Source organism: Brachybacterium sillae (genome assembly GCF_025028335.1).
Lineage (GTDB): Bacteria > Actinomycetota > Actinomycetes > Actinomycetales > Dermabacteraceae > Brachybacterium > Brachybacterium sillae.
Genome location: NZ_JAFEUW010000001.1, coordinates 690,183 through 805,525, shown reverse-complemented (window position 1 = coordinate 805,525; position 115,343 = coordinate 690,183). Strand labels below are relative to the sequence as shown.

At 70.8% G+C, this 115,343-nt stretch carries 93 protein-coding genes, 3 tRNA genes, 3 rRNA genes and 2 pseudogenes (2 of these 101 cut by a window edge); 75 read left to right on the top strand and 26 right to left on the bottom strand.

What is annotated here, in order from left to right; translation table 11 throughout:
- Positions 1 to 147 carry the end of a GNAT family N-acetyltransferase gene (locus tag JSY14_RS03615; protein WP_259557393.1) on the top strand. The gene continues 174 nt to the left of window position 1, outside the view, so 147 of the gene's 321 nt are visible here — the last part of the coding sequence; its start codon lies off the left edge, out of view; it ends in the stop codon at positions 145 to 147.
- 13 nt (positions 148 to 160) lie between these two features.
- Here JSY14_RS03615 and JSY14_RS03610 read toward each other — a convergent pair whose 3' ends face one another.
- Entirely contained in the window at positions 161 to 424 is a 264-nt protein-coding gene (locus JSY14_RS03610) for a histidine phosphatase family protein (RefSeq protein WP_259557392.1), read from the bottom strand.
- Here JSY14_RS03610 and JSY14_RS03605 point away from each other — a divergent pair.
- From JSY14_RS03605 to JSY14_RS03585, 5 genes are all read left to right on the top strand, one after another.
- Positions 408 to 893, top strand: a complete 486-nt coding sequence (locus JSY14_RS03605; RefSeq protein ID WP_259557390.1) for a hypothetical protein — start codon at positions 408 to 410, stop codon at positions 891 to 893. The genes JSY14_RS03610 and JSY14_RS03605 overlap by 17 nt on opposite strands.
- Positions 894 to 1,226: 333 nt before the next feature.
- Complete coding sequence (locus JSY14_RS03600) at positions 1,227 to 2,369, top strand: hypothetical protein (RefSeq protein ID WP_259557389.1); 1,143 nt, start codon at positions 1,227 to 1,229, stop codon at positions 2,367 to 2,369.
- A gap of 45 nt (positions 2,370 to 2,414) precedes the next feature.
- Positions 2,415 to 3,317, top strand: coding sequence for a polyphosphate kinase 2 family protein (locus JSY14_RS03595; protein WP_259557388.1), 903 nt, complete (start codon positions 2,415 to 2,417; stop codon positions 3,315 to 3,317).
- Between the two features lie 61 nt (positions 3,318 to 3,378).
- Positions 3,379 to 3,879 carry a thiol peroxidase gene (tpx, locus tag JSY14_RS03590; protein WP_259557387.1) on the top strand — a complete coding sequence of 167 codons (501 nt, stop codon included), beginning with the start codon at positions 3,379 to 3,381 and terminating at the stop codon, positions 3,877 to 3,879.
- Positions 3,880 to 3,913: 34 nt separating this feature from the next.
- Positions 3,914 to 4,723, top strand: coding sequence for a sulfite exporter TauE/SafE family protein (locus JSY14_RS03585; protein ID WP_259557386.1), 810 nt, complete (start codon positions 3,914 to 3,916; stop codon positions 4,721 to 4,723).
- A 335-nt stretch (positions 4,724 to 5,058) separates the two neighbouring features.
- On the opposite strand, the gene JSY14_RS03580 is transcribed toward JSY14_RS03585, so the two are convergent.
- From JSY14_RS03580 to JSY14_RS03560, 5 genes are all read right to left on the bottom strand, one after another.
- A complete protein-coding gene (locus JSY14_RS03580) occupies positions 5,059 to 5,913 on the bottom strand; it encodes a PRC and DUF2382 domain-containing protein (protein ID WP_259557385.1) in 855 nt (284 codons plus the stop codon).
- A gap of 401 nt (positions 5,914 to 6,314) precedes the next feature.
- Positions 6,315 to 6,683, bottom strand: coding sequence for an acylphosphatase (locus tag JSY14_RS03575; protein WP_349773581.1), 369 nt, complete (start codon positions 6,681 to 6,683; stop codon positions 6,315 to 6,317).
- On the bottom strand, positions 6,680 to 7,492 hold the full coding sequence (locus tag JSY14_RS03570) for an alpha/beta fold hydrolase (RefSeq protein WP_259557384.1): 813 nt from the start codon (positions 7,490 to 7,492) through the stop codon (positions 6,680 to 6,682). The genes JSY14_RS03575 and JSY14_RS03570 overlap by 4 nt, the downstream gene beginning before the upstream one ends.
- A gap of 88 nt (positions 7,493 to 7,580) precedes the next feature.
- On the bottom strand, positions 7,581 to 9,809 hold the full coding sequence (locus tag JSY14_RS03565) for an NADP-dependent isocitrate dehydrogenase (protein ID WP_259557383.1): 2,229 nt from the start codon (positions 9,807 to 9,809) through the stop codon (positions 7,581 to 7,583).
- Between the two features lie 140 nt (positions 9,810 to 9,949).
- Positions 9,950 to 11,266, bottom strand: a complete 1,317-nt coding sequence (locus tag JSY14_RS03560) for an Nramp family divalent metal transporter (protein WP_259557382.1) — start codon at positions 11,264 to 11,266, stop codon at positions 9,950 to 9,952.
- Positions 11,267 to 11,600: 334 nt separating this feature from the next.
- Between JSY14_RS03560 and JSY14_RS03555 the strand changes: the two genes are divergently transcribed.
- Positions 11,601 to 11,978, top strand: a complete 378-nt coding sequence (locus tag JSY14_RS03555) for an ectoine synthase (RefSeq protein ID WP_259557381.1) — start codon at positions 11,601 to 11,603, stop codon at positions 11,976 to 11,978.
- A gap of 109 nt (positions 11,979 to 12,087) precedes the next feature.
- On the opposite strand, the gene zupT is transcribed toward JSY14_RS03555, so the two are convergent.
- Positions 12,088 to 12,903, bottom strand: a complete 816-nt coding sequence (gene zupT / locus JSY14_RS03550; protein ID WP_259557380.1) for a zinc transporter ZupT — start codon at positions 12,901 to 12,903, stop codon at positions 12,088 to 12,090.
- Positions 12,904 to 12,968: 65 nt separating this feature from the next.
- Here zupT and hisD point away from each other — a divergent pair, with 65 nt between their 5' ends.
- Entirely contained in the window at positions 12,969 to 14,300 is a 1,332-nt protein-coding gene (hisD, locus tag JSY14_RS03545; protein WP_259557379.1) for a histidinol dehydrogenase, read from the top strand.
- 71 nt (positions 14,301 to 14,371) lie between these two features.
- On the opposite strand, the gene JSY14_RS03540 is transcribed toward hisD, so the two are convergent.
- Positions 14,372 to 14,749, bottom strand: coding sequence for a DUF3054 domain-containing protein (locus JSY14_RS03540; protein WP_259557378.1), 378 nt, complete (start codon positions 14,747 to 14,749; stop codon positions 14,372 to 14,374).
- A gap of 82 nt (positions 14,750 to 14,831) precedes the next feature.
- Between JSY14_RS03540 and JSY14_RS03535 the strand changes: the two genes are divergently transcribed.
- The 8 genes from JSY14_RS03535 to JSY14_RS03500 are packed head-to-tail and all read left to right on the top strand — an operon-like array spanning position 14,832 to position 21,064.
- Entirely contained in the window at positions 14,832 to 16,016 is a 1,185-nt protein-coding gene (locus tag JSY14_RS03535) for a histidinol-phosphate transaminase (protein WP_259557377.1), read from the top strand.
- A complete protein-coding gene (hisB, locus tag JSY14_RS03530) occupies positions 16,013 to 16,621 on the top strand; it encodes an imidazoleglycerol-phosphate dehydratase HisB (RefSeq protein ID WP_259557375.1) in 609 nt (202 codons plus the stop codon). Before JSY14_RS03535 ends, hisB begins: the two co-directional genes overlap by 4 nt.
- Positions 16,618 to 17,268, top strand: coding sequence for a hypothetical protein (locus JSY14_RS03525; protein WP_259557373.1), 651 nt, complete (start codon positions 16,618 to 16,620; stop codon positions 17,266 to 17,268). Before hisB ends, JSY14_RS03525 begins: the two co-directional genes overlap by 4 nt.
- Positions 17,265 to 17,960, top strand: coding sequence for an imidazole glycerol phosphate synthase subunit HisH (hisH, locus tag JSY14_RS03520; protein WP_259557372.1), 696 nt, complete (start codon positions 17,265 to 17,267; stop codon positions 17,958 to 17,960). The genes JSY14_RS03525 and hisH overlap by 4 nt, the downstream gene beginning before the upstream one ends.
- Positions 17,961 to 18,116: a hypothetical protein gene (locus JSY14_RS03515; RefSeq protein WP_259557371.1), complete on the top strand. Its 156-nt coding sequence runs from the start codon at positions 17,961 to 17,963 to the stop codon at positions 18,114 to 18,116. It abuts the gene before it with no gap.
- 20 nt (positions 18,117 to 18,136) lie between these two features.
- Positions 18,137 to 18,868: a bifunctional 1-(5-phosphoribosyl)-5-((5-phosphoribosylamino)methylideneamino)imidazole-4-carboxamide isomerase/phosphoribosylanthranilate isomerase PriA gene (priA, locus tag JSY14_RS03510; protein WP_259557370.1), complete on the top strand. Its 732-nt coding sequence runs from the start codon at positions 18,137 to 18,139 to the stop codon at positions 18,866 to 18,868.
- 5 nt (positions 18,869 to 18,873) lie between these two features.
- Positions 18,874 to 19,689 (top strand): SseB family protein, encoded by an 816-nt coding sequence (locus tag JSY14_RS03505; protein ID WP_259557369.1) that lies wholly within the window; start codon positions 18,874 to 18,876, stop codon positions 19,687 to 19,689.
- Between the two features lie 4 nt (positions 19,690 to 19,693).
- Positions 19,694 to 21,064, top strand: a complete 1,371-nt coding sequence (locus JSY14_RS03500; protein WP_259557368.1) for an MFS transporter — start codon at positions 19,694 to 19,696, stop codon at positions 21,062 to 21,064.
- On the opposite strand, the gene JSY14_RS03495 is transcribed toward JSY14_RS03500, so the two are convergent.
- The gene (locus JSY14_RS03495; RefSeq protein ID WP_259557367.1) at positions 21,054 to 21,479 is read right to left on the bottom strand and encodes a DUF1844 domain-containing protein; all 426 of its coding nucleotides are present in this window, start codon (positions 21,477 to 21,479) and stop codon (positions 21,054 to 21,056) included. The genes JSY14_RS03500 and JSY14_RS03495 overlap by 11 nt on opposite strands.
- A gap of 315 nt (positions 21,480 to 21,794) precedes the next feature.
- Here JSY14_RS03495 and infC point away from each other — a divergent pair, with 315 nt between their 5' ends.
- The 5 genes from infC (at position 21,795) to JSY14_RS03465 (ending at position 26,147) form a co-directional block, all read left to right on the top strand.
- Positions 21,795 to 22,460: a translation initiation factor IF-3 gene (gene infC, locus JSY14_RS03490; protein WP_259559534.1), complete on the top strand. Its 666-nt coding sequence runs from the start codon at positions 21,795 to 21,797 to the stop codon at positions 22,458 to 22,460.
- 79 nt (positions 22,461 to 22,539) lie between these two features.
- Positions 22,540 to 22,734, top strand: a complete 195-nt coding sequence (gene rpmI, locus JSY14_RS03485; RefSeq protein ID WP_259557366.1) for a 50S ribosomal protein L35 — start codon at positions 22,540 to 22,542, stop codon at positions 22,732 to 22,734.
- 62 nt (positions 22,735 to 22,796) lie between these two features.
- Positions 22,797 to 23,177 (top strand): 50S ribosomal protein L20, encoded by a 381-nt coding sequence (rplT, locus tag JSY14_RS03480; protein ID WP_259557365.1) that lies wholly within the window; start codon positions 22,797 to 22,799, stop codon positions 23,175 to 23,177.
- A 7-nt stretch (positions 23,178 to 23,184) separates the two neighbouring features.
- Complete coding sequence (locus JSY14_RS12385; protein WP_285892243.1) at positions 23,185 to 24,063, top strand: TrmH family RNA methyltransferase; 879 nt, start codon at positions 23,185 to 23,187, stop codon at positions 24,061 to 24,063.
- Complete coding sequence (locus JSY14_RS03465) at positions 24,060 to 26,147, top strand: bifunctional copper resistance protein CopD/cytochrome c oxidase assembly protein (protein ID WP_259557364.1); 2,088 nt, start codon at positions 24,060 to 24,062, stop codon at positions 26,145 to 26,147. The genes JSY14_RS12385 and JSY14_RS03465 overlap by 4 nt, the downstream gene beginning before the upstream one ends.
- A 157-nt stretch (positions 26,148 to 26,304) precedes the next feature.
- Here the strand turns inward: JSY14_RS03465 and JSY14_RS03460 are convergent, their stop codons facing one another.
- Both JSY14_RS03460 and JSY14_RS03455 read right to left on the bottom strand, forming a co-directional pair.
- The gene (locus JSY14_RS03460) at positions 26,305 to 26,925 is read right to left on the bottom strand and encodes an MBL fold metallo-hydrolase (protein ID WP_259557363.1); all 621 of its coding nucleotides are present in this window, start codon (positions 26,923 to 26,925) and stop codon (positions 26,305 to 26,307) included.
- The gene (locus JSY14_RS03455; protein ID WP_259557362.1) at positions 26,922 to 28,040 is read right to left on the bottom strand and encodes an S-(hydroxymethyl)mycothiol dehydrogenase; all 1,119 of its coding nucleotides are present in this window, start codon (positions 28,038 to 28,040) and stop codon (positions 26,922 to 26,924) included. Before JSY14_RS03455 ends, JSY14_RS03460 begins: the two co-directional genes overlap by 4 nt.
- A 384-nt stretch (positions 28,041 to 28,424) precedes the next feature.
- On the opposite strand from JSY14_RS03455, the gene pheS reads away from it, so the two are divergent.
- The 28 genes and pseudogenes from pheS to JSY14_RS03305 all read left to right on the top strand — a co-directional run bounded on the left by pheS (position 28,425) and on the right by JSY14_RS03305 (position 74,321).
- The gene (gene pheS / locus JSY14_RS03450) at positions 28,425 to 29,561 is read left to right on the top strand and encodes a phenylalanine--tRNA ligase subunit alpha (protein ID WP_490715677.1); all 1,137 of its coding nucleotides are present in this window, start codon (positions 28,425 to 28,427) and stop codon (positions 29,559 to 29,561) included.
- Between the two features lies 1 nt (position 29,562).
- Complete coding sequence (pheT, locus tag JSY14_RS03445) at positions 29,563 to 32,172, top strand: phenylalanine--tRNA ligase subunit beta (RefSeq protein WP_259557361.1); 2,610 nt, start codon at positions 29,563 to 29,565, stop codon at positions 32,170 to 32,172.
- A 147-nt stretch (positions 32,173 to 32,319) separates the two neighbouring features.
- Positions 32,320 to 33,453 (top strand): N-acetyl-gamma-glutamyl-phosphate reductase, encoded by a 1,134-nt coding sequence (gene argC / locus JSY14_RS03440; RefSeq protein ID WP_259557360.1) that lies wholly within the window; start codon positions 32,320 to 32,322, stop codon positions 33,451 to 33,453.
- Between the two features lie 94 nt (positions 33,454 to 33,547).
- Positions 33,548 to 34,716 (top strand): annotated as a pseudogene (gene argJ, locus JSY14_RS03435) (bifunctional glutamate N-acetyltransferase/amino-acid acetyltransferase ArgJ).
- A 37-nt stretch (positions 34,717 to 34,753) separates the two neighbouring features.
- Positions 34,754 to 35,719: an acetylglutamate kinase gene (argB, locus tag JSY14_RS03430; protein WP_259557359.1), complete on the top strand. Its 966-nt coding sequence runs from the start codon at positions 34,754 to 34,756 to the stop codon at positions 35,717 to 35,719.
- Complete coding sequence (locus JSY14_RS03425) at positions 35,712 to 37,019, top strand: acetylornithine transaminase (RefSeq protein ID WP_432803597.1); 1,308 nt, start codon at positions 35,712 to 35,714, stop codon at positions 37,017 to 37,019. The genes argB and JSY14_RS03425 overlap by 8 nt, the downstream gene beginning before the upstream one ends.
- Positions 37,019 to 38,041 carry an ornithine carbamoyltransferase gene (gene argF / locus JSY14_RS03420; RefSeq protein WP_259557358.1) on the top strand — a complete coding sequence of 341 codons (1,023 nt, stop codon included), beginning with the start codon at positions 37,019 to 37,021 and terminating at the stop codon, positions 38,039 to 38,041. Before JSY14_RS03425 ends, argF begins: the two co-directional genes overlap by 1 nt.
- Complete coding sequence (locus JSY14_RS03415) at positions 38,038 to 38,583, top strand: arginine repressor (protein WP_259557357.1); 546 nt, start codon at positions 38,038 to 38,040, stop codon at positions 38,581 to 38,583. The genes argF and JSY14_RS03415 overlap by 4 nt, the downstream gene beginning before the upstream one ends.
- 151 nt (positions 38,584 to 38,734) lie before the next feature.
- Positions 38,735 to 39,961 carry an argininosuccinate synthase gene (locus JSY14_RS03410; RefSeq protein ID WP_259557356.1) on the top strand — a complete coding sequence of 409 codons (1,227 nt, stop codon included), beginning with the start codon at positions 38,735 to 38,737 and terminating at the stop codon, positions 39,959 to 39,961.
- Complete coding sequence (gene argH / locus JSY14_RS03405; RefSeq protein ID WP_259557355.1) at positions 39,961 to 41,382, top strand: argininosuccinate lyase; 1,422 nt, start codon at positions 39,961 to 39,963, stop codon at positions 41,380 to 41,382. Before JSY14_RS03410 ends, argH begins: the two co-directional genes overlap by 1 nt.
- 59 nt (positions 41,383 to 41,441) lie before the next feature.
- Positions 41,442 to 42,713: a tyrosine--tRNA ligase gene (gene tyrS / locus JSY14_RS03400; protein ID WP_259557354.1), complete on the top strand. Its 1,272-nt coding sequence runs from the start codon at positions 41,442 to 41,444 to the stop codon at positions 42,711 to 42,713.
- Between the two features lie 705 nt (positions 42,714 to 43,418).
- A 16S ribosomal RNA gene (locus JSY14_RS03395) occupies positions 43,419 to 44,937 on the top strand.
- Between the two features lie 370 nt (positions 44,938 to 45,307).
- Positions 45,308 to 48,365, top strand: a 23S ribosomal RNA gene (locus tag JSY14_RS03390).
- A gap of 127 nt (positions 48,366 to 48,492) precedes the next feature.
- Positions 48,493 to 48,609: ribosomal RNA gene (gene rrf / locus JSY14_RS03385) — 5S ribosomal RNA — on the top strand.
- Together the 16S, 23S and 5S rRNA genes form the textbook arrangement of a ribosomal RNA operon.
- A 288-nt stretch (positions 48,610 to 48,897) precedes the next feature.
- Positions 48,898 to 49,902: a polyprenyl synthetase family protein gene (locus tag JSY14_RS03380; RefSeq protein ID WP_259557353.1), complete on the top strand. Its 1,005-nt coding sequence runs from the start codon at positions 48,898 to 48,900 to the stop codon at positions 49,900 to 49,902.
- Between the two features lie 191 nt (positions 49,903 to 50,093).
- Complete coding sequence (locus tag JSY14_RS03375; protein WP_259557352.1) at positions 50,094 to 56,336, top strand: Ig-like domain-containing protein; 6,243 nt, start codon at positions 50,094 to 50,096, stop codon at positions 56,334 to 56,336.
- A gap of 82 nt (positions 56,337 to 56,418) precedes the next feature.
- Entirely contained in the window at positions 56,419 to 57,393 is a 975-nt protein-coding gene (locus tag JSY14_RS03370; RefSeq protein ID WP_259557350.1) for an AAA family ATPase, read from the top strand.
- Positions 57,390 to 58,673: a DUF58 domain-containing protein gene (locus JSY14_RS03365; protein WP_259557349.1), complete on the top strand. Its 1,284-nt coding sequence runs from the start codon at positions 57,390 to 57,392 to the stop codon at positions 58,671 to 58,673. The genes JSY14_RS03370 and JSY14_RS03365 overlap by 4 nt, the downstream gene beginning before the upstream one ends.
- A complete protein-coding gene (locus JSY14_RS03360; RefSeq protein ID WP_259557348.1) occupies positions 58,670 to 61,099 on the top strand; it encodes a transglutaminase-like domain-containing protein in 2,430 nt (809 codons plus the stop codon). The genes JSY14_RS03365 and JSY14_RS03360 overlap by 4 nt, the downstream gene beginning before the upstream one ends.
- Positions 61,100 to 61,102: 3 nt before the next feature.
- A complete protein-coding gene (locus JSY14_RS12380; protein ID WP_285892242.1) occupies positions 61,103 to 62,788 on the top strand; it encodes an RDD family protein in 1,686 nt (561 codons plus the stop codon).
- Positions 62,785 to 63,675 (top strand): PP2C family protein-serine/threonine phosphatase, encoded by an 891-nt coding sequence (locus JSY14_RS03340; RefSeq protein ID WP_349773580.1) that lies wholly within the window; start codon positions 62,785 to 62,787, stop codon positions 63,673 to 63,675. The genes JSY14_RS12380 and JSY14_RS03340 overlap by 4 nt, the downstream gene beginning before the upstream one ends.
- The gene (locus tag JSY14_RS03335; RefSeq protein WP_259557347.1) at positions 63,672 to 66,023 is read left to right on the top strand and encodes an FHA domain-containing protein; all 2,352 of its coding nucleotides are present in this window, start codon (positions 63,672 to 63,674) and stop codon (positions 66,021 to 66,023) included. Before JSY14_RS03340 ends, JSY14_RS03335 begins: the two co-directional genes overlap by 4 nt.
- Positions 66,020 to 67,702, top strand: a complete 1,683-nt coding sequence (locus tag JSY14_RS03330; protein WP_259557346.1) for a serine/threonine-protein kinase — start codon at positions 66,020 to 66,022, stop codon at positions 67,700 to 67,702. The genes JSY14_RS03335 and JSY14_RS03330 overlap by 4 nt, the downstream gene beginning before the upstream one ends.
- Positions 67,703 to 67,747: 45 nt before the next feature.
- On the top strand, positions 67,748 to 68,461 hold the full coding sequence (locus JSY14_RS03325; RefSeq protein ID WP_259557345.1) for an FHA domain-containing protein: 714 nt from the start codon (positions 67,748 to 67,750) through the stop codon (positions 68,459 to 68,461).
- A gap of 87 nt (positions 68,462 to 68,548) precedes the next feature.
- A complete protein-coding gene (locus JSY14_RS03320) occupies positions 68,549 to 73,012 on the top strand; it encodes a type VII secretion EssC family protein (RefSeq protein WP_259557344.1) in 4,464 nt (1,487 codons plus the stop codon).
- Between the two features lie 126 nt (positions 73,013 to 73,138).
- Positions 73,139 to 73,414 carry a WXG100 family type VII secretion target gene (locus JSY14_RS03315; protein WP_259557343.1) on the top strand — a complete coding sequence of 92 codons (276 nt, stop codon included), beginning with the start codon at positions 73,139 to 73,141 and terminating at the stop codon, positions 73,412 to 73,414.
- 320 nt (positions 73,415 to 73,734) lie between these two features.
- The gene (locus JSY14_RS03310; RefSeq protein ID WP_259557342.1) at positions 73,735 to 74,007 is read left to right on the top strand and encodes a WXG100 family type VII secretion target; all 273 of its coding nucleotides are present in this window, start codon (positions 73,735 to 73,737) and stop codon (positions 74,005 to 74,007) included.
- Between the two features lie 41 nt (positions 74,008 to 74,048).
- Complete coding sequence (locus JSY14_RS03305; protein WP_259557341.1) at positions 74,049 to 74,321, top strand: hypothetical protein; 273 nt, start codon at positions 74,049 to 74,051, stop codon at positions 74,319 to 74,321.
- Between the two features lie 114 nt (positions 74,322 to 74,435).
- On the opposite strand, the gene JSY14_RS03300 is transcribed toward JSY14_RS03305, so the two are convergent.
- A complete protein-coding gene (locus JSY14_RS03300; RefSeq protein ID WP_259557340.1) occupies positions 74,436 to 74,924 on the bottom strand; it encodes a YajQ family cyclic di-GMP-binding protein in 489 nt (162 codons plus the stop codon).
- 270 nt (positions 74,925 to 75,194) lie between these two features.
- Between JSY14_RS03300 and JSY14_RS03295 the strand changes: the two genes are divergently transcribed.
- The 10 genes from JSY14_RS03295 (at position 75,195) to JSY14_RS03250 (ending at position 81,304) form a co-directional block, all read left to right on the top strand.
- Positions 75,195 to 75,276, top strand: a tRNA-Tyr gene (locus JSY14_RS03295).
- Positions 75,277 to 75,360: 84 nt separating this feature from the next.
- Positions 75,361 to 75,433: transfer RNA gene (locus JSY14_RS03290), tRNA-Thr, on the top strand.
- A 53-nt stretch (positions 75,434 to 75,486) separates the two neighbouring features.
- Positions 75,487 to 75,563, top strand: a tRNA-Met gene (locus JSY14_RS03285).
- 104 nt (positions 75,564 to 75,667) lie between these two features.
- Positions 75,668 to 75,838 (top strand): 50S ribosomal protein L33, encoded by a 171-nt coding sequence (rpmG, locus tag JSY14_RS03280; protein ID WP_259557339.1) that lies wholly within the window; start codon positions 75,668 to 75,670, stop codon positions 75,836 to 75,838.
- An 82-nt stretch (positions 75,839 to 75,920) separates the two neighbouring features.
- On the top strand, positions 75,921 to 76,370 hold the full coding sequence (locus JSY14_RS03275; RefSeq protein WP_259557338.1) for a MaoC family dehydratase N-terminal domain-containing protein: 450 nt from the start codon (positions 75,921 to 75,923) through the stop codon (positions 76,368 to 76,370).
- A gap of 11 nt (positions 76,371 to 76,381) precedes the next feature.
- Positions 76,382 to 76,837, top strand: a complete 456-nt coding sequence (locus JSY14_RS03270; protein WP_259557337.1) for a MaoC family dehydratase — start codon at positions 76,382 to 76,384, stop codon at positions 76,835 to 76,837.
- The gene (locus JSY14_RS03265) at positions 76,834 to 78,018 is read left to right on the top strand and encodes a UDP-N-acetylmuramate dehydrogenase (RefSeq protein ID WP_259557336.1); all 1,185 of its coding nucleotides are present in this window, start codon (positions 76,834 to 76,836) and stop codon (positions 78,016 to 78,018) included. Before JSY14_RS03270 ends, JSY14_RS03265 begins: the two co-directional genes overlap by 4 nt.
- 103 nt (positions 78,019 to 78,121) lie before the next feature.
- Positions 78,122 to 79,390, top strand: a complete 1,269-nt coding sequence (glyA, locus tag JSY14_RS03260) for a serine hydroxymethyltransferase (RefSeq protein WP_259557335.1) — start codon at positions 78,122 to 78,124, stop codon at positions 79,388 to 79,390.
- Positions 79,391 to 79,462: 72 nt separating this feature from the next.
- Entirely contained in the window at positions 79,463 to 80,365 is a 903-nt protein-coding gene (locus tag JSY14_RS03255; RefSeq protein ID WP_259557334.1) for a bifunctional methylenetetrahydrofolate dehydrogenase/methenyltetrahydrofolate cyclohydrolase, read from the top strand.
- A gap of 90 nt (positions 80,366 to 80,455) precedes the next feature.
- Positions 80,456 to 81,304, top strand: coding sequence for an exodeoxyribonuclease III (locus JSY14_RS03250; RefSeq protein ID WP_259557333.1), 849 nt, complete (start codon positions 80,456 to 80,458; stop codon positions 81,302 to 81,304).
- A 217-nt stretch (positions 81,305 to 81,521) separates the two neighbouring features.
- On the opposite strand, the gene JSY14_RS03245 is transcribed toward JSY14_RS03250, so the two are convergent.
- Genes JSY14_RS03245 through sdhC form a run of 4 tightly spaced genes read right to left on the bottom strand, consistent with a single transcriptional unit; the run spans position 81,522 to position 85,021 of the window.
- Positions 81,522 to 82,370 (bottom strand): succinate dehydrogenase iron-sulfur subunit, encoded by an 849-nt coding sequence (locus JSY14_RS03245; protein WP_259557332.1) that lies wholly within the window; start codon positions 82,368 to 82,370, stop codon positions 81,522 to 81,524.
- Complete coding sequence (gene sdhA / locus JSY14_RS03240; RefSeq protein ID WP_259557331.1) at positions 82,370 to 84,142, bottom strand: succinate dehydrogenase flavoprotein subunit; 1,773 nt, start codon at positions 84,140 to 84,142, stop codon at positions 82,370 to 82,372. The genes JSY14_RS03245 and sdhA overlap by 1 nt, the downstream gene beginning before the upstream one ends.
- 49 nt (positions 84,143 to 84,191) lie before the next feature.
- On the bottom strand, positions 84,192 to 84,632 hold the full coding sequence (gene sdhD, locus JSY14_RS03235) for a succinate dehydrogenase, hydrophobic membrane anchor protein (RefSeq protein ID WP_259557330.1): 441 nt from the start codon (positions 84,630 to 84,632) through the stop codon (positions 84,192 to 84,194).
- Positions 84,633 to 84,634: 2 nt separating this feature from the next.
- Positions 84,635 to 85,021, bottom strand: coding sequence for a succinate dehydrogenase, cytochrome b556 subunit (gene sdhC / locus JSY14_RS03230; protein WP_259557329.1), 387 nt, complete (start codon positions 85,019 to 85,021; stop codon positions 84,635 to 84,637).
- A 164-nt stretch (positions 85,022 to 85,185) separates the two neighbouring features.
- On the opposite strand from sdhC, the gene JSY14_RS03225 reads away from it, so the two are divergent.
- From JSY14_RS03225 to JSY14_RS03190, 8 genes are all read left to right on the top strand, one after another.
- A complete protein-coding gene (locus JSY14_RS03225) occupies positions 85,186 to 86,394 on the top strand; it encodes a mannose-1-phosphate guanylyltransferase (protein ID WP_259557328.1) in 1,209 nt (402 codons plus the stop codon).
- Positions 86,395 to 86,482: 88 nt separating this feature from the next.
- Positions 86,483 to 87,706: an amidohydrolase gene (locus tag JSY14_RS03220; protein WP_259557327.1), complete on the top strand. Its 1,224-nt coding sequence runs from the start codon at positions 86,483 to 86,485 to the stop codon at positions 87,704 to 87,706.
- A gap of 159 nt (positions 87,707 to 87,865) precedes the next feature.
- Positions 87,866 to 88,978, top strand: a complete 1,113-nt coding sequence (locus JSY14_RS03215; RefSeq protein WP_259557326.1) for a BMP family lipoprotein — start codon at positions 87,866 to 87,868, stop codon at positions 88,976 to 88,978.
- A 92-nt stretch (positions 88,979 to 89,070) separates the two neighbouring features.
- Positions 89,071 to 90,642: an ABC transporter ATP-binding protein gene (locus tag JSY14_RS03210; protein WP_259557325.1), complete on the top strand. Its 1,572-nt coding sequence runs from the start codon at positions 89,071 to 89,073 to the stop codon at positions 90,640 to 90,642.
- On the top strand, positions 90,639 to 91,943 hold the full coding sequence (locus JSY14_RS03205) for an ABC transporter permease (RefSeq protein ID WP_259557324.1): 1,305 nt from the start codon (positions 90,639 to 90,641) through the stop codon (positions 91,941 to 91,943). Before JSY14_RS03210 ends, JSY14_RS03205 begins: the two co-directional genes overlap by 4 nt.
- Positions 91,940 to 93,277, top strand: a complete 1,338-nt coding sequence (locus tag JSY14_RS03200; protein WP_259557323.1) for an ABC transporter permease — start codon at positions 91,940 to 91,942, stop codon at positions 93,275 to 93,277. The genes JSY14_RS03205 and JSY14_RS03200 overlap by 4 nt, the downstream gene beginning before the upstream one ends.
- 7 nt (positions 93,278 to 93,284) lie before the next feature.
- Entirely contained in the window at positions 93,285 to 93,722 is a 438-nt protein-coding gene (locus tag JSY14_RS03195) for a cytidine deaminase (protein WP_259557322.1), read from the top strand.
- Entirely contained in the window at positions 93,719 to 95,038 is a 1,320-nt protein-coding gene (locus tag JSY14_RS03190; protein WP_259557321.1) for a thymidine phosphorylase, read from the top strand. Before JSY14_RS03195 ends, JSY14_RS03190 begins: the two co-directional genes overlap by 4 nt.
- 18 nt (positions 95,039 to 95,056) lie before the next feature.
- On the opposite strand, the gene JSY14_RS03185 is transcribed toward JSY14_RS03190, so the two are convergent.
- Positions 95,057 to 96,130 (bottom strand): NUDIX domain-containing protein, encoded by a 1,074-nt coding sequence (locus JSY14_RS03185; protein ID WP_259557320.1) that lies wholly within the window; start codon positions 96,128 to 96,130, stop codon positions 95,057 to 95,059.
- Between the two features lie 68 nt (positions 96,131 to 96,198).
- On the opposite strand from JSY14_RS03185, the gene deoC reads away from it, so the two are divergent.
- Complete coding sequence (deoC, locus tag JSY14_RS03180) at positions 96,199 to 96,888, top strand: deoxyribose-phosphate aldolase (RefSeq protein ID WP_259557319.1); 690 nt, start codon at positions 96,199 to 96,201, stop codon at positions 96,886 to 96,888.
- Between the two features lie 61 nt (positions 96,889 to 96,949).
- Here deoC and JSY14_RS03175 read toward each other — a convergent pair whose 3' ends face one another.
- Both JSY14_RS03175 and JSY14_RS03170 read right to left on the bottom strand, forming a co-directional pair.
- The gene (locus JSY14_RS03175) at positions 96,950 to 98,698 is read right to left on the bottom strand and encodes a phospho-sugar mutase (RefSeq protein WP_259557318.1); all 1,749 of its coding nucleotides are present in this window, start codon (positions 98,696 to 98,698) and stop codon (positions 96,950 to 96,952) included.
- On the bottom strand, positions 98,695 to 99,543 hold the full coding sequence (locus JSY14_RS03170) for a purine-nucleoside phosphorylase (RefSeq protein ID WP_259557317.1): 849 nt from the start codon (positions 99,541 to 99,543) through the stop codon (positions 98,695 to 98,697). The genes JSY14_RS03175 and JSY14_RS03170 overlap by 4 nt, the downstream gene beginning before the upstream one ends.
- A 53-nt stretch (positions 99,544 to 99,596) precedes the next feature.
- Here JSY14_RS03170 and JSY14_RS03165 point away from each other — a divergent pair, with 53 nt between their 5' ends.
- Positions 99,597 to 101,057, top strand: coding sequence for an NAD(P)H-quinone dehydrogenase (locus JSY14_RS03165; protein WP_259557316.1), 1,461 nt, complete (start codon positions 99,597 to 99,599; stop codon positions 101,055 to 101,057).
- Between the two features lie 90 nt (positions 101,058 to 101,147).
- Here JSY14_RS03165 and JSY14_RS03160 read toward each other — a convergent pair whose 3' ends face one another.
- From JSY14_RS03160 to JSY14_RS03140, 5 genes are read right to left on the bottom strand one after another with little or no spacing between them, the layout of a single operon-like run.
- Positions 101,148 to 102,926 carry an acetyl/propionyl/methylcrotonyl-CoA carboxylase subunit alpha gene (locus JSY14_RS03160; protein ID WP_259557315.1) on the bottom strand — a complete coding sequence of 593 codons (1,779 nt, stop codon included), beginning with the start codon at positions 102,924 to 102,926 and terminating at the stop codon, positions 101,148 to 101,150.
- A 38-nt stretch (positions 102,927 to 102,964) separates the two neighbouring features.
- The gene (locus JSY14_RS03155) at positions 102,965 to 103,633 is read right to left on the bottom strand and encodes a Maf family nucleotide pyrophosphatase (RefSeq protein ID WP_259557314.1); all 669 of its coding nucleotides are present in this window, start codon (positions 103,631 to 103,633) and stop codon (positions 102,965 to 102,967) included.
- A complete protein-coding gene (locus tag JSY14_RS03150) occupies positions 103,630 to 105,315 on the bottom strand; it encodes a DUF885 domain-containing protein (protein ID WP_259557313.1) in 1,686 nt (561 codons plus the stop codon). The genes JSY14_RS03155 and JSY14_RS03150 overlap by 4 nt, the downstream gene beginning before the upstream one ends.
- A 45-nt stretch (positions 105,316 to 105,360) precedes the next feature.
- Positions 105,361 to 105,657, bottom strand: coding sequence for an acyl-CoA carboxylase subunit epsilon (locus tag JSY14_RS03145; protein WP_259557311.1), 297 nt, complete (start codon positions 105,655 to 105,657; stop codon positions 105,361 to 105,363).
- Positions 105,654 to 107,243, bottom strand: a complete 1,590-nt coding sequence (locus tag JSY14_RS03140; protein ID WP_259557310.1) for an acyl-CoA carboxylase subunit beta — start codon at positions 107,241 to 107,243, stop codon at positions 105,654 to 105,656. The genes JSY14_RS03145 and JSY14_RS03140 overlap by 4 nt, the downstream gene beginning before the upstream one ends.
- 96 nt (positions 107,244 to 107,339) lie before the next feature.
- Here JSY14_RS03140 and JSY14_RS03135 point away from each other — a divergent pair, with 96 nt between their 5' ends.
- From JSY14_RS03135 to purE, 6 genes are all read left to right on the top strand, one after another.
- Positions 107,340 to 109,562, top strand: a complete 2,223-nt coding sequence (locus JSY14_RS03135; protein WP_259557309.1) for an adenylate/guanylate cyclase domain-containing protein — start codon at positions 107,340 to 107,342, stop codon at positions 109,560 to 109,562.
- Positions 109,563 to 109,608: 46 nt separating this feature from the next.
- Complete coding sequence (locus JSY14_RS03130; protein WP_259557308.1) at positions 109,609 to 110,304, top strand: response regulator transcription factor; 696 nt, start codon at positions 109,609 to 109,611, stop codon at positions 110,302 to 110,304.
- A gap of 3 nt (positions 110,305 to 110,307) precedes the next feature.
- Positions 110,308 to 111,285: an ATP-binding protein gene (locus JSY14_RS03125; RefSeq protein ID WP_259557307.1), complete on the top strand. Its 978-nt coding sequence runs from the start codon at positions 110,308 to 110,310 to the stop codon at positions 111,283 to 111,285.
- Positions 111,240 to 111,695: a sensor histidine kinase gene (locus JSY14_RS03120; RefSeq protein WP_259557306.1), complete on the top strand. Its 456-nt coding sequence runs from the start codon at positions 111,240 to 111,242 to the stop codon at positions 111,693 to 111,695. The genes JSY14_RS03125 and JSY14_RS03120 overlap by 46 nt, the downstream gene beginning before the upstream one ends.
- A 113-nt stretch (positions 111,696 to 111,808) precedes the next feature.
- Entirely contained in the window at positions 111,809 to 112,909 is a 1,101-nt protein-coding gene (locus JSY14_RS03115) for a 5-(carboxyamino)imidazole ribonucleotide synthase (protein ID WP_259557305.1), read from the top strand.
- Positions 112,906 to 113,490, top strand: coding sequence for a 5-(carboxyamino)imidazole ribonucleotide mutase (purE, locus tag JSY14_RS03110; RefSeq protein WP_432803596.1), 585 nt, complete (start codon positions 112,906 to 112,908; stop codon positions 113,488 to 113,490). Before JSY14_RS03115 ends, purE begins: the two co-directional genes overlap by 4 nt.
- 266 nt (positions 113,491 to 113,756) lie before the next feature.
- Here the strand turns inward: purE and JSY14_RS12445 are convergent.
- Positions 113,757 to 114,140: pseudogene (locus JSY14_RS12445) on the bottom strand (ABC transporter ATP-binding protein); the annotation flags it as partial.
- A gap of 214 nt (positions 114,141 to 114,354) precedes the next feature.
- On the bottom strand, positions 114,355 to 115,343 hold the 3' portion of the coding sequence (locus JSY14_RS03100; protein WP_259557304.1) for an ABC transporter permease. The gene runs 64 nt beyond the window's last position; 989 of the gene's 1,053 nt are visible here — the last part of the coding sequence; the start codon falls outside the window, past its right edge — the gene reads right to left on this strand; its stop codon occupies positions 114,355 to 114,357.

The following is a 115,343-nucleotide window of genomic DNA, read 5'->3' as shown; positions in this document are numbered from 1 at the left end:
ATGCTCGCCGACATCCGTGAGCGCGTCCTCGGTCTGCTGCCGTACTGCCCGCTGGTGCGTCGCACCGTCGCCAAGCACCCCGATCAGTACCTGGACCTGGTGCCGGCCGACGCCCGCGACGAGTTCGACCTCCCCGCCGACGCCTGACCCGTCGGCGCCGTCAGCCCTCCAGCGCCGTCCACTCCGCGATCGGCAGGTTCGCCAGCACCAGCGGTTCTCCGGAGCCGTCGGGGGCGAAGATGATCGTCTGCCCGGCCGGCGGGAACCAGCCCCAGGCCTTGTCGAACTTCCCCTGGTGGGTGAACAGCACCGTGTTGGTGCCGTCCTGCGGGGCGGTGACGGTGCGGTTGCGCAGCGTCTGCAGGCTCGACGCCAGCTCGGCCGGGTCGTCGAAGTTCAGGGAACCGGTGAGGTCGCGGTTCATCCGCACCACCGTGCCCATCGCCGCCGGAACCGGTGTACCGGTGGACGATCACCAGGCCGCCCGCGCGCAGACGCTCCACGAGATCGGAGGGGGTCTGCGGCTCGGGGGCCGCCAGAGTGGTGGCCGTGGCGGTGGTGAACTCCGCGTTGCCGTCGGCGGTGTCGGTCATGCCCTCCTGCGGGTCGGTGACGGGCTGGGGCCAGACCTCCGGCAGGTCACCGGTGGCAGCGCTGCCGTCGGCCCCGGAGGCACCGGGCACGACCTCCAGGGTGCCGCCTGCATCGGAGGCCGCGGCGTCGGAGGATCCGTCGTCGGAGGCGCCCTGCGCGGAGCCCGTGGAGGTGCCGTCGGCGGTGGCGGGTTCACTGGGCGCAGCGGCGTCGTCGGTGCCCGCGCTGCAGGCGGCCAGGGTGAGAGCACCCAGACCCGTGAGGGCGAGGGCGGAGACGGAGCGACGGGTGAGCGGTGAGCTGGTCATGCCGGGTCCTTTCGGGATCTGTTCCCGCGGTGACGGGCCGGGCCTGACGCCCTCCCAGGGAACGGTGATGAGGGGCGAGGACGATCGGGTCATCGGGAGGCTCTGCCCTCTTATTAGTTGAATCTTCAGTCATCAGGGTGAAAGAACCCGGGAAGGAGCCATCGTCATGGCACCCCCGTCACCTCCGCGCAGGAACTGCGTGAGGCCCTCGAGGCGGGGGAGAAGGAGATCGTCATCGACGGTGTCGTCGCGGGCGGTCCCAGCGTCACCCTGCCGGAGGGTGTCACCCTCACCGGCGGCACCCTCCGCTTCGGTGCCAAGGGGGTGCGCCTGACCAAGGACAACACCCTGCGTGGCGTCACCATCGAGACCCAGCGGCATGAGGCCGCCATCCTCAACGACACCCGCGTGGTCGACGTCGGCACGCTGCGTCTGGAGGACGTCACCACCGTCGGGTCCGTCTATCTCGTGGCCGATGAGAACCTCACGTCGCTGCGCGTCGAGGTGGACGGCCTGCGCATCAAGGACGCCGACACCCGCGGCCGCGTGCAGCGCCCCCACGGCTACGGCGTCGACGTGCTGCAGGGCGGCTTCACCCTGTGGAACCGCCAGGACGACCCGGCCGTGGTCGTCACCGCCACCATCGACGACCTCGCCGTCGGCACCCCCTTCACCCCGGTGCGCGGCTCCGGGGTGTTCGTCGCCGGTCACGGCGACGAGGAGGGCCGTGGAGACGGTGGCGTGTTGCGCATCGACCGCCTGTACACCGGTGACATCGTCACCGATGGCGGCATCGCCCCCGGCACCGCCGACCTCATCTCCGCCGGGGTGTTCGTCGTCTCCGGCGCCGAGGTCGAGAAGGTCGTCAACGGCGGGGTCGTCGCCACCCACGGGCAGAACGACATGGTGCTCGACAACTGGGGCACCGTGCAGGAGTGGGCGGCCGAGCGCGCCGTCATCTCCACCGGCCCCTCGGGCATCGGCTTCGTGAACTTCGGCGACATCGGTGAACTGCGGGTCGAGGGCCCGATCGTGACCGTCGGCGCAGGCGCCCGCGGCTACAACCTCTACGACGGCAGCCTGAAGAAGGCCACCTTCCAGGAGATGCGCACCCATGGCGACGGCTCCGTCGGCGTGCAGATCTCCCGCCCCTCCGGCCCGATCGAGATCCGCGGAGACCTCGCCACCACCGGCGGCAAGGGCACCTCGCTGGTCAAGGGTGTGCAGATGGAGCTCGAGGCCATCGCCTTCTCCGTACAGGAGGGCGGCGAGCTCGAGGGCCTCACCGTCGGCGGGGAGATCGTCACGCAGGGCGAGGACCTCGTCACCTACGAGGTACAGAAGGGCGGGAGTGTGATGACCGTCTCCGTCGGCCGCGGCATCCGCGCCCACGGCGCCCGCTCGAAGGCCACCTCCATCGAGGGCGAGAACCCGTCCTTCGACGGGATCGACGTCTCCGAGGCCTGATCCCGACGCGGAGCGGTGCGCCGCGGGAGGGCTAGACTCCCGCCCATGGCACATCGCTCCGCGTCCTCACATCCGTCCGCGTCCTCCGCTGAGGCCCTTGCGTCCTCCGAGGCGCCCCGCGGGGTCCGCATCCCCGCCGGGTGGACGGGGTCGGTCACCGAGATCGACCCCGGTTCCACCCCCGGCGCCGACGGCGGGAAGGCCGAGGGGGAGAAGGCCCTCGCGGGCGGTGTCGAGAACCTGTCCGAGCTGCAGGAGCGTCTGTACGCCGCCTCCCGTGGAGGAGATCGCCGCGCCGTGCTGCTGGTGGTGCAGGGCATGGACACCTCCGGCAAGGGCGGCATCATGCGCCATGTCGTCGGGGCTGTGGACCCGCAGGGCGTCGACCTCACCGCCTTCAAGGCCCCCACTGACGAGGAGAAGCGCCACGACTTCCTGTGGCGCATCCGCCCGCATGCCCCCGCCCCCGGCATGATCGGGGTGTTCGACCGCTCCCACTACGAGGATGTGCTGATCCACCGTGTCCACGGCTGGGCCGACGCCGCCGAGATCGACCGCCGCTACGCCGCCATCCGCGACTTCGAGCAGGAGCTCGTGGACGCCGGAACCACCGTGGTGAAGGTGATGCTGCACATCTCCCACGCCGAGCAGGGCGAGCGGCTGATGGAGCGACTGGAACGGCCCGACAAGCACTGGAAGTACAACCCCGGTGATGTCGACGAGCGCGGCCACTGGGACGCCTACATGGACGCCTACGACGCCGCGCTGCGCGCCACCAGCACCGAGTCGGCACCGTGGACCGTCGTGCCCGCCGACCGCAAGTGGTACGCGCGCCTGGTCGTGCAGCAACTCCTGCTCGATGCGTTGCGGGCGATCGACCCGCAGTGGCCCACGGCGGACTTCGACGTCGAGCAGGAGAAGCAGCGCCTGCGGGCCACCCTCGGCTGAGCGGGCTTCGGCGTCCCGCGGCGGGTTGCCCGGCCCCGGCCGACGGGACGAGGATGGACCCATGGCTGACATCACTCTGAAGGGCGAGAACGTCCACACCGCCGGTGAGCTGCCGCCGGTCGGCTCCACCGCCCCCGCGGCCGAGCTGGTCGGCGCCGATCTGGGCGTCGTCCGCACCGGTGACTTCGCGGGCCGCCGCCTCGTGCTGAACATCTTCCCCTCCGTCGACACCGGCGTGTGCGCCATGAGCGTGCGCACCTTCAACCAGCGGGCCGCCGACCTCGACGACACCACCGTGCTGTGTGTCTCGAAGGACCTGCCGTTCGCTCTGGACCGCTTCTGCGCGGCCGAGGGCATCGAGAACGTCGTCGTGGCCTCCGCCTTCCGCTCCACCTTCGGCGAGGACTACGGCGTGACCTTCACCGACGGTCCGCTGCAGGGCCTGCTCTCCCGCGCCGTCGTCGTCATCGACCGCGACGGCACCGTGCGGTACACCGAGCAGGTGCCGGAGACCGGCCAGGAGCCTGACTACGACGCCGCCCTCGCGGCACTGACGGCCTGATCGCCGCGCGAACCCCCACAGTCCCCACGCCCCCGTGGACATCCTTCCCCTGCTGATCCTGCTGGTCCTGGGCACCGCCGCCGGCGCCATCAATGCGGCCGTCGGCTCCGGATCGCTGTTCACCCTGCCGGTGCTGATCGCGCTCGGGGTCCCGCCGGGAACCGCGGTGCGCACCAACACGCTCGGCATCCTGTTCTCCACGATCGGGTCCGTGGCCGGGTTCCGTCGGGAGATCGCCGCCGACCGCGCGGGTATCGGCCCCGTGAGCATCCTCGCGGTGATCGGTGCGATGACCGGTGCCTGTCTGCTACTGGTCTCTCCTCCCGGCGCGCTGGAGATCGTGGTGCCGATCCTCATCGTCGCCGCTCTGGTCCTGGTCGTGTTCCAGAAGCGGATCGCCGCCGCGATCCGCTCCCGGCAGGATCGATCTCGGGAGCACCGGGTCCCCCCAGGGCGTGAGGTCGTCGAGCGCCACCCGTACCGGCGCCCAGCGCTCGTCGCCTCCATGGGGGCCGCCTCGCTGTACGGCGGCTACTTCACGGCCGCCCAGGGCGTCCTGTACATGGCGATCCTCAGCGCTCTGTCAGGCCGCTCGCTGAGCGAGGTCAACCCGGTGAAGAACTGGCTGAGCCTGCTGGTCAACGCCGCCGCGGTGCTCGTCTACCTGGTCGCGCACCTGGTGTGGGGTGCGGAGATCCTCTGGATCGCCTCGGCGGCGATCGCGGTCGGGGCACTTCTCGGCGGCTACTTCGGGGCGCGGCTCGCCAAGAAGCTGCCCGATCCGGTGCTGCGCGGCGCGATCGTCGTCGTCGCGCTGGTCGCGCTGGTCCGTCACGTGCTGTGATCGACCTGGTGTATCACGGACCTGGCGTATCACGAAACGGAGTAGCAGTGGTCAGTGCGCGCCTGCAGCACCGCCGTGTCGAGTCCTGGACGCCGTCAAAGGATTAGCGCTGCCCAGCGTGCGTGGATGGACATGGGGGCGACAGGTCCGTACGGCTCGGCCCGGTCGTCACCACCTCTCAGCTCACACGTATGCGCAGACGACGGCGCGGTCCCGGGAGGATTCCCGGAACCGCGCCGTCGTCTGCTGGTGATCTCTCAGCGGGAGAGTGGGGGCCTCACCCGGAGGTCATGCCCCGCTCTGCCGCACTGAGGGGATCGCGCGGTGAGCTGAGGTCAGCGGCGGCCGTCGTGGTCGCCGTCGCCCAGGCCGTCGCGCAGGCCATCGCGGCCGTTGTCGTGCACGCGGCCGTCCTGCTCGATCTCGACCTCCTCGCGGGACACCTCGGCCTCGACGGTCTCGGTACCGTGCACGGTGCGCTTGCCGAGGCTGACCTCCTCGGTGGCCACGGTCTCCTTGTCGACGACCGCGCGATCCTCGTGGAGGGTCACCTCGGCCTCGCCCTCGGAGAGGGTGCCACCGGTGCGGCCGTCGGCCGGGGTGCGCTCGATGACGACCTCCTCGCGCTCGACGGGGACCTCGACGCGCTCGGTGTCGGAGACGACGTACTTGCGCAGGCGGACCTTGCCGGTCTCCACGCGCTCGGTGCCGACGTTCAGGCGCTCCTCGTGAAGGGTGGTGCTGGCGTCGCCGTCGCGCAGGTCGCGGTCGCGGTCGTAGTCGCGGTCGGCCACGCCCGCGGTGCCCGCCAGGGCGGCGTCGCGGTCGAGGTCACGGTCACGATCCAGGTCGCGGCCAGCCACGCCACGGCCGGCACCGGTGGTGCCCACGCCGTAGTAGCGGTAGAGCTCCTCCTCCTGCTCGGAGGTGATCTCACCGTCGTCGTCGATGTTCGGCGCGTCCTTGATGAAGGCCTTCTCGTAGGGGACGGTGATGGAGTCACCCTCGACGCGGGCCTCGGCCAGCGGGATGAAGGTCTGCTTGGCGCCGAAGAAGCCGGTGTTCACGGTGACCCACGACGGCTGCTGGGAGTCCTGGGTGATGTACAGCTGGCCGACGTTGCCGACCTTGTCGCCGGTGGAGTCGTACACCACAGCGTTCTGCAGGGTCTGGAAATCGTTCTGGGTCATGTTCTCGTCCTTTCACGTGTCGGGTCGTCCCACCGGAGGTGATCGGCAGTCCGTTGTCCCTCGACCGGAGTCGGGGGAGCGGCGCCGGGGTCAACCCCCGGCAAAGACCGTTCTCAGCGACCGTAACGCCGGTCCCTGAACGCCAGCCATGCCGCTCCTGGGCGCAGGAGGCCCTTGACGAATAGGGATGCTTGCGATAACGATACAACATCGGCCGTCTGATCAGGGTGGATGCCGGATATTACCCACAGCCCACCTCGCCAGAATCCTCACGAATCGGGCATGCCAGTCATGACCACCTGGTCGGTTTCGGGGTTTCCGGGCCTGATCCGGAGTCCGCACTGAGCGAAGTCTGGGAACCGCGTCCGGGGTGGCGGAGGCGCAGGGGCCGCACGCCGGTCTCAGCGGGCGATGCGCAGGGGCGAGGGCACCTCGGCGGCCGGGCGGATCTCCGCCTCACGGATCGCGACGTCCTCCACGCGGGCGCTCGATGGACCCCGGTGCAGCCACTCCAGCAGCTGCTCCACGGCGGCAGTCTCCCCCTGGACGTCGACCTCGACGGTTCCGTCGAGCAGATTGCGCACCGTGCCACCGAGCGGGAGCGGCCGGGCCTGCGCCGCGGTGGCGGCGCGGAACCCGACTCCCTGCACCCGCCCGTGCACCACGACGATCCGCCGGATCGGGCAGTCGGATCCTTCAGCTCCCTGACCGGGGGTCTCGGTGGCAGTGCAGGCTGATCCGTCGGAGGCGCCAGGGGGCGTGGTGGTCATCGGGGCAGTCCTTCCAGGAACGGCAGGATCTCGTCGAGGACGGGACCGGGCGGGACGAGGGTGCCGCCGTGGTCACGGCCCGGCAACACGACGAAGCGGCCGAGGGGCATGCGCTCGGCCGCCTGGCGGGATTCCTCGACGCGCGGGACGTCACGGTCCCCGGCCATCCACAGGGCAGGCACCTGGCAGGAGGCGAGGTCCTCCTCCGGCACGGCCGCGGTGGCGTCGGTGGCGGTGAACATCGCTGCCATCGCCTGCGGATCGGAGGCCAGGAATGCGGCACGGGTGGCCGCCGCCCGCTCTCCGCTCACCTCCGGGCCGAGGCCCTGGGCGCGGCAGAACGCCTCCATGCCCTTCTCGCGGAGGGTGTGCACCGCACCGGGGAAGAAGATCCGGTCCAGTGCCCCCTGTTGCCGGGCCGCAGAACCTCCCAGACACACGATCCCGCGGACCTGCTGCGGGGCCGACAGTGCCGCGGTCAGCGCGACCCGGGCCCCGATCGAATACCCGATGACCGCGACCCGCTCCAGGTCCAGGGCCCGCAGCATCGCCAGCAGGTCCTCGACGAACGCATCCTGGGTGTACGCGGCGGGGTCGTGCGGAGCGTCGGAGCGGCCGTGCCCGCGCAGATCCATCCGGACCACCTGATACCCGGCCTGCAGCAGGGGCTGCACATATCCGGAGCCGCGCCACACCGCCCGTGACAGCAGGGACCCGTGCAGCAGCACGACGGGATCACCGTGGCCGGTGGCGTCCACCGCCAGGCGGACACCCCCGGCGCCCGTCACCTTCTGGGTGCCCCCAGCCACGGGTGGCCCTCCTTCCGACTGCCGACCGTCCTGCGGGTCAGAGCGTGTGCACGATCGGCGCCGATCGGACTCCGGGTCAGCTCGGGGATCAGACGGCGCTGCGGATCCGGTCGACGATGGCGTTGAACGTCGCCGACGGGCGCATCACCGCGGCGGTGCGCTCCTCATCGGGCCGGTAGTAACCGCCGATGTCCGCAGGGGAGCCCTGCACCGCCAGCAGCTCCTGGGCGATGGTCTCCTCACTGTCGGTGAGCTCCGCCGCGATCGGCGCGAAGGCCTGCGCCAGCTCGGCGTCCTCCGACTGTGCGGCGAGCTCCTGCGCCCAGTACAGGGCCAGGTAGAAGTGGCTGCCGCGGTTGTCGACGGTGCCGAGACGGCGCTGCGGTGAGCGGTCGTTGTTCAGCAGCGTCTCCGTGGCCCGATCCAGGGCGTCGGCGATCACCCGCGCACGCTCGTTGTCGGCGGTGCGGGCCAGGTGACGCAGCGACTCGGCGAGCGCCAGGAACTCCCCGAGGGAATCCCAGCGCAGGTAGTTCTCCTCCAGGAGCTGCTGCACGTGTTTGGGGGCCGAGCCGCCGGCGCCGGTCTCGAACAGGCCGCCGCCGTTCATCAGCGGCACCACCGACAGCATCTTCGCGCTGGTGCCGAGCTCCATGATCGGGAACAGATCGGTGAGGTAGTCACGCAGCACGTTGCCGGTCACGGAGATGGTGTCCTCCCCGCGGCGCACGCGTTCCAGGGTGTGGCGGGTGGCGTCGGCGGGGGAGAGGATCCGCAGGTCCAGCCCGTCGGTGTCCTCGTCGGCGAGGTACGCCTCGACCTTCGCGATCAGGTTGCGGTCGTGGGCGCGGGAATCGTCCAGCCAGAACACGGCGGGCATGCCGGAGATGCGGGAGCGGGACACCGCCAGCCGCACCCAGTCGCGGATCGGGGCGTCCTTCGTCTGGCAGGCGCGGAAGATGTCCCCGGCGGCGACGTCATGGGCCATGAGCACCTCGCCGGAGCCGGCGCGCACCTCGATACGGCCCTCCGCCTGGGCCACGAAGGTCTTGTCGTGGCTGCCGTACTCTTCGGCCTTCTGCGCCATCAGGCCGACGTTCGGGACGGTGCCCATGGTGGCCGGGTCGAAGGCGCCGTGCTCCTTGCAGTCGGCGATGGTCGCCTCGTACACCCCGGCGTAGGAGGAGTCGGGGATCACCGCGAGGGTGTCGGCCTCTTCGCCGTCGGGGCCCCACATGTGCCCGGAGGTGCGGATCATCGCCGGCATGGAGGCGTCGATGATGACATCGCTGGGCACGTGCAGGTTGGTGATGCCCTTGTCGGAGTTCACCATGGCCAGCGCCGGGCCCGCGGCGAGGTCCTCGTCGATGGCGGCGCGGACGCCGTCACGCACCTCGGCGTCGAGCTCCTCGAGGCCCGCGAGGATCCCGCCCAGGCCGTTGTCGGGGGAGAGGCCGGCGGCGGCGAGCTGATCCCCGTAGCGCGCGAACACGGTGGGGAAGAATACCCGCACGGCGTGACCGAAGATCACCGGGTCGGACACCTTCATCATGGTGGCCTTCAGGTGCAGGGAGAACAGCACGCCCTGCTCCTTGGCGGCGCGGACCTGCTCGGCGAGGAACGCATCGAGCGCGGCGGCGCGCATGACGGTGGAGTCAACCACCTCGCCCTCCAGCACCGCCAGGCCGTCCTTCAGCACGGTCTCGGTGCCGGAGCCGTCGACGTGCACGATCGAGAGGGTGTCGGGGCCGTCCATCACCACCGACTGCTCGTGAGAGCGGAAATCATCGGCGCCCATGGTCGCCACGGCGGTGCGGGAGTCGGCGCTCCAGGCACCCATGCGATGCGGGTGGGACTTCGCGTAGTTCTTCACCGCCAGCGGGGCGCGGCGGTCCGAGTTGCCCTCGCGCAGCACCGGGTTGACCGCCGACCCCTTCACGGAGTCGTACCGGGCACGGATGTCCTTCTCCTCAGCGGTCGACGGGGACTCCGGGTAGTCCGGCAGGGCGTACCCGAGGGCCTGCAGTTCGGCGATCGCTGCGGTCAGCTGCGGCACGGAGGCGGAGATGTTCGGCAGCTTGATGATGTTCGCCTCGGGGGTGCGGGCCAGCTCGCCCAGTTCCTTCAGGGCGTCGGGGACCCGCTGGTCCTCGGGCAGCAGATCGGCGAAGGCGGCGAGGATGCGCCCGGCCAGGGAGATGTCACGCGTCTCGACGTCGATCCCGGCGGTGGCGGCGAAGGCCTCGAGGACCGGCAGGAACGAGGCCGTCGCGAGCATCGGGGCCTCGTCAGTGTGGGTGTAGATGATGCGCGACATGGGCGGGTCCTCCCCCTCGGGTCGGTGCGGCGGTGTCTCGATCTCAAGACTATCGGGCGGGCCCCCGCGGCCGGGAGCCGTCCGGGAGGCGTGCGGGAGTCATGGGGTGCGAGTCGTCGGGCGGGACCCGCCCGACGGTGTCACTCCCAGAATCCAGCGAGGCTGCCGAGCTGATAGATCGCCAGGCCGATGATGACAGCGGTGATCAGCCCGCCGACGATGTTGCTCACCGGGCCGTTCGCCCAGCGGCCCAGCAGCTCACGGTTGTTCATGGTGATCAGCAGGAAGACCGCGATGATCGGCAGCAACAGGCCGTTCGCGGCCTGCGCCACCACGATGATCGTGATCGGCTCGATGCCGGTCAGGGCGATCACCGCTCCGATCAGCAGCACCAGCATCCACACGATGCGGAAGGGCCACGACCGCATGTCGGTGCTGAGTCCCAGCACCCCGCAGATCGCGTAGGCGGCGCCCAGCGGGCCGGCCAGGGCTGAGGTGAATCCGGCCGCGAACAGACCGAGCGCGAACACCCACGGGGCGGCGTCCCCGAGCAACGGTTCCAGGGATCGCACCAGGTCGGTACCGGTCTCGGCGGGGATGCCGCGCAGGAACATCGCGCCGAAGGCGGTGGCCATCACGGCCAGGGTGATCAGGCCGCCCAGGGAGATCGACCCGACGGTGTCGATGCGGGCTTCGCGGATGGCGTGGTCGGGGTCGTCCTCACCCCAGTTCTCCTGCACCAGACTGGCGTGGAGGAACACGTTGTAGGGCACGACGGTGGTCCCGATCAGGGCGATGGTGGTCAGCAGTGATCCCGCGGGGATCGACGGCACGAACAGTCCGCGCAGGAGGTCGCCGATCGGCGGACGCACCACGAACGCGGTGATGAGGAACAGGACGGCGAGGATCACCACCATCACCATCAGGACCTTCTCCACCACCTGGTAGCTGCCGGTGACCAGCAGTCCGAAGATCGCCAGGATGATGACCGCCACCACGATCGTCAGGTCGACCGGCAGGGCGGTGGTGACGGCCAGGGCGGTGCCGGTGGTGTCGCCGCCCGCGTAGGCGGCGCCGCCGATCCCGATCGCCGCGACGACCAGGGCGATCATCAGCGCCTTCGCCACGGGGTGGCGGAACACGCGCCGCATCGCCTCAGCGAGGCCGATGCGGGCGCCCAGGCCGAGGCGGACGGACATCTCCTGCAGCACGATCGTGGCGATGATCGAGAACACCACCGCCCAGGCCAGGGCGAAACCGACGCTCGCGCCGGTCACGATCGAGGTGGTCACCGTGCCCGGGCCGATGAAGGAGGCCGCGATGATCAGCCCGGGGCCGAAACGGGAACCGCGACGGCGTGGCTGCGCGGTGGAGCGCCCGTGATCTCTCGAGGTGTGGTCGGGCGCGTGCGCGGGGACATCCTCGGACGCACCGGAGGGAACGGGGGTGGGGGCCATGGACGCTCCTCACGCGAGACGTGGTGCGGGCCAGTCGGTCGGCCGTTGATCGGGTCGCCGTCGTCCGGACGGGACAGTGCGGCGTCGACGCGGCCTGCGGCGCTCGCGGAATCCGATCGGGAGCCCGGACGGCACCCGATGTGACGTGGACCGCAAAGCTACAGGAGACCTGCGCCACACGAAAGGGGTGCCTCGCATGTCGGACGGGGCCCGGTCGCGTGTCGGGGACGGCCGTTATGGTGACCGCCATCCGCACCGCGGCCCGGTCGTCCACCGGGCCGGGGTGCACCCCCGGTTGGTCCCGGCCGGAGAGTCGACCAAGAAGGAGGACGCGATGTACACCCGTTCCATCAACGACGTCGAGAAGGTCGAGTGGGGCGCCGGCACCAGCCAGCGCGTGCTGACCGCCGAGGACCCGATGGGCTTCGCCGTCGCCCACACCGTGGTCCGCAAGGGCACCTCCTCGCGCCTGCAGTACCGCAACCACCTCGAGGCCTGCTACTGCATCGGCGGCAGCGGCACCGTGTGGAACGAGGACCGCTCGCAGCGGTACGACATCGTGCCGGGCACCATCTATGTGCTCGACCAGCACGACAAGCACTACCTCGAGGCCTCCGACGACGAGGACCTCATCCTCGTCTCGATCTTCAACCCGCCGATCACCGGCAAGGAGAAGCACACCCTGTCCGAGGACGGCTTCTCCTCCTACTGAGCACGGCAGCTGGTTGCTGCCTCTGAGCACTCCGGGTACGGGCCTCCGGCCCGATCCGCGTGTCCGACCGGGGCCCGTCCCGTGCCCGGGGCGGGTCCCGGGCTGCGCATCAGCTGAGCACCAGCAGGCTCACCGCCATCACGGCCATCCCCGCCACCAGGGAGTACACCGCCACATGGTGGCGGCCGGTCTGCACCGCGGCGGGCAGCAGCTCGTCGAGACTCACGAACACCATCACGCCCGCGACCGCCGCCAGCAGGGAGCCGAGCACCGCATCGGTGAGGAACGGCGCCAGCAGTGCGTACCCGAGCAGCGCCCCCACCGGTTCCGCGAGTCCTGAGAACGTGGCGAGGATGAAAGCGCGCCGCCGCGACCCCGTCGCCCGATGCACCGGCACCGCCACGGCGATGCCCTCGGGGATGTTGTGCAGGGCGATCGCCGCGGCCACCGGGATCGCCACCTCCGGCGCCTGCAGGGCGGTCATGAAGGTCGCGAAGCCCTCGGGCACGTTGTGCAGCGCCAGCACCGCCGCCGTCACCAAGCCCGTGCGCAACAGACGCGACCGGCGCGCGGACTCGCGCGAGGAGGCCCCCGCTGCGTCGCCGGTCGCCATCCCCGAGTCGGGCCTCTCATGCGGGTTGACAGCCTGCGGCACCAATCGGTCGAGCACCATGATCACGGCGATGCCGAAGAAGAAGGCGAGGGCGGTGCGCACCGAGGTCGAGGCGCTCGCCGTCCCGCCGTCGAGCATGGCGGCCGCCTGCGGCAGCAGCTCGACGAACGACACATACAGCATCACGCCGGCGCTGAGCGCCAGACCGCCCGCCAGGGCACGGTCGTCGTCCTCACGTCCGAGCAGACCGAGCCCGGCCCCGACGCAGGCGGCGGCGCCGGCGAGGAAGGTGAGGAGAAATGCCCAGGTCACGCCCGTATCGTAGGACCTGGCGGACGCCTCGGCCCAACCGGCCACCCCGCTCCTAGACTGCCTCCATGCCGTACCTCACCCACACCGACCTGCGCGGACGCGTCCTGTCGTCCCGAGAGCTCGCCGCCGCGCTTCCGCGCGCCGAGATCGACGTGGAGGCCGCCACCGAGGCCGTGCGGGATGTCGTCGCCGATGTCGCCGCCCGCGGCACCCCCGCGGCCCTCGAGGCGGGGGAGCGGTTCGACCGCTGTCGGCCGCCGGCGCTGCGGGTGCCAGCCGAGGTCATCGCCACCGCGCTGGAGCAGCTGGATCCCGAGGTGCGCCGCGCCCTCGAGACCGCCATCGCGCATGTCCGCACGGTCGATGAGACGCAGCGGCGTGAGGATGAGGTCGTCGAGGTCATCCCCGGGGGCGTGGTGCGTCAACGCTGGGTGCCGGTACGGCGCGTCGGCCTCTACGTGCCCGGGGGTCGCGCGGTGCTGCCCTCCTCCGTGGTGATGAACGGGGTGCCGGCGCAGACCGCCGGTGTGGAGCAGATCGTGCTGGCCTCACCACCGCAGGCCGACCACGGGGGGTGGCCGCACCCAACGATCCTCGCGGCCTGCGCTCTGCTCGGCGTGGACGAGGTGCTGGCCGTCGGCGGTGCCCAGGCGATCGCCCTCATGACGTATGGCGCGGAGGCCGCCGGCGCCGATGCCGCCCTGGAACCGGTGGACCTGGTGACGGGGCCCGGGAATGTGTATGTCGCCGCGGCGAAGCGTCTGGTGCGCGGCCGCGTCGGGATCGACGCCGAGGCCGGGCCGACGGAGATCGCGATCCTCGCCGACGCCGAGGCCGATCCGCGCTACGTGGCCGCCGACCTGATCTCCCAGGCCGAACACGACCCGATGGCCGCCAGTGTGCTGGTCACCGACAGCGAGGAGCTCGTGGACCGTGTCGAGCAGGAGCTCGCGCTGCAGGTGCCGCAGGCCCTCCACGCCGAACGCATCACGAAGGCGCTGCGCGGATCGCAGAGCGGCGCGGTGCTGGTGGACGACATGGAGCAGGGTCTCGCGGTGGTCGACGCGTATGGGGCCGAGCACCTCGAGGTGCAGACCCGGGATGCCGCCGCTCTCGCCCGCCGCGTGCGCTCCGCCGGTGCGGTGTTCGTCGGCCCCCACAGTCCGGTGAGCCTCGGTGACTACGCGGCGGGGTCCAATCATGTGCTGCCGACCGGCGGTTCGGCCCGCTTCGGCGGCGGGCTCGGGGTGCAGACGTTCTTGCGCGGCATCCACGAGGTCACGTACGACCGGGACGCTCTCGCCGCAGCGCGGGGAGCTGCGACGGTGCTCTCGCAGTGCGAGGGTCTGCCCTCCCACGGACGCGCCGTCGACATCCGCTTCGACCCGCAGGGCTGACGTCGGCAGGACCCACAGCGGCCCCGCGGGCCCCCGGCGGTGGCGGCCCGTCCGGGTGGCGCCGCGGGCGGTCAGCGCGCCGCGGGCCCCGGCTGCGGCCGGCCCGTCACGAATCGTGCCACCAGTCGCCATCCCAGCATCAGCAGCGCCAGCACCAGGCTGGTGACCACGACGAACGACACCTGCGGAGGGGCGCCCAGGAAGGTGCGCACCGCCATCCCGCCGACCACCGTGATCGCGGTGACGAACACCCCGGTGGGCCACAGCGCGAAGGGGCGTTTCCATGCCTGCACCGCCAGGTGACCCAGCAGCATCCCCAGCAGGAACGGCCACGCCACGATCACCAGGTTCATGGTGGTGAGGCGTTCACCGTGCTGGATCAGACCGACGGCGGTGAACAGGACGACGGCGAGGGCATCGCCCACCAGGGAGCCGAGAGCGCGGAACATCCGTCCAGGGTAGGGCAGGGCCCCGGGACCCGACGGGCGGACCACCGCCCCGCTCGTCGGGGGCCGCCAGTACGATGAGCCCATGCCCACCCCCGCTCTCCCCGACGCCGCCCTGCCCGCCCCGCGGGAGGACCTCGCCGGCATGGAGCCGTACGGGGCGCCGCAGGTGGAGGCCGCGCACCTGCTGAACGTCAATGAGAACCCCGTCGGGCCGTCCCCCGCCCTGGTGGAGGACATCGCCCGGGAGGTCGCCCGCGCCACCGCGGGCCTGAACCGCTACCCCGATCGGGAGTTCCTGGACCTGCGCGCCGACCTCGCCGCCTTCCTCGCCGAGGAATCGGGCATCCCGGCTCCCGCGCCGCAGGAGGTGTGGGCCGCCAACGGCTCCAACGAGGTGATGCACCAGCTGTTGCTGGCCTACGGCGGTCCCGGACGCACCGCGCTGTCCTTCGCGCCGCACTACTCGATGTATCCCGAGTACGCCCGCGACACCCTCACCAGCTGGCGCACCGCCGAGCGTGGACCCGCCCCTGATTTCACCCTCTCCGCGCAGGACGTCGTCACCGCGATCCGCCGGGAGCGCCTGCAGATCGTGCTGTTGACCAGCCCGAACAACCCCACCGGCACCGCCCTGGACCTCGACGTGGTGCGGGCTGCCGCCGCCGAGCTCGCCGCCGATCGGGGCCTGCTGATCGTCGACGAGGCCTACGCGGAGTTCCGCCGCGACGGTGTGCCGAGCGCCCTCACCCTGCTCGGGCAGCACCCGAACCTCGTCGTGAGCCGCACCATGTCCAAGGCCTTCGCGCTCGCGGGGGCGCGCCTGGGGTACATGGTGGCCGACCGACGGATCGTCGACACCGTCCGCATCGTGCGCCTGCCGTATCACCTGTCCGCCATCACCCAGGCGGTGGCCCGTGCCGCTCTGCGGCACCGCCGGGAGCTGCTGTCCACCGTGGCGATGCTGCGCCGGGAACGCGACGCCCTCGCCGAGCATCTGCGCCAGCGCGGCCACGACGTCGCGCCGTCGGATGCGAACTTCGTGCTGTTCACCGTGCGGCGCGATCGCCACGAGGTGTGGCAGAGCCTGCTCGACCAGGGAGTGCTAGTGCGGGAGGTCGGCCCGCCCGGATGGCTGCGGGTGTCGATCGGCACCCCGGAGGACAACGCCGCGTTCCGCCGCGCCCTCGAGACCGCCGACCCGGAACCCACCGCTGCGACAGCGGACGACACCACCACCGCGACGACCCCCGGGAGGGAGGACGCATGAGCACCGCCCCGCGCCAGGCGCGCATCCACCGCGAGACCCGCGAGTCCCAGGTGGAGGTGTTCCTGGACCTCGACGGCACCGGTCACGTGGACGTGTCCACCTCCGTGCCGTTCTTCGACCACATGCTCACCGCCCTCGGCACCCACGCCCGGTTCGACCTCACCGTGCGCGCCACCGGGGACACCCACATCGACGTCCACCACACCGTGGAGGACACCGCGATCGTGCTCGGGCAGTGCCTGCGGGAGGCCCTCGGGGACAAGGTCGGCATCGCCCGCTTCGGGGACGCCCTGGTCCCGCTCGACGAGGCCCTCGCCCAGGCCGTCGTGGACGTCTCCGGCCGCCCCTACTGCGTGCACGAAGGAGAGCCCGCCGGGCAGGAACTGCACCTGATCGGTGGCCACTTCACCGGCTCCCTGACCCGCCACGTCATGGAGTCCCTGGCCTTCCACGCCGCGATCTGCCTGCACATGCGGGTACTGGCCGGCCGCGACCCCCACCACGTGGTGGAGGCCCAGTTCAAGGCCCTCGCCCGCGCCCTGCGCGTCGCCGTGGCGCTCGACCCGCGGGTGCACGACGTCCCGTCGACGAAGGGAGCACTGTGACCACGCCCGACGCCCCCCGCCCCGATGACCATTCCCCGGAGGACATCGACGCCGAGTTCGCCCGCATGATGGAGGGCCTCGACCTCGAGGACGTCCCCGAGGCCACCGCCCCCGGCAGCGCCGCCCCTCGCGGTGAGGTCGGCCGGAGGGACGACGCTCCGGACCCCTTCGATGAGCTGCAGGAGCAGACCGAGCCGACCCTCGCCGTCGTCGCCACCGCCGTCGCCTCCGCCCGCGCCCTCGCCGGCGCCGTCCGCCTCGGACAGGAGGCCCGCACCGACGGTCTCGTCGTGCCGCCCGGCACCCGCATCCACGAGACCGGGACCGGGGCGATCGCCGTCGGCGCCCTCGACGAGACCGGCGCCCACGAGCTCGCCGCCGTCGTCTCCACCGCCCTGCAGCGCAACGGCGTCGTGCTGTTCTGGCGGCGCGGTGACCGCATGACCGCCACCCGCTACCGCGACGGCTCCCGCGGGGACGACGTCTCCCCGGCGCTGGTGCTCGGCGCCGTCGACGGCCTCGTCGAGCAGCTGCTGCTCGGCGCGCAGGACCTCGACGACCTCGGCGAGGGCCACGACCCGAGTCGTCTCAGCCGTGCCGAGGCCCTGGAATGGCTGTCCGACGACGGCCGGGGCCGCCGCCGATGACGGCACAGGCCAGCTCGCCCGGCGGGCCGCGCCCCCGCGTGGTCGTCCTCGACCACGGCAGCGGGAACGTCCGCTCCGCCGTGCGGGCCCTCGAGGCCGCCGGGGCGCAGGTCGAGCTCACCGCCGACCGTGACGCCGGCATGGCTGCCGACGGTCTTGTCGTCCCCGGTGTCGGGGCCTTCGCCGCCACCGTCGAGCAGGTGCGCCGGGTCGGAGGGGACCGCCTGGTGGAGCGGCGGCTCGCCGGGGGTCTGCCGGTGCTCGGCATCTGCGTGGGCCACCAGATCCTCTTCTCCGCAGGGGAGGAGCACGGGGTGCGGGCCCGGGGCCTGGACCAATGGCCCGGCACCGTCACCCAGCTGGAATCCCCGATCGTGCCGCACATGGGCTGGAACACCGTCGAGGCCTCCAGCGGCTCGCGGCTGTTCGCCGGCATCGAGCAGGAGCGCTTCTACTTCGTCCACTCCTATGCCGCGCGGCAGTGGGAGCTGGAGCCCATCCCCCATCTGCCGGCACCGCTGGTGACCTGGGCCGAGCACGGCGGGGACCGCTTCGTCGCCGCCGTCGAGAACGGTGCCCTGAGCGCCACCCAGTTCCACCCGGAGAAGAGCGGCGAGGCCGGGCTGACCCTGCTGCGCAACTGGATCGGGACGCTGCCGCGGCGCGCCGCCGCCGGCGGGAAGGTGGACTGAATGGCCCTCGCGTTCGTCATGCTCGCCCTCGGCGGGATCCTGCTGGGCGGGGCGTGGTCCTTCCATACCCACCGCAAGCCGCTGTGGTCGGTGATCGTCCTGGCCGTCGCCGCCCTCGCCTGCATCGTCGTCGCCCTCTGGCGCATCAACCAGTGACCACCCTCCCGGAGGTTCCCATGTCCCGCCCCGTCCTCGAACTGCTGCCCGCCGTCGACGTCGCCGACGGCCAGGCCGTGCGCCTGGTCCAGGGGGAGGCCGGCACCGAGACCACCTACGGTGCCCCGATCGACGCCGCCCGCACCTTCGAACAGGCCGGTGCCTCCTGGCTGCATCTGGTGGATCTCGACGCCGCCTTCGGGCGCGGATCCAACGCGGAGCTGCTGGCTGAGGTCTGCGCCGCCGTTGACATGAACGTGGAGCTGTCCGGCGGGATCCGCGACGACGCCTCCCTGGAGCGCGCCCTGGCCACCGGCTGCCGCCGCGTGAACCTCGGCACCGCCGCCCTGGAGGACCCCGAGTGGACGGCCCGTGTGATCGGCGAGCACGGTGACCGCATCGCCGTCGGCCTGGACGTGCGCGGCACCACCCTGGCCGCCCGCGGTTGGACCCGCGAGGGCGGCGACCTGTGGGAGACCCTCGACCGGCTGGACGCCGCCGGCTGCACCCGCTACGTCGTCACCGACGTCACCAAGGACGGCACCCTGCAGGGCCCCAACCTCGACCTGCTGCGCGCCGTGTGCGCCCGCACTGACGCGAAGGTGGTCGCCTCGGGCGGTGTCAGCTCCCTGGACGACCTCGCCGCCCTGCGGGAGCTGGTGCCGCAGGGTGTCGAGGGCGCGATCGTCGGGAAGGCCCTGTACGCGGGCGCGTTCACGGTGCGCGAAGCCCTGGAGGTCGCCGAGCGGTGACCTCCATGACCCCCACGCCCCCGCCGGACCCCGACGGCGCCGGTGCGGGGCACCGCACCCTGCCCGCCCACTTCCGCGAGAAATCACCGCTCACCGACACCGCCGGGGTGCCGTGGAAGGGCCGTGACTACACCGTCAGCCCCTTCCCTGAGGACGACGGCTCCGCCCCCGCGGAGCTCGCCGACGCCCTCGCCGCCCACGCCGCGGGGGAGGACCCGGAGCGTGACCGCCTCGTCGCGGCCCTCGCCCGCAGCCGAGTGCTGGTGCCGATCATGGCGGTCGGCGCCGGGGAGACGATCTCCGCGCACGGCCTGACCAGCGACAACGGCGCCGACATGGCGATGGTGACGGTGCGTGGTGCGGACGGCTCCCAGGCCCTGCCGGTGTTCTCCTCGGTGCAGGCGCTCGCCGCGTGGCGCACTGACGCCCGCCCGGTGCCGGTGGTGGCCCCACAGGCCGCGCAGGCGGCCGTGCAGGAGGGCTGCACCGTGCTGCTGCTCGACCCCGGACTCGAGGTCGCACCGGTGGTGCTGCCACGGTCGGTGCTGTGGGCGCTCGCGCAGGGCCGCGACTGGGTGCCGCCGCACCGCGACCCGGAGCTGCGCGCCGAGCTCGACCGGATCGCCGCCGACGCCCCCGGCGTCGTCGCCCTCGAGCCGCGAGCCGGCGCCCAGCGGGAGGTGGAGCTGGTGACCCACCTGGTGTCCGGTCTTGACCGCGAGGGTATGCGGCAGGTGGTCGACGGTCTCACCGCCCGGCTCGGCCGCAGCCCGCTGGTGGCCGAGCGCATCAGCTCCCTCGCCCTGACGCTGAGGGGCTGAGGCCGTGGACGCGTACCGTCGCGTGCTCGCCGTGCCCGGGGCTCTGCCCCTGCTGATCCTCGGCTTCCTCGCGCGCATCCCCTTCAGCGCCCTCGGGCTGCTGCTCACCTTGCACGTGGTGCTGACCCTCCACCTGTCGTACCTGGCGGCGGGTCTGATCGTCACCGCCTCCACCGTCGGCAGTGCCATCTCCTCCCCGTGGCGTGGGCGGATCGTCGACCGCCGGGGTCTGCGGCGCGCCGTCGCCCCGTCGATCGTGGTGCAGACCGCCTCTCTGATCGCCGCCGCCTACGCCCCGTACTGGGGGCTGGTGCTGCTGGCGCTGCTCGGGGGGATCTACGCCCTGCCGGTGTTCGCGGTGGTGCGCACCTCGCTGGCGGTGCTGGTGCCCGCCACACACCGCCGCAGCGCCTTCGCTCTGGACTCGGTGCTCACCGAGATCGTCTTCATGATCGGCCCGGCGGGGGCGACGGTGCTCGCGCTGCAGCTGGGCACCCGGGAGACGATGCTCGTGGTCGCCGCGCTGGTGGCCGCCGCCGGTGTCGGCCTGGCGGTGGTGAACCCGCCCACCCGCAGTGACCAGATCACCCTGCCGGTGCGGATGCCGGCCGCGCTCGATGCCGCGGAGAACGCGGTGCTGGGGGCCTCCCCGTCGATGGAGTCCCTGCGGGACAAGCGCACCGCAGAGGACCTCTCCACCGGTGCAATCCCGGTGATCGACCCGGACCACGAACCGGGGCGCCGCCGCGACGAGCGGGAGGGGGGCCGCGGAGCGCAGGCCGTCTCGGCCCGGGATGCCCTGCTGACCCTCGGCGGTCTGGCGGTGCTGGTCGCCACGGCCGTCGGCTCCCTGGAGCTGACCGCTACCGACCTCGCCATCGTCGCGATCCTCGACGGTGCCGGACGCACCGGCCTCGTGGGCGTGATCATGGTGATGTGGTGCGCCGGGTCGGTGATCGGCGGCACCGTCTACGGTGCCATGACCCGGCAGATCCCGCCGCTGTGGGTGCTGCTCGCGCTGGGAGCGCTGACGGTGCCGATCGCCCTGGCGCACGGGCCGGTGATGCTCGGCGTCACGGTGTTCGTGGCGGGTGTGGCCTGTGCCCCGATCATCTCCGCCACCGGGGAGGCCATCAGCCACCTGGTGCCGGAGGAGGTGCGCGGCGAGGCGATGGGCTGGCACGGCACCGCGATGACCATCGGGGCGGCCGTCGGCGGCCCCGTGATCGGTCTGATCATCGATGCCGCCGGGCCGGGGGTCGCCATCGCCTCCGCCGGGCTGCTCGGTGTGGTGGTCGCGGTCGCCGGCCTCACCGCGCAGCGGATGCGACGCACCCGGCGTCGGGCACTGCTGCGGCAGCGGTTCAGCGGCTGACGCGCCCCGTCCACTTCTCGCCCGGTCCCTCCCCGGGCGCGTCGGGGAACGGCAGCGCCTCGGCGAAAGCCAGCTGCAGTGACCGCAGACCGTCGCGCAGGGAGCGAGCGTGCTCCCCGCCGATCTCCGGGGCGGCAGCCGTCACCAGGCCCGCGAGCGCGGTGATGAGCTTCCGCGCCTCCGCGAGGTCCTGGTACTGCCCGCCCTCCTCGTCCTCCGCGAGGCCGACCTTCACGGCGGCGGCGCTCATGAGGTGCACGGTGGCGGTGGTGATGATCTCGACGGCGGAGACGTCGGCGATGTCCCGCAGCTCCTCGGCCACGTCGGTGCCGCCCGTGGCCGCGTCCACCTCGGGGTGGCCGGCGATGCCGGGGGTGAGGGGATCCGGTCGATCGTCCTGGCTGTGGTCCTGCATGCTCTCTCGCCGGGTCCTTCCGTCGCGGCGCGCGGGGCGCCGTCTGCGGTGCGCTGGATGGGGGAGATCCGCCGCCCGCCCGGGGCGATGCACATCACCCCGGCCGCCACGGATCCGCTGGTAGGATAGTGGACCGGAACACGCCGTTCCCGTGTCGAAGTGGAGCCCCGCTCCCACCTCGCGGCCCCCGGGTCGCCGGGTCGTGATGACCGCCCTCGCGCGGTCCGCAGTGCCGTGCGCTGCGCATCACCAGGGGCCTCCATCCTCGATGGGGGCCCTCGTCGTGTTCGACGACATCCGAGGTGAGGAGACACCATCAGCGAGCAGCGCATCAACGGCCAGATCAGGGTTCCGAAGGTCCTTCTGGTCGGCCCCGCCGGCGAGCAGGTCGGCATCGTCCGTGTGGAGGACGCCCTTCGTCTGGCCGCCGAGGCCGATCTCGACCTGGTCGAGGTGGCCCCGGGCGCGAACCCGCCCGTCGCACGTCTCATGGATTACGGCAAGTACAAGTACGAAGCCAACATGAAGGCGCGCGAGGCCCGGAAGAACCAGGCCAACACGGTCCAGAAGGAGATCCGGATGGGCCTGAAGATCGACACCCACGACTACGAGACCAAGCGTCGCAACGTCGAGAAGTTCCTCTCCGGCGGGAACAAGGTGAAGGTCATCGTCCGGTTCCGCGGCCGTGAGCAGTCCCGCCCCGAGATGGGCGTGAAGCTGCTGGGCCGCATGGCGGAGGACGTCTCCGAGTACGGCTACGTGGAGACTCACCCGCGGGCCGACGGCCGCAGCATGGTCATGGTCCTCGGCCCCCACAAGAAGAAGGCCCAGGCCCGGGCCGAGGCGCGCAAGCGTAAGACCGACGCGGAGAAGGCGGCTGCGAAGTCCGAGGCGGAGGGCACGACGTCCGACACGTCCGCGGCCCCCGCCGCCGAGGCCACCGCCCCCGAGACCACGGCGTCGGGGACCACGCAGTCCTGACCCCGGCCACACAGTCCTGATCGCGGACGCGGCGCCTGGCGCCCCGCCCGCGATCCCACCACGAAGGAGAAGAAGGCTCATGCCGAAGAACAAGACCCACTCCGGCACCAAGAAGCGCGTGCGCGTGACCGGCTCCGGCAAGCTCATGCGGGAGAAGGCCAACGTGCGCCACCTGCTCGAGCACAAGTCCACCAACCGCAAGCGCCGCCTGGGCAAGGACGGCGACGTCTCTGCGGCGGACACCAAGCGCATCAAGCGGCTGCTCGGCCGCTGAGCCCCCTCGCGGGAGAAGAGTTCCCGCACCCCTGAACTCGAATACCAGCGAAGGAGAATCACGTGGCACGCGTGAAGCGGGCAGTCAACGCCCAGAAGAAGCGTCGGGAGATCCTCGAGCAGGCCAGCGGCTACCGCGGCCAGCGCTCGCGCCTGTACCGCAAGGCCAAGGAGCAGGTGCTCCACTCGGCCACCTACAACTTCCGCGACCGCAAGGTCCGCAAGGGCGACTTCCGTCGTCTGTGGATCCAGCGCATCAACGCGGCGGCTCGCGCCAACGGCATGACCTACAACCGCTTCATCCAGGGCCTCGGCCTGGCGGGCGTCGAGGTCGACCGTCGCATGCTGGCGGAGCTCGCGGTCAACGACCAGGCCGCGTTCGCCGCTCTCGTCGAGGTCGCGAAGAACGCCCTGCCGAAGGACGTCAACGCCCCCGCGGCCTGAGCGTCGCATGACCTCTCCCGAGCGCCCGGAGCAGCAGGCGATCACCTCCCCCCGATCGGATCGGGTGCGGCGGATCGCCTCGCTCTCCGGGCGCTCGGCGCGTCGGCGCCATGGTCTGCTGCGCGTCGAGGGCCCGCAGGCCGTCCGCTCGCTCCTCGCGGAACGGCCCGACGTCGCCACCGAGCTGTTCCTCACCGACCGCGCCGCCGCCGACCACCCCGAACTGACGCGGCTCGCCCGCAGCGCCGACATCCCCCACAGGGTCGTCGGTGACGACGTGCTGCGCGCCATGGTGCGGGACGACGACGGCAGCGGCGGCATGGTCTCCCCGCAGGGCGCCGTCGCCACCGCCCGGCCCGTCGACCGCCCCCTCGACGACGCCCTCGCCGCCCTTCCCACCGGTCCCGTGTCCGTCGCCGTGCTGCACGACCTGCGCGACCCCGGCAACGTCGGCACCCTGCTGCGCACCGCCGACGCCGCCGGCGCGGCCCTGGTGATCCTTACCGCCGGCAGCGCCGACCCCCACGCCCCGAAGGTCGTCCGCGCCAGCGCCGGTTCCCTGTTCCACGTGCCCGTCGTCGTCGGCGCCGACCCCGCCACCCTTCTGGAGACTCTGCGTGGGGCGGGACTCGCCCCCGTCGCGACCAGCGGCTACGCCCCGCAGGATCTGTTCGCCGCGGCCCTGCCGTCGCGCGTGGCCTGGCTGTTCGGCAATGAGGCCCACGGCCTGCCGACCGACGTGATCGACGCCAGCGACCTCGCCGTGCGGATCCCCCTGGCGGGCCGGGCAGAATCCCTCAACGTCACCACCGCCGCCACCGTCTGCCTCTTCGAGCAGCTGCGGCGTCACCATCCCACCCCCACAGGAACGACGACCCCGCGATGACCGTCACCACCCCGCCCCCCGCCACGCCGGACGCCCCTGCGGCCCCGCCGGGCCGCGGGGGACCGCGGCTGCTTCTCCTGCCGCTGCTCGCGGGAGCGCTGATCGTCGTCGTCGCCCTGGTCGCCCTGGCCGCCACCCTCTCCGCCGCCCCGGCCACGGCCCTGGTGCCGGCGCCGGCCCTGGTCACCTGGGGAACGCCGGTGATCCGTGCGGCCCACCACCTCGGGATGCTGCTGGCCGTGGGGGCCGCCGGCACCGTCGTCCTGCTGCTTCCTGGGCCCGGAGGCCGACTGCGGGAGCATCACGCCTCCGACCGCACCAGCACCCGCTTCGTCGGCGCCGCCCGGCCGCTGGCCCGGCTCGCGGGGAGCGGGGCGCTGCTGTGGGCGCTGGCCTCGCTCACCCTGATCCCGCTCGGGGGTCTCGAGGCCCTCGGCACCGCCCTCACCCTCGGCGGACCGACCGGTGGACCCGCCGCCCCCACCGTCCCCGGGGGCGGTCCCTGGGAGGTCGCCCTCGACACCGACCTCGGTCGTATCCGCCTCGGCGTGGTGGTGCTCGCGGCCCTGGCCGCCCTGTTCCTGCTGACCGCCCGCGGCACCGTGGCCGCCTGCTGGGGTCTGGTGTTCGGGGTGCTCGGCACCCTCAGCCTCGGTCTCGCCGGGCATGCCGGCTCCAGCCTCGAGCACATCAACGCCGTCAACGGCCTGGCCCTGCACCTGCTCGGTGTCGTCACCTGGTGCGGTGGTCTGCTGGCGATCCTCTCCGCCCGGCCCCTGCTCTCCTCCGACGATCTCGCCGTGGTGGTGCGGCGGTTCTCCCCGTGGGCGCTGTTCTCCGTGGTGGTGATCGCCCTGGGCGGTCTGATCAGTGCGGTGCTGCGGATCGACGCGCCCGCGCAACTGGTCACCACCCCGTACGGGCTGCTGGTGCTCGCCAAGACCCTGCTGCTGGTGGCGCTGGCCGTACTCGGTGCCCTGCAGCGTCGGCGCCTGGGGGATGCCCTGAGGTTCCGCCACCTGGCCCTCACCGAGGGCGCCCTGATGGCGGTGGTGATCGGGCTGTCGATCGTGCTGGCGCGCACGGCCCCGCCGGTGCCGCAGACCGTCCCTGCCGTCGGAGACCTGCGTGTCATGGCGCTGGTCGGCTTCGCCCCGCCGTCCGCGCCGTTCAGCCTCGCGGCGCTGTTCACCCAGTGGCATCTGGACGCGGTCGCGTTGCTGATCGCCCTCGGCATGGCCGCGGCGTATGTGGCAGGTGTGGTGCGGTTGCGGCGACGCGGCGACTCCTGGCCCGCGGTACGTGTGGTGGTGTGGCTGCTCGGGTGTCTGGCGCTGGTGTGGGTCACCAGCGGGGGACCGGCTGCGTACGGGCACACCCGCTTCGATGCCCACATGGTGCAGCACATGGCGTTGATGATGATCGTGCCGCCGCTGTGGGTGCGCGGTGCCCCCGTCACGCTTCTCACCCGCGCCGTCGCCCCGCGCCGCGACGGCTCCCGGGGGCTGCGCGAATGGGTGCTCGCCGGGATGCACTCCGGGTATGCGCGCGTGGTGTCGACCCCGCCGATGGCGGGACTGTTCTTCGCCGGATCCCTGGTGGCGTTCTACTTCACGCCGCTGTTCGAACTGTCTCTGGCGGCCCACCTGGGGCATGTGCTGATGGTGGTGCACTTCCTGCTGGTCGGCTACCTCTTCGCCTGGGTGCTCATCGGCCTCGACCCGTCCCCGCGGGAGATCAACCCCGTCATGAAGCTGGTGACGCTGCTGGTGACGCTGTCCTTCCACGCCTTCTTCGGGGTGGCGGTGGTCTCCGCCGTGTTCCTGCTCGCGGAGGACTGGTACCGGTCCCTGGGGATGTACACCTCGGAGCAGCTGGCGCTGATCCAGGAACGCGGCGGCTCCATCATGTGGGGCGTCTCCGAGGTGCCCACCCTGGTGTACGCGATCGTGCTGGCGTGGATGTGGACCTCCAGCGACGAGCGGCGCGCGAAGCAGTGGGATCGCAAGGCCGACCGCGACGGCGAGGCCGAACTGGAGGCCTACAACCGGTACCTCGCCGGTCTGCGCGATCAGGACAGGTAGTCGCGACAGATCAGGACAGGTAGTCGCGACAGGAGACCGATGGATGACCGGCTCCGAGCGCAGTGCTCGGAGCCGGTCATCGGATGCGGTCTCTCAGACCCAGGCCGTCACCTCCGGGCCGTCCGACGTGGGGCGCCGGAGGCGCGGCGGCAGGCCCTCAGAGCCAGTCGCCGATGGCGCGGTCCCTCTCCGCCCCCATCGTGGTGTCGGGCCCGTGTCCGGTGTGGACGACGGTCTCGGCCGGGAGCGTGAACAGGCGCTCCCGGATCGAGTCCTCGATCGTCTCACGGGAGGAGAACGAGCGGCCGGTGGCCCCAGGGCCGCCCTCGAACAGGGTGTCCCCGGAGATCAGCACCCCGAGGTCCCGCACCAGGTAGCAGACCGAGCCGGGGGTGTGGCCCGGTGTCGCGATGGCCTCGATCTCCACGCCCGCGACGGTGAACACGTCCCCGTCGGTGACGTCGTCATCCCAGGGGAGATCCCCGTGGGTCAGCTGCCACACCTCCCGATCCTCCGGGTTCAGCAGCAGCGGGGCGTCCAGCTGTTCAGCGAGCTCCGGGGCGAGACGCACATGGTCATCGTGGGCATGGGTGAGCAGGATGCCGACGCATTCGCGGTCCCCGACCAGATCGGTCACGGCCGCCACGTCGTGCGGGGCGTCGAACACCACGCACTGCTCGTCATCACCGAGCACCCACACGTTGTTCTCGACCTCATGGGTCTCCCCGTCGAGGGTGAAGGTGCCGGTGGTCGTCGTGTGGTCGAAGCGGGCGGTCATGCCTGCACCTCCTGAGGGGTGTCGATGGTGACGACGGTCCGCAGCACGGAGCCGTCGTGCATGCCGTTCAGGGCGGCCTCCACGCCGTCGAGGTCGGTGGTGCCGGTGACGAAACGCTCCAGCGGCAGCCGGCCCTGCAGGAACAGATCGGTCAGGTACGGGAAGTCCCTCTCGGGCAGGCAGTCGCCGTACCAGGAGGACTTCAGGGCGCCGCCGCGGGAGAAGACCTCCAGGAACGGCAGCGTCAGCTCCGCGTCGGGATGCGGAACGCCGACGAGCACCACGCGCCCGGCGAGGTCGCGGGCCGCGAAGGCGGTCTCATAGGTGGCGGGCAGGCCCACGGCGTCGATGACGACGTCCGCACCGAAACCGTCCGTGAGCTCCTGCACCTTCGCGACGATCTCGTCGCGCTCCAGGCCCTTTGTGGACAGGGTGTGGGTGGCACCGAGGTCCTCGGCGGCCTGCAGCTTCGCCTCCTCGAGGTCCAGACCGATGATGGTGGTGGCTCCGGCGAGCTTCGCCCCGGCGATGGCGGCGCAGCCCACGCCGCCGAGCCCGATCACCGCCACGGACTCCCCGCGCTGCACCTGGGCGGTGTTGATCGCGGCACCCAGCCCGGCCATCACGCCACAGCCGAGCAACCCGGCGACCTTCGGATCGGCCTGGTCGTTCACCCGTGTGCACTGACCCTCGTGGACGATGGTCCGCTCCACGAAGGCGCCGATGCCGAGGGCCGCCTCGAGTTCGGTCCCGTCGGCGAGGGTCATGCGGCGGGAGGCGTTGTGCGTGTCGAAGCAGTACTCGGGGCAGCCCTTGCGGCAGGCCCGGCACTGGCCGCACACGGCCCGCCAGTTCAGCACCACGAAGTCGCCGACCTCGACGTGGGTGACCTCGTCACCGACGACCGCCACCCGGCCCGCGGCCTCATGGCCCAGCAGGAAGGGGTAGTCCTGCGTGATGCCACCGTCACGGTAGGCGAGGTCGGTGTGGCAGACGCCGCAGGCCTGCACGTCGACGATCACATCGTGCGGGCCCGGGTCGGGCACGACCACGTCGACGACCTCGACGGGCTGCTTCTCGGCACGGGCGATGACACCCTTCACGGTCCAGGACACGGACGGCCTCCTCACTGCGCTGCGGGGGACAGGGCAGCGCTCGACGTCGGGACGGCGCCCACTCTAGGGGGCCGACCTGCGCGGGGTCCGAGCGGCGGCGCCAGCGCAGTCGCGCCGAAGCCGCGTCAGAGTGTGGAGGGCAGCAGCCGTCCGGGAGTCCGCTCCGTGGGGTGCTCCGGGGTGACATCCCTCCAGGTGTGACGAGAGATCCGGGACCACGGTCGATGGGGAGGAGTCCCCATGCGGTGACCTGCTCCCGAGCGGGGTTCCCGCTCCGGCCCACGGACCGCCCCGGCGGCGCGTCTGCCCCACTCCTAGAATGGTGGCGCCGTCCGCGCGCCCCGCGCCGGACGCGCCCCTGCCCGCCGGACGAAAGTGAACCCCGTGTCCGAGAATCCCCCTGCCCCGGAGATCACCGAGGCGACCATGACGGCCGCCGTCGACGAGGCCCTCGCGGCCATCGCCGGCGCCACCACTTCCGCTGAGCTGAAGCAGGTGCGCATCGCCCACACCGGTGATGCCTCCGTGATCGCCACCGCGAACGCCGCGATCAAGTCCCTGCCGAAGGACCAGCGGGCGGACGCCGGGAAACTCGTCGGGCAGGCGAAGGGCCGCGTGTTCCAGGCGATCTCCGCGCGGCAGGAGGAGCTCGCCGCCGCGGAGGAGGAGGCGAAGCTGGCCGAGGAGACCGTGGACGTCACCGCGGTCCGCCCGCGGCGCAAGCGCGGTGCGAAGCATCCGTTGAAGACCCTCGAGGACCGCATCGTCGATGTCTTCGTCGGCATGGGCTGGGAGATCGCGGAGGGGCCCGAGATCGAGGCCGAGTGGTTCAACTTCGATGCGCTGAACTTCGATGCCGATCATCCGGCCCGGCAGATGCAGGACACCTTCTACATCGCCGCTCCCGAGGGGGCTGACGGGGCCTCCGGCGGGGCGCGCGGGACGAGCTCCGGCCAGATCCTGCGCACCCACACCTCCCCGGTGCAGGTGCGGTCGCTGCTGGAGCGCGGAGTCCCGCTGTACATCGCCTGTCCTGGCCGTGTGTTCCGCACCGATGAGATCGACGCGACGCACTCGCCGGTGTTCACGCAGGTGGAAGGCCTGGCGATCGACAAGGGCCTGACGATGGCACACCTGGTGGGCACCCTGGAGTCCTTCGCGGCGGCCCTGTTCGGCGGCGCGCCGATCACGCGCCTGCGACCGAACTACTTCCCCTTCACCGAGCCCAGCGCCGAGATGGACTTCCGGTGCTTCCACTGCGACGCCCGACTGGGCCTTGACCACGATGCCGATCCGGGGTGCCGCGTGTGCGGTGGCACCGGATGGATCGAGATGGGTGGCTGCGGCATGGTGAACCCGGCAGTTCTGCGCTCCGCCGGGATCGACCCCACCGAGTACCAGGGCTTCGCCTTCGGCCTCGGCATCGAACGCATCCTCATGCTCCGCAACGGCGTGGAGGACATGCGGGACATGGTGGAGGGCGATGTGCGCTTCTCCCAGCACTACGGAACGGAGATCTGACATGCCCCGCATCCCCCTGACCTGGCTCGCCGAGCACGTCCAGCTGCGCGAGGGCGCCGACACGGCCGCCGGTGTCGCCGCGGATCTCGTCTCCGTCGGCCTCGAGGAGGAGGCCATCCACCCCGCGCAGGTCACCGGGCCGCTCGTGGTCGGCCGGGTGCTCAACCTCGTGAAGGAGCCGCAGAAGAACGGCAAGACCATCAACTGGTGCCGAGTCGATGTGGGGCCCGAGCACAACGAGGCCGCCGACGACCCGAAGGATCCCCAGCCCGGTGAGGAGGTGCCCTCCCGCGGCATCATCTGCGGAGCGCACAACTTCGTGGAGGGGGATCTGGTGATCGTCTCCCTCCCCGGGACGGTCCTGCCCGGGCCCTTCCCGATCGCCGGCCGCAAGACCTACGGCCACTTCTCCGACGGCATGATCTGCTCCGGTGACGAGCTGGGCCTGGGCCCGGACCCGGCCGGGGAGGACGGCATCATCGTGCTGGGCCGAGGCCATGGTGCCGGCCTCGAGGGCGCGAAGCCCGGTGATGACGCGATCGCGCTGCTCGGGCTGGGCGACGAGGTCGTGGAGATCAACGTGACCCCGGATCGCGGGTATTGCTTCGCGATGCGCGGGGTGGCGCGCGAGTATTCGCATGCGACCGGGCAGCCGTACACGGATCCGGTCTCGCAGATCCAGCCGATGGAGGCGACCGACGGCGGTTCCATCCCCGTGCAGATCGACGATCCCGCCCCGATCCACGGCGCCCCCGGCTGCTCGCGGTTCGTGGCGATGGAGATCCACGGGGTGGACCCGCAGGCCGCGAGCCCGCAGTGGATGCGCCAGCGCCTCACCCTCGCGGGGATGCGTCCGATCAGTCTGATCGTGGACGTGACGAACTACGTGATGCTCGACCTCGGTCAGCCCCTGCACGCCTACGACGCGGAGAAGCTCGTGGGCCCCATCCTGGTGCGCCGCGCCCAGCAGGGGGAGACCCTCGAGACCCTCGATGGCACCACCCGCACCCTCCACCCGGAGGACCTGCTGATCACCGACTTCGGCGGGGAGGACGGGGCCGGCCGCGTGATCGGCATGGCCGGTGTGATGGGCGGCGCCTCCACCGAGGTCTCCGACACCACGCGGAACATCGTCCTCGAAGCCGCCACCTTCGACCCGGTCACCGTGGCGCGCACCGCCCGCCGTCATCGCCTGCACTCGGAGGCCTCCAAGCGATTCGAGCGCGGGGTGGACCCGGCCCTCCCGGAGTACGCCGTGCAGCGTGCCGCGGAACTCATCGTGCAGTTCGGTGGCGGCACGATCGACGCCCGCCGCACCGTGGTGGGTGAGGTGCCCGCGCCTGACACGATCGACTTCCCCCTGGCGGATGCGGAGCGCGTGATCGGCCTGGCCTACACCGAGCAGCAGGTGCGGGAGCCCCTGGCGATGATCGGCTGCACAGTGGAGGACGCCGAGGAGGGACTCGTGCGCGTCACCCCGCCGACGTGGCGTCCCGACCTCACCATCCGCGAGGACCTCGTGGAGGAGATCGCACGTCTGAACGGGTACGCGGCCATCCCGTCGATCGTGCCGAGGGCACCCGCGGGCACGGGGCTCACCCGGGCCCAGCGTGGCCGGCGCGCCGTGTCCCTCGCACTCGTCGAGGCCGGCAGCACCGAGGTCGCGTCCATGCCGTTCATCGGCGAAGGGGTGTTCGACCAGCTCGGCTATGCGCCCGAGGACGACCGCCGCGCAGCGGTGCGCCTGGTGAATCCGCTGGCCGAGGATGAGCCGCTGATGCGCACCGCACTGCTGCAGACCCTGCTGCCCACCGCGCGGCGCAACTTCTCCCGGGGGGCGGAGACCGTGGCGATCCACGAGATCGCCACGGCGCACACGATGGCTGACGGCCAGGGCGGCCGGGTCTCCGGCGTCTCTCCGGTGCCGTCGGCGGCGCAGCGTCCCAGCGATGCGGAGCTCGACGCCGTCCGGGCGGGCCTGCCGCGCGAATCCCGGCGCCTGGCCGCCGTGCTCGCCGGCCCGATCGCCGGTCGCGGCGGGGACCTCGGCGAGTGGGGCTGGGAGGACGCTCTCGATCTCGTGCAGCGGGCGGCCGCAGCGGCGGGCACCCGCATCGAGGTGCGCCAGACGCAGATCGCGCCGCTGCATCCGGGGCGCGCCGCGGAGATCCGCAGCGAGGACGGCACCGTGCTGGGGCTCGCCGGTGAGCTCCACCCCGCCGTGGTGAAGGCCTTCGATCTCCCGCAGCGGGCCGCTGTGCTGGAGCTCGATGTGGACGCCCTCATCGCCTCCGCACCGCTGATCGTCCCTGCGGAGCCGGTATCGACGTTCCCGCCGGCCAAGGAGGACTTCGCCTTCGTGGTGGATCAGTCGGTCCCGGCCTCGGCCGTGGAGGCCGCGATCATCGTGGGCATCGGGGATCTGCTGGAGGACGTGCAGCTGTTCGACGTCTTCACCGGCGAGCAGGTGGGGGAGGGGCGGAAGTCCCTCGCCTATGCCGTGAGGCTGCGCTCCCAGGAGGGAACCCTCACCGCCGACCAGATCGGTGCGGCGCGCGAACGCTGTGTGACCAGTGTGAAGCAGGCCGTGGGCGGCGACCTGCGCGCCTGACGGACCCGACGGGAGCGGGCCGGTCGCTCCCCGGAGCGGCCGGCCCGCGGTCGTCAGTGACGGAGGACGAGGCCGTCGGCCCCGGGCGTACGCGCGCGACAGACACGGATGCCGACTCAATATGCGCTGCCGTGTATAGTTCTGCATATGACTGTCACGCCCGCGCAGACCACCGCGGTGGCCACCCCCGCCGCGGTCGTCTCTCCGGATGCCCAGCCCGCGTCCGCGCTGCGCGTCGCCCTCGTCGGCGCCTCCGGCTACGCCGGTGGGGAGACCCTGAGGCTGCTTCTGCAGCATCCGAGCCTGCACGTCACCACCCTCACCGGGAACTCCAGCGCAGGGCGGCGACTCTCGGAGATCGCCCCGCACCTGGTGCCCGACGAGGACCTCGAGGTGCAGCCCACCACCATCGGTGCGCTGCGCGGTCACGACGTGGTCGTGCTGGCCCTGCCCCATGGCCACTCCGGGGCGGTCGCCGCGCAGCTGGAGGAGTCGGGCGATGATGCGATCGTCGTCGACCTGGCCGCCGATCACCGCCTGGAGCGTGCGGAGGACTGGCGCGAGTACTACGGCAGTGAGCATGCCGGGACCTGGACCTACGCCATGCCGGAGCTGCCTCTCGCGGGCGGTGGCCACCAGCGTGACCTGCTGGCCGGTGCCCGGCGCCTGGCGGTACCCGGTTGCAACGCCACCGCCGTCACCCTTGCGCTGGTTCCCTTGGTCGCCGCGGGCCTCGCGGATCCGCGCACCCTGCAGGCCGTCCTCCCGGTCGGCTACTCCGGTGCCGGGCGCAGCCCGAAACAGAACCTGCTGCTCAGTGAGGGCGCGTCCGGCGCCGTGCCCTACGGCGTGGGCGGCACCCACCGGCACATCCCCGAGATCCTGCAGAACCTGCGTCGCGCCACCGGCATCGACGGCGCCCTGCTCACGTTCACCCCGGTGTTGGTGCCGATGGTCCGCGGGATCCTCGCCGTCTGCACGGCCGAGGTTCCCACCGGTGTCACCACGGCGCAGGTCCTCGAGGCGCTCACCGTGGCCTACGCGAGCGAGCCCTTCGTCCAGGTGCTGCCCGAGGGGCGGATGCCGTCCACCGCGGATGTGCTCGGCTCCAACACCGTGCGCCTGGGGGCCGCTGTGGACCGACGCAGCGGCCACCTCACCGTGCTGTGCGCCATCGACAACCTCGTCAAGGGGACAGCCGGTGCCGCCGTTCAGTCGCTGAACCTAGCCCTCGGTCTGCCCGAGACCCTCGGGCTGCCGCGATCGGGGCTGCGACCCTGACCCACGCGGCTCACCCGCCCCGCGCCCCGCGACTCCCGCGCGGCACCAGCCCGCGCCACCCTCACCCGTCATCATCCCCACCTCAGGAGCTCCCATGAGCGTCACCGCCCCGCAGGGATTCCGCGCCGCCGGCGTCGCCGCCGGTCTGAAGACCACCGGCGCCCGCGACGTCGCCCTCGTCGTCAACGACGGCCCCCTGGACGTCGCCGCCGCCGTGTTCACCGCCAATCGGGTGCAGGCCGCCCCGGTGCAGTGGTCACGGCAGGCCGTGGCCGACGGGCGCGCCCGCGCCGTCGTGCTGAACTCCGGTGGCGCCAACGCCTGCACCGGCCCCGAGGGATTCGCCGACACCCACCGCACCGCGGAGCACCTCGCCGACGCTCTGCAGCTGTCCGCCCAGGACGTGCTCGTCTGCTCCACCGGTCTCATCGGCGAGCGCCTGCCGATGGACCGGCTGCTCGCGGGGGTCGACGACGCGGTGCACGCCCTCGCCGCGGGGGAGGACGCCGCGCACGATGCCGCCCACGCCATCATGACCACCGACACCGTCCCGAAGACCGCCTCCGCCCAGCTGCCCGGCGGCGCTGCGATCGGCAGTATGGCCAAGGGCGCCGGGATGCTGGCCCCGCAGCTGGCGACCATGCTGGTGGTGCTCACCACCGACGCCGTCGTCGACCACGCGACCGCCCGGCGCGCGTTGCGGGAGGCCACCCGCACCACCTTCGACCGGGTCGACTCCGATGCTTGCATGTCCACCAACGACACCGTGATCCTGTTGGCCTCCGGGGCCTCCGGCGTCACCGTCGAGGAGGAGGCCCTGATCGCGGGTCTGCGCGAAGTGAGCGCTCGGCTCGCCCGGGCCCTGGTCGCCGACGCGGAGGGCGCCGCCCACGACGTGCACGTGGTCGTCACCTCCGCCACCGAGGAGCAGTCGGCCCTGGCCGTGGCCCGCGAGATCGCCCGCTCGAACCTGGTGAAGACCGCCGTCTTCGGCAATGACCCGAACTGGGGCCGGATCGTCGCGGCCGCCGGCTGCGTCCCCGAGACCGTCGCCCCCTTCGATCCGGCGCGCCTCAGCGTGCGGGTCAACGGCGTCCAGGTGTGCCGCGACGGCGGTGTCGGCGAGGACCGCTCCCTGGTCGACATGACCCCCGCGAGACCCTCATCGAGGTCGACCTCGCGGCGGGTTCCGCGACCGCCGACATCTGGACCAACGACCTCACCCACGACTACGTGGAGGAGAACAGTGCCTACTCGTCCTGACCCCACTGCGCCCGAGAACACCACGGCCACCCGCCCGATGAGCGATCCCGCGGCGTCCGGCGAGGACCTCGTCGGGAAGAACCCGCTGGCCGCCCTGGACGACGCGCGGGCCGACGCCCGCGCCAAGTCGGAGGTGCTCATCGAGGCCCTGCCGTGGATGCAGCGGTTCCGCGGCCGCATCGTCGTGGTGAAGTACGGCGGCAACGCCATGATCGACGACGAGCTCAAGCGCGCCTTCGCCGCTGATGTCGTCTTCATGCGCTCCGTCGGCATCCACGTGGTCGTCGTCCACGGCGGCGGCCCGCAGATCTCCGCCATGCTGGAACGCCTGGGGGTGGAGTCCAGCTTCCGCGGGGGCATGCGCGTCACCAGCGCCGAGACCATGGATGTGGTGCGGATGGTCCTGGTGGGGCAGGTGGGCCGGGAGCTCGTCGGCCTCATCAACCAGCACGGCCCGTACGCGATCGGCATGTCCGGGGAGGATGCCCGGATGTTCTCCGCCGTCCGCCGCGGCACCGTCGTCGACGGGGAGGACGTGGACCTCGGGCATGTCGGCGCGGTCACCCATGTCGACGTCGAGTCCGTGCGGGACCTGCTCGAGGCCGGTCGCATCCCGGTGGTCTCCTCCATCGCCCCGGAGGTCGACGCCGACGGCATCCCGACCGGGGAGGTGCTGAACATCAACGCCGACCTGGCGGCCGCCGCGGTCGCGCAGGGCCTCGGCGCGGAGAAGCTGGTGGTCCTCACCGATGTGGAGGGCCTGTACCGCGACTGGCCCGACCGCGGCTCCCTGATCCCGGAGATCTCCGCCGCCGAGCTGCGCGCCATGCTGCCGGGCCTGACCGCCGGGATGATCCCCAAGGCGGAGGCCCTGCTCGACGCCGTCGACGCCGGGGTGCGGACGGCCGCGATGGTCGACGGCCGGATCGAGCACGCACTGTTGCTGGAGGTGTTCACGACCAAGGGCGTGGGCACCATGGTGAGGAGGGACGACTATGTCTGAGAACACGACACCCATCCCCGACATGCCCGCCCCCGACACACTCACCCCTGACGCACCCGCCCAGGATCTCCCGGGCCGCTACGTCGAGGCGATGATCCCCGTGTTCGGCACTCCCCAGCGGGTGCTGGTGCGCGGAGAGGGCAGCCGAGTGTGGGACGACGCCGGCCGGGAGTACCTGGATCTTCTCGGCGGCATCGCGGTGAACACCCTCGGCCACGCCCACCCGGCGATCGTCGGCACCCTCACCACGCAGGCGACCACCCTCATGCATGCCTCGAACTTCTTCGCCACCCCGCCGCAGGTGGAGCTGGCGGAGACCCTGCTGCAGCTGGTGGCGGCGCCTGCCGGCTCCGGAGTGTTCTTCGCGAACTCCGGCGCCGAGGCGAACGAGGCCGCGTTCAAGCTCGCGCGCCGTACCGGCCGCCCGCGGATCCTCGCCCTCGAGGACGCCTTCCACGGTCGCACCGTCGGCGCCCTGGGTCTCACCCACAAGGCCGCGTACCGGGAGCCGTTCGCCCCGCTCGCCCCCGGCGTCAGCTGGGTGCGGCCCGGGGACCTCGCCCAGCTGGAGCAGGAGCTCGCGGGCGGGGACGTCGCTGCGCTGATCGTCGAACCCATCCAGGGTGAGGCCGGGGTGGTGCCCGTCGACCCTGATTACCTGCGTGCCGCCCGCCACCTCACGCGCGACCACGGCACGCTGCTGATCCTCGACGAGGTGCAGACCGGGATCGGCCGCACGGGGGAGTGGTTCGCCCACCAGGCTCTCGGCCGTGACGGCGGGGAGGCCGTCGTCCCGGACGCCGTCACCGTGGCGAAGGGCCTCGGCGGCGGGTTCCCGATCGGTGCCCTGATCGCTCTCGGCTCCGAGGTGAAGGGACTGCTGCAGCAGGGCCAGCACGGCACCACCTTCGGCGGGAACGCCCTGGCGGCGGCGGTGGCGCTCGCCGTGCTCCACACCGTCCGCGAGGAGGGCCTCCTGCAGGCCGCCACCGAGCGCGGCGCCCAGATCGTGCAGGAGCTGCGCGGCGCACACCCGGTGATCACCGCCATCACCGGTGCGGGTCTGCTGCGGGGCGTTCAGCTCAGCGCCCCCGTCGCCCCCCGGGTGGTGGAGCTCGCGCTGGAGGCGGGGCTCATCCTCAACGCCCCCCGCCCGACCACGCTGCGTCTGGCCCCCGCCCTGACCATCACGGAGGCGGAGATCCAGCGCGCCGTCTCCGCCCTTCCGGGCCTGATCGACCGGGCCCTCGCCGAGCAGCAGCCCGCGACGGCCGGCGCGACCGATGAGAGGAGCCACTGATGCCGCGTCACTTCCTGCGCGATGACGACCTCACTCCTGCCGAGCAGAAGCAGGTCCTGCAGCTCGCCGAGCAGCTGCGCACGGACCGCTTCGCCCGTCGGCCCTATGCGGGGCCGCGCACCGTCGCGATCCTCTTCGACAAGTCCTCCACCCGCACCCGCATCTCCTTCGCCACCGGGGTGGCGGAGCTCGGCGGCTCCCCGCTGGTGATCGACGCCGGCTCCAGCCAGCTGGGTCGCGGCGAGTCGGTCGCCGACACCGCAAGGGTCCTCACCCGGCAGGTCTCCACCATCGTGTGGCGCACCTTCGGGCAGGAGCGGCTGGAGGAGATGGCCGCCCATGCCACGGTGCCGGTGGTCAACGCCCTCACCGATGAGTTCCATCCCTGTCAGATCCTCGCCGACCTGCAGACCATCGCAGCCCACACCGGTGGTCTCGCCGACGGTGACGCCGCCCTCGCGGGGCGCTCCCTCGCGTACCTCGGTGATGGCGCCAACAACATGGCGCACTCCTATCTGCTGGGAGGCGCGACCGCCGGGATGGATGTGCGCATCGCCGCCCCGGACAGCCATCGCCCCGATCCGGCGGTGGTGGAGCGTGCGCGACAGATCGCGGTGAGCACCGGCGGGTCGGTGCTGGTCACCGGTGACGTCGCGGAGGCGGTGCACGGTGTCGATGCGGTGGTCACCGACACCTGGGTCTCCATGGGGCAGGAGGGGGAGAGCGGCCGCGATGCCGCTCTGTTCGGTCCGTTCTGCGTGACCGACGAGGTGATGGCGCAGGCCGCCCCCGGCGCGATCTTCCTGCACTGCCTGCCCGCCTACCGAGGCAAAGAGGTGACCGCCTCCGTGATCGACGGACCGCGCAGCGTCGTGTGGGAGGAGGCCGAGAACCGCCTGCACGCCCAGAAGGCGCTGCTGACCTTCCTCATGGAGCATCCCGACGCCCACACCGCAGACCACGCCCGTCCCCTCGCGGTGACGTCGTCCGATCCGGCGACACCCGGAGAGGAGCCGCGATGAGCAGCCCCGACACCGGCCGCACCATCGCCCCGCTGACGAAGACCGCCCGTCAGCAGCGCATCGCCCGTCTGCTGGAGCGTCACGAGGTCGGCTCCCAGGCCCAGCTGGCGGAGCTGTTGGCCGCCGACGGTGTGGAGGTCACCCAGGCCACCCTGTCACGGGACCTCGTGGACCTGCAGGCGGAGAAGATCCGCAGTGCCTCCGGGGCTCTGGTGTACCAGGTGCCACCAGAGGGCGGCGAGGCCCGGCTGCGGCGTGGCGGTGGCGCCACGGCCGAGGTGCTCGACGCCCGCCTGGCCCGCCTCGCCCACGACGTGCTCGTCTCCGCCGAGTCCAGCGGTAATCTCGTCGTGGTGCGCACGCCGCCGGGGGCCGCGCAGTTCCTCGCCTCCGCGATCGACCGATCCGGTGTGGGCGGGGTGCTGGGCACCATCGCCGGTGACGACACCATCCTGCTGATCTCCCGCGACGCCGACGGCGGCCGCGACCTCGCCGAGCGTCTGCTCGCCCTGGCGAGCCGCGGACGCGACGGCGCCGACTGACCTCCGCGGGGCGTCGCCCTGATCACGGTGCCCCGCCCGTTCCCGCGCCGCCCCCGCGGCGCCACCGGACCGCCCTCCCGGCGGCCGTCGACCCCCACCGGGGTCGCGCCCCGGGATCCACCGACCACCCCCATCGAAGGAGCCTCACCCCATGAGCGAACGCATCGTCCTCGCCTACTCCGGCGGCCTCGACACCTCTGTCGCCATCGGCTGGATCCACGACGCCACCGGCGCTGACGTCATCGCCTGTGCGGTGGATGTGGGCCAGGGCGGGGAGGACCTCGAGGTCGTCCGGCAGCGCGCCCTGGACTGCGGCGCGGTGGAGGCGTACGTCGCCGACGCCCGCGACGAGTTCGCCGAGGAGTACTGCATGCCGGCGCTGAAGGCGAACGCCCTGTACATGGATGCCTACCCGGTGGTGTCGGCCCTGTCCCGCCCCGTCATCACCAAGCACCTGGTGAAGGCCGCGAAGAAGTACGGTGCCGGCACTGTGGCCCACGGCTGCACCGGCAAGGGCAATGACCAGGTGCGCTTCGAGGTGTCGATCACCTCCCTGGCGCCGGAGCTGAAGTGCATCGCCCCGGTGCGCGACCTCGCCCTCACCCGTGACAAGGCCATCGACTACGCCGAGCGCAAGGGCCTGCCGATCGCCACCACCAAGCACAACCCGTTCTCCATCGACCAGAACGTCTGGGGTCGCGCCATCGAGACCGGCTACCTCGAGGACATCTGGAACGAGCCCACCAAGGACGTCTACAACTACACCGACGACCCGGCGTTCCCGCCGGTGGCCGACGAGGTCGTCATCAGCTTCGAGCAGGGCATACCGGTGGCGATCGACGGTCGGCCGGTGACCCCGCTGCAGGCCGTGCAGGAGCTGAACCGTCGCGCCGGCGCACAGGGCATCGGACGGATCGACATCGTCGAGGACCGCCTGGTGGGCATCAAGTCCCGCGAGGTGTACGAGGCGCCCGGTGCCATGACCCTCATCGCCGCCCACCAGGAGCTGGAGCGGGTCACCCTGGAGCGTGAACAGGGCCGCTTCAAGCGGCAGGTCTCCGACCGGTGGACCGAGCTGGTGTACGACGGCCAGTGGTTCTCCCCGTTGAAGCGCTCCCTGGATGCCTTCATCGAGGACACCCAGCGGTACGTCACGGGCGAGATCCGCATGAGCCTGCACGGCGGCCGGGCGACCGTGCTGGGCCGTCGCTCCCCGTCCAGCCTGTACGACTTCTCCCTCGCCACCTACGACGAGGGCGACACCTTCGACCAGTCGCAGGCCAAGGGCTTCATCGAGATCTACGGTCTGGCCGCGAAGCAGGCCGCTGCTCGGGACGTGGCCTTCGGCAACGGCGCGGATCTGGGGGTGGAGTCCTGATGGCGGGACGCACCGCCCTGTGGGGAGGTCGTTTCGGATCCGGCCCCGCCGCGGCGCTCGCGGACCTCTCCCGCTCCACCCACTTCGACTGGCGTCTCGCGCCCTACGACCTGCGCGGCTCCCACGCCCACGCCAACGTGCTGCATCGCGCCGGGTTGCTGGATGCCGACGAGCTGGAGCGGATGCACCGGGCGCTGGAGACACTCGAGGCCGATGTCGCCTCGGGCGCGTTCAACCCGGACCCCGGGGACGAGGACGTGCACACCGCCCTGGAGCGCGGACTCATCGACCGGGCCGGCCCGGAGCTCGGCGGGAAACTGCGCGCCGGCCGCTCCCGCAACGACCAGATCGCGACACTGCTGCGGATGCTGGTGCGCGACGAGTCCCGTCGGATCGGCGGCATGGTGCTGGACCTGGTGGATGTGCTGCGGGAGCGCGCCGAGGAGGCGGGGGAGGCGCCCATGCCGGGTCGCACCCACCTGCAGCACGCCCAGCCGGTGCTGCTGGCCCACCACCTCCTGGCGCACGCCTGGCCGCTGCTGCGCGATGTCGAACGGCTGCGGGACCTTGATGCGCGGGCCGCACTCAGCCCCTACGGCTCCGGTGCGCTCGCCGGGTCCTCGCTGGGTCTGGACCCGGAGGCCGTCGCCGCGGAGCTCGGCTTCGCCGGGTCGGTGTGGAACTCCATTGACGGCACGGCCTCCCGTGACATCGCCGCGGAGTTCTCCTTCGTGCTGGCGATGATCGGCATCGACCTGTCGCGCCTGGCCGAGGAGATCATCCTGTGGAACACCAAGGAGTTCGGGTTCATCACCCTCGACGACTCCTACTCCACGGGCTCGTCGATCATGCCGCAGAAGAAGAACCCCGACATCGCCGAGCTCGCCCGCGGCAAGGCCGGCCGGATCATCGGCGACCACGTGGGCCTGCTGGGGACGCTGAAGGCCCTGCCGCTGGCGTACAACCGGGATCTGCAGGAGGACAAGGAGCCTCTGTTCGACCAGGTCGACTCGCTGGCGCTGGTGCTGCCCGCCTTCACCGGGATGATCGCGACCCTGGTGTTCCACACCGATCGTATGGCCGACCTGGCACCCCAGGGGTTCTCCCTGGCCACGGACATCGCCGACCACCTCGTGCGGCGCGGGGTCCCGTTCCGTGTCGCCCACGAGGTCTCCGGGGCCTGCGTGCAGCGCGCCGAGGCCGCGGGCAAGGAACTGTGGGACCTCACCGACGAGGAGTTCGCCGAGATCTCCGAGCACCTCGATCCGAGCGTGCGGGAGGTGCTGTCGGTGGCCGGTTCCATCGGCTCCCGCACCGCGAAGGGCGGCACCGCCCCATCGGCTGTCGCCCAGCAGCGGGAGGAACTGGCGCGACAGACCGCCCGGCTGCGCGAGCACATCGGGGCACCCACGACCGCCTGACCTGAGACCATGGGGGCAGCGGCCCGGCCGGGCCGTCCCCGTCGAGGAGAGGACCCACCGTGACACAGACCGTTCTGGACGAGCTCGACTGGCGCGGACTCGTCGTGCAGACCACCGGGCGCGACGCGCTCGCGGAGGCTCTCGCCGCCGGACCGGTCTCCCTGTACTGCGGGTTCGATCCCACGGCCGGGTCGCTGCACGTCGGTCACCTCACCCAGGTTCTCACCATGCGGCGGTTCCAGCTGGCGGGGCACCGTCCTGTCGCGCTGGTCGGCGGCGCCACCGGTCTGATCGGGGACCCCCGCATGAGCGGAGAGCGGGTGCTCAACGACGAGGAGGTGGTGGCTGGCTGGGTCGAGTCGCTGCGCACCCAGATCAGCCGCTTCCTCGACCTCGAGGGACCCAGCGGCGTGCGCCTGGTCAACAACCTCGACTGGATCGGCCGCATGAGCGCGCTCGACTTCCTGCGCGGTGTCGGGAAGAACTACCGCATGGGCACGATGCTCGCGAAGGAGACGGTGGCCCGACGCCTCGCCAGCGACGAGGGCATCTCCTACACCGAGTTCAGCTACCAGATCCTGCAGGGCATCGACTTCCTGGAGCTGTACCGGCGCGAGGGTGTCACCCTCCAGTACGGCGGCAACGACCAGTGGGGCAACCTGCTCTCCGGCGTGGACCTGGTGCGCAAGACGGAAGGCGTGGACGTGCACGCCCTGACCACCCCGCTGGTGACGAAGTCCGACGGCACCAAGTTCGGCAAGAGCGAGCGCGGGGCCGTGTGGCTCGACCCGGACCTCACCAGCCCGTACGCCTTCCACCAGTTCTGGCTGAACTCCGCCGACGCCGACGTGGTGAAGTATCTGCGCTTCTTCTCCTTCCGCTCCCGGGAGGAGATCGAAGCCCTCGAGGAGCAGACACGCACGGAGCCGTTCCGTCGCGCTGCGCAGCGGGCCCTGGCCGATGAGATGACGGAGCTGGTGCACGGCGCCGACGCGGTGCGGCAGGCCACCGAGGCCGCAGCCGTGCTGTTCGGCAGGGGGGACGTGCGGGCCCTTGACGCGGACACTCTGCGGGCCGTGGCAGCGGAGCTGGGTGTGATCGAGGCACCCGGCTCCATGACCCTGGCGGATGCCGCGGTCGCTGCGGGGGTGGTGGAGTCCAAGAGCGCGGCGCGCCGGGCCGCTCAGGACGGTGGCCTGTCGGTGAACGGCGAGAAGGTCGCTGCGGCGGCCCTCGAGACCCCGCTGGAGCAGGTGGACGCCCTCGCCGAGGGGCACGTGCTGCTGCGCAGGGGCAAGAAGAACGCCGGCATGGTGCGACGGGTCGGCTGACAGTCGCGGTGGGTCGGCCGTTCCGCTCCACGGGTCAGCCGTTCCCAGCGAGGCCGCATTCCCACCGCGGCGCGGAGGATGCGGGCCGCAGATACCCCCACAGGACGGCGCCGTGTGAGCCGCCGCTCAGTTCCAGGTCACACGGTGCAGAACATTCGCCGATCAGCGACCAACACAGCCGGCTGACCTGCAGAAACGCCTCGTACGACGGCGTGAACGGAAGGATGCGAGCAGTTTGACGGGCACTCCCCGGGGGCCGTAATGTTTCTACCCGTCAGCTGCTGAGGGCGAGGATCGGAAGACCGCCCCACGGGGATCCCACCGGAAACCACCGGGGCGGAGCACGGCCTGAAACGCTCGGCAGCTGACGCGGCTCCTCGGAGTCGCCCGCGGATCAGCGGAACCGGTTCGCCCAGCGGACATGGTGACGCGGGTCACGGAAAACGGAGTGGACATCGGCTCCGGAGATCTGCTACAGTAGATCCCCGTGCCGGAGAGATTCCGGTCCGAGCGGGACCGGTTCGCCGGCCCGGAACGAGCCCCCAAGGGGCCCCACCATGTGGGACCCTGACGGTGTGCGCGTGTTGCTTGATATCTCAATAGCGTGTCTGTTTGTTGATGCCAAATATTTTGTTTGGCAGTGAGGACAACAGCAAGTTTTTGCTGGTTGTTCGTATCTGCCGGGATCTTCGGATTCCATAGGTTTTTATGGAGAGTTTGATCCTGGCTCAGGACGAACGCTGGCGGCGTGCTTAACACATGCAAGTCGAACGGTGACGGTGGAGCTTGCTCCATCTGATCAGTGGCGAACGGGTGAGTAACACGTGAGTAACCTGCCCCCCACTCTGGGATAACCTCGGGAAATCGGGGCTAATACCGGATATGAGTCTCCACCGCATGGTGGTTGCTGGAAAGTTTTTCGGTGGGGGATGGGCTCGCGGCCTATCAGTTTGTTGGTGAGGTAACGGCTCACCAAGACGATGACGGGTAGCCGGCCTGAGAGGGCGACCGGCCACACTGGGACTGAGACACGGCCCAGACTCCTACGGGAGGCAGCAGTGGGGAATATTGCACAATGGGCGAAAGCCTGATGCAGCGACGCCGCGTGAGGGATGACGGCCTTCGGGTTGTAAACCTCTTTCAGCAGGGAAGAAGCGAAAGTGACGGTACCTGCAGAAGAAGCGCCGGCTAACTACGTGCCAGCAGCCGCGGTAATACGTAGGGCGCAAGCGTTGTCCGGAATTATTGGGCGTAAAGAGCTTGTAGGTGGCTTGTCGCGTCTGCCGTGAAAATCCAGGGCTCAACCCTGGACGTGCGGTGGGTACGGGCTGGCTAGAGTGTGGTAGGGGAGACTGGAACTCCTGGTGTAGCGGTGAAATGCGCAGATATCAGGAAGAACACCGATGGCGAAGGCAGGTCTCTGGGCCATTACTGACACTGAGAAGCGAAAGCATGGGGAGCGAACAGGATTAGATACCCTGGTAGTCCATGCCGTAAACGTTGGGCACTAGGTGTGGGGAACATTCCACGTTTTCCGCGCCGTAGCTAACGCATTAAGTGCCCCGCCTGGGGAGTACGGTCGCAAGACTAAAACTCAAAGGAATTGACGGGGGCCCGCACAAGCGGCGGAGCATGCGGATTAATTCGATGCAACGCGAAGAACCTTACCAAGGCTTGACATGCACCGGACAGCTGCAGAGATGTGGCCTTCTTCGGACTGGTGCACAGGTGGTGCATGGTTGTCGTCAGCTCGTGTCGTGAGATGTTGGGTTAAGTCCCGCAACGAGCGCAACCCTCGTTCCATGTTGCCAGCGGGTAATGCCGGGGACTCATGGGAGACTGCCGGGGTCAACTCGGAGGAAGGTGGGGACGACGTCAAATCATCATGCCCCTTATGTCTTGGGCTTCACGCATGCTACAATGGCCGGTACAAAGGGTTGCGATACTGTGAGGTGGAGCGAATCCCAAAAAGCCGGTCTCAGTTCGGATTGGGGTCTGCAACTCGACCCCATGAAGTCGGAGTCGCTAGTAATCGCAGATCAGCAACGCTGCGGTGAATACGTTCCCGGGCCTTGTACACACCGCCCGTCAAGTCACGAAAGTCGGTAACACCCGAAGCCAGTGGCCCATCCTCGTGAGGGAGCTGTCGAAGGTGGGATCGGTGATTGGGACTAAGTCGTAACAAGGTAGCCGTACCGGAAGGTGCGGCTGGATCACCTCCTTTCTAAGGAGCATCACCAAGATTGGTGGCCTCGTTCCTTCCCGCGTGTGGAAGGCGGGGTTGCTCATGGGTGGAACATCAATGAATGGGCGCTTGGCCGGTGCCTCCGGTCTCGTCTAGTACGCCGCTTCGGTGGTGGGAACGATGGGTGGGGGTGCTGGTTGCAGGTGGAGACACGCTATTGGGTTGTGAGGCTGCACGCGGCCTTCGGTCGGCTGGTCGTCCTTCGGGGTGGCTGGTGGGTTCCGGGGGTGTGTGGCTGGTCCTCGCTTCATGGTGCTGCCGGATGGTGGTGTTGTGGGGTGTGGGGTTGTTCTTTGAGAACTGCATAGTGGACGCGAGCATCTTGTAAGCAATATGTGTCTTTGTGTGTTGCCTAAGTTTATAAGGGCGCACGGTGAATGCCTGGGCACGAGGAGCCGACGAAGGACGTAGGAGCCTGCGATAAGCCTCGGGGAGGTGGCAACCGACCTGTGATCCGAGGATGTCCGAATGGGGAAACCCACCAGGAGTCATGTCCTGGTACCCGCCACTGAATGTATAGGTGGTGTGGAGGGAACGCGGGGAAGTGAAACATCTCAGTACCCGCAGGAAGAGAAAACAACAGTGATTCCGTGAGTAGTGGCGAGCGAAAGCGGAAGAGGCTAAACCTGGTCTGTGTGATACCCGGCAGGGGTTGCAGGCTGGGGGTTGTGGGACGTGTCGACCATCTCTGCCGGGGTGGTGACGTGATCGCGCAGTGGTAGTCGAAGTCGTGGTGAGTGCGACGGCAGAGAGGGTGTGACCCCCGTAGACGAAACTTCTGTGCAGCGTGATGCTGTTCCCGAGTAGCACCGGGCCCGTGAAATCCGGTGTGAATCTGCCAGGACCACCTGGTAAGCCTAAATACTACCTCGTGACCGATAGCGGACAAGTACCGTGAGGGAAAGGTGAAAAGTACCCCGGGAGGGGAGTGAAATAGTACCTGAAACCGTGCGCTTACAATCCGTCGGAGCCTTACAGGGTGACGGCGTGCCTTTTGAAGAATGAGCCTGCGAGTTAGTGGTCGGTGGCGAGGTTAACCCGTGTGGGGTAGCCGTAGCGAAAGCGAGTCTGAACGGGGCGTTCAGTCGCCGGCTCTAGACCCGAAGCGAAGTGATCTATCCATGGGCAGTGTGAAGCGCGGGTAAGACCGCGTGGAGGCGCGAACCCACTTCAGTTGAAAATGGAGGGGATGACCTGTGGATAGGGGTGAAAGGCCAATCAAACTTCGTGATAGCTGGTTCTCCCCGAAATGCATTTAGGTGCAGCGTTGCGTGTTTCGTGCCGGAGGTAGAGCACTGGATAGGCGATGGGCCCCACCGGGTTACTGACCTTAGCCAAACTCCGAATGCCGGTACGTGAGAGCGCAGCAGTGAGACGGTGGGGGATAAGCTTCATCGTCGAGAGGGAAACAGCCCAGAGCATCAGCTAAGGCCCCTAAGCGTGTGCTAAGTGGGAAAGGATGTGGAGTTGCTGAGACAACCAGGAGGTTGGCTTAGAAGCAGCCATCCTTGAAAGAGTGCGTAATAGCTCACTGGTCAAGTGATTCTGCGCCGACAATGTAGCGGGGCTCAAGTACACCGCCGAAGCTGTGTCACTCGGTTCGTCCGGGTGGGTAGGGGAGCGTCGTGCAGGCAGTGAAGCTGCGGGGGAACCCAGTGGTGGAGACTGCACGAGTGAGAATGCAGGCATGAGTAGCGAAAGACGGGTGAGAAACCCGTCCGCCGATTGATCAAGGGTTCCAGGGCCAGGTTAATCCGCCCTGGGTTAGTCGGGACCTAAGGCGAGGCCGACAGGCGTAGTCGATGGACATCGGGTTAATATTCCCGAACCGATTGGATGAGGACCCATACCGAATCATGTGATGCTAACCATCCGAACCTGCTCCGTCGCCTTCGGGTGATGGTTGTGGGGGAGCGTGGGAACCGAATGTGTAGTAGGTCAGCGTGTGGGATGACGCAGTGAGGTAGCTTCCGCGGATTCATGGATTAATCCGTCCAAGCGAGCAGCCCGCGCACCGGTAATGCGGTGCCGTATGGGGTGAGACGTGATGGGGAGCCGTTCAGGGAAGGTGAGTGATCCTGTACTGCCGAGAAAAGTCCCTGCGTGACAATTCCAGTCGCCCGTACCCGAAACCGACTCAGGTGATCAGGTAGAGAATACCGAGGCGTTCGAGAGAATCGTGGTTAAGGAACTCGGCAAAATGCCCCCGTAACTTCGGGAGAAGGGGGGCCTGAGCAGTGAGAGCTGTGAGGGCCGCAGAGACCAGGGAGAAGCGACTGTTTACTAAAAACACAGGTCCGTGCGAAGTCGTAAGACGCTGTATACGGACTGACGCCTGCCCGGTGCTGGAAGGTTAAGAGGACGGGTCAACCCTTCGGGGTGAAGCTCAGAATTTAAGCCCCAGTAAACGGCGGTGGTAACTATAACCATCCTAAGGTAGCGAAATTCCTTGTCGGGTAAGTTCCGACCTGCACGAATGGCGTAACGACTTCTCCACTGTCTCAACCGCGAACTCGGCGAAATTGCATTACGAGTAAAGATGCTCGTTACGCGCAGCAGGACGGAAAGACCCCGGGACCTTTACTACAGTTTGGTATTGGTGTTCGGAACGGCTTGTGTAGGATAGGTGGGAGACTGGGAAGCATGGACGCTAGTTCGTGTGGAGTCGCTGTTGAAATACCACTCTGGTCGTTCTGGATTCCTAACCTCGGTCCGTGATCCGGATCAGGGACAGTGCCTGATGGGTAGTTTAACTGGGGCGGTTGCCTCCTAAAAAGTAACGGAGGCGCTCAAAGGTTCCCTCAGCCTGGTTGGCAATCAGGTGTTGAGTGTAAGTGCACAAGGGAGCTTGACTGCGAGACAGACATGTCGGGCAGGTGCGAAAGCAGGAACTAGTGATCCGGCACCTCATTGTGGAATGGGTGTCGCTCAACGGATAAAAGGTACCCCGGGGATAACAGGCTGATCTTGCCCAAGAGCTCATATCGACGGCATGGTTTGGCACCTCGATGTCGGCTCGTCGCATCCTGGGGCTGGAGTTGGTCCCAAGGGTTAGGCTGTTCGCCTATTAAAGCGGTACGCGAGCTGGGTTTAGAACGTCGTGAGACAGTTCGGTCGCTATCCGCTGCGCGCGTTGGATATTTGAGAAGGCCTGTCCCTAGTACGAGAGGACCGGGATGGACTGACCTCTGGTGTGCCAGTTGTTCTGCCAAGGGCATGGCTGGTTGGCTACGTCGGGAAGGGATAACCGCTGAAAGCATCTAAGCGGGAAGCCTGCTTCAAGATGAGATATCCTTGCCACCTTGAGTGGTGTGAGGCCCCCAGTAGACCACTGGGTTGATAGGCCAGATGTGGAAGCGCAGTAATGTGTGGAGCTGACTGGTACTAATGGCCGATGACTTATCAACACTTTTGCGTGTTGCTGTGTGCTCGCGTTCACTGTGCGGTTCTCGGGGAGCAATCCCGGGCCGCTTGCCGGGGTTCTTTTGGGAGCTTGGGTGGGTGGTGTGGGGGCTGGTTTAGGTCTCGTCGTGTTACGGTGGTCATAGCGTCGGGGAAACGCCCGGTTCCATTCCGAACCCGGTAGCTAAGCTCGACAGCGCCGATGGTACTGCACTCGGGAGGGTGTGGGAGAGTAGGACGCCGCCGGACATCTTCATGGTGGGTCGGGAGTTCCCGGTCCTGGTCACGGGCCCCTTTTTTGTGGGGGTGTGTGGTCGGGGTTGGTTGAGCTCCCGGCCCACTCTTTTTTTTGTGCCTGCTGCCGTCCGGGGTGGGGTGGGGATTCGGGGATGCTCTCTCGCGGTTTCCACGCCGCGCAGCCGGTGCGCGCGCCAGCGTTCCAGGTGTCCTGGCCAGGGCAGGTAGGCTGGGGTTGCCCTGCCGGCCCGCCGGCCCCCACGAGCGGGCGCCGCCCGTCTCAGCATCACGAGGAGTGCGATGGCATCCACCGTGCCGGCTCTGCCGCAGCTCGACGAAGCGCTCGCGCAGTCGGTCGCCACCGAACTGGCCTCGGTGGAGGATTCCCTCCGGGAGGCCGTTGCCAGCCATGACGCGCTGATGCGGTGGACTGCCCGTCACCTCCTGGATGCCGGTGGCAAGCGGGTGCGCCCACTTCTGACCCTTCTCGCCGCCTCCTTCGGCACGATGTCGTCCACGGAGGTCCGCGATGCCGCTGTGTTGGTGGAGCTCACTCACCTGGCGAGCCTCTACCACGACGACGTCATGGACTCCGCCCCCACCCGTCGCGGCGCCGCCAGCGCGCATGAGGTGTGGGGCAACAACGTCGCCATCCTCACCGGGGACTTCCTCTTCGCGCGGGCCAGTGCTCTCTCCGCCGGGCTCGGCGCAGAGGTCAGCCGCGAGCATGCCCATACCTTCGAGCGGCTCTGCCTCGGACAGCTGCACGAGACCGTCGGCCCGTCGGAGGGCGACGATCCCTTCGACCACTACATCGGGGTTCTGCGCGACAAGACCGCCTCCCTGCTGGCCCTCGCCGGTGGGCTCGGAGCCGACACCTCCGGTGCGCCGGCGGAGATCGGGCGGACCCTGCGTGAGTACGGCGAGATCGTCGGCGTCGCCTTCCAGCTGGCCGATGACGTCCTCGATCTGCGCAGCGACGCCGAGATCTCTGGGAAGACGCCCGGCACGGATCTGCGCGAGGGTGTGTCGACCATGCCTGTGCTGCTGGTGCGGCGTCGGGCCGACGAGGGCGATGTCGAGGCGCAGCGCCTCGTCGAACTGCTCGATGGAGACCTCTCCGATGACGCCGCTCTGGCACAGGCGCTCGATGCCCTGCGCAGTCACCCGGCCGTCGAGGAGACCGATCGCATGGCCCGCTCCATGGCCCAGGCCGCCATCGACGTTCTCGAGCGTCTGCCCCATGCCGCCGGTCGTGATGCCCTGATCGAATTCACCCGCACCCTGGTCGACCGGGGACGCTGAGTCCCGGCTGGGTGAACACTCCGCGTCGGCTGCGTGAACTCGTCAACGCAGTCGTCCACATCGGGTCGCTCCCCCTGGGAGGTCGTCCATAAGATGGATCGGTGTGTCCGGTACGGATCATCCCCAGGATGATGTGAGGACGCGCATACGGGGATGACACGACGACTGGACATGACGCGAGGGAGAGGGCGATGGGATCGACGGCGACGCGCAAGCGTCCGGGGATGATCGTCTCCTCAGCGGTCCTTCTGGTGATCCTGCTCGTGCTGGGCGGTTTCGCCGTCGCCTATCAGGGGGAGAGCCGCACCGACGTCGAGGTGCAGGACGGCATGGTCTGGGTGCAGAACCGCGACCTCGGTCTCGCCGGCCAGGTCAACGTCAAGCCCGCCGAGCTCGCGAACAAGCTCGCCGTCCGCGGAGACGGGGTCGACATCATCCAGTCGGGCTACCACGTGTACTCCACCGACAGTCGTGGATTCAGTCCCATCGACCCGGCCTCCTCCACGCTCAAGCCGCGTCGTGACGTCGGGCCGGACTCCCGTGTCACCATCGGAGGGGACCGCCTCGCCATCGCCGACGGCGAGGGCCACGTGTGGGTGCTGACGCCTGACCAGGCCGAGGAGTTCAACCCCCAGTCGGTCAAGCCCGTCCACACCGCGAAGGGTGGGCGCCCCCAGGTGGCCGTCGGGACCGACGGCACCGTCTACGTCCTCGACGGCTCCTCGCTGCTGGAGTTCCCCCGGTCTGAGACGGCCGCGCCTCCCACGGCCCGCAAACCCTTCGAGGTCGAGGGACTCGATTCCTCCCGGTCGGAGGACGTGCAGCTGTCTGTCGTCGGTGAACGCCCCGTGATCTTCGACCCGTCCTCCCGCTCGGTCATCGTCGCGGAGAAGGGCGGGCGCACCCACACCTTGGACCAGGGGGCCGTCGGTGACCTCGCCGGGGCGCAGCTCCAGCAGCCGTCCGCGCAGAACGACTCGGTGATGCTGTCGACCGCGAACGGCGCCTGGGTGCTCCCGCTGGACTCCGGTGAGGCGCGGGAGATCCCGGGGCGGGGCGCGGGACGGCCGGTGCCGCCCGCCTACGTCGCCGGCTGCTACTACGCGGCGTGGAACGTCGCGAACACCTACCTGCGCGAATGCGGCGGCGAGGGTCCCGGACCGACACCGATCCCGGAATCCCGACCCGATGCGGACCTGCGCCTGCGGGTCAACGGTGACCTGGTCGTCCTCAACGACGTCGAGTTCGGTTCCTCCTGGATGATCTCCTCCTCCATGGCCCTCGTGGAGCAGTGGAAGGTGATGCAGGAGATCCGCATCGACGAGCGCAAGAAGGAACAGCAGGACAAGACCGTCACCACGCGGATCACGAACATCGTCACCGACCGCAATCGGGAGAACCGGCCGCCCACCGCCGCGCCCGACGAGTTCGGGGTGCGCCCCGGGGGCCACGTCGTGCTGCCGGTGCTGCGCAACGACACCGACCCCGATGGGGATGTCCTGACGGCCTCCGTGGTGGGGGACCAGCCCGGCATCGGCCGGGTCACCCCCATCCGCGGCGGCACCCAGCTGCAGGTGCAGGTCGATCCGCAGGCGCAGGGGTCGGCCACCTTCACCTACCGCGCCGCCGACGGCCGCGGCGGGGCATCCGAGGCGCAGGTGACCCTCACCGTGGTCCCGCCCGAGGAGAACACCGAACCGGCCCCGGTGAAGGACGCGGTGCTGAAGCTGAAGATCCGCGGTGGGGAATCGGCGTCCCTCAACGTGCTGCCGTACTGGCAGGACCCGGATGGGGACGCCATCTCCCTCCACCAGGCGACGATCGCCCCGGAGGACCAGGTCACGTTCCGTCCGGACGGCCATCTCACCGTCCACGACGCGGGGCTGAAGACCGGCACGAAGCGGATCGATCTGCAGGTGCGCGACGAGAAGGGTCTCGTCGGAGCGGGCGTATTGGAGGTCGAGGTCGTCGACGACGCCGACCTGCCGCCGGTCACCACCGCTGACCACCTGGAGGTCGTGGCGGGACGGTCCGCGACGATCCGCCCGCTGGTGAATGACATGAACCCCGGGGGAGGGGATCTCGACCTCGCGGCCGTCGGCGAAACCTCCGGACTGGAGGTCGATGCCGATCTGACCTCGGGTGCCGTGACGGTGCGGGGGGAGTCCCCGGGCACCTTCTACCTCGACTACTCGGCCGTGTCCGGGGCGGCGTCGGCGAAGGGCCTGATCCGCGTCGACGTGGTGGAGCCGACCCGTGAGGCCCTTGAACCGGTGCCCGTCGCGGACCAGGCAGTGCTGACCATCGGTGGACGCACCCTCGTCGATCCGTTGGAGAACGATGTGGATCCGACCGGTGGGGTGCTGGTGGTCGGCAGCATCGAGGTGCCGCCGAACCGGGGGATCAGCGCCCACGTGCTCAATCACGGTCTCGTGCGTTTCGAGGCGGAACCGGGTGCACAGCCCGGTCAGGAGCCGGTGCCGGTGACGTACACCGTCGCGAACTCCTCCGGCACCTCCACCGGGACGATCCTGGTGATGGTGGTGCCGCAGGAGACCCAGTTCGCCAACCCCGTCACCGTGCCCGACCGCGGGGTGGTCCGCGAAGCGGACGTCGCGGTGATGGACGTGCTGGCGAACGACACCTCTCCGACGGGCTCCGAGATGCACGTCACCGACGTCGCCCTCGACGCCGAGGCCGAGGACAAGGGCATTCTCGAACTCGTCGACGACCACGTCCGGTTCATCGCGCACGACGGCTCCGCCGGTGATGTCGCGTTCACCTACACCGTCACCGATGAGACCGGCCGCCAGTCCGCCTCCCGCGGCACGGTGCGGATCATCTCCGCCGACGACCCCAACGATCCGCCGTCACCGGAGAACGTCGTCGCCCGGACAGAATCCGGCGGCACCGTCCAGATCCCGATCTCCACGCAGAGCATCGACCCCGACGGCGACACGACACTGCTGATGGGGTTGGCGTCACCGGCTCCGCGTCTGGGGAAGGTGATCAGCGCCCGCGGTGGTGTCATCACGTACCAGGCCTTCGATGACGCCGTCGGGACCGACCGGTTCCAGTACCAGGTGATGGACCGCAATGGCGGTGTGGCCACCGGTGAGGTGCAGGTCGGCATCGCCCGGCCCTCGGGTCTGAACCAGCCGCCGCTGACGATCGACGACCACGTGCAGGTGCGCCCCGGTCGAGAGGTCCAGGCGCGGGTCCTGGACAACGACTCCGATCCGGAGAGCGCCCCCCTGGCGATCGTGCACAGCGAGACCGAGAGCATGAACGACGCCCTCACGGTGAGGGAGCCCGCCTCGGAGACGTCCGCCACCGTCGACCTGATCGCGCCGACCGAGCCCGGATCGTACGCAGTGGCGCATACCGTCAGCGACGGACAGTTGAGCTCCCCGTCGGTGCTGACCGTGACCGTGGATCCGAAGGCGCCGCGGCGGGCCCCCATCGCCCGGGATGACTTCGTGGACCCCGCGGCTGTCCTCGACCCCGAGGGCAGCGGGATGGTGCGCGTGGCCGCGAAGGACAACGACTCCGATCCCGATGGCAGCGTCGAGAACCTGCAGATGGACCTCGTGGACGCCCCGGAGGGCGCGCGCATCGTGGATGCCGCCACCGGCACGGTGGAGGTTCCGGTCGCCGACGACCTGCAGCGCATCCGTTACCGGGTGACCGATGAGGACGAGCAGAGCGTCTACGGATTCATCTGGGTGCCGGGCCAGGCGAAGCAGGCGCCGCAGTGGGTGGGTGGCACCATCACCACGAAGGCCGGTTCCGCCGTGGACATCGATCTGCGCTCGGAGAAGTCCGTGCGGGTGCGCCCCGGTGGTCGCCCCGTCTCGATCGTGGACCCGGACAGCATCTCCGCCGCCCACCACGATGGTTCTCCGCTCGCCACCGACGTCGGTTCCCTGCGGTACAACCCGGCCGCTGGTTTCGCCGGTGAGGACACCATCACCGTGGAGGTCACCGACGGCCAGAACCCCGGCGACCCGGCGGGCGCCGTGTCCACACTGCAGATCCCGGTGAGGGTCACCGCGACCGAGCAGATCAACCGCCCGCCGACGCTGCAGGGTGCGGTGCTGTCGGTGGAGCAGGGCGGCAACGCCAGCACCGTCGACCTCGCCCGAGGTGCGAAGGATCCCGATGGCGACCAGCTGCGGTTCGCACTGGGTGACGTCGCCGCCCCGAAGGGTGTGACGATCGGCCTCGACGGCACCACGCTGTACGCGCAGGCGGCACAGTCCGTGCCCAAGGGCACCACCGTGCAGGTCCCGGTGTCGGTCACTGATGGGAAGAGTGACTCCGTCGGGGCGCAGGTGCAGCTGACCGTCACGGGATCGCGGGAACCGCTCATCCAGACGGTCCGCGATGATGTCCAGATCGACGCCGGGACGTCGCAGACGGTGCCGGTGCTCGCCAACGACGCGAACCCGTTCCCGGACGCCCCGACGTTGAAGGGTGCGGTGGTGACCGCCGGCCGAGGGACCATCGAGGTCCGCGGCGACTCCGTCGTCCTGACCCCTGCGGAGGATTTCCACGGGATCCTCAGCGCGCAGTACACGGTCCTCGATGCCACCGGTGATCCTGAACGGCAGGTCTCCGGGGAGATCCGTGCGACCGTGCGGGCGCGACCGGAACCACCGTCGGCGCCGCGCGTGCGGGAGATCGGCGATGGCCGCGTGGTGCTCGAGTTCAGCGCCGGGGCCGACAACGGTGCGCCCATCACCGGGTACACGGTGCGGGCCGTCAGCGGTGGCGACGTGACGCAGGAGTGCGCCAGCACCACCTGCACCGTCACGGGTCTGACGAACGGCACCACCTACACCTTCCAGGCCACGGCCACCAACGCGGTCGGCACGTCCGACCCGTCAGCGACCAGCGCGCAGGCCCGCCCCGACGTCAAGCCGGAGGTGCCCGCCGCGCCCCGCGTCACCCGCGGTGATGGCGAGCTGGAGGTGTCGTGGCAGGAGCCTCAGAACAACGGGTCCCCGATCGTCGGTTATGACCTGCGGATCCTCGATGCCGAGACCGGAGGCACCCGCACGCAGCAGTTCGGGCCGGACGCCCGGTCCATGACGTGGCCCGGTCTGGTCAACGGCCGGAACTACACGTTCCAGGTGCAGGCCCGAAACGGTGCCGAGGAGCCCTCCGGGTTCTCGGCGTCGTCGACGCCCGAACATCCCGCCGGTCCGCCGGGGGCTCTCGAGGGCAAGGTCACCGCCACCCATGTGCAGGACGCCATCGGTGGGTCGATCGACGTCTCCTGGCCGGCCATGACCTCGACCGGGGAGACCAACGGGGAGCCGATCACCGAGTACATCGTCCGTGCCTCCGATGGGTCGACGCAGCGCGTCCCGGCGTCCCGTACCTCGGTCTCGTTCCGCGATCTCGACCCTGACACGACCTACACCTTCACGGTCACCGGTGTGAACTCCGTCGGGACCGGGCAGACGCCGTCGGCACCGTCGAACGGGGTGCGGCCCATCGGTATCCCGAACAGCCCGGGGAACGTCTCCGCGTCTCTCGGTGACCCGGGGTCCCGTGAGGCGACGGTCTCGTGGTCCGCGCCGGAAGCGCGGGGCGGCCGCATCGAGAGCTACCTGGTGCAGTGGAACGGTGGTTCCCGCGAGGTGAAGGCCGGGTCGACCTCCACCACCATCAACGGGTTGACCGACGGCACCAGCTACCGCTTCACCGTCATCGCGAAGAACGCCGAGAACTCGTCCGAGCCGTCGGCCCCCTCGGCGGCGGTGATGCCGTTCAGTGCGCCCGATGCCCCGACCGTCTCCCTGTCACCGCAGAAATGCACCAGCCGCACCTCCTGCACCGTGGACCTGAGCGTCCGGGCGAACGGGGACGGAGCCAACGGTCAGCTCGGCGTGAAGAGCCTGCAGGTGCAGGTCAACAACGGGAGCACGACGACGATCTCTGGAACCCAGCATTCCCAGACGCTCACGGTCGCTTCCGGGGAGAAGGTCACCGTCACCGCGCGCGCCACCAACACCAAGGGAGCCACCAGCTCCGCGACGACCAAGTCCGCCACGGCGCAGACCTACATTCCGCCCACCCCTGTCCTCGTGGGAGACGGTCCGGACTGGCGCGGTTACGGTTCGGCTCGGTACGAGACACTCTGCAAAGGCGGCAAGGACAATCCTGATTCGCCGTGCAACTACTTCACGGTGACGATCGGGAATCTCGAGCCCAACAGCAGTGTGGTGGTCGAGTACCACAACTGGGCGCGACCCGAGCCGTCGAACTGGAAGCACATGGAGCTCACTGCCGACAGCCAGGGCCGCGTGACAACCGACCTTGCCTTCTACGGCTTCACGAAGGAGCTCCCAGGCGAAAACGGACCCTTCACCGTCACAGTGAATAAGCAGCGCGTCGGCGGCGAGTATTACGCCCCCAGTCAGTGACAGTACGCGGACTGGACCGCCAGCACCGACCCTTCACGATCCCCCCCGCAATGGCAGACCCTCGAAAGCGAGACCCCCAGACATGTCCATGACCCCGGAGCAGGCCCGCTGGTTCTCCGAGACCTTCGACACCCTGGTGCAGAGCATCGGTGAGGCCGTTCTCGGCAAGGACGACGTGGTGCGCCTGGTGCTCACCGCCATGCTGGCTCCCGGCCATGTGCTGCTGGAGGATGTCCCCGGCACCGGCAAGACCTCGCTGGCGCGGGCGCTCGCCGCGACCGTCCAGGGGTCCTCCTCCCGCATCCAGTTCACCCCGGACCTGTTGCCCTCCGACGTCACCGGCGTGACGATCTACGACCAGTCCGAGCGGAAGTTCGAGTTCCATGAGGGCCCCGTCTTCGCGAACGTCGTGCTGGCCGACGAAATCAACCGCGCCTCCCCGAAGACGCAGTCCGCGCTTCTGGAGGTGATGGAGGAGGGTCGTGTCACCGTCGACGGTGTCAGCCATGAGGTGCCCGCCCCGTTCCTCGTGATCGCCACTCAGAACCCGATCGAGCAGGCCGGTACCTATCGCCTGCCGGAGGCGCAGCTCGATCGCTTCCTCATCAAGACGTCGCTGGGATATCCGGACCACGCCTCGACGGTGCAGATCCTGCAGGGAGCCGCCACACGCGACCGCTCCGCCGCCCTGACGCCCCGCATCTCCACCCAGGCCGTCGCGGACATGTCCACCCTCGCCTCGACAGTGCACGTCGATCCGGCGGTGCTCGACTACATCTCCCGCCTCATGGAGGAGACCCGCATCGCCCCCGAGGTGCGGGTGGGTGTCTCCGTGCGCGGTGCGCTGGCGCTGGTGCGCGCGGTGTGCGTCTGGGCGGCCGCCCACGGACGCCACTACGTGATCCCCGATGACGTGAAGGACCTGGTGGAGCCGGTGTGGCTGCATCGCTTCGTGCTCGACCCGGAGGCCGAGTTCTCCGGGGCCACGGCGGCAGGGGTCATGAGCCGCATCGTCGCCGAGGTCGCGCCGCCGCAGGCCCGCACCGCCTCGGCATGAGCGCACCGTCCGCCGAGGCCCGCCCCCCAGCAGCCGCTGCCCGGTTGCGCGGCGCCGGGTCGACTGCTTGGCGCGGCGCTCGCACCGGTGCGGTCGCGACGCGGCGGTGGGCCCAGCACCGGGTGCGTCCCGTGCTCGACATCATCAGCCCCTGGGGGTGGGCGGTGGTGCTGGTGGCGGCGCTCGCCTGGGCCCTGGGTCTGCTGCTGCACGTCACCGAGCTCGCGGTGCTTGCGGCCGTCCTCACCATCGTGCTGCTGGTCGCGGCGCTGTTCATCCTCACCAAGCCGGCGTACGCGATCGATCTGAACCTCACCGGCCACCGGGTCGTCGCAGGGGAGCGGGCCTTCGGACAGGTCGACGTCACCAACCCCACCAAGAGGCCACTGCTCGCGTCCCGGGTGGAGCTCGTCGTCGGCCCCTCCTCGGCGCAGTTCCTGGTGCCGCGCCTGGCCCCGGACGCCACCCACGAGGAACCCTTCGCCATCCCCACCCGGCGCCGCACCGTGCTGACCGTCGGGCCGATCCGTTCCGTGCGGGATGACCCGCTGTCGCTGATGCGCCGGCAGGTCCGGTGGACCGCGGCCCAGGAGGTGTATGTGCATCCGCGCACGGTCCGTCTGGACGACGCCGCCAGCGGGTACCTGCGTGACCTGGAGGGCACGCCGAGCTCCGACCTGTCCTCCTCCGACATCGCCTTCCACGCGCTGCGGGACTACGTGCCCGGGGACGATCTGCGGCACGTGCACTGGCGCACCACCGCCCGCACCGGGCAGCTGATGGTGCGGCAGTTCGAGGAGACCCGCCGGTCGCACGTGGTGGTGGCCCTGGACAATGCACGGGACCGGTTCACCAGCGCCGACGAATTCGAACTGGCGATCTCCGCCGCGGCGTCGCTGGGAGTGCAGACTCTGCGGGAGGAGAAGGAGCTGACGGCCCTGTCGATCGACGGCCGCGAGTCCAGCGTCTCCCCGCGACACCTCCTCGACGACTACACCCTGCTGGAGGCCCGTACCGGACGGCATCCGCTGCACGAACTCGGTCGCCGCGCCGCCGACGGCGCCCCCACCGCATCGGCGGTGTTCCTCGTGGTCGGGGCCGCCGCCACCCCGCGAGAGCTGAACTCCGCTGCGCGACAGCTGCCACCGGGTCTGCTCGCCGTCGCCGTGCGCTGTGAGGACGGAGCCGAGCTGCGCCGCTCCCGCCTCGGTGACCTGCACCTGGTCACCGTCGGGCGTCTCCAGGACCTCCCGCGCGGGCTGAGGGCGGTGAGCGCATGAGCACCGCCGTCACCCCCGACCGGGCCGCCGCCGACCGCCGCGACGGGGCCCTGCGGCGCCGCCGCCTGCTGGATGCCACCGCGGTGTCCTTGCTGCTGCTCCTCGGGATCCTCGGTTTCCACGAGGCGTATGGCACCCCGTACTACCTGCTGACCGGTGGTGTCGCCCTGTGCGTCGCCCTCGGAGCCTCCCTGCTGGGGCAACGGTGGCACTGGGGTCCTCTGCGCATCGCCCTGCTGCTGCTGATCGCCCACCTGCTGCTCGGAGCCGCCCTGGTGGTGCCGGGGCGGGCCCTCGCCGGGGTGCTCCCCACGCCATCGGCCCTGCTGGAGCTGCTGCGCACACCTGTCACGACGTGGCGCACGATGCTGACCATCGCGCCACCGGTGGGCACCAGCCAGAACGTGTTGGGTGTGGTGTGGCTGAGCACGCTCCTGCTCGGAACCGTGGCATTCTCCCTGGTGCTGCGTACCCGGCAGTACCTGGCGGCGTGGCTCACCGCATTGCTGGTGAGCGTGGTCGCGGTGGTGTTCGGCACCCTCGAGACCCCCTTCGGCATGCTGCGCGGACTGGCGCTCGCCGCGGTGTCGCTGGCCTGGTTGACGTGGCGCTACGAGAGTGGGCGGATCGAGACCTCCCGCTCCACTGTGATCGCGGAATCCGCCTCCGCAGGGTCCTGGAGCAACCCGCTGCTGCGGCGGCGTGTCATCGGTGGTTCCCTCATCATCCTGCTGGCCCTCGGAGGCGCCCTCCTGGCGCGGCCCCTGCTGGAACCGAGCGAGGCCGAGGCCCGCTACGCCCTGCGGGATCAGGTGGTTCCGCCGTTCGACCAGCATCGGTACGTCTCCCCGCTGTCGGACTTCCGCTACTACACGAAGACGCAGAAGGATCAGGTGCTCTTCACCGTCGACGGTGTCGAACCCAAGGAGCTCATCCGCCTGGCCACCATGGACCAGTACGACGGCAACGCGTACAACGTCGCCGGAGGCCAGGACGAGGCATCCCCCAGCGGAGCGTTCCTGCGGATGGCCGACGGGGTGGACCTGGCGAAGCCGTCGGCGGCGGCCCGCACCTCCACGCTCTCCGTCGCCGCCTACCGCGGCCCCTGGGTGCCCACCCTGGGGGAGCGCACCAACCGGTTGACGGTGGAGAGCGGGTCGACGGAGCTGCGGGACTCCCTGGTGTTGAACGACGCCACCCAGACCGCCGCCAGTGCTGAGGAACTCCGCGGCGGCGAACAGTACCGCCTGGTGTGGGAGCCGTACCGGGCACCGACCGCCGCGGAGCGCGAACGGCTGCGATTCGCGGACGTCGCCCTGCCGGCGAACGTTCCCCTGGACCCGAAACTGGAGGAGCTCGCCGAGCAGTGGGCCGGTGACGGGCCGGACCTGCAGCGCGTCCAGAACATGGTGACGGTGCTGAAGCAGAACGCCACCTACTCCCATGGCATCGAGCGTGATGAGGCCCCCTCCCCGTCGGGTCACAGTGCCAAGCGCCTGCTGGACATGCTGGAGGAGACCGGTCTGGACCCGGACGATCCGGCGGCCACCCCGACCGGTCTGATCGGTGACGAGGAGCAGTTCGCCGCGTTGATCGCGGTGATGCTGCGGTCCCTGGACATCCCCGCCCGCGCCGTCGTCGGGTTCCAGGTGCCGGAGGGGGCCTCCGGTTCGGTGCAGATCACCGGCGCGGACGTCACCGCATGGGTGGAGGTCGCGGTGGAGGACGGGCGCTGGGTGCGTTTCGACGTCACCCCGGACGATGAGAACACCCCCACCCAGCCCCAGGAGGAGCCGGTCGAGGACCCGCAACCGAACGTGGCGCAGCCCCCGCCTCCACCGGCGGAACCACCCACGCTGCCGCCGGGGGCGATCTCGAACGACCGGCCGCAGGAGAACGAGGTGCCGGAGGAGGCCCGCTCCTGGGCGGTGTACCTCGCCTGGGCGGCCGCCTCCCCGCTGCTGTTGGCCCTGGCGGTGGTCCTCACGGTGCTGACTCTGAAGGCGCTGCGGCGACGTCGACGCCACCGGCGGCCCGACACCGCCGGGATGCTCCACGGGGGGTGGCAGGAGATCCTCGATCGGCACACAGACCTCGGTGGCCGCCTGGATCCGACCGCCACCCGCGAGGAGACCGCCCGCGTGCTGCAGGACCGGTACCCGTCAGCGGAGATCCTGCCTGTGGCGCAGATCGTGGACCGTGCCGTCTTCGGTCCGGACGACCTCGACGATCCACAGGCCCAGCAGGCATGGGACCGAGCCATGGCCGCCCGACGTAGCATGGCCGGACCCCTGCCCTGGCATCGCCGGTGGCGAGCGGCGATCTCGTGGCGCTCCTTGCGCAGCGGTGGTACGCAGCGTCGGCAGCTGCGCCGCCGACGACGCCAGTCCGCCCGGCAGGCCCGACGTGCACGGAAGGACGGCTGACGCATGCAGTGGCCCACCCCCCGCTACTGCTCCACCTGCGGAGCACTGCTGCCCGAGGGCGCGGTGCTGTGTGGGGAATGCGGCGCGCGCTACCAGGATTCGGCGGCAGCGGTGCGCGGTGCTGAGCGACCGGCGGCATGGTCCCCTGCCCCGGTCCGACGTTCCGACGCCTCCGCTCCGCAGGCCGGTGACGGTGAGGAGACGGGGATCGAGCTGCTGGGAGCCTCCAGCCCCGTCCCGGCCGTGCCCCCACCCTCCACGACCGGCGGTTCCTCGGGCTCCGTGCCCGCGGACGGCCCCCTCTCCGTGCCTGAGGACGGTGTGGTCGGCGGAGAGCTGCGCCGTGGACGCCCGCTCGGGGACGCCGGAGAGGACGGGGACGGGCCCCGCCCGGAGGACCTCTCGGCCGCTCTGCGCCGCACCGTCCCGGCCGGTCTCGGCCGACGGACCCTCGCCGCCCTCCTCGACGGCGCCCTGGCGGTGCTCGCGTCCGTGCCCTTGGGGATCGGGCTCGGGCTGCTCCTTGCTCAGCGTTCGCCGACGCTCGGGTTGATCCTGGTCGGCATCGGGTCGGTGCTGCCGGTGGTGCTCCTACTGCTCATGTCGTGGATGCTCGGCACCCGTGCCGCCACCCCCGGGCATCGGGCGCTGCGGCTGCGGGTCGTCCGCGCCGTCGATGGCGCCGCTCTGGGTGTCGGGCGGGCGTTTCTGCGGTTGCTGCTGAAGGGCGTGCTGGGAGTCCTCGCCGGGCTCTCGACCCTCATCGACCCGCGCCGTCTGCACCGCGGCTGGCATGATCTCGCGGTCGGCTCCTACGTCGCGGATCTGCGGAAGGGCGAGGACCCGACGAACCCGGTGGACGACTATGAGCGTCCACCCGCCGAGCACTTCCTCCCGGCCCCGCAGGTGGAGATCTCCGCCCACGACAACCTCATGGCGCAGCCGGGCAGCCCCTGGACACAGGGGCCGCGGCCCGACGCCACCACCTCGCGGCCCCCGCAGCCGGAACACCTGGCGTGGCGGCCCGAGACCGCGCAGACCGCGGTGGAGCCCGTACCCGTTCCGTCGCCGGTCGCACCGGTCCCGGAACCGGAGCCGCTGCCCGTTCCGTCGCCGGATGCGCCGGTCCCGGAACCGGAGCCCGTGCCCGTTCCGTCGCCGGTTGCGCCGGTCCCGGAACCGGAGCCCCTGCCCTCCGCGCCCCGATCACCGTCACCCCGGCCGGTCCACGGCCGTCGTGCCGACCGGGGAGCCCGTGAGGCCGCCCCGCCGATCGCGACGGAGGAGACCCGACTGCGGATGCTGGACCCGGCCGACGAGGAGGACACCGAATCCACTCGCCTTGCAGCGCCGGCCACGACGCCCCGCCTGCGACTTCGTTTCGACGACGGCGCGGAGATCACCATCTCCGCCGCGCATGTCGTCGTCGGCCGGAACCCCCGCACCGACCCCGAGGAGGTCCCCTTCGTGCTCCAGGACTCCACCCGCTCCGTCTCCAAGACCCATCTGCGGGTGAGTCGCGACGGTGAGGGACTGGTCGTGACCGATCTGGGCTCGACGAACGGGTCGGAGGTCCTGACCGCCGAAGGGGAGCGGGAGCCGCTCGCCGCGGGGGAGTCCCGCCCCATCGGTGCGTTCGCAGACCTCGCCATGGGCGACCGGACGCTGCATGTGGAGCTCGTCCCGTGAGCGGACGGGAGACGATGGGACCGACAGGGCGTTCACCGATCGAGGTCGCCGTCGCGTCACGCAGCGACGTCGGCCTGGTCCGTGCCGGCAACGAGGATTCCCTGCTGGCCGCGCCCCCGGTGTTCGTCGTCGCCGACGGCATGGGAGGTCATGATGCCGGGGAGGTCGCCAGCGCGATCGTCGTCGAGGAGTTCGGAACGCTCGCCGGCCGTGCGACAGTCGGGGTGCCGCAACTGGCCGAGGCCCTCGAGAGGGCGGGGGACCGCATCCGCGCGCTCAGCGCCGGGCATCACGGTGCCGGGTACCGGGGAGCGGGCACCACGGTCGCGGCGGCCGCGATCAGCGAGGTCGACGGTTCCGCGTACTGGATCGTCCTGAACCTCGGAGACTCGCGCGTCTACCGCGCCGGCGCCGATGTGTTCGAGCAGGTCAGCGTGGATCACTCCTTCGTGCAGGAGTTGCTGGACCGCGGGGAGATCGACGAGGCCACCGCCCGGGTGCATCCCCAGCGGCACGTGATCACCCGCGCCCTGGGGGCCGGGTCCGACCCCGATCCCGACTTCTGGCTGATCCCGGCCGAGGCCGGCGACCGCCTGCTGGTGTGCTCCGACGGGTTGAGCGGAGAGGTTCCCGATGACCGGATCGAACAGGTGCTGCGCGAGGCCGTCGATGTGGAGTCTGCCTGCGCGGACCTGCTGGAGCAGGCCCTCGACGCCGGGGCCCGCGACAACGTCTCCCTGATCGTGGTCGAAGCGCTCGCCGTGAGGTGCGGTGACCCGGCGGCGGAGGACACCGCCCCCCGTGGTGCCCACCGGAGCGAGGACACCGCGCCGCGGATGCACGACACCGCTCCGCGGGTGCGTGTGCAGCAGGCGGGTGACCGATGAACGAGGAGCGCACGGACTCTGCGGAACCAGCCGACGCCCCCGCCCTGTTCGGCGTCGGGACCTGGGTGCACCCGGGCCCGGCCACGTTGATCTCCCGCGGTGTCGCCTGGGCCCTGCTCGTGCCCGCCGCGCCGAAATCCCTGATCGACACGATGTGGGACGCTCTCGTCGACCTGCCGAGCGACCCGGATGGGCTGCTGACCGCCGTGGTCGACGCCACCGGAGCGGAGGATGCCGGGAGCCTGCCACCGATTCTGTGCGGTGTCGAGCATGACGGTTCCGCGGTGCTGCTGGTCGCCGGCAGTTCGGTGCTCGCCGTGGACAGCCCCGAGGGCCGCGTGATCGTCCGCGCCGGAGACGACGGTGCGGGGCGGGTCGAGACGATCCCCGCCGTCTGGCGGATCGCCTTCGGGTCGTTGCCCGCAGAGGGCGGCCCCGGGACCCTGCGGACCGTGGAGGGCATGTGCCGGGTCCGCGGTTTCGCGCGGATGGTCGTGGAACCGAGCAGCCTCACTGCCGACCAACGCTCCGAGCTCGCTCGCCGCGTCGCTGAGGACGGCGGGGCGATCACCGACCCCGACGCTCCGCCTCCGCCGACCCCGGCGCCGTCAGAACCCGCCGCCGGGGCCCCCGCCCCGACGGCGCCGCGCCCGACGGCCGCGACGGCGACCGCCACGACTGCCCCGTCAGCACCACCCGGTGGGCCCTCCACAGCGCCATCCGCAACGGCCCCGGAACCGGCGGCTCCGAGCGTGTTCGCAGGGTTGTTCTCCTCGCGCCCGGCGACTCCGACGTCGTCCGTCGACGATCCCGTTGCGGCGCCCGAGTCGCGTCCCGCGGAGCCCGTTGCGGCGTCCGAGTCGCGTCCCGCGGAGCCCGTTGCGGCGTCCGAGTCGCGTCCCGTCGAGTCGCCGCGGAGCCCGAAGCCCGAGGCATCGCAGTCCGAGCCGGGGCCGACGCAGCCCGCCCGGCGGCGGGCCAGCCTCTTCGACATCCTGGCCCGCACGGCCCAGACGGACCATGGCCCCGAGACCCCGGGGTCCGCGGGAGACACCCAGGGGACCCTGCCCGAGGACGCCACCGTGGATCCTGCGAGTTTCCGCGAGGACACCGCCGACCCCGTGCACCCCCAGGCACCGGCTGCGGAGACGTCGCCGACGTCGTCCTCGGGGACGTCGTCGCCGCCGTCCCCGTCGCCCGACTCGCCCCCGGCCGATGGCCTGGCAGGTCGTGCCGATCCCGCGCTGCCGGAGGAGGACACGATCCTCAGCAGATCCGGTGCCGGGGCCGGCCCGCACCGGGTCCCCGTGCCGGAGACGGAGACCGCCGCCGCGCCTGCCTCACCTGTTCCGCAGCCCTCGGCATCGCCCTCCGCTGCGGGTGCCTACGACGACCTGTTCGGCCAGACGATCGCCCGACGCATCGAGGATGCGGCCGTGCGGCGCTCGTCGGAGGAGGACACCCCGGAGCGGGAGACCACCGCGGAGGAGACTGCTGATGGTGGCGCCTCCGATACCCCCGATGCCGCGCCGTCCGCGGAGTCGGTCGCCGTCCCCGCGCCCGCCTCGCCTGTGACGCCGCCGGCACCTCCCCTCATCGACTGGGTACCGGGGGTCCGTCGCGCCTCCGCGCCGCGGGTCGAACCCCCCTCCCGGCGTGATTCCTTCGCGGACCGCCCGGCCGCCCCATCGCGGCGTCCGGTTCCCACCTCCCCGCCCGCCCCCGCCGCGCAGCCCGCTCAACCCGCCGCGTCCTCCCCGGCCGGGCAGGCCGCGCCGCCCGCCGCGCGGGAGCGCGCGTCGACCCACCTCAGCGCCGACCACACCCTCGGTCCTCTCGAGGGCCGGGGGATGGCGGGAGCCTCCCCCCAGGACGCGACCGGGGCCCCGGAGGTCCTGGTCACAGGCCTGCTGTGCGCCCAGGGGCACCCGAATCCCCCGGAACTGACGGCCTGCCAGGTCTGCGCGCAACCGCTCGGGGGCGCCCCCGGGCCGGTGCGCCGCCCCCCGCTGGGCGTCGTGGAGATCTCCACCGGCGGCAGCTTCCCGCTCGACCGCAGCGCCGTCGTCGGGCGACGGCCGCGTGCCTCCCGCGTCGCCGAGGGAGAGGTCCCCCGGCTGGTCACCGTCCCCAGCCCGCAGCAGGATGTCTCCCGCTCCCACATCGCGTTCACCCTCGAGGGGTGGTACGTGATGGTCACCGACCTCGCCACGACCAACGGCACGCATCTGTACCGCTACCGCGGACCGGTGATCCGCCTGCGCGCCCATGAGCCCGTCGCCATGCGGCCCGGGGATGAGCTCGACCTCGGCGACGGGGTGCGCCTGCGACTGAGGAGCTCCCGATGACCCGACGTCCACCGGCTCCGGCCCCCGAGCTCACCGGGTACCACTACGAATCGCTGCTGGGATCCGGCGGGTTCGCCGACGTGTTCCTGTATCGGCAGGAGCGGCCCCAACGTCGGGTCGCGATCAAGGTGCTGCTGGCCGACACCTCGGATGCCGCCGTGCGCAGCCAGTTCGACGCCGAGGCCGACACCATGGCCGCGGTCTCCACCCACCCGTCGATCGTGACGATCCACCACGCGGATGTCGCCCCCGACGGTCGGCCGTACATCGTCATGGAGTACTGCCCCCACCCCAACTACGGGGTCCGGTTCCGCCGGGAACGCATCTCCGTCGCGGAGGTGCTGCGCACGGGGGTGCAGCTCGCCGGAGCGGTGGAGACCGCCCACCGTGCCGGCATCCTCCATCGCGACATCAAGCCGGCGAACATCCTGGTCACCGAGTACCGTCGTCCGGCGCTCACGGATTTCGGCATCTCCATCGCCACCACCGCCACCCCGGAGGCCGCCGAGAACGCCGGTCTGTCGGTGCCCTGGGCGCCCCCGGAGTACTTCTCCGACCCGCCCACCGCCGATGTCCGCAGTGATGTCTTCTCCCTCGGGGCCACGCTGTACTCCCTGCTGGCCGGCCGCACCCCGTTCGAGGAACCCGGCGGACGCAACAGCGTCTCCGAGTTGATGCGCCGCATCGCCACCGAACCGGTGCCTCCGATCAACCGCCCGGACGTGCCGGCGGAACTGATGCGGGTGCTGTCCACGGCCATGGCGAAGGACCCGATGGGTCGGTACTCCTCTGCTCTGACGCTGGGTCGCGCGCTGCAGCAGATCGAGCGGATGCTCGCGCTGCCGGTCACCGCGGTGGACGTCCTGGACGAACGGCTCGGCACCCTTCAGACCGGTGACGATGCCGAACCGGGGGAGGGGCCCGCCGACGAGCTCGAGCAGCACACCCGCATCCGCGCCCTCACCCTGCCGGACGGCACCAGCGGGGGAGGGATGGAGGACGATCCCTTCGCCGGGGTGGCGCCGGCCCTGGAGTTCTCCCGCCCCACCGTGAGCGGCACCCGCACCGTCGCCACCGAGCACACCTCCCCAGGGGCTGGCAGCCTCGCGGCCGGCCCCCAGGCCGCGGGCGCCGAGGGTGTCGCGACCGCCCCGCGCCGCCACGACGGTGGGGCGTCGCCGACCGATGCCGATCCCGCGGCTCCGCCGGGGGAATCGCGCCCCCGTCGTCGTCTGCCCGCCTGGGTCGGACTCCTCGCCGCGGTGCTGCTGGTGGGTGCCGTGGCCACCGGCTCCGTGCTCTCGGCCCGCACCCTGCTGCCCGAGGCCGACACCGGCACCGGGGACGACCGCGGCCCGATCCTCATCGGGCGACAGCCCGCAGCGGTGTCCGACCTGCAGCTCACCCAGATCCGGCCGCAGGAGGGCGTGGACCCGGCGCTGATCCTGGTGGAATGGACCCCGGCGACCGACTTCCGGGAGACCGATGCGGTGCAGCTGGCGTGGCAGGACCTGCCTGAGGGGTACGACCGGTTCGAGAACCTGGAGCCGGTGAGGGGACGCCGTGCGATGGTGATCGAGCAACCATCCGGTATCTCCTCCGTCTGCCTCGACGCCACCGTCGTGACGGAGGACGGCCAGTCCAGCGACCCCCAGGAGACGTGCCTCACCGTCGGGTGAGCGCATCCGGGGCGGCATCCCCGCCCGAGTGCAGAAGGAGCCAGCGTGGCGTCGAGCATCACCGTGGAGTACTGCGGCGAGTGGTACCGGGTCGACCCCGGTGACGAGCTCGTCATCGGACGGGACGCCGACCTGAGTATCGACGCTGACAACCAGTTCCTCCACCGCCGCTTCCTCACCGTCGTGCAGGTCGAGAGCATGTGGTGGCTGGTGAACATCGGCAGCCGGCTGTCCGCCACCGTCACCGACGCCGACGGCACCATGCAGGCGTGGCTCGCACCGGAGGCACGCATCCCCCTGGTGTTCCCCGAGACCCGGGTGGTGTTCACCGCAGGCCCCACCACCTACGACCTTGCGATCCACGCGGAGTCCGCCCAGTTCCAGCCGATCCCCAGCGAGGACCAGCCCGCCGGGGACTCCACGGTCGGGGCGGTGCCGCTCACCCTCAGTCAGAAACTGCTGATCCTGGCGCTCGCCGAGCCGATGCTGCTGCGGGAGGGCACGGGGATGAGCGCCGTCCCGACCTCCGCCCAGGCCGCCGAGCGCCTCGGCTGGCCCCGCACGAAGTTCAACCGCAAGCTCGACAACGTCTGCGACAAACTCGATCGCATGGGGGTGCGGGGACTGCGCGGTGGGCCCGGCAAGCTCGCCAGCAATCGTCGCGCCCGGCTCGTCGAGCACGCGGTGTTCTCCCGCCTGGTGACGGCGGAGGACCTGCCCCTGCTGGACAGTTCCGCGCAGGAGAACGACGACGACTGATCCCCGGCCGCGGCCCATCGACCCCGGCCCCATGAGCACCATGAGCACTGATCCCGACCGCCCCCGCCCCGCCCGGAGAACACCCGCATGCGCATCAAGCTGACCCTGCGCCGCCCCGAGGACCGGTTGACCGACCTCGAGGTCACCGCCGATGCCACCGCCACCGTGGGGGATGTCGCCTCGGCGCTGTACCTCGCCGACCCGATGCGGCGCCGCACCGAGGCCCCCGAGGGACTCACCCTGCAGGTGCAGGATCCCGGGGCCGGTGAGGGGGCGCGCGGGGTGCGCAGCCTCGACCGTGATGCGGACCTCATCGAAGCCGGTCTGCGATCCGGCAGCATCATCTCGATCGCCCGCTCCGGTGAACGGTTCACCGCGGGGGGAGAGGGGCGCGGCCCCGCTGTCGCGCTGCTGCGGGTGCTGTCCGGACCCGCAGCGGGGCGGGAGTTCCCTCTTCCCAGCGGTTCCTCCGTGATCGGCCGGGCCCCCGAGGCGGATGTGCGCATCGCCGATCCCGAACTGTCGCAGCGCCACGCCCGCATCAACGTCACCGACGTGGTGGAGGTGGTCGACATCCGCTCCACCCACGGGGTGGAGATCGCGGGGGAGCGGGTGCAGCGTGCCGCCCTGGGGCCCGCCGACACGGTGCGCATCGGTGGCACCACCTTCGCGGTGGTGCTGCTGCACCGCCTCGGCGGGGCGGCGCCCTCGTCCCCGGTGGTGGAGTTCAACCGGTCGCCGCGCGTGGTGCCCCGCTTCCCGTACCGGCCGATGCCGGCGCCGGTGCCGCCGAAGGAACCCGCCCCGCAGTTCTTCCCGATCTTCATGATGGTCGCGCCGCTGATCATGGGCGCGCTCATGTTCAGCATCACCCGCAGCCCGTATGCGCTGATGTTCGTGGTGATGATGCCGCTGATGGCCACGGCCGGATACCTCAATCGGCACTTCCAGCAGCGCAAACAGCTGGAACGCGAGATCCGGCGCTTCCAGGACTCCATGGCCTCACTGAAACGTCGTGTCAGTGCCGCCCAGGATCTGGAGCGCGCGGTGCGGCTGGTGGAGACGCCCTCGGTGGCGGATGTCGTCGACTCCGCGTTCCGCCTGGGGCGGCTGCTGTGGACCCACCGGCCCGAACATCACGCCTTCGCGACCCTGCGCCTGGGTCTCGGGGTGGCGGAGTCGCGGGTCGGCATCGAGATGCCGTCGGAGAACGACGCCATCGCGGAGTACTGGGATCAGCTGCAGGACTTCCACGAGGAGTACCGCCTGATCGCGGGTGTGCCGATCGTCGCGGACCTGCGCACCGCCGGGAACCTCGGCATCGCCGGCAGCGGGCAGGGAGCGGAGGGTGTCGCCCGGGGGCTGGTGATGCAGGTGGTGGCGCTGCACTCGCCGGCAGAGGTGGTGCTGTGCGGCCTGACCTCACGGTCCAGCCGGCCCCGCTGGGAGTGGATGAAGTGGCTGCCGCACACCTCCAGTCCCTTCTCACCGCTCGACGGCGACCATCTGGCCGACAGCCCCCACCGCGGCACCGCTCTGGTGGCGCGCCTGGAGGAACTCATCGAGCAGCGCTCCGGCGGGGCTCCCGCGCAGCGTCGCGGGCCCCTCACGATCGACATCTCCGAGGAACCGCCGGAGCCGCCCGAACCGGTGCTGCCCGAGGTCGTCGTGGTGGTCGAGGACGACGCCCCGGTGGACCGCGCCCGTCTGGTGAGGATCGCCGAACGCGGGCCGGATGTCGGGGTGCACGTGCTGTGGTGCGCGGCCAACAGCGCGGCGCTGCCGGCCGCCTGCCGGTCGTACATCGCGGTGGAGAACGACACCGAGGGCGCCACCACCGGGCATGTGCGGCTGGGGGAGCGGGCCTACCCGGTCAGCGTCGAGACCGTGTCGGTGGAGGTCGCGACCGGGGTGGCCCGGCACCTGGCGCCGGTGGTCGATGCGGGTGTGCCGATCGACGACGACTCCGACCTGCCCCGCTCCATCAGCTACCTGAAGCTCGCCGGCACCGAGCTGGCGGAGGACGAGCAGGTGATCATCGACCGCTGGAGGGAGAACGGCTCCCTGGTCCCGCGCGACGGCTCGGCCCCGCAGCGGCGCAAGCACGACGCCGACCTGCGCGGTCTCGTCGGCCACAACGGACAGGAACCCTTCCACCTGGACCTGCGGCGCAACGGCCCGCACGCGCTCGTCGGCGGCACCACCGGTGCCGGTAAGTCGGAGTTCCTGCAGTCGTGGGTGATGGGCATGGCGACCGCCCACAGTCCCGACCGGGTGACCTTCCTGTTCGTGGACTACAAGGGGGGAGCGGCCTTCGCGGACTGCGTCGCCCTGCCGCACGCGGTGGGTCTGGTGACGGACCTGTCCCCGCACCTGGTGCGCCGCGCCCTCACATCGCTGCGAGCCGAACTCCACTACCGGGAGCACCTGCTGAACCGGAAGAAGGCCAAGGACCTCGTCTCCCTGGAGCGCACCGGGGACCCGGAGGCCCCACCCAGCCTGATCATCATCGTCGACGAGTTCGCGGCCCTGGCCAAGGAGATCCCGGAGTTCGTCGACGGTGTGGTCGACGTCGCCGCCCGCGGCCGCTCCCTCGGTCTGCATCTGATCCTCGCCACGCAGCGCCCCGCGGGCGTGATCAAGGAGAATCTGCGGGCGAACACGAACCTGCGGATCGCACTGCGCATGGCCGATGAGGCCGACTCGAAGGACATCCTCGGGGACGCCATGGCGGCGCACTTCGATCCGTCGATCCCCGGTCGCGCCGCCGCGAAGACCGGTCCGGGGCGCATCGCCACCTTCCAGACCGCGTATGCGGGCGGCTGGACCACCGACGAACCGGAGCGTGCCCGCATCGACATCGTCGAGCGCGGTTTCGGCACCGGGGAGGTGTGGGACATCCCCGCTCCCGTCGTCGCCGACACCGGGGATCCCGGCCCCAACGACGTCTCCCGCATGGTGCGCACCATCACCCGCGCCGCCGATGCCGCCCAGGTGCCGCGTCCCCGCAAACCCTGGCTGGCGGAGCTCGCCCCCGCCTACGACCTGGCGAAGCTGCCGACGCGCCGTACCGACGAGCAGCTGCTGCTGGGTGTGATGGATGTTCCGGAGAACCAGGAGCAGCCGACCGTCTCCTACCACCCGGATCGGGACGGCAACCTCGCGGTGTACGGCACCGGCGGTTCCGGGAAGTCGACGGCGCTGCGCACCCTGGCGATCGCCGCGGCGAGCACGGTGCGCGGCGGACCCGTGCACGTGTACGGGCTCGACTTCGGCGCCTCGGGACTGCGGATGCTCGAGGAGCTGCCGCATGTCGGCTCGATCATCCCCGGCGACGACGAGGAGCGGGTGGTCCGCCTGCTGCGGACGCTGCGCTCCCTCATCGACCAGCGCGCCGAGGCGTTCGCGCGGGTGCGCGCCGGGTCGATCACCGAGTACCGGCAGCTCGCCGATCGACCCGAGGAGCCCCGGATCCTGCTGCTGGTGGATGGCATGGCCGCGTTCCGCGAGGCCTACGACATGGGGTCGCTGAGCAAGTGGTTCACCACCTTCGTGCAGATCGCCACCGACGGTCGTCCCGTCGGGGTGCATGTGATCGTCACGGGTGACCGCCCCTCGGCGGTGCCCGCGTCGCTCGGTTCGTCCATCCAGCGGCGGTTGATCCTGCGCATGGCCTCCGCCGATGACTACGGCACCTTCGGGGTGGCCAAGGACGTTCTCGACGCCGGGTCCCCGCCCGGCCGCGGGATCCTCGAGGGCCACGAGGTGCAGGTCGCGGTGCATGGCGGGGATGCGAACGTGGCTGTCCAGGCCCGGGAGGTCACCCGCCTGGCGGAGGCCATGCGCCGCGCCGGCATCGGGGAGGCGCCGGAGATCGCGCGCCTGCCGGAGCGGGTGGAGCTGGCGCGTCTGCAGCCCACCGTCGGTGGGCGACCGACGATCGGGGTGGCCGACGAGACCCTGGCGGAGATCGCCCTGGATCCACGCGGGGCCTTCATGGTCACCGGCCCGATGGGGTCGGGTCGCACCACCACTGTCCACACCATCGCCCAGGCGCTGCGTCGCAGCGGGAACCCGCCGCGACTGGTCCGGTTCTCCTCCCGGCCCACCCCGCTCACGGGGCTCGATGTGTGGGATGTGGAGGCCTCCGACGCGGAGCGGGTGCGGCAGCTGGCGGCGGAGCTGCGCGCGACCCTGGAGAACGGGAGCGTGCCCGAAGGCGCCCTGGCCCTCGTGGTCGACGGCGTCGCCGACTTCACCGGCACCGAAGCGGAGAAGGACCTGGACCGGTTGATCCGCACCGCGGTGCGGGAGGGCCAGTTCGTGGTGGGGGAGAACGACGCCGCCACCTGGAACCAGGCGTACACCCTCGCCCAGCCCTTCAAGTCCGGCCGGCGCGGGATCATCCTGCAGCCCAGTGACATGGAGGGGGATTCCCTGCTGGGGACGCCCCTGGGCCGCGTGCGCCGCACCGATTTCCCACCGGGGCGCGGCTTCCTGGTGGCCTCCGGGCGGGCGCTGAAGCTGCAGGTCGCCCTGCCGCAGCAGTGAGGGCGGGCGGTCGGCGGTGACTGTGGAGGAGAGGGCATCCCCATGGGGACCTCTCCCCATGGGCAGCCGGGAGTCGGCTGGATACAGTGACGATGCCGATCGCCGAGACCGAGGAGGAGGCCCTTCATGAGCGGTATGAACGCCCAGGGCATGAACGTGGCGGAAGTGCGCCGGATGGCCGATGAGCTGAACTCCGCCGCCGAGGAGGTGCGCCGGATCTCGCATGAGCTGACCTCGGGTCTGGACGCTGTGGACTGGACCGGGCCCGACGCCGATCAGTTCCGCTCGCAGTGGAGTGGGGAGATGGTCCCCGCGCTGGAGCAGATCGCGGCGGCCGTCGAGGAGCTGGAGCAGAGCGCGCGGTCCAACGCCAAGCAGCAGGAAGACACCTCTGCGCAGTGACCCCCGGGGCGATCGGCCCCACCTGGCCGAGCCCGGCACCGCCACCGCGGTGCCGGGCTCGTGGTATCTGCGGCGCCCGGCCGGCGGGGCGGCGGGTGCGGTGGGCAGACGGGCGTCTCCCTGTGGAGGGAGGACGATCCACATGGGGAGTTGTCCCCATGGTCACCCTTCCGCCCCCGTGGTTACTGTGATGGCACACCCCGGGACGGCGGTGATCGAGCCCACAGGGCACGGTACTGGCTCCCCGGGGGCCGGGGTTCCGGCGTCACCGGACGCCCCCCGACACCCGTCACCGGACACGCGAGAGGAAGGGAAGCGTCATGGCGAAGAAGGGCATGGTCCCCGAGGACGTCGACAAGATGGCTGGAGAGATGGAGAACAAGGCCCAGGAGATCCGGACCATCTACACGGAGGTCAAGGGCCAGGTGGACGGTCTGGACTGGACCGGCCAGGACCGCGACAAGTACGTGGCCGACTTCGAGGCCCAGATCGGTGCAGCCGTGCAGGCCATCGAGGGCAAGCTCGGTGAGACCGCCGAGCGTGCCCGCCAGAACGCCCAGGCGCAGCGCCAGGCCTCCTCGGCCGGCGCCTGATCCACCCACCAGACATCCTGCGAACCAGAGAGGACACGGACATGAACGACTTCCAGGGAATGGTGGCTGAGGACGGCCACGATGTTGCCACCAAGGTCACCCAGGCCGGCGATCGAGTGAGCGAGGCGATCCAGGGCCTGACCCAGATCGTGGAGGGTGTGCAGTGGGTCGGTCCCGACGCCGACACCTACAAGGAGGACTGGGGCGCTTTCGTCAACGGTGATGTCGCCAAGCTGGTCGAGGCGTTCACCACCTTCGGTCAGACCCTCGAGCGGCACGCGACCGAGCAGGACGACACCTCGCAGAACGGCTGACGCACCGCACGGGATCGAGGCACCTGACACCGACCCGCCGCGAACGCTCCGACGGCCCGCCCGGGATTCCGGGCGGGCCGTCGTGGTAAGCAGGGGAGGTCGGTCCTCTCGACCTCAGCGGTAGTTGACGAACTGGACCGCCGTGTCGAGGTCCTTGCCCTTGATGAGGGCGATCACGGCCTGCAGATCATCGCGGCTCTTGGAGCTCACCCGCAGCTCGTCACCCTGGATCTGCGCCTTCACACCCTTGGGGCCCTCGTCGCGGATGATCTTGGAGATCTTCTTGGCCTCCTCGGAGGAGATCCCCTCCTTGAGGTCGGCGACCAGCCGCACGATCTTCCCGGACTGCTTGGGATCACCCACCTCGAGGCTCTTGAGCGACAGGCCACGGCGCAGCACCTTGGACTGCAGCACATCCAGCACCGCCAGCACTCGCTCCTCGGAGTTCGCCTCCATGACGATCTGATCGCCCGACAGGGCGATGCTGGCGTCGACATTGCGGAAGTCGTAGCGCTGGGCCACCTCCTTCGCAGCCTGGTTGACCGCGTTGTCGACCTCCTGGCGGTCGAGCTTGCTGACGATGTCGAAGGACGAATCGGCCATGGGTGTGGTCTCCTCGGGTCGGGCTCCAGGGGAGGAGCCGCTGGTGGTCGGACGGTCGGATGGGACCCCGTGGGGTCCGACGAGCGGACACCCGCGGCGTGCGGGATACCGGGAGGCGGATCGGTGGTGCGGCGGCGGATGCCACCACTCGGCCCTGTGATCAGCCTCATGCGGGCAGACCCCCGCCCCGGTTCGCGCTCCTCGCGGCGAGCCGGTATGCTCGCTGAGTCGGTTCGGCGGCCTCGAGAGGGGATGCCGGATCCCGCACCCGGCAGGTTACCCGAGTGGCCAAAGGGGGCTGACTGTAAATCAGCTGGCATTGCCTACGGGGGTTCGAATCCCTCACCTGCCACCGCCGAGGATCATGTGATCTGAGGCACCGGAGCGGAGCGGCGAATTGCTCTTCGAGCAGGTAGCCGGTACTGTTCTTCGGGTTGCCCTGATAGCTCAGTCGGCAGAGCATCTCCATGGTAAGGAGAAGGTCAAGGGTTCGATTCCCTTTCAGGGCTCTGATGGATGCGCGGCCCGATCTCGCGAGAGATCGGGCCGTCGTGTCGATCACGCCGGGGTAGCTCAGACGGTCAGAGCGCACGACTCATAATCGTGAGGTCGCGGGTTCGATCCCCGCCCTCGGTACCACTCCGGCCCCCGCGGTCGGCGTGCATGCACCTCCGCTCCCGCCCGCCGGGGGCATTCACCGGCGCACGGCCCGTGTGCGCCCTCGGACGGAAAAGAGGCGAACCGTGGCGAGCAAGAGCTCCGACGTGCGGCCCAAGATCACGATGGCCTGCACCGAGTGCAAGTCCCGCAACTACATCACCAAGAAGAACCGCCGCAACACCCCGGATCGGCTGGAGCTGTCGAAGTTCTGCCCGACCTGCGGCAAGCAGACCCTGCACCGCGAGACCCGCTGAGCGGTCCGCTGCACACGAAGGCCACTCGGAGGTATGCCCCCGAGTGGCCTTCAACGTTCCCGCCCTACTCCCAGGAGGCATCGTGAGCGCCACCCCTGACCCGTCCTTCGCGGGGCGGTCCTACCCGCCCGGTCCCGCGGAGGAGGTCTCCGCCGTGAAGATCGCGGAGTTCGCGCGGGCCACTGGTGTCACGCATCCCGTGAGCCTCGATGCCGAGGCCGCCCGGGCCGCCGGGTACGCCGACGTCGTCGCCCCGCCCACCTTCCTGGTCGCCCTCGCGCAGGCCACCGAGGCGCAGTACATCGAGGATCCCGCCGCCGGAGTGGATTTCTCCCGCGTCGTCCACGGTGAGGAGACCTTCGAGCTCCAGCGCCCCGTGGTCGCGGGGGACCGGCTCGTCCCGACACTCACCGTCGAGTCCATCCGCGCAGTCGGCGGCAACGCCATGATCACCACCCGGGTGGACATGACCGACGCCGACGGCCGCCTCGTGGCCATCGTCCGCTCCAGCATCGTCGTGCGCGGCGAGTGAGGACAGACCCGATGAACAGCACCCTCCAGCGGCCCCGCCTCGCCGATCTCCGCGTCGGCCAGGAGGTGGCCCGACGCACTCTCGAGATCACCCGTGACACCCTCGTGCGGTACGCCGGGGCGTCGGGGGACTTCAACCCGATCCACTACAACGATGAGGTCGCCCGCTCTGTCGGCCTCGACGGGGTGATCGCCCACGGCATGCTCACCATGGGGCGGGTGTTGGCGGTCGTCGTCGACTGGGCCGGTGACCCCGGCGCCGTCCTCGGCTGCGGCGCCCGCTTCACCAGCCCGGTGCCGGTGCCCGCCCAGGGCGCCGCCCTGGTCGAGGTCGTCGCCACCATCGGTGCCCTGGACGCCGAGGCCGGCACCGCGCGCGTGGACCTGCAGGCGACCCTCGACGGCACCAAGGTTCTCGGACGCACTCGCGCCACCGTCCGCCTGGAGACGACGGAGGGGGACGCATGAGGCTCGCCGATCTCACCACGCTGCGCGTCGGTGGCCCGATAGCATCGCTGATCGAGGCCCATGACGAGGACACTCTGGTCGAGGCGGTGCGCGGCGCCGACGAGGCCGGTGACCCGCTGCTCGTGATCGGCGGCGGCAGCAATCTCCTCGCCTCCGATGAGCCCTTCGCCGGGACCGTCGTGGTCGTGCGGGACCCGGGGACCGCCCCGCGGATCGACCTGGAGGACGACGGCGCCCAGACCGCCTGCAGTCTCGAGGAGGCCGGGGTGATGGCGACCGACGCCTCGACGTCCGGTCCTGCGACCGGTGCCACGGGGGCACCCGGGGTTGCGGACGCCGCGCCATTCGACGCCGCCTGCGGAGGCGCCCTGGTGGAGCACTTCGCCGGTGTGGAGTGGGACCGGGCCGTGGAGCACGCGGTGCGACGGCACCTGGTCGGCATCGAAGCCCTGTCGGGCATCCCCGGCAGCGTCGGCGCCACCCCGATCCAGAATGTCGGGGCGTACGGGCAGGAGGTCGCCCAGACCATCGCCCGCGTGCGCACCTGGGACCGCCAGGAGCAGCGGGTGCGGACCTTCACCGCAGCCGAATGCGCCTTCGCGTACCGCGACAGCGTCTTCAAGCGCACCCGCTTCGAGGGCGCGGCCCCGTCGGCCACCGGGCGTTGGGTGGTGCTGTCGGTGACCTTCCAGCACCACATCGGATCCGTCTCGGCCCCCGTACGGTATGCCGAGTTGGCGCGTCGACTCGGCGTCGAGGCGGGGCAGCGGGTGCCGATGGACCGGCTGCGTGAGGAGGTGCTGCGCATCCGCGCCGGCAAGGGCATGGTCCTGGACCCCGCCGACCACGACACCTGGAGCGCCGGCTCCTTCTTCACCAACCCGATCCTGCCCGCCGCGCAGGCCGAGCGGCTGCCCGAGGACGCCCCCCGGTTCCCCACCGACGACGGTCGGGTGAAGACCAGCGCCGCATGGCTGATCAGCCACGCCGGGTTCGACCGCGGCTTCGCCGTCGGCCCCCGCGCGAGTCTGTCCACCAAACACTCCCTCGCGCTGACGAACCGCGGGGGTGCGACCGCCGCGGACATCGCGGAGCTGGCCCGGACGGTGCAGTCCGGAGTCCAGGACCGCTTCGGCATCCACCTGGAGCCGGAGCCCGTCAGGCTCGGAGTGGATCTGTAGGTCGCGCGCCTAGGATGACCCTCGACGGGGTCGACCGCGCCGCCTCCCGACGGACCGCCGCGTCGCCCCATCTCCTCGACCGATGACGTCCGTAGGAGGACCGATGAACATTCTCGACCAGTCGCTCGCCGAGGTCGACCCGGACATCGCCCGGGTGCTCGACCGCGAGCTCGATCGCCAGCGCCGCATGCTGGAGATGATCGCCTCGGAGAACTTCGTGCCGCGTGCGGTGCTCCAGGCCCAGGGGTCGGTCCTCACCAACAAGTACGCCGAGGGGTACCCGGGAGCGCGCTACTACGGCGGCTGCGAGGAGGTCGATGTCGCCGAGGAGCTCGCCATCCAGCGGGCCAAGGACCTGTTCGGGGCGGACCACGCCAACGTGCAGCCGCACTCCGGTGCCACCGCGAACGCCGCGGTCATGCACGCCCTCGCCCGCCAGGGCGACACCCTCATGGGTCTGTCGCTCGCCCACGGCGGCCACCTCACCCACGGCATGAAGATCAACTTCTCCGGCCGTCTGTACAACATCGCCGCCTATGAGGTGGACCCCGCCACCGGTCGCATCGACATGGATCGGGTGCGCGAGCTCGCCCGTGAGGCCCGCCCGAAGGTCATCGTGGCCGGGTGGTCGGCCTACCCGCGCCAGCTCGACTTCGAGGCGTTCCGTTCCATCGCCGACGAGGTCGGCGCCCACCTGTGGGCCGACATGGCGCACTTCGCCGGCCTGGTCGCCGCGGGGCTGCACCCGAGCCCCGTGCCGTACGCCGACGTCGTCTCCACCACCATCCACAAGACCATCGGCGGTCCCCGCTCCGGGATGATCCTGTCCACCTCCGAGTGGGCCAAGAAGATCGATTCCGCCGTGTTCCCCGGGCAGCAGGGCGGCCCGCTGATGCATGTGGTGGCCGCGAAGGCCACCGCGCTGAAGATCGCCGCGTCGGAACAGTTCAAAGATCGCCAGCAGCGCACCCTCGAGGGTGCGAAGATCCTCGCGGACCGTCTGCAGCAGTCCGATACGAAGGCTGCCGGCATCAAGGTCCTCTCCGGTGGCACCGACGTGCACCTGGTGCTGGTGGACCTGGTGGAGTCCTCCCTCGATGGCCAGATGGCGGAGGACCGCCTCCACGAGGTCGGCATCACCGTCAACCGCAACGCCGTCCCCAACGACCCGCGCCCGCCGAAGATCACCTCCGGCCTGCGCATCGGCACCCCGGCCCTGGCCACCCGCGGTTTCGGCACCGAGGAGTTCACCGAGATCGCCGACGTCATCGCCCTGGCCCTCCAGGACGGTGCCGACCTCGAGGCCCTTCGTCGCCGCACCCAGGCCCTCGCCGAGGCCAACCCGCTCTACCCGGGGCTCGTCCAGTACTGACCGGTCGCGCATCGGTCGGGGCCCGACGCCCCGAGCAGCATCCCAGAAGTCAACGTCACTGAAAGGACCCCTGTGACCGCACAGATCCTCGACGGCAAGGCGACCGCGAAGGCCATCAAGGCCGAGCTCGCCGAGCGCGTCCAGAAGCTCGTCGACGCCGGCCACCCGCGCCCCGGCCTGGCCACCGTGCTGGTGGGCGATGACCCGGGCAGCCAGTCGTACGTCGCCGGCAAGCACCGCGACAGCAAGCAGATCGGCCTGAACTCGATCCAGAAGCACCTCCCGGCGGACGCCACCCAGGAGGACGTCGAGGCCGTCATCAACGAGCTGAACAACGACCCGGCCTGCACCGGGTACATCGTCCAGCTGCCGCTGCCCAAGCACCTCGACCAGGACAAGATCATCGAGATGATCGACCCGGCCAAGGACGCCGACGGTCTGCACCCGACGAACCTCGGGCGCCTGGTGCTCAACGCGAACAACCCGATCTACACCCCGCTGCCGTGCACCCCGCGCGCCGTCATCGAGCTGATGGCCCGCTACGGCCTGGACCTCAAGGGCAAGGACGTCGTGGTCATCGGCCGCGGCGTCACCGTCGGCCGCTCCATCGGCCCGCTCATCACCCGCCGCGAGTTCAACGCCACCGTCACCCTCACCCACACCGGCACCAAGGACCTGTCCTCGCACCTCAAGCGCGCCGACGTGATCGTCGCCGCCGCGGGCAGCGCCCACATGGTCAAGCCGGAGGACGTCAAGCCCGGTGCCGTCGTCCTCGACGTGGGCGTCTCTCGTGTGGAGGCCACCGAGGAGGGCGGCAAGGCCACCCTGTCCGGTGATGTCGACCCGGCCGTGGCGGAGGTCGCCTCGTGGATCTCCCCGAACCCCGGCGGCGTGGGCCCGATGACCCGCGCCCTGCTGGTCACCAACGTGGTGGAGATGGCCGAGCACCAGGCCGGCATCGGCCTGGACCAGTGATCTGATCTGATCCGCACCCGTCCCCGACGGGCGAGGCGGCCCCGGAGCCACGGCTCCGGGGCCGCTGCGCGTTCTGGGATACTCGAGACCATGGCTCTCACCATTGCGACCGTGAACGTCAACGGCCTGCGCGCCGCCGCCCGCAAGGGGATGCCCGACTGGCTCGCGAGCACCGCGGCCGACATCATCACCCTGCAGGAGGTCCGCGCACCCGTGGAGCTCGTGGCCGGTCTGCTGGGAGAGGGCTGGTCAGTGGCGGCCAGTGCCTCCGAGCTCAAGGGTCGCGCCGGGGTCGCCCTCGCCGCCCGCACCGCCCGGCAGGACATCGACCTCGAGGCCGCGCGCGCCGGCCTGCCGGGGCTCGAGGACCCCTCCCACACCGGGCGGTGGCTCGAGGCAGACCTCGACGACCCCTTCGGTGACGGCCGCGCCCTCACCGTGGTGTCCTGCTACCTGCACTCCGGCAACGTCGACAAGCCGCAGACCATGACCGACAAGTACGCCTTCCTCGATGCGATGGTCGAGCGCCTGTCGGCCCTGCGCGCCGACGGGCGCCACGTGGTGCTCACCGGTGACCTCAACATCGCCCACCAGAACAACGACATCAAGAACTGGAAGGGCAATCTGGCATCGGCCGGATTCCTGCCCGAGGAGCGCGCCTACTTCACCCGGCTGATGGGGGAGCAGGGCGACGGCCTCGGCGCACAGGGGGAGCCGTGGATCGACGTGCATCGCACCCTCGTCGGTGACCGGCCCGGTCCGTACACCTGGTGGTCGCAGCGCGGCAAGGCCTTCGACAACGACTCGGGCTGGCGCCTGGACTATCAGATCGCGACGCCGGACCTCGCCGCCCGGGCCGTCAGCGCCCAGGTGGATCGCGCCCCGAGCTACGACACCCGCTGGAGTGACCACGCACCGCTCGTCATCCGATACGAATGAGCCCGCGCCCCGACGCTATGCACGCTCGGGCCCGTGCGTCGCGCCCCACCCCTGCATGCTTTGCGCGCCTGGTTTCCACGTTCTGGAAACCAGGCGCGCACACTGAGCAGGGCACGTGGCCGGGCGGCAGCCGACGAGCCGGGACCCGAGGTCGGGACTGGGTGCCGGGTGGCCGGGCGCAACCCGGGGTGGTCGGGCACGCCCCCGGGCCACCTCGTCAGATCCGGCCGCTGATGACCGCCTGCTTCACCTCGGCGATCGCCTTCGTGACCTCGATGCCGCGGGGACAGGCCTCGGAGCAGTTGAAGGTGGTGCGGCAGCGCCACACACCCTGCTTGGAGTTGAGAATCTCCAGGCGCTGCTCCCCGGCGTCATCACGGGAGTCGAAGATGAAGCGATGGGCGTTGACGATCGCCGCCGGACCGAAGTACTGCCCGTTCGTCCAGAAGACGGGGCAGGAGCTGGTGCAGGCCGCGCACAGGATGCACTTGGTGGTGTCGTCGAAACGCTCACGCTGCTCGGCGGACTGCAGGCGCTCCCGGCTGGGCTCCTGACCGTGCGCCACCAGGAACGGCATGATCTCGCGGTAGGAGTCGAAGAACGGCTCCATGTTCACGATCAGGTCCTTCTCCACCGGCAGCCCCTTGATCGGCTCGACCGTGATGGGCTTGGACAGGTTGAGGTCCTTGAGCAGGGTCTTGCAGGCCAGGCGGTTACGGCCGTTGATCCGCATCGCGTCAGAACCGCAGATGCCGTGGGCGCAGGAGCGGCGGAAACTCAGCGAGCCGTCCTGGTGCCACTTGATCTCGTGCAGGGCATCGAGCACACGGTCGGTGCCGTGCATGGTGACGGTGAAGTCCTGCCAGTGGGTCTTCCCGTCACCCTCGGGGTTGTACCGGGCGATCCGCAGAGTCACCTCGAACGAGGGGATCTCCGTGGCGGCGGAGTCCTGGGCCGCTCCCCGGGCCGGGTCCTGAGCGGTCGGCCGGGCGTCCTGGGGGGCCGAGCCCTCGGCACGCTCCCGGGGGGCGTCGGCGGCGGGGTTCTGGTCGACGGCAACGGACATCAGAACGTGCGCTCCTTCGGCTCGTAACGGGTGATGACGACGGGCTTGGTGCCCAGGCGGATGCCGGTGCCCTCGTCGCCCTGACCGTCCAGGGTGCGGTAGGCCATGGTGTGCCAGAGGAACTCGGCATCGTTGCGCTTGTCGTAGTCCTCGCGGAAGTGACCACCGCGGGACTCGCGCCGGTTCAGTGCGCCGAGGGTCACGACCTCCGCGAGGTCCAGCAGGAAGCCCAGCTCGACGGCCTCGAGCAGATCGAGGTTGTAGCGGCGGCCCTTATCCTGCACCGCCACATGGGCGTAGCGCTCCTTGAGGGCGGCGATGTCCGCGAGGGCCTGGCGGCAGGTCTCCTCGGTACGGAACACCTGGACGTTGGCGTCCATCGTCTCCTGCAGGTCACGGCGGATGTCGGCGACGCGATCCTGCGTGGCCGGGCGGTCACGCAGCCGCTCCAGCAGCTCCACGGTCGGCTGCTCCGAACCGTCGGGCAGCTCCGCGAGCTCGACCTCGGCGGCGTGCTGGGCAGCGTAGACACCGGCGCGCTTGCCGAAGACGTTGATGTCCAGCAGGGAGTTGGTGCCCAGGCGGTTGCCGCCGTGCACCGACACGCAGGCGACCTCGCCGGCGGCGTACAGGCCGGGGATGACGTCCGACTCGTTGCGCAGCACCTCGCCCTTGATGTTCGTGGGGATGCCGCCCATGCCGTAGTGCGCCGTGGGGTACACCGGCACCGGCTCCGTGTACGGCTCCACGCCGAGGTAGGTGCGGGCGAACTCGGTGATGTCCGGCAGCTTCGCGTCGATGTGCGCGGGCTCCAGGTGCGTCAGGTCCAGCAGCACGTAGTCCTTGTTCGGGCCGGCGCCACGGCCCTCGCGCACCTCGTTCGCCATGGCACGGGCCACGACGTCGCGCGGCGCGAGGTCCTTCAGCGTCGGGGCGTAACGCTCCATGAAGCGTTCCATGTCGGCGTTGCGCAGGATGCCGCCCTCGCCGCGGGCTGCCTCCGACAGCAGGATGCCCAGGCCCGCGAGGCCCGTCGGGTGGAACTGGAAGAACTCCATGTCCTCCAGCGGGATGCCGCGACGCAGCGCCATGGCCGGGCCGTCACCGGTGAGGGTATGGGCGTTCGACGTGGTCTTGAACATCTTGCCGAAGCCACCGGTGGCGAACACCACCGACTTCGCGCGGAAGACGTGCACCTCGCCGCTGGCGAGCTCGTAGGCGACGACACCCGCGGCGCGGACATCCTCATCGGTGCGGGGATCGCCGGTCAGCAGCACGTCCAGCACGTAAAACTCGTTGAAGAACTCCACGCCCTGCTTCACGCAGTTCTGGTACAGCGTCTGCAGGATCATGTGTCCGGTGCGGTCGGCCGCGTAGCAGGAGCGACGCACCGGCGCCTCACCGTGGTTGCGGGTGTGGCCGCCGAAGCGACGCTGGTCGATCCGTCCCTCGGGGGTGCGGTTGAACGGCAGACCCATCTTCTCCAGGTCGAGCACCGCGTCGATGGCCTCCTTGGCCATCACCTCGGCGGCGTCCTGGTCCACCAGGTAGTCACCGCCCTTGACGGTGTCGTAGGTGTGCCACTCCCAGTTGTCCTCCTCGACGTTCGCCAGGGCGGCGCACATGCCGCCCTGGGCGGCGCCGGTGTGGGACCGGGTGGGGTACAGCTTGGTGAGCACCGCGGTGCGGGCACGGCTGCTGGACTCCAGCGCCGCGCGCATGCCCGCGCCACCGGCGCCGACGATCACCACGTCATAGGAATGGGTCTGCATGGAGGGGTGTCTCCTCAGGACGATGACGGACGGTGGCCGGTCGAGGACATCAGCCCCGGCAGACCGCCAGGGCGGAGTTCGGGTCGAGGCACGGATCGAAGGTGAAGATCACCAGGGTGCCCAGGGCGATGGTGATCGCCACGGCCAGCAGCAGCAGGGTCTTGAGCACCAGACGGGTGGTGGGGCGGTGGGCGTAGTCGTCGATGATCGTGCGCACACCGTTGCCGCCGTGGAGCAGGCCGAGCCACAGCATGAGCAGGTCCCACACCTGCCAGAAGGGGCTGGACCACTTGCCGGCCACGAACGCGAAGTCGATGCCCTTGACGCCCTCGCCGAGGACGAGGTTCACCAGCAGGTGGCCGAACACGAGGATCACGAGCAGCACACCGGACAGCCGCATGAACAGCCAGGCGAGCATCTCCGTGTTGACGCCGCCGCGGCCGGTGCGGCGGTAGCGGGTGCTCGGCTCGGGGATGGAGGTGGTCGTCATCGTCAGTGGCCTCCGCCGGAGAACATGTGGATCAGGTGGACGGGCACGAATCCGAGCATCAGCACCACCCACAGGGCGATGACGCCCCAGAAGAGCTGACGCTGGTAGCGGGCGCCGGCGGGCAGGAAGTCCACCAGGATCACGCGCAGGCCGTTGAGGGCGTGGAAGAGGATCGCGGCGACGAGGCCCATCTCGCCCAGGCCGAACACCACCGTCTTGTAGTGGCCGATCACTTCGTTGTACGCCTCAGCGGAGACCCGCACGAGCGCCGTGTCCAGCACGTGCACGAGCAGGAAGAGGAAGATGAGCATGCCGGACACGCGGTGCGCGACCCAGGACCACATGCCCTCGCGTCCGCGGTAGAGCGTCCCGGACTGGGCTGATGCCACGAAAGCCTCCCGGTGAGACGGATCGATGATTCGGTCGGGTCGCGCCGGGGTGTGCAGCGGCGCACAGTCCTCCGGGCGGCGCGGTCAGGCTACCACCGCGGGTGGCTGTGCGCCCGGTGGCGCCCCGCACCACCTGCGCCCGGATCGCTCTTTAGGGTGGCGCCATGTCGGATTCCGCCGCTGCGCCCGCCCCTGCGCCCGCCCGTTCCTCCCATGACGCCCCCGAGCCCATCGCTCCCTTCGTCCCGGTGATCCCGGCCGGGGGATCCGGGACGCGTCTGTGGCCGCTGTCGCGGCGCGATCACCCCAAGTTCCTCCTGGACCTCACCGGCAGCGGCCGCTCGCTGCTGCAGGCGACCGTCGACCGGCTGGCCCCACTGTCCGATCGCCCTCCGCTGGTGGTCACCGGCAGGGCCCACGCCCCGGCCGTCCGCGCGCAGGTGGGGGAGAGCGCCCGGGTCCTCGCCGAGCCGTCGCCGCGCAACTCTATGCCCGCGATCGCCCTGGCCGCCGCCGTCGCCCACGCTGCCGACCCCGACGCCGTCATCGGGTCCTTCGCGGCGGACCACCTCATCGCCCCCCAGGAACGCTTCGAGCAGGCGGTCACGGCCGCCCGCCGCGCCGCGGAGCTCGGGTACCTGGTCACCCTCGGCATCGAACCGACGCATCCGGCCACCGGGTTCGGATACATCGAGAGCGGTCAGCCCCGGGATCAGGAGGCGACCGACGCCCTGCGAGCCGCCGGGGCGGAACCCGTCGTCCGCTTCGTGGAGAAGCCGGACCGCGCCACCGCTGAGGAGTTCCTCGCCACCGGCCGGTTCCGCTGGAACGGCGGCATGTTCGTGGTGCGCGCCAGCGTGCTGCTGGACGCCCTGGTCGAGCAGATCCCGCCGATGGAGCACGGGGTGCGGCGCATCGCCGAAGCCCTCGGCACCCCACAGGAGCAGGAGGTGCTCGACGAGGTCTGGCCCACCCTGACCTCCATCGCGATCGACCACGCCCTGGCGGAGCCGCTCGCGGCGCAGGGGCGGGTGGCGACGGTCCCGGCCGACTTCGACTGGGACGATGTGGGCGACTTCGCCGCCCTCGGCCGCCAGCTGCGGGAGGCCCGCGCCGCCCGCGTCGGCACCGACGCCGCGCCCGGCCGGGCCGACGGCGACGTGATCTCCCTCGGCGATGCTGAGATCGAAGCGGTCGGCTCCCGCGCCACGGTGTACGGTTCCACGGGTCGCCTCGTGGCCCTGGTGGGACTCGACGGGGTGAGCGTCGTCGACACCGACGACGTGCTGCTGGTGCTGGCCGACGATGCCGCGCAGTCCCTCTCCGGGCTCGTCGGCGGCCTGGAGGATCACGGCCGCGGCTCCCTGCGCTGACGGGCCGCGCCGCGACGAACCCGCGCCGGGAGGACCCCGCCGCCGGGTGGGAGACCCGCGCCGCGGGTGAGGAAAGGACGGTACCGCCGTGGAGGACGCGCGCAGCCTGTTGGGCGAGTCGGGGCTGCTCCGACAGGTGCTCGCCGAGCACCGTGACGATCTCATCGCCGTGCGGCGCCACATCCACGCCCATCCGGAGCTCAGCCACCAGGAGCACGCGACGACCGCGTACATCGCCGAGCGCCTCGAATCTCTCGGGCTCACGCCCCGGCTGATGCCCGGTACCGGTCTGATCTGTGACATCCCCGGGACCGATCTGGAGCTCGCGCCGGTGGCCCTGCGCGCGGACATCGACGCCCTCGGCATCCAGGAGGAGCACGATGTCCCCTTCCGCTCCCGGCGGGACGGGATCTCCCACTCCTGTGGGCACGATGTGCACATGGCCTGCGTGGTCGGCGCCGGGACCGCCCTGGTGGAGGCCTCCCGTCGGGGCCTGCTGCGCCGCTCCGCGCGGCTGGTGTTCCAGCCGGCCGAGGAGAAGCACCCCTCCGGCGCGCCCCGGATGATCGCCGAGGGCGCCGTCGACGATGTCGACTCGATCTTCGCGCTGCACTGCGACCCGGGGGTCGACGTCGGCCATCTCGGCTTGAAACCCGGCCCCATCACCTCCGCCACCGACCCGGTGCGCATCGAACTCACCGGGGAGGGCGGCCACACCTCCCGCCCGCACCAGACCCAGGACCTCGTCTACGCCCTCGGCGTCATCGCCACCCAGTTGCCCGCGGCACTGACCCGGCGGATGGACCCCCGTTCGGGTGTGAACCTCACCTGGGGAGTGGTGCACGCCGGCAGTGCCTTCAACGCGATCCCCTCCCACGGTGTGCTCGAGGGGACCCTGCGCTGTCTGGACCACCACGCCTGGGACCGGGCGGAGGAGCTCCTGGAGGAGATCCTCATGGAACTGGCCCGCGCCTGGGGCGTGCACGCCACCGTGCAGCACGACCGCGGCGTGCCTCCGGTCTCGAACGACCCGGCCAGCGTGCGCCTGCTGGAATCGGCGGTGACCAGCGCCTACGGTCGCGATCACATCGACCCGGCGGCGCAGTCGCTGGGCGGCGAGGATTTCGCCTGGTACCTGGAGAAGGTGCCCGGTGCTCTCGCCCGGCTGGGCACCCGGGTGCCCGGTGGCCGCACCTACGACCTGCACATGGGTGATCTGTGGATCGATGAGCGGGCGATCGAGGTCGGTGCGACCGTGCTGTCGTCCGTGGTGGTGCACCGGGATCTGCACGAGGCGTCGCGCTCCGCCTGAGCGCTCCCGGCCGATGAGACCGAGCCCACGTAACGGTTCGGTGACCATCGGGACCGCCGATACGTCGGCGCGCCCGACGCGGGCTAGGGTTTGGGGACGAACCCTGCGGTGGCACACCGTGGTGCCGCGCCCCGGAACCCTCGACTGGAGGCCCTCCCCATGAAGTCCCTGCGTTCCCTCGCCGTCCTCGGCGTCGCCTCGCTCACCCTCGCCGCCTGTGGCGCCGCCCCGGACACCGCCGGTGGGGGCCAGGGCGGCAGCGACGGCGGACAGGCCGGCTCCGACTACAAGGCCTGCATGGTCTCCGACTCCGGCGGCTGGGACGACAAGTCCTTCAACGAGACCTCCAAGGCGGGTCTCGACGCCGCGGTGGAGAAGCTCGGCATCCAGTCCCAGGCGGCGGAGTCCGCGGGCGATTCCGAGTTCGGCCCGAACATCGACAACCTGGTCGCGGGCAACTGCAACCTGATCTTCACCGTCGGCTTCCTGCTGGCCCCCGCCACCGGCGAGAAGGCCCAGGCGAACCCCGACGTCAACTTCGCCATCATCGACTCCACCGCCCAGGATGCCGATGGCAACCCGATCGAGCTCGACAACGTCAAGCCGATCTCCTTCGACACCGCCCAGGCCGCGTACCTCGCCGGCTATGTCGCCGCCGGCAGCTCGAAGACCGGGAAGGTCGCCACCTACGGCGGCATCAACATCCCGACCGTGACGATCTTCATGGACGGCTTCGCCGACGGTGTCGCGAAGTACAACGAGGTGCACGGCGCGAACGTGCAGCTGCTCGGGTGGAACAAGGACACCCAGCAGGGCTCCTTCGTGGGCAACTTCGAGGACCAGACCAAGGGCAAGTCCCTCTCCGACACCTTCTACGACCAGGGCGCCGACATCGTGATGCCGGTGGCCGGCCCGGTCGGCGCGGGCACCCTGGCCTCCGCCAAGGAGGGTGAGGGCCGCATGGTGGTGTGGGTCGACGCCGACGGCTACGAGACCAACGCCTCCGACCCGGACGCGCAGAAGGTCATCCTCACCTCCGTGATGAAGGAGATGGACAAGGCGGTGGAGGACGTCACCACCCAGGCCGCCGACGGCTCCTTCGACAACACCCCGTACGTGGGCACCCTGGAGAACGGCGGCGTGGGCATCGCCCCGTACCATGACCTGGACGCCCAGGTGCCGGCCGAGCTGAAGAGCGAGGTCGACCAGCTGAAGCAGGACATCATCGACGGCAAGATCACCGTCGAGTCGACGGCGTCGCCGACCGCCTGACGGTCGCGCCGACCCGGCGGCGGACCACCGCACGACGCACGGCCCCCGTCGACGACGGGGGCCGTGCCGCGCCCCAGCAAGGAGCACAGCACGTGAAGCTCGAACTGCGAGGGATCACGAAGAGGTTCGGGTCCTTCACCGCGAACGACGCCATCGACCTGGTCGTCGAGCCGGGGGAGATCCACTCCCTCCTCGGCGAGAACGGCGCGGGCAAATCCACCCTCATGAACGTGCTGTACGGGCTGTATGCGCCCGACGCCGGTCAGATCCTGCTCGACGGCCGCGAGGTCAGTTTCTCCGGGCCGGGGGATGCCATGGCCGCGGGCATCGGCATGGTGCACCAGCACTTCATGCTGGTGCCGGTGTTCACCGTGGCGGAGAACGTGGTGCTCGGTCACGAGCCCACCTCCGGTGGGCTGCTAGACCTGCGCGCCGCCCGCCGCACCGTGCGCGAGATCTCCGACCGCTTCGGTTTCGACATCGACCCCGACGCCCGCGTCGAGGATCTCCCCGTGGGCGCCCAGCAGCGCGTGGAGATCATCAAGGCCCTCTCGCGTCGCGCCGAGATCCTGGTGCTCGACGAGCCCACGGCCGTGCTCACCCCGCATGAGACCGATGAGCTCATGGGCATCATGCGGCAGCTGCGCGACGAGGGCACCTCCATCGTCTTCATCACCCACAAGCTGCGAGAGGTGAAGGCCGTCGCCGACCGCATCACGGTGATCCGCCGCGGCCGCGTCGTCGGCACCGCCGACCCGTCGGCCGACCAGACGGAGCTCGCGAGCCTGATGGTCGGCCGCGCGGTGTCCCTCGACCTGGACAAGGCCCCGGCCTCGCCCGGGGAGGTCGCCCTCGCCGTGCGCGGACTGTCGGTCGTCGACGACGACGGCGTTGTCACCCTTGATGACGTCTCCTTCGACGTCCACGAGGGGGAGGTGCTCGGCATCGCGGGCGTCCAGGGCAACGGTCAGACCGAACTCACCGAGGCGCTGTTGGGGTTGCAGAAGGGCACCACCGGCTCCGCCCGTCTGCGCGGGCAGGAGCTCGTCGGCCGCTCCACCAAGCGGATCCTCGACGCCGGCGTCGGTTTCGTCCCCGAGGACCGCACCCATGACGCCCTGGTGCCGGACTTCTCCATCGCCGAGAACCTGGTGCTCGACCAGCACGACCGTGCCCCCTACGGCTCCCGCCTGGCCCTGCGCCTGGGCCGGATCGCCCGCAGCGCCCGCGAGAAGATCGCCGAGTTCGATGTCCGCACCGAATCCGCCGACGCGCACGTCTCGACCCTCTCCGGCGGCAACCAGCAGAAGGTCGTCATGGCCCGTGCCCTGGACCGCCGTCTGTCCCTGTTCATCGCCTCGCAGCCGACGCGCGGAGTGGACGTCGGCTCCATCGAGTTCCTGCACCGGCGAATCATCGCCGAGCGCGATGCCGGCACGCCCGTGGTGATCGTCTCCACGGAACTCGACGAGGTGGCCCAGTTGGCCGACCGCATCGCCGTGATGTACCGCGGTCGGATCCTCGGCATCGTCCCCGGGGACGAGGACCGCGACGTCCTCGGCCTGATGATGGCCGGGTACACCGCCGAGGCCGCCCGCGAGGCCGTCGCCGCGGGCGCCCGCACCACCGACTCCCAGCTCGCCGACGAAGGAGAGATCGCATGAGCGGCCCCGGCTCCGCCGAGCGCACCGAGAGCGAGCGCACCAGCAGCGTGAACGCCGCCCTGGCACGGATCGCCCGGGACATCGGGCGCGCCGACCTGCCGGTGGTGCTGCTGGCGCTGCTGTTCGCCTTCCTCATCGGATCGGTGCTGATCCTCATCGCCGACACCGACGTCCGCGCCGCCGCGGCGTACTTCTTCGCCCGCCCCGGGGACACCTTCTCCGCGATGGGCACGGCGATCGTCGAGGCCTACACCGCCATGTTCCGCGGTGCGATCCTCGACCCCTGGGCGAACTCCCCGCAGCGCATGATCAAGCCGCTCACCGAGACCCTCACGGTCGCGACGCCGCTGATCATCGCCGCCGCGGGCATGGCCGTCGCCTTCCGCGCCGGGCTGTTCAACATCGGCGGCACCGGGCAGCTGATCGTCGGCGCGATGGTCGCCGGGTTCGTGGGCTTCACCTGGCAGCTGCCGGTGGTGGTGCACCTGCTGGTGGCGATGGTCGCCGGGATCATCGGCGGCGCCCTGTGGGGCGGTCTCGCCGGGTTCCTCAAGGCACGTTTCGGCGCCAACGAGGTGATCTCCACGATCATGCTCAACTGGATCGCGCTGTACGGCCTGCAGTATCTGCTGACCACCACCGCCTTCAACGGAGGCCGCCCGCAGCCGACGTCGCTGGCCGTCAAGGAGACCGCGCGGCTTCCGCTGCTGCTGGGCCCGCAGTTCCGGCTGCATCTGGGCCTGCTCGTGGCGGTTCTGGCCATCGTGTTCCTGTGGTGGCTCATGTCCCGCTCGACCCTCGGGTTCCGCTTCCGCGCCGTCGGCTCCAACCCCCGGGCCGCCGAGGTCGCGGGTATCGACGTCGGCCGCAGCGCCCTCGGCGTGATGCTCGTCGCGGGTGCCCTCGTGGGTCTCGCCGGCGCCGTGCACGTGCTCGGCACCGAGCAGCGCCTCACCGGCGGTATCGCCGGCAACATCGGTTTCGACGCGATCACCGTGGCTCTGCTGGGTCGCTCGGGACCGGTGGGTATCGTGCTGGCCGGTCTGCTGTTCGCGGCGCTGTCCACCGGCGGCCGTTTCATGGAGACCACTGCCGGTGTGCCGCTGGACCTCGTCCAGGTGGTGCAGGCCCTGGTGGTGCTGTTCATCGCCGCCCCCGGGCTGGTGCGTCAGATGAGTGGCCTCGAGACGCTGCGCCGCCGACGCGATCGCCGCCGCGCGGCCAGCACCCCCGGCACTGACCCCTCCGACCCGGGCACCCCCGGTACCGGATCCCGCGCCGTGGAGAGGACGACGGCATGAGCACCGCCCCCACCCTGGACCTCGCCACCGACGAGGTCGTCGAGAAGAAGGTCACCGGGGGGCGGTTGCGCACCTGGTGGCGCCTCCCTGCGGCTCTGACCGCCCTCGGCCTGCTGGCCCTGACCGTGTTCGGGCTCCTGGCCCGCTCCGGCCAGCAGACCGGGTACCGGATCGTCCAGGAGGGTGGCTGGGACCTCGGCGTGCTGCCGGCGTCGATCAGCCTTCCCGCACGGGCCACCGCCATCGTGCTGTCGCTGCTGGCCCTGGCGATCGCCGCCGCCGTCTGGGCGTTGCAGGCCCGCCGCGGCACGCCCCCGCGCCGGCTGCGCGCCGCGCTGGTCGTGGTTTTCGGGGTGCTGTGGGTCCTGGCGTTCCTCACCTGGGCTGTGGCGGGCGCCGCCCTCGACCTCGCCTCGCTGCTGCAGGTCACGATGATCCTCGCCGTGCCCCTCGCCTTCGGTGCGCTCTCGGGTGTGCTGTCGGAGCGCGCCGGCGTGGTGAACATCGCGATCGAAGGTCAGCTGCTGTTCGGCGCGTTCGGCGCCGCCCTGATCGGTTCGCTCACCCACAGCGTGTGGCTGGGTCTGCTCGCGGCGCCGCTGATGGCCCTCATCATGGGTGCCCTGCTGGCGCTGTTCGCCATCGGGCACCAGGTGCAGCAGATCATCGTCGGTGTGGTGCTGAACGTCCTCGCCGTCGGGCTCACCAGCTTCTTCTTCGGCACCGTCATGAAGCAGAACCCGCAGCTGTTCAACACCCCGATGCGTCTGCCGGTGATCCGCATCCCCGGCCTGGCGGACCTGCCGCTGATCGGCCGGGTGCTGTTCGAACAGAACATCCTGGTGTACCTGATGTGGATCATCGTGGCCGTGCTCACCGTGGCGCTGTTCCGCACCCGCTGGGGCCTGCGCGTGCGCGCCGTCGGCGAGCATCCCCGCGCCGCCGACACCATGGGCATCGCCGTGAACCGGACCCGGTGGAAGAACGTGCTGCTGGGGGCTGCCGTGGCGGGCCTCGGCGGTGCCATCCTCACCCTCGGCACCGGTGTGGCGTTCGCCGACAATATGTCCGCCGGCAAGGGGTACATCGCGCTGGCCGCCATGATCCTCGGCCGCTACCACCCGGTGGGGGCGCTCGCCGCGGCCCTCACCTTCGCCTTCGCCGATGCGCTGCAGCTGCGGCTGGGCACCCTGCCGCAGGGAACGATCGGAGGGGCCATCCCCAGCGAGTTCCTGCTCATGATCCCGTACGTGGTCACCCTGTTCGCGGTGGCCGGCGTCGTCGGCCGAGTGCGGGTGCCCGCCGCCGACGGCATCCCCTACACCACCCAGTGAGGTGCGGATGAGCCCCGACGATCAGCGCCCCGCCACCACCCCGGTGCCCGCCGAGTTCACTGACCTGCATGCCCTCGCAGTGGAGGCCGCCGCCGCGGCCTACGCCCCGTATTCGCGGTACCGCGTGGGGGCGGCGGGGCTCGTCGACGACGGCCGGTGCGTCTCCGGCTGCAACGTCGAGAACGCCGGGTACGGCGTCACCCTGTGCGCCGAATGCGGCATGGTGAGCGACCTGGTGCGTGGCGGCGGTGGTCGGTTGCGTCGCGCCGTGTGCGTGAACGGCCACGGCCAGGTGATCATGCCCTGCGGCCGCTGCCGCCAGTTGCTGGCCGAGCACGCCGCCGCCGATTTCCTGCTGCTGACGCCGACGGGCCCCGTCCCGCTCGGCGGCTTCCTGCCCCAGGCCTTCGGGCCGTCCGACCTCGAGGAGAACGACCGACGATGACCACCGCCACCCCCTCCGCCGATCGGACCGTCGAGCCCTTCGACGCCGTCGACGTCATCCGCACCAAGCGCGACGGCGGGCGGCTCAGCGACGAGCAGATCGACTGGGTCGTCGACGCCTACACCCGCGGTGTGGTGGCGGAGGAGCAGATGGCGGCCCTCGCGATGGCGATCCTGCTGCGCGGCATGGAGCGGGCGGAGATCTCCCGCTGGACGAACGCGATGATCGCCAGCGGGGAGCGGATGGACTTCTCGGCGCTGCGCCACCCCACCGCGGACAAGCACTCCACCGGAGGAGTCGGCGACAAGATCACCCTTCCGCTCGCACCGCTGGTGGCGGTGTTCGACGTCGCGGTGCCGCAGCTGTCGGGCCGCGGCCTCGGCCACACCGGCGGCACCCTCGACAAGCTGGAGGCCATCCCCGGCTGGCGGGCGTCGCTGACGAACGACGAGATGATGCGGCAGCTCGACGAGGTCGGGGCCGTGATCTGCGCGGCCGGCAGCGGCCTCGCGCCCGCCGACAAGAAGCTGTACGCCCTGCGGGACGTCACCGGAACCGTCGAGGCGATCCCCCTGATCGCCAGTTCCATCATGAGCAAGAAGATCGCGGAGGGCACCGCCTCGCTGGTGCTGGATGTGAAGACCGGCGCCGGGGCGTTCATGCGCGAGGAGTCCGACGCTCGGGAGCTCGCCCGCACCATGGTCGATCTCGGCACCGATGCCGGGGTGCGGACGGTCGCGCTGCTCACCGACATGTCGGCGCCGCTGGGTCGCACCGTCGGCAACGCCCTCGAAGTGCGCGAGAGCGTGGAGGTGCTCGCCGGTGGCGGGCCCGCCGACGTGGTGGAGCTGACAGTGGCCCTGGCCCGCGAGATGCTCACCGCCGCCGGCCGCCCGGATGTCGACGTGGAGGCCGCCCTGCGGGACGGCCGGGCCATGGACGTGTGGCGGCGGATGATCCGCGCGCAGGGAGGCGACCCGGAGGCTCCGCTGCCGCAGGCCGCGCACACCGCGGAGATTCGCGCGGATCGCGCCGGAGTGGTGCGGTCACTGGACGCCTTGAAGGTCGGCGTGGCCGGGTGGCGGCTCGGCGCCGGGCGGTCGCGCCCGGGGGAGAGCGTCCAGGCCGGGGCCGGGGTGGAGATCCTGCGGCACGTCGGGGAGACCGTCGCCGCCGGTGATGTCCTTGCGGTGCTGCACACCGACACCCCGGAGCGGTTCGCCCGGGCCCAGGAGGCCATCGACGGCGCCTGGGATCTGGCTCCGGAGGGCACCGAGCTGCTCCCTCGCCGGATCGTCCGCGACCGTATCGCCTGAGCAGCGGGCCGCGCGGCCTCAGTGCAGGGAGCGGCGCAGCGCCGGCAGGATCCGGTCACGCATCAACGGCGCGATCGGGACTTCCGGCTCGACGTCCACCCGCAGCCAGCGAGCCTCCTCGATCTCCGCCCGGACCTGCACCTGGCGGGGCAGGGAATCCGGCGGGGCCAGCAGCACCGTGGCGTCCACGAGCGTGTCCGGTTCGTTCGCGGCCGGGGCCACGGCGTCCAGCAGCGGCTCCCACCGCTCCGGTTCGACGAGCTCTCCGAGCTCCTCCAGCACTTCGCGGGTGGCCGCTTCCGCTGCGGTCTCGCCGGGCTCGATCTTCCCCCCGACCTGCATGAACGTGGAGGTGTCGCGTTTGCGCACCGACAGCAGCTCCCAGGCTCCGTCGGGTCCCGAGCGCACGAAGCACACCGCGACGATCCTCAGCACCGCGGGGCCGGCCAAGGCGGCGAGCCGGTGCAGGGACCTCTCGCCCTCCCGCAACCGCACAGGGCGCATCCCCGCGGCTCGCCAGTGCAGGATGTCCTGGTGCTGCTCACGCGCGAGCGCCCACCCACGCCGCAGCAGCGTCGGCACGCTCTTGCGCCCCTCCCGCAGGTCCCGCGCCAGGCGCAGCCCGAACACCAGCGGCACCGGCCGGTTCAACACCAGGGCATCGGCCAGCAGGCCGCTCTCTCGCAGGGGTTCCAGCAGTTCCGCCGCGAAGATCCCCTCCGCCACGATCAGGGGGGCGCCGGTCGCGTCGAGCAGGCGCGTGCCCTCGCGGCGGGACCGCGGAATGGAGTACTCGGGGATCTCGGAGTGGCCGTGACGGGCCAGCCGGAGGAGAGCCTCCAGGGCATCCTCTCGGCGCCATGACGCCGGGTCGTCCCAGTCGACGATCCCGAAGCGACGGGGGAGGCCGGGGTCGTCGGCGTCGCGGTAGAACTCATCCAGCGGCACCACTGGCAGCCCCGCCCGTCGGCCCAGCAACCCCTTCCCGGAGCCGGAGGGCCCGGCCAGCAGCACCACCCGGCGCAGGCGGTCACGGCGGTCACCGTGGCGGGCGGCGTCTGCGGCGGATTCAGGGGAGGGGGGCGTGCTCACGCGCACCGAGTCTACGAGGGGCCGAGGTTCCTCCGTCCGCAGGAGGCACCCGTGGGAGAATCAGGGGCATGACGACTCTCGAGACCGGCCGCCTGGCGGCGATGATCGACCACACCCTGCTCAAGCCCGAGGCCACGCGCGAGGATGTCGCCGCGCTGGTGCGGGAGGCCGAGGAGCTCGGCACCTACTCGGTGTGCGTGTCGCCGTCGATGCTGCCGCTGACCACCTCGGTGAAGGTCGCGACGGTGTGCGGCTTCCCCTCCGGGCAGCACGCCAGCAGCGTGAAAGCGGCCGAGGCCGCCGATGCGGTCTCCAAGGGTGCGGACGAGATCGACATGGTCCTCAACATCGGCCTGGCCCGGTCCGGTGCCTGGGAGGAGGTCGACGCCGACATCCGCGCGGTGCGCGAGGCGGCCCCCGCCCCGACGGTGCTGAAGGTGATCCTGGAGACTGCGGCGCTGGAGGATGAGCAGATCGTTGAGGCCTGCCGCGCGGCGGAGCGCGCCGGCGCCGACTTCGTGAAGACCTCCACCGGGTTCCACCCCGCCGGGGGCGCCACCGCGCATGCCGTCGAGCTCATGCGGGCCACCGTCGGCGACCGCCTCGGAGTGAAGGCCTCCGGAGGGATCCGCACCCGTGAGGCGGCGGAGGAGATGGTCGCCGCGGGCGCGACGCGCCTGGGCCTGTCCGGCTCTCGCGCCGTCCTCGAGGGCGACGCCACGACCAGCACCGCGACCAGCAGCGGCGGCGCGTACTGATCACCCGCTGAGAGGCCGCGGGGCGGGGCACCTCGATGTGCCCCGCCCCGCAGCGTCCGGCTCAGTCCGGCAGGGTCAGGGCCCGACGCATGTCCTCCGTGAGCCGCTGCAGCCGCTCCGCAGCGCGCTCCCGGTGGGCGGTGAGGTCCTCCATGGAGGCCTCGGGTGCGACGTGCTCCACCACCTCCAGGTAGCACTTGAGCTTCGGCTCGGTGCCGGAGGGTCGCACGATCACCCGGTCATCCTGAGCGGTCATCAGCATCACACCGTCCGTCGGCGGCAGACCGGTGGTCTCCACCGAGCCGCGGGACAGGTCGGTCAGGGCCGTCACCTCGGCCCCCGCGAGGGTCGACGGCGGGGTGGTGCGCAGCTGCTGCATCATCCGTCCGATGAGCGAGAGATCCTCGACCCGGATTGACAGCTGATCGGTGGCGAACAGGCCGTGGCGGCGCGCCAGGTCATCGAGATCGTCGATGAGGGTGCGACCGGCGGCCCGGGCGCGTGCCGCAAGCTCTGCCACCAGCAGCACCGTCGAGAGCCCGTCCTTGTCCCGCACGACCTCCGGCAGCACGCAGTAGCCGATGGCCTCCTCGTACCCGACGACGATCCCGGGGGTGCGGGCGATCCACTTGAACCCGGTCAACGTGGTGGTGGCGGGTCGGCCCTGGGCCTGCGCGATGCGGCTCAGCCAGCGGCTGGAGACCACCGACTGTGCGACCCCACCGGCGCGGGTCCGCTCCAGCACGGCCGACCCCAGCAGCACGCCGAGCTCGTCACCGCGCAGCATCCGCCACGCCCCCAGGTGGGGGTCGAGGACGGCGGCGGCGCAGCGGTCCGCATCGGGGTCATTGGCGACGACGACGTCGGCCTCGACGGTGCGGGCGAGCTCCAGGGCGAGGTCGATGGCCCCGGGCTCCTCCGGGTTGGGGAAGTCGACGGTGGGGAAGTCCGGGTCGGGATCGGCCTGCTTCGCCACCGGGTGGACGTCGCTGAACCCGGCACGGGCCAGGGCGGTGGTGGCGATCTCGTGGCCGACCCCGTGCATGGCGGTGTGCACGATCCGCACCTGCCGTGGCGCGGCCGGGTCGAGGATCGCGCTGATCGCGGTGAGGTAGTCCTCCCGCAGGTCCTCCCCGAGCAGCTCCCAGCCCTCGGAGGCGACGGGGATCTGCCGCACCGGTCCGACGGCGGCGATCGCTGCGGAGATCTGCGCATCCGACGGCGGGACGATCTGCACGCCGCGGCCGGTCTCCTCCGCGGCCCGGCCGCCGAGGTACACCTTGTACCCGTTGTCGGCGGGAGGATTGTGGCTGGCGGTGACGACCACCCCGGCGTCGGCCCCGAGGTGACGCACCGCGAAAGCCACCAACGGTGTCGGACCGTGCCGGTCCAGCAGCGCCACCCGGCACCCCGCCGCCGTCATGATCGCGGCGGAGCGCTCGGCGAAGGCCTGCGAGTTGTGGCGCGCGTCGTACCCGATCACCACCAGCGGGGCGGTGTCCGTGCCGGCGCCGCCGAGTAGACCCAGCAGGTGATCGGCGAGCCCCCGGGCGGCCCGGGAGACGACCGCGAGGTTCATGCGGTGCTCCCCGGGGCCCATGCGGCCGCGCAACCCCGCGGTGCCGAACTCGAGGGGGCCCCGGAAGGCATCCGTGATCTCCGCGGCCGCGGCGGCGGATCCGCCCTCGGCGTCGGTCAGGAGGGCCTCCAGGGCGGCGCGGGTGACGGGGTCGGGGTCATCGGCGGCCCAGGCGCGGGCACGATCCCGCAGCGGCTCGCTCAGCAGGCTCGGGCGGGTCGCGTCGCTCATCGCGCCACCTCGATCCGCTCGACGATCCGCGCCAGCAGGTCGGAGATCCGTGGCCCGGCGTCGCGTCCGGCCTGCAGCACCTCCTCGTGGCTGAGGGGCTGGGGGCTGATGCCCGCCGCATGGTTGGTGACCAGGGAGATCCCGAGCACCTCCATGCCGGCCTCCCGAGCGGCGATCGCCTCCAGCGCGGTGGACATGCCCACCAGGTGCGCGCCGAGCACCCCGGCCATCCGCACCTCCGCGGGGGTCTCGTAGGCGGGGCCGTGGAACTGCGCGTACACGCCCTCCGGCAGCTGCGGATCGACCTCGTGGGCGATCTGCCGCAGCCGCGGGGAATACACGTCGGTGAGGTCCACGAACCGGGCGCCGCGCAGCGGGGTGGCACCGGTGAGGTTCAGATGGTCCCGGATCAGCACGGGCGTTCCGGGAGCCCACGACGGCTCGAGTCCGCCGCAGCCGTTGGTCAGCACCAGGGTGCGGCAGCCCGCCGCGGCGGCGGTGCGCACCCCGTGCACCACGGCGTCGGCCCCGTGCCCCTCATAGAAGTGGGTGCGGGACCCGAGCACCAGTACCCGGGCGCCGGTGGAGGCGACACGGATCGACCGGAGGGTGCCGACATGGCCGGCCACGGCGGGCGCCCGGAACCCGGGGATGGTGTCGGCGGGGGCCTCCCACACCGTCTCCCCGAGCAGGTCGGCGGCGCCACCCCACCCGGAGCCGAGCACGAGGGCGATGTCATGGTCGGTGCCGGCGGCCTCGCGCAGCGCGGCGGCGGCCTCCTCGGCCGCGCGGTACGGATCCGCCGGCGGGTCGACGGGGGACAGGATGCTCGGTGCAAGGCTCATGCAGGCAACCTAGCGCAGAGCACGACACCGCCCGATGCGCCACAATGGCGGGCGTGACCGATCTCAGCACTGACCTGCCCCCGGACCCTGATCGCATCACCCGCCGCGAGGACCGCGTCCGCGTCGTCATCATCGGAGGCGGCCCCGGTGGCTACGAAGCAGCGTTGACAGCGGCACGGCTGGGAGCCGAGGTGTCTTTGATCGAGGAACGCGGCCTGGGCGGCGCCGCCGTCCTCACCGATGTCGTGCCGTCGAAGACCCTCATCGCCACCGCCGAGGTGCTGGATGTGGTCGCGCGCTCCGGCGCCCTGGGGATCCGTGATGCGGATTCCGCTGCCGCCCCCACCTCCGGTGCCCTCACCGTGGATCTCGCTGCGGTCAACGCCCGCGTGCGGCGCCTCGCGCAGGCACAGTCGGACGACATCCGGGCCGCACTGGAACGCGCAGGGGTGCGGGTGATCACCGGCCGGGGCCGTCTGGCCGGCCCCAACACGGTGGAGGTCGTCGATCCGGATGGAAGCGTCGGCGGGCGGCTCACGGCCGACGTCGGCCTGATCGCCGTCGGTGCCCGCCCGCGGGAGCTGCCCACCGCCCGGCCCGACGGCCGCCGCATCCTCACCTGGACCCAGGTGTATGACCTGACGGAACTGCCCGAGCATCTGATCGTCGTCGGCTCCGGCGTGACCGGCGCCGAGTTCGCCAGCGCCTACCGGGCTCTCGGCAGTGAGGTCACGCTCGTCTCCTCCCGGGACCAGGTGCTGCCGGGCAGCGACCCGGATGCCGCCCGCGCCCTGGAGGAGTCCTTCGCCGAGCGCGGGGTGAGGGTCCACGCCCGCACCCGCGCCGAAGCCGCCCGCGTTGAGGGTGATGAGGTGCTGGTGACCCTCGCCGACGGCACCGTGCTGCGGGGCAGTCACCTGCTGATGGCCGTCGGCGGTGTGCCCTCCACCCGCGGGTTGGGCCTGGAGGAGGCCCATGTGCGGGTGAAACCCAGCGGCCACATCGAGACCGACCGGGTCTCCCGGACGAATGTGCGCGGACTCTATGCGGCCGGGGACTGCACCGGGGTGTACCCGCTGGCGTCCGTCGCAGCGATGCAGGGCCGCACCGCCATGTACCACGCCCTCGGGGAGGCCGTCGCCCCGCTGATCCCGAACCAGGTCGCCTCGGCCGTGTTCACCAGCCCGGAGATCGCCACCGTGGGGCATTCGGAGCAGGAGGTGAGCGACGGGCACATCGCCGCCGAGGTGCTCACCCTGCCGCTGGCGACGAACCCGCGGGCCAAGATGCAGGGCGTCCGCGAGGGCTTCGTGAAGCTCATCGTCCGGCCCGACTCCCACACCGTGCTCGGCGGCGTGGTGGTGGCACCCCGCGCCAGCGACCTCATTCACCCGATCTCCCTGGCCGTCAGCCAGCGCCTGACGGCGGAGGCCGTCGCCCGCGCCTTCACCGTGTACCCGTCGGTCTCCGGTTCCACGGCCGAGGTCGCCCGCCAGGTCGTCGGTCAGGTCTGAGCACGCACCGCCCGGCGCGCCCGACGATCGGGCGAGCGCGGCGCCGAGCGACGTGCCGGCAGGACGTCCGACCGGGGGCGGGGCAGGGCCTCAGTCCTCGATGCGGCAGAGCACGGCGCCGGCGGAGACCGTGGCGCCGACCTCGGCGTCCAGGCCCGCGATGATGCCGGACCGGTGCGCTGTGATCGGCTGCTCCATCTTCATCGCCTCTAACACCACCAGCAGGTCCCCGTCGGCGACATGCTGGCCCTCTTCGGCGACCACCTTGACGATGGTGCCCTGCATCGGGGCGGCCACGGCGTTGCCCCCGGCGGCAGCGCCGGAGGACTGCTTGTGGGTGCGCTTGCGGCGGTGGGGGGTCTCCACCCGCGGGGCACGCAGCGATGACGGCAGGCTCACCTCGACGCGGCGACCGTCGACCTCGACCACGACGGCCTCCCGATCCTCCGGTTCGGAGGTCGCCGCAGGCAGCGGCGCCGGGGGGATGTCGGCATCGAAGGCCGTCTCGATCCACCGCGTATGGATCTCGAAAGGCTGCTCCGGATCCCGCGGGGCGAAGGCCTCATCCTCGACCACGGCGCGGTGGAACGGCAGCACCGTCGGCAGGCCCTCGATGCGGAATTCGGCGAGTGCGCGACGGGCCCGCTCCAGAGCCTGCTGGCGGGTGGCGGCGGTGACGATGAGCTTCGCGAGCATCGAGTCGAACGCCCCGGAGACCTCATCCCCGCTGCGCACACCCGAGTCGACGCGCACCCCTGGACCGGACGGAGCCTCGAACACTCGGATCGGCCCGGGGGAGGGCAGGAATCCGCGGCCCGGGTCCTCCCCGTTGATGCGGAACTCGAAGGAGTGACCGCGGGCGGGCGGATCCGTCGGATCGATCGCCTCCCCGGCGGCGATCCGCATCTGCTCACGGACCAGGTCGATGCCGGTGACCTCCTCAGTCACCGGATGCTCCACCTGCAGCCGGGTATTGACTTCGAGGAAGGAGATGGTGCCGTCGATGCCGACGAGGAACTCGCAGGTCCCGGCGCCCACGTATCCGGCCTCCCGCAGGATGGCCTTGGAGGCGCGCACCAACTGGTCGTGCTGGGCGTCGGTGAGGAACGGGGCGGGGGCCTCCTCCACCAGTTTCTGGTGGCGGCGCTGCAGCGAGCAATCGCGGGTGGAGACGACCTGCACGTTTCCGTGGATGTCGGCCAGGCACTGCGTCTCGACATGGCGGGGAGCATCCAGGTACCGCTCGACGAAGCATTCGCCGCGTCCGAAGGCCGCGACGGCCTCCCGCACTGCGGAGTCGAACAGCTCCCGCACCTCGGATTCGTGGCGCGCCACCTTCAATCCGCGGCCGCCGCCGCCGAAGGCCGCCTTGATGGCGATCGGCAGGCCGTGTTCGCGGGCGAAGGCGACGACCTCGTCGCTGCCGGAGACGGGATCCTGGGTTCCTGCCACGAGCGGCGCGCCGACCTTCTGGGCCAGGTGGCGGGCGGAGACCTTGTCCCCGAGCTGCTCGATCGCCGCGGGTGGCGGGCCGATCCACACGAGTCCTGCGTCCATCACGGCCTGCGCGAAGTCGGCCCGCTCCGAGAGGAAGCCGTATCCGGGGTGGATGGCGTCGGCGCCGGACCGCTGTGCGACATCGAGGATCTTGTCCACCACCAGGTACGAATTCGCGGCGGTGGTGCCGCCCAGGGCATACGCCTCATCCGCGATGGTGGTGTGCAGGGCGTCGCGGTCCGGGTCGGCGTACACCGCGATGGACCGCAGGCCCGCGTCGCGGCATGCCCGGGCCACACGCACGGCGATCTCACCGCGGTTGGCGATGAGGACCGTGGAGAACGGTCGGTGTGGCTGGGGCCGAGCTGCCATGCGGGGGTCCTTTCCAGGCGTCCGTGCAGGGGCCGAGTCTAGTACCGGCGCCACAGCAGGGGCAGCGGCACCTCGATCTGTGCGAGCAGCTCCCGCAGCAGCGGCAGCGAGAGGCCGACGACCGCATGCGGGTCCCCGTCGATGCCGGAGATGAAGGGCCCGCCGAAACCGTCGATGGTGAACGCCCCCGCCACCTCGAGGGGTTCCCCGGTGTCGACGTAAGCGTCGATCTCCTCGTCCGTGAGGGCGGCGAAGCGCACGATGGTCGAGGCGGTCGCCCCGAACGTGGCACCGGTGCCGCCGTCCTCCGGGTCCCGGTCATCGACCAGCCAGTGCCCGCTGTGCAGGACGCCCTCGCGGCCGCGCATGCGCCGCCACCGGTCGCGAGCGGTCTCGGGCAGGTGGGGTTTGCCGACCACCTCGCCGTCGAGCTGCAGCATCGAATCGCAGCCGAGCACCACGTACCCGCCGCCGTCCTCGGCGGTGGCGGCCACCGCGGCCTCGGCCTTCGCCCGTGCCAACAGCAGCACCTGGTCGGCGGGCTGCAGGTCGGGGTGGGCGGCCAGCAGCGCATCCTCCTCGAGGTCGGTGGCCAGCGCAGCGTGGAGGATCCCGGCACGCTCCAGGGTGCGGCGGCGACCGGCCGAGGCAGAGGCCAACAACAGAAGGGCGTCGGGATCCCCCTGCAGGGTGTGATCGAGGCTCATCGCAGAGCCTCCCGCAGCACGCTCAGCGGCAGGCTGCCGAGCTCGAGGGCGCGCCGGTGGAAGTCCCGCGGGTCCACCCCGGCGTCGTCGCTGTCGGCTCGCAGCTGCTCCCACAGTCGCTGCCCCACCTTGTACGACGGGGCCTGTCCGGGCCAACCGAGGTAGCGGTGCAGCTCGAAACGGCGCTGCGGCTCGGGGTCGGACCAGTGCGCGGCCACGAACTGCCACGCGGAGTCGTAGTCCCAGCGCCCACCGGCGGAGCCGGGGAGGTCCTGGGGCATCGGCAGCTCGCAGTGCAGGCCGATGTCCAGCACCACCCGGCCGGCACGGAACCGCTGCGCATCGAGCATGCCCAGCCGGTCGCCGTCGTCCTCGAGGTAGCCCAGCTGCTCCATCAACCGCTCCGCGTACAGGGCCCACCCCTCACCGTGACCGGACGTCCAGCACATCAGCGAGCGCCACCGGTTCAGCCGCTGACCCTGCAGGGTCTGCGTGCCGACCTGCAGGTGATGCCCGGGCACCCCCTCGTGGTACACCGTGGTGGTCTCCGACCAGGTGTCGAAGTCGTCGACCCCGTCGGCCACGTCCCACCACATCCGGCCCGGCCGGGTGAGGTCCTCGCTGGGGCCGGTGTAGTAGATGCCGCCGGAGCCGGTCTCCCCGATGCGGCACTCCAGGCGGCGCAGCGGCTCGGGGATGTCGAAGTGGGTGTCGGCGAGGTCCGCGACGGCGCGATCCGACAGCTCCTGCATCCACGCCTGCAGAGCCTCACGGCCGTGCAGCACGCGGGCAGGGTCCGCGCGCAGCGCAGCGCGGGCCGCCTCGACGGAGCGTCCTGCCCCGGTGCCGTAGTGATCGTTGATGCGTGCGGCGACCTCCTCCTGCTCGGCGATGATCCGCCGCAGCTCCTCGACACCCCAGGCGTAGGTCTCGTCGAGATCCACCTGTTCACCGAGGAACACCCGCGAGTGGAGGGCGTAGGCTTCACGCCCCACCGAGTCCTTCTCCGGGGCGCGGGGGGCGAGCTCCTCGAGCACCTCGGCCAGATCCAGGTAGGCGCGGGCGGCCTTCGCCGCACCCTCCCGCACCGCCTGCGCGAGGTCGCCATCGAGTCCGGAGCCCGTGCCCAGGCGAGCGAAGAAGCCGCTGTCGGGATCCGCGTAGGAGCGGGCCTGGGCGGCACCGAGCTCCAGCTGACGACGGGCCCACAGCACACCCCGATCGGCCGCGAACCGCAGCGACTCGGCCCAGCTGGTCAGCGCCTGCGGGAAACGTTCCAGGCGGGCCGCCATCACCTCCCAGTCCTGCGCGGACTCGGTCGGCATCAGGTCCAGCACGTCCCGCGACTGCAGCGGCGAGGCCAGGTTGTTGACCTGGGCGTGCGGCACCAGGGCCTCATGAAGCTCCATCTCCACCCCCAGGCGCTCCTGCAGGGCGGCGCGGGTCACGGCATCGACCTCGTCCTCGTCGCGCACCTGGGCGATCCGCGCCAGCAGGGCGCGGGCGGCCTCGGCGCGCTCCTGCAGGGCCTGCGGCGAGTAGTCGGTCACCTGGTCGTCATGGCCGGGCACCCCGAGGGAGGTCGCCAGGAACGGGTCGCGGCGGGCGCAATCCTCGACGTACTCGTCCGCGAGGGCATCGAGGGCAGTGCGGGTGCGGTCAGCGGTTGTGGCGTCGGTCATGCCCGCGATCGTATCGACGGGGACTGACAGCCGCCCGTCCCACGCTCAACGGTCGGAGAACTGCCAGGCCGTCGGCGAGGGTGCAGTGCGCAATCGGTGGGCGCCGGGAAGGCCGAGGGCCGGATCGGACCAGGCGTCGGCCCGGCCCGGCCCGCCCTCGGCGAGTTCACGCTCGCGGGCCTCGACGTGGCTGGCGGCGTTGATCGCCGCGAGCGTGACCGCGATCGCCGCGAGCTCGGTGTCGCTCAGACGCCCGGAGACCAGGCGGACCTCCGGCCGGTCGGGGGAGGGGTCCGGCTGCTCACCGGGATCGGTCGCGGTGCCGCTCTCGGGGTTGCTCACAGGGGGATGTTCCCGTGCTTCTTGGTGGGCAGGGACTGACGCTTGGTGCGCAGGGCCCGCAGGGCGCGCGCCACCTGCACGCGGGTCTCGGACGGACGGATCACCCCGTCGATCCAGCCGCGCTCGGCCGCGGTGTACGGGTTGGCGAACCGCTCCTCGTACTCCGTCTGCAGGCGCTGACGCTCCGCCTCCACGTCACCGCCCTCCTCGGACACGGACCGCAGATGCTGCCGGTGGAGGATGTTCACCGCGCCCTGGGCGCCCATCACCGCGATCTGGGCGGTGGGCCAGGCCAGGTTGATGTCGGCGCCGAGGTCCTTCGAACCCATCACGATGTATGCACCGCCGTAGGCCTTGCGGGTGATGACGGTGACCAGCGGCACCGTCGCCTCCGCGTACGCGTACAGCAGTTTCGCGCCGCGGCGGATGATGCCGCTGTACTCCTGGTCGGTGCCGGGCAGGAATCCCGGGGTGTCGACGAACGTCAGCACCGGCACGTTGAAGGCGTCGCACAGGCGCACGAACCGGGCCGCCTTCTCGGAGGCGTCGATGTCGAGGGTCCCCGCGAAGTGCGAGGGCTGGTTGGCGATCACGCCGACACTGTGGCCCTCCACACGGCCGAAACCGACGATGACGTTCGGCGCGAAGGCGGCCTGCATCTCCAGCAGCTCACCGTCATCGAGCACAGCCCGCAGCACAGCCTGCATGTCATACGGCTGGTTGGGGGAGTCCGGCACCAGGGTGTCGAGGGCGAGGTCCTCCGCCTCCGGTCCTTCCACCCGCGGTGTCGGATACACCGGCGCGGGGGTCAGCGTGTTCGGCGGCAGGTAGGACAGCAGATCCTTGACGTACTCGATGGCCTCGGTCTCGTCGGGCGCCATGTGGTGCGCCACACCGCTGCGGGTGCTGTGGGTGCGGGCACCGCCGAGTTCCTCGAAGCCGACGTCCTCACCGGTCACGGTGCGGATGACGTCCGGCCCGGTGATGAACATGTGGGAGGTCTTCTCGACCATCACGATGACGTCCATCAGGGCGGGGGAGTAGACCGCACCTCCGGCGGCCGGCCCCATGATCAGGCTGATCTGCGGGATCACACCGGAGGCGAGGGTGTTGCGGCGCATCATCCCGGCGAACGCCGCGAGGGAGCCGACCCCCTCCTGGATGCGGGCACCGCCGCCGTCGAGAATCCCGATGATCGGGACCCCGGTGGACAGCGCGAGGTCCTGGATCTTCTGGATCTTGCGGCCGTGGGCCTCCCCGAGCGACCCGCCGAACACGGTGAAGTCCTGCGAGTACACGCACACCTGGCGGCCGTCGATGGTGCCGTACCCGGTGATCACGCCGTCGCCCTCCGGTCGCTTGGCGTCGATGCCGAAGCTGGTGGACTGGTGCCGCACGAAACGGTCGGTCTCGACGAAGGAGCCTTCGTCCAGGAGATCCTCGAGGCGTTCGCGGGCGGTCTTCTTGCCCCGGGCGTGCTGCTTCTCGACGGCGACGGCGCCCGCCTGCTCCACGGCGCTCTTCTCGCGCGCGGCGAGTTCCTCGAGCCGCTGCGCGGTGGTGACGGGCCGGGACAGGTCTGTCACGGGGCCTCCTTCGCGGGTCCGTCCGGGTCCGTCCGGCCGACGGACACGGGGATACTACGCTACCCAGGTCCAGCGCCCCGGGTGGGAGGAGACCCGTTGGTCGAGCAGTCCGAAGAGTCGTCCGACCCCGCCGTTCCCCTGCAGTGGGTGCGGTCGACCGGCAGTACCCAGGACGAGGCCCGCGCCGCGCTCGCCGCCGGTTCCGAGGCGCCGTTCGCCGTCGCCACCGACGACCAGCGGCAGGGGCGCGGGCGCCTCGACCGCAGCTGGGTGACGCCAGCCGGTTCCGGTCTGGCGCTCACCCTCGCCCACCGCAGCACCCTGCCTCCGCCCCGCCGCGGCTGGTACCCGCACGCTGTCGGCGTCGCCGCCCTCGAGGTGCTCCACCGTCTTGGGGCCCCGCTCGTCGCGGGCGCCGCGCCGGGGTCGACGTCACCCGCCGGACACCCCGGTGGGGACCGCCTCGGTCTGAAATGGCCCAATGACCTCCACACCGCCGATGGCCGCAAACTCGGCGGCATCCTGCTGGAAGGTCACGGCACTGACCACGTGCTGGTCGGACTCGGTCTGAATCTGCGTGGCCCGGTGCGCGAAGCGACCGGTGCGCCGGTGCCCGGCGCGGCCTGGCTGAACGGACCGGGTGGGCTTGTCGTCGGCACTGACGACCACCGCACGGAACCGCCCGTGTGGCCCTGGGATGCGCAGGCCCTCGCGGCGGCGCTCGCCCGCCGTGTCGCGGCTCGACTCGCCGGGCTCGACCGCACCGGTGGGGATGCGGAGGCGATCGACCTCGCCATCACGTATCGTGAGAGCTGCATCACACTGGGTAGGGGGGTGCGGGTGAGCGCCCTGGGGGGTTCCTCCGCGGGCATGCCCGATCCGTCTGTGGACGTCAGAGGTCCGGTCCACGGATCCGCCCTCGAGGGGATCGCCCTGGGGTGGACTCCGCGGGCCGACTGCTGCTGCAGCCTGCCGAGGGTGATGTCCGAGCGGTGGACATCGGGGACGTGGAGCACGTGCGAGACGCCCCTGACGGCTCCGCCGTCCGTCCGCCCGCCCCGACCGTTCCGCCCACATCCCCGGATCCTCGAACCCCCACGGAGGACAACGGTGAGCACTGAGACCGAACCGCCCCAGCAGCCCTCGACCATCCCGCCGTCGCGGCCGGAGGACGCCCCGCAGCCGCCACCGGACGACGAGCTCGATGCTGCCCTCAGCCAGCTCCTGGGTCGTGACCCCGGCGCCGGCGGGGATGCCGAGACGCATCTGCGCGCCGTCCACCAGCGCTTCGCCGACGTCCGCCGCAGTGTCGCCGCCCTGGAGGACCTGCTGCTGCAGGGCCCCCGCACCTACACCCGCCGTGACCTCGCGCGGCTCGAGGGTGTCGACGAACGACTCACCGCCATGTACTGGCGATCCCTCGGCTTCTCCACCGTGGACGGCGACACCGCCGTGTTCACGGAGGAGGACGCCTACGCCATCGGGGACCTCGCCGCCCTCGTGGAGGAGGGCGTGATCTCCGAGCAGACCTTCGCGAACATCTCCCGCGGCATGGGGTTCCACATGGGGCGCCTGGCGATGTGGCTCACCGAGGCCCTGGTGGAGGAGGCGAAGACCGGACGGGGACTGTCCGACCCCGAGGCCCGCATGTGGATGCTCGAGGAGATGCCCGAGCTGGTGGAGACCCTCGAGACCCAGGTGATGTACGCCTTCCGTCGTCAGCTCGCCGCCTACAGTGCCCGCGCCGGATCCGAGGTGCTCCACGCCGCCGAGGACGACCACCCCGATGAGCTGTTCCCCCTGCACCGCGCCGTCGGCTTCGCGGACCTCGTGCAGTTCACCCGCCTGGCCCTGCAGTTGAGCGGATCGGAGTTGGCGGACGTCATCAGCACCTTCGAGATCATCTGCCGTGACACCGTCAGCGAGGGAGGTGGCCGCGTGGTGAAGACCGTCGGTGACGAGGTCATGTTCCTCGCCGACACGCCGGAGGCCGGTGCACAGATCGCCGTGTCCATCTCCGAGGCCATCGCCCAAGAGGCCGGGCTCCCGGCAGTCCGCGTCGGAATGGCCTGGGGGTCGATGTTCTCCCGCTACGGGGACGTGTTCGGCCCGACCGTGAACCTCGCCGCCCGCCTGGAGGGTATGGCCGAACCCGGCACGGTGCTGGTCGATGACGCCACCGCCGAGGCGGTGGAGCGGGCCGCCCCGGGGGCGTTCCGGATCGAGGACCGCCGCACCGTGGACCTGCACGGCATCGGACCGAGCCCCGTGGTGCACCTGGGTCGCGGTGACAGCGCCCCCCTGTCCCTGCGGCTGTGAGACCCGTCCCGGACGTCTGCCAGAGCCGTTCCGTAGGATGGCGCGCGTGACACGACTGCTTCTCGTCGAGGACGACTCCGCCATCGCCGAGCCCCTCTCCCGGGCGCTCGGTCGCGAGGGCTACACGGTCACGCGGGCCTCCCGCGGCACCGATGCCCTCGCCATCGCCGCGGGCAGCGACCCCATCGACCTCGTGATCCTGGACCTCGGCCTGCCCGACCTCGACGGTCTCGAGGTCGCCCGGCGGCTGCGCAATGGCGGCCTCGAATCGCCGATCCTCATCCTCACCGCCCGCGCCGACGAGGTCGACGCCGTCGTCGGTCTCGACGCCGGCGCCGATGACTACGTCACCAAGCCGTTCCGGCTCGGCGAGCTGCAGGCCCGCATTCGGGCCCTGCTGCGGCGCACCCAGGCCACCGAGGAGTCCAGCAGTAGCTACGACGTCAACGGCGTGAGCCTGGACGTCGCCGCGCGTCGCGCCTACGCCGACGGTGAGGAACTGAGCTTCTCCGCCAAGGAGTACGACCTGCTCACCGTGCTGGTGCGGGAGGCCGGCAGCGTCGTCACCCGCGATGACCTGATGCGGGAGGTGTGGGGCGCCGAGTGGTGGGGCTCCACCAAGACCCTCGACATGCACATCTCCTGGTTGCGCCGCAAGCTCGGCGACGACGCGGCGAACCCCCGGCGGATCACCACGGTGCGAGGAGTGGGCTTCCGGTTCGAGACCGGCGCCGGGAGCTGAGCCGTGCGCCAGCGGGTCCTCCAGGCCACGCTGATCACCGTGCTCCTCTCGGTGCTCATGCTCGGCATCCCCCTCGCGGTGTCGTGGCTGGAGCTCACGAAGATGAAGCTGCGCTCCGACGGCCTGGACGTCGCGGAGCGGGTGCGTGTGGAGACCGATGAGCGTCTGGCCGCCGGGGAGCCGATCGACGCCGTCCTGCTGCAGAACATCGTCGACGAGCAGGAACAGCTGAACGTCTCCATCCGCGTGGCCATCGGCGACCGTGAGGTCTCCGCCGGCCCCCCGATCCGCAGCGACGACGGCAGCATCGTCGCCGGTCTGGTCGGCGGGCACGGCCAGCGCATCACCGTGATGATCCCGCCCGGTGACGTGCGCGCCCAGACCGCCAGCGCGTGGGTGCTGATCGCCGTCGCGGGCCTGGCCTCCCTGTCGATCGGCGTATCGGTGGCGTTGTGGCAGGCCCAGCGGATCTCCAGTCCGCTGGCGCGCCTGACCCGCCGGGCGGAGGAGCTCGGCTCGGGTCGCGCCCGCGGTCCCTGGAAGAGCAGCGGCATCGCGGAGATCGACACCGTCGCTGATGAGCTCTCCCGCTCCGGCGCGTTGCTCACCGAACGTCTTGAGGCCGAGAGCCGCCTCGCGTCCGACGCCTCCCACCAGCTGCGCACCCCCCTCACGGCACTGTCCATGCGCCTGGACGAGATCCTCGCGACCAGCTCCGAGGAACCGGTCCGGGAAGAGGCCCGCATCGCCCTGGAGCAGATCGATCGCCTCACCTCCGTGGTGCACGACCTCATCAACGCCCCCGCGCCTCCCAGCGGCGCACTCCCGGTGTGGTGGAGCTGCGGGCCCTGCTCACCCAGCAGAGCGAGGAATGGTCCCCGGCGTTCCGTGCCGCCGGCCGCGAGCTGCGCATCGAGGTGCCGCGCTCCGCCGCCGTGTGGGGATCCGTCGGCCCCCTCACCCAGGTCGTCGCCACCCTGATCGAGAACTCCCTCACCCATGGCGACGGCCGCACCTCCGTCAAGGTGCGCCGCAACGACCGCTCCACCGTGATCGAGATCTCCGATGAGGGTGCCGGCATCCCCGTCGGGCTCGGCAAACGGGTGTTCGAACGCGCCGTCTCCGGGCCCGATTCCCGCGGCACCGGCGTGGGACTCGCCCTCGCCCGCACCCTCGTCGAGGACGACGGCGGGCGCCTGGAACTACTGGTGGAGCGCCCCGCCACCTTCGGGGTGTTCCTCATCTCCGCCCCCGGGGACGATGACGACGAGGCGGCTCTCGCCGCGGCCATGACGCCGGAGGCCCTTGCCGCCGCAGCTCCCGCCCCTAGCGCCCGGTCCGGCGCCGGCCGCGTGGTCTCGCGACGCAGCGGCCGCCGCCCCAGCGCCTAGAATCGCCGCGTGCCCCAGACGCCAGTGACCAGCACGAACCAGCCCCCCGCGGCGACCGGTCCCTGCCCGCAGCGCCCCGCATCGGCATCATCGGCGGTGGCCAGCTCGCCCGCATGCTCATGGGGCCCGCCATCGAGCTCGGTCTCCCGGTGACTCTGCTCGCCGCTTCCCCGGATGAGTCCGCCGCCCAGGTCGCCCCCCGCGTCGTCATCGGCGATCCCGATGACGAGGCCGCAGTGCGGGAGCTCGCCGCACAGGTCGACGTGATCACCTTCGACCACGAACACGTGCCCGGGGACATCCTGCGGGGGGTGCTCGCCGACGGTCTGTGTGCCGTTCACCCCGGCCCCGACGCCCTCGCCCACGCGCAGGACAAACTGCACATGCGTGAGCGGCTGACCGCGCTGGGGCACCCGTGCCCGCACTGGTGGCGGGTCACCTCCCGGCAGGAGCTGCAGGACGCCCTCGCCGAGGCCGGTGGCCGTGCCGTGCTGAAGACCCCCCGCGGGGGCTACGACGCCCACGGCGTGCGGATCATCGCCGACGCCTCTGAGGCCGAGGACTGGTGGGAGGGCCGCGACACCCTGCTGCTCGAGGAGCTCGTGCCGTTCGCCCGGGAACTGTCCGCCCAGGTGGCGCGTCGCCCCGGGGGTGAAACCCGCGCCTACCCCGTGGTGCGCTCCGTGCAGCGCGACGGCGTCGCCTACGAGGTGGTGGCCCCCACCCCGGAGCTCGACGACGATGCCCAGCGGGAGGTGCAGCAGCTCGCCGCATGCATCGCCGAGGACCTCGGTGTGGTCGGGATGCTCGCCGTGGAGCTGTTCCAGCTCGAGGACGGCACCGTCCTGGTCAACGAGCTCGCCATGCGTCCCCACAACACAGGCCACTGGTCCATGGACGGAGCCGTCACCGGCCAGTTCGAACAGCATCTGCGGGCCGTCGCGGACCTCCCGCTCGGTGCCACCGACCCCGTGGGCCCCGCCGCGGTGATGGTGAACCTCCTCGGCGGCAGCCGCGAGGACCTCGCCGCCGGTGCCTTGGAGGCCATGGCCGACGACCCCGCCCTGAAGATCCACCTCTACGGAAAGACGGTGCGGCCGGGCCGCAAGGTCGGGCACCTGAACCTGGTGGGGGAGGACCCCCAGGACCTGCTGCGGCGCGCCCATGCCGCTGAGGAGCTCATCATCGAGGGCAACGGAGGGACTCGCGCATGACCACCACCCCGTCGGCGAACCCGTCCGAGACGGCGCCCGAGAACCTGCCCGGAAACCCCACCGGCACGCCGCTCGTCGGCGTGGTCATGGGCTCCGACTCCGACTTCCCGACCATGCGCGCGGCCGTCGAGGCCCTCGCCGAGTTCGGCATCGACTGCGAGGTCGACGTCGTCTCGGCCCACCGCATGCCGGAGGACATGGTCGCCTGGGGCCGCAGCGCGGCCGAGAGGGGCCTGCGCGTGGTGATCGCCGGGGCCGGCGGCGCCGCCCATCTGCCCGGCATGCTCGCCTCCCTCACCCCGCTGCCGGTGATCGGCGTGCCGGTGCCGCTGAAGCACCTCGACGGGATGGACTCCCTGCTGTCGATCGTGCAGATGCCCGCCGGCGTGCCCGTCGCAACGGTGTCGATCGGGGGCGCCCGCAACGCCGGTCTGCTCGCCGCGCGGATCCTGGCGTCCGGATCCGACGAGCGGGCCGCGCAGCTGCGGGACCGCATGGTCGCCTTCCAGCAGGAGCTGCGGGCCACCGCCCAGCGGAAGGGTGAGTCCCTGCGCGCCGCGCAGACCCGTGGCGAGGAGTGAACCCCGCGGGAATCAGCGCAGCTTGGCCCCGAGGACGCGTCGGTGCGGCCCTCCACATACGCGTGGTACGCGTCGGCCACCTCGTCGACATCACCATCGGCCACCAGCACACCCTTGTCGATCCAGAGGGCTCTGGTGCACATCGCCCGTACCGAGGCCAAAGAATGAGAGACGAAGAAGACGGTGCCCGCCTTCTCACGAATTTCCTCGATGCGAGACATACTCTTCTTCCGGAATGACGCGTCACCGGTGGCCAGCGCCTCGTCAATCATGAGGATCTCCGGTGTACGAATTGTGGAAATCGCGAAGCGCAGTCGCGACGCCATTCCGGAGGAGTAAGAACTCATCGGAAGGTACAGGAAGTCGCCCAGCTCCGCGAATTCCGCCACTGCCGGAACGTTCTGACGCACCTCAGCCCCGCTGAGCCCTAGGGCCAGGCCGCCGATGACGATATTGCGCTCTCCGGTGAGTCGCGGCAAGAGGGCCGCGTTCACTCCCATCAGCTCCGGTTCTGCCGAGGTGAATACTCGCCCGGACGTCGGTGGTAGCAGACCTGCCACCGCACGCAGCAGCGTCGACTTTCCGGAACCGTTCGTGCCGAGGATGCCGATCGACTCTCCGTGATGGGCTACGAACGAGACGCCCCGCACCGCCGGCACCTCGGTGATCGGCCCTGTATCCGGCCGACCGAGGCTCACCGCTCGATCCCATAGAGACTTGCGCTGATTCGTGGTCCCACCGCGGCGGGCGCCGAAGACACGGTAGGTGATGTGCAGATCGTCGACGATCACCGACGGTGCACCCAGCGGCTTGCGCTCAGCGCGCTCGGGAAGGTTCTCCGGGTCGATCTCGAGGTCGATGTTCTCAGTCACGGCCGTACGTCTCCTCTGCTCGCCAGAAGAAAATGAACCCCACCACGAACACCCCCACGGTCCAGGCGACCGCCTCGGCCCACAGGCTCAGGGTCATGGGAATCTGCTGCTCGTTCCCGAATGCGGCGCGGAACAGCTCCAGGAAGATCGCCAGCGGCTGATGCAGCAGGATCGGCTTGATCCACATCGAGTCCGGCACCACTGCCGGGATGAGGAACATAGCGCCGGAGGCATAGCGTCCCAGGGTCAGGAAGAAAGGCAGGGCATTGGCGATGTCTGGAGCGCGGGCGCCCAATCGGGCAAAGAACAGTGCCACACCTGAGGAGAATATCGCCAGAAGCACCGTGGCGAACGGAAGCAGAACCCATGACCACGTGGGCGGGACAGGCTCCATACCGGGCAGGAGGCCAGTGATCATCGCCACCACGATCATCGCCAGCAGGATCGGAGCGAACAACACTGTCTCCGTCATCACCGCCGCCAGGGGCACCACCGCGCGGGGGAACTTGTGCGAGCGAATGAGCTGCAGGTTCGTGGGGATCGAGTTTAAGCCGGACATCACCGAGGTCTGGAACAGCGTGTACGTGAAAGTGCCGATGGTGATGAACGCGGCTCGGTTGTCGATGCCCGGGGCGCTGGACTGGAACATGAATCCGAAGATGATCACGTACACCGCGGCGTCCAGGACCGGGCGGAGCACCGCCCACGCCTGCCCCAGGTACGACCCCTGATTGCGGGAGTAAGCACGGGAGGCGGAGAGGTTCCAGATGAACGAGCGCCGCTCCCAGACCTGCTGGATATAGCGACCGAGCGGGGGCCGAACTCCCATCTGCTGGAGGCCTGCTCGCTGGGCGAGCGCCTCGGCTTCCGCGGAGGTCACGCGAGGGGGCAGCAGGCCCTCCGCCTTGAGATCAGCCAAAATAGTTCTCTCCCAGCGGCGCCGGTCCGGCGTGCGGTGCCGGCCTGCGGTGTCGGTATTAT

Excerpts from the sequence above, each read along its gene's own strand:
- tpx (WP_259557387.1), top strand. The coding sequence starts at position 3,379 with ATGGCTGACATCACTCTGAAGGGCGAGAACGTCCACACCGCCGGTGAG.
- JSY14_RS03560 (WP_259557382.1), bottom strand. The coding sequence starts at position 11,266 with ATGGCCCCCACCCCCGTTCCCTCCGGTGCGTCCGAGGATGTCCCCGCG.
- JSY14_RS03360 (WP_259557348.1), top strand. The coding sequence starts at position 58,670 with ATGAGCACCGCCGTCACCCCCGACCGGGCCGCCGCCGACCGCCGCGAC.
- hisH (WP_259557372.1), top strand. The coding sequence starts at position 17,265 with ATGACGGCACAGGCCAGCTCGCCCGGCGGGCCGCGCCCCCGCGTGGTC.
- priA (WP_259557370.1), top strand. The coding sequence starts at position 18,137 with ATGTCCCGCCCCGTCCTCGAACTGCTGCCCGCCGTCGACGTCGCCGAC.
- deoC (WP_259557319.1), top strand. The coding sequence starts at position 96,199 with ATGACGACTCTCGAGACCGGCCGCCTGGCGGCGATGATCGACCACACC.
- JSY14_RS03540 (WP_259557378.1), bottom strand. The coding sequence starts at position 14,749 with ATGTTCCGCGCTCTCGGCTCCCTGGTGGGCGATGCCCTCGCCGTCGTC.
- JSY14_RS03170 (WP_259557317.1), bottom strand. The coding sequence starts at position 99,543 with ATGAGCCTTGCACCGAGCATCCTGTCCCCCGTCGACCCGCCGGCGGAT.
- JSY14_RS03305 (WP_259557341.1), top strand. The coding sequence starts at position 74,049 with ATGAACGACTTCCAGGGAATGGTGGCTGAGGACGGCCACGATGTTGCC.
- JSY14_RS03535 (WP_259557377.1), top strand. The coding sequence starts at position 14,832 with ATGCCCACCCCCGCTCTCCCCGACGCCGCCCTGCCCGCCCCGCGGGAG.
- hisB (WP_259557375.1), top strand. The coding sequence starts at position 16,013 with ATGAGCACCGCCCCGCGCCAGGCGCGCATCCACCGCGAGACCCGCGAG.
- argC (WP_259557360.1), top strand. The coding sequence starts at position 32,320 with ATGACTGTCACGCCCGCGCAGACCACCGCGGTGGCCACCCCCGCCGCG.
- JSY14_RS03370 (WP_259557350.1), top strand. The coding sequence starts at position 56,419 with ATGTCCATGACCCCGGAGCAGGCCCGCTGGTTCTCCGAGACCTTCGAC.
- JSY14_RS03555 (WP_259557381.1), top strand. The coding sequence starts at position 11,601 with ATGTACACCCGTTCCATCAACGACGTCGAGAAGGTCGAGTGGGGCGCC.
- JSY14_RS03375 (WP_259557352.1), top strand. The coding sequence starts at position 50,094 with ATGGGATCGACGGCGACGCGCAAGCGTCCGGGGATGATCGTCTCCTCA.
- JSY14_RS03175 (WP_259557318.1), bottom strand. The coding sequence starts at position 98,698 with ATGAGCGACGCGACCCGCCCGAGCCTGCTGAGCGAGCCGCTGCGGGAT.
- JSY14_RS03265 (WP_259557336.1), top strand. The coding sequence starts at position 76,834 with ATGAGGCTCGCCGATCTCACCACGCTGCGCGTCGGTGGCCCGATAGCA.
- JSY14_RS03565 (WP_259557383.1), bottom strand. The coding sequence starts at position 9,809 with ATGTCGCGCATCATCTACACCCACACTGACGAGGCCCCGATGCTCGCG.
- JSY14_RS03150 (WP_259557313.1), bottom strand. The coding sequence starts at position 105,315 with ATGACCGACGCCACAACCGCTGACCGCACCCGCACTGCCCTCGATGCC.
- JSY14_RS03310 (WP_259557342.1), top strand. The coding sequence starts at position 73,735 with ATGGCGAAGAAGGGCATGGTCCCCGAGGACGTCGACAAGATGGCTGGA.
- JSY14_RS03315 (WP_259557343.1), top strand. The coding sequence starts at position 73,139 with ATGAGCGGTATGAACGCCCAGGGCATGAACGTGGCGGAAGTGCGCCGG.
- JSY14_RS03595 (WP_259557388.1), top strand. The coding sequence starts at position 2,415 with ATGGCACATCGCTCCGCGTCCTCACATCCGTCCGCGTCCTCCGCTGAG.
- hisD (WP_259557379.1), top strand. The coding sequence starts at position 12,969 with ATGCCGTACCTCACCCACACCGACCTGCGCGGACGCGTCCTGTCGTCC.
- JSY14_RS03205 (WP_259557324.1), top strand. The coding sequence starts at position 90,639 with ATGAGCGGCCCCGGCTCCGCCGAGCGCACCGAGAGCGAGCGCACCAGC.
- argF (WP_259557358.1), top strand. The coding sequence starts at position 37,019 with ATGCCGCGTCACTTCCTGCGCGATGACGACCTCACTCCTGCCGAGCAG.
- JSY14_RS03195 (WP_259557322.1), top strand. The coding sequence starts at position 93,285 with ATGAGCCCCGACGATCAGCGCCCCGCCACCACCCCGGTGCCCGCCGAG.
- JSY14_RS03425 (WP_432803597.1), top strand. The coding sequence starts at position 35,712 with ATGTCTGAGAACACGACACCCATCCCCGACATGCCCGCCCCCGACACA.
- argH (WP_259557355.1), top strand. The coding sequence starts at position 39,961 with ATGGCGGGACGCACCGCCCTGTGGGGAGGTCGTTTCGGATCCGGCCCC.
- JSY14_RS03415 (WP_259557357.1), top strand. The coding sequence starts at position 38,038 with ATGAGCAGCCCCGACACCGGCCGCACCATCGCCCCGCTGACGAAGACC.
- JSY14_RS03410 (WP_259557356.1), top strand. The coding sequence starts at position 38,735 with ATGAGCGAACGCATCGTCCTCGCCTACTCCGGCGGCCTCGACACCTCT.
- JSY14_RS03245 (WP_259557332.1), bottom strand. The coding sequence starts at position 82,370 with ATGTCCGTTGCCGTCGACCAGAACCCCGCCGCCGACGCCCCCCGGGAG.
- JSY14_RS03580 (WP_259557385.1), bottom strand. The coding sequence starts at position 5,913 with ATGACCCAGAACGATTTCCAGACCCTGCAGAACGCTGTGGTGTACGAC.
- JSY14_RS03200 (WP_259557323.1), top strand. The coding sequence starts at position 91,940 with ATGAGCACCGCCCCCACCCTGGACCTCGCCACCGACGAGGTCGTCGAG.
- glyA (WP_259557335.1), top strand. The coding sequence starts at position 78,122 with ATGAACATTCTCGACCAGTCGCTCGCCGAGGTCGACCCGGACATCGCC.
- JSY14_RS03365 (WP_259557349.1), top strand. The coding sequence starts at position 57,390 with ATGAGCGCACCGTCCGCCGAGGCCCGCCCCCCAGCAGCCGCTGCCCGG.
- rpmI (WP_259557366.1), top strand. The coding sequence starts at position 22,540 with ATGCCGAAGAACAAGACCCACTCCGGCACCAAGAAGCGCGTGCGCGTG.
- JSY14_RS03270 (WP_259557337.1), top strand. The coding sequence starts at position 76,382 with ATGAACAGCACCCTCCAGCGGCCCCGCCTCGCCGATCTCCGCGTCGGC.
- JSY14_RS03225 (WP_259557328.1), top strand. The coding sequence starts at position 85,186 with ATGTCGGATTCCGCCGCTGCGCCCGCCCCTGCGCCCGCCCGTTCCTCC.
- purE (WP_432803596.1), top strand. The coding sequence starts at position 112,906 with ATGACCACCACCCCGTCGGCGAACCCGTCCGAGACGGCGCCCGAGAAC.
- pheT (WP_259557361.1), top strand. The coding sequence starts at position 29,563 with ATGCCCCGCATCCCCCTGACCTGGCTCGCCGAGCACGTCCAGCTGCGC.
- JSY14_RS03330 (WP_259557346.1), top strand. The coding sequence starts at position 66,020 with ATGACCCGACGTCCACCGGCTCCGGCCCCCGAGCTCACCGGGTACCAC.
- JSY14_RS03115 (WP_259557305.1), top strand. The coding sequence starts at position 111,809 with ATGCTCATGGGGCCCGCCATCGAGCTCGGTCTCCCGGTGACTCTGCTC.
- argB (WP_259557359.1), top strand. The coding sequence starts at position 34,754 with ATGAGCGATCCCGCGGCGTCCGGCGAGGACCTCGTCGGGAAGAACCCG.
- JSY14_RS03335 (WP_259557347.1), top strand. The coding sequence starts at position 63,672 with ATGAACGAGGAGCGCACGGACTCTGCGGAACCAGCCGACGCCCCCGCC.
- JSY14_RS03515 (WP_259557371.1), top strand. The coding sequence starts at position 17,961 with ATGGCCCTCGCGTTCGTCATGCTCGCCCTCGGCGGGATCCTGCTGGGC.
- JSY14_RS03460 (WP_259557363.1), bottom strand. The coding sequence starts at position 26,925 with ATGACCGCCCGCTTCGACCACACGACGACCACCGGCACCTTCACCCTC.
- JSY14_RS03155 (WP_259557314.1), bottom strand. The coding sequence starts at position 103,633 with ATGAGCCTCGATCACACCCTGCAGGGGGATCCCGACGCCCTTCTGTTG.
- JSY14_RS12385 (WP_285892243.1), top strand. The coding sequence starts at position 23,185 with ATGACCTCTCCCGAGCGCCCGGAGCAGCAGGCGATCACCTCCCCCCGA.
- JSY14_RS12380 (WP_285892242.1), top strand. The coding sequence starts at position 61,103 with ATGCAGTGGCCCACCCCCCGCTACTGCTCCACCTGCGGAGCACTGCTG.
- JSY14_RS03215 (WP_259557326.1), top strand. The coding sequence starts at position 87,866 with ATGAAGTCCCTGCGTTCCCTCGCCGTCCTCGGCGTCGCCTCGCTCACC.
- JSY14_RS03505 (WP_259557369.1), top strand. The coding sequence starts at position 18,874 with ATGACCCCCACGCCCCCGCCGGACCCCGACGGCGCCGGTGCGGGGCAC.
- JSY14_RS03495 (WP_259557367.1), bottom strand. The coding sequence starts at position 21,479 with ATGCAGGACCACAGCCAGGACGATCGACCGGATCCCCTCACCCCCGGC.
- sdhD (WP_259557330.1), bottom strand. The coding sequence starts at position 84,632 with ATGACGACCACCTCCATCCCCGAGCCGAGCACCCGCTACCGCCGCACC.
- JSY14_RS03160 (WP_259557315.1), bottom strand. The coding sequence starts at position 102,926 with ATGGCAGCTCGGCCCCAGCCACACCGACCGTTCTCCACGGTCCTCATC.
- JSY14_RS03250 (WP_259557333.1), top strand. The coding sequence starts at position 80,456 with ATGGCTCTCACCATTGCGACCGTGAACGTCAACGGCCTGCGCGCCGCC.
- sdhA (WP_259557331.1), bottom strand. The coding sequence starts at position 84,142 with ATGCAGACCCATTCCTATGACGTGGTGATCGTCGGCGCCGGTGGCGCG.
- JSY14_RS03190 (WP_259557321.1), top strand. The coding sequence starts at position 93,719 with ATGACCACCGCCACCCCCTCCGCCGATCGGACCGTCGAGCCCTTCGAC.
- JSY14_RS03610 (WP_259557392.1), bottom strand. The coding sequence starts at position 424 with ATGAACCGCGACCTCACCGGTTCCCTGAACTTCGACGACCCGGCCGAG.
- JSY14_RS03320 (WP_259557344.1), top strand. The coding sequence starts at position 68,549 with ATGCGCATCAAGCTGACCCTGCGCCGCCCCGAGGACCGGTTGACCGAC.
- JSY14_RS03380 (WP_259557353.1), top strand. The coding sequence starts at position 48,898 with ATGGCATCCACCGTGCCGGCTCTGCCGCAGCTCGACGAAGCGCTCGCG.
- JSY14_RS03300 (WP_259557340.1), bottom strand. The coding sequence starts at position 74,924 with ATGGCCGATTCGTCCTTCGACATCGTCAGCAAGCTCGACCGCCAGGAG.
- JSY14_RS03575 (WP_349773581.1), bottom strand. The coding sequence starts at position 6,683 with ATGACCACCACGCCCCCTGGCGCCTCCGACGGATCAGCCTGCACTGCC.
- JSY14_RS03465 (WP_259557364.1), top strand. The coding sequence starts at position 24,060 with ATGACCGTCACCACCCCGCCCCCCGCCACGCCGGACGCCCCTGCGGCC.